Origin of the sequence: Amycolatopsis deserti, from assembly GCF_014653945.1 — a bacterium.
GTDB classification, from domain to species: Bacteria; Actinomycetota; Actinomycetes; order Mycobacteriales; family Pseudonocardiaceae; genus Amycolatopsis_E; species Amycolatopsis_E deserti.
On the sequence record NZ_BNAU01000008.1, the window covers coordinates 168,879 to 280,896 of the forward strand.

107 protein-coding genes and 1 pseudogene are annotated in these 112,018 nt (G+C 71.6%); 49 read left to right on the forward strand and 59 right to left on the reverse strand.

What is annotated here, in order from left to right; genetic code table 11:
* Positions 1–47 precede the first annotated feature (47 nt).
* Positions 48–1,202, reverse strand: a complete 1,155-nt coding sequence (locus IE290_RS30030; protein ID WP_191248057.1) for an epoxide hydrolase — start codon at positions 1,200–1,202, stop codon at positions 48–50.
* A gap of 98 nt (positions 1,203–1,300) precedes the next feature.
* Between IE290_RS30030 and IE290_RS30035 the strand changes: the two genes are divergently transcribed.
* Positions 1,301–2,221, forward strand: coding sequence for a LysR family transcriptional regulator (locus IE290_RS30035; protein WP_191248059.1), 921 nt, complete (start codon positions 1,301–1,303; stop codon positions 2,219–2,221).
* Positions 2,222–2,245: 24 nt separating this feature from the next.
* Positions 2,246–2,386 (forward strand): annotated as a pseudogene (locus IE290_RS30040) (IS481 family transposase); the annotation flags it as partial.
* Positions 2,387–2,574: 188 nt separating this feature from the next.
* On the opposite strand, the gene IE290_RS30045 reads toward IE290_RS30040, so the two are convergent.
* Genes IE290_RS30045 through IE290_RS30085 form a run of 9 tightly spaced genes read right to left on the reverse strand, consistent with a single transcriptional unit; the run spans position 2,575 to position 11,950 of the window.
* Positions 2,575–3,696, reverse strand: a complete 1,122-nt coding sequence (locus IE290_RS30045; protein WP_191248061.1) for an NDMA-dependent alcohol dehydrogenase — start codon at positions 3,694–3,696, stop codon at positions 2,575–2,577.
* Complete coding sequence (locus IE290_RS30050) at positions 3,693–4,619, reverse strand: alpha/beta hydrolase (protein ID WP_191248062.1); 927 nt, start codon at positions 4,617–4,619, stop codon at positions 3,693–3,695. Before IE290_RS30050 ends, IE290_RS30045 begins: the two co-directional genes overlap by 4 nt.
* A gap of 14 nt (positions 4,620–4,633) precedes the next feature.
* On the reverse strand, positions 4,634–5,674 hold the full coding sequence (locus IE290_RS30055; protein WP_191248063.1) for an ABC transporter permease: 1,041 nt from the start codon (positions 5,672–5,674) through the stop codon (positions 4,634–4,636).
* On the reverse strand, positions 5,671–7,221 hold the full coding sequence (locus IE290_RS30060) for an ATP-binding cassette domain-containing protein (RefSeq protein WP_191248065.1): 1,551 nt from the start codon (positions 7,219–7,221) through the stop codon (positions 5,671–5,673). Before IE290_RS30060 ends, IE290_RS30055 begins: the two co-directional genes overlap by 4 nt.
* Entirely contained in the window at positions 7,218–8,366 is a 1,149-nt protein-coding gene (locus tag IE290_RS30065) for a sugar ABC transporter substrate-binding protein (protein ID WP_191248066.1), read from the reverse strand. Before IE290_RS30065 ends, IE290_RS30060 begins: the two co-directional genes overlap by 4 nt.
* A 35-nt stretch (positions 8,367–8,401) precedes the next feature.
* On the reverse strand, positions 8,402–9,073 hold the full coding sequence (locus IE290_RS30070; RefSeq protein ID WP_191248067.1) for an MBL fold metallo-hydrolase: 672 nt from the start codon (positions 9,071–9,073) through the stop codon (positions 8,402–8,404).
* Between the two features lie 17 nt (positions 9,074–9,090).
* Positions 9,091–9,789 carry a class II aldolase/adducin family protein gene (locus IE290_RS30075; RefSeq protein ID WP_229874803.1) on the reverse strand — a complete coding sequence of 233 codons (699 nt, stop codon included), beginning with the start codon at positions 9,787–9,789 and terminating at the stop codon, positions 9,091–9,093.
* A 29-nt stretch (positions 9,790–9,818) separates the two neighbouring features.
* Positions 9,819–10,778, reverse strand: a complete 960-nt coding sequence (locus IE290_RS30080; protein ID WP_229874804.1) for a PDR/VanB family oxidoreductase — start codon at positions 10,776–10,778, stop codon at positions 9,819–9,821.
* 38 nt (positions 10,779–10,816) lie between these two features.
* The gene (locus IE290_RS30085) at positions 10,817–11,950 is read right to left on the reverse strand and encodes a Rieske 2Fe-2S domain-containing protein (protein WP_191248070.1); all 1,134 of its coding nucleotides are present in this window, start codon (positions 11,948–11,950) and stop codon (positions 10,817–10,819) included.
* A 52-nt stretch (positions 11,951–12,002) separates the two neighbouring features.
* On the opposite strand from IE290_RS30085, the gene IE290_RS30090 reads away from it, so the two are divergent.
* On the forward strand, positions 12,003–12,806 hold the full coding sequence (locus tag IE290_RS30090) for an IclR family transcriptional regulator domain-containing protein (protein WP_191248072.1): 804 nt from the start codon (positions 12,003–12,005) through the stop codon (positions 12,804–12,806).
* 259 nt (positions 12,807–13,065) lie between these two features.
* Here the strand turns inward: IE290_RS30090 and IE290_RS30095 are convergent, their stop codons facing one another.
* Positions 13,066–13,653, reverse strand: coding sequence for a TetR/AcrR family transcriptional regulator (locus IE290_RS30095; protein WP_191248073.1), 588 nt, complete (start codon positions 13,651–13,653; stop codon positions 13,066–13,068).
* Between the two features lie 94 nt (positions 13,654–13,747).
* Between IE290_RS30095 and IE290_RS30100 the strand changes: the two genes are divergently transcribed.
* A complete protein-coding gene (locus IE290_RS30100; RefSeq protein WP_191248075.1) occupies positions 13,748–14,434 on the forward strand; it encodes a nitroreductase family protein in 687 nt (228 codons plus the stop codon).
* A gap of 10 nt (positions 14,435–14,444) precedes the next feature.
* Here the strand turns inward: IE290_RS30100 and IE290_RS30105 are convergent, their stop codons facing one another.
* The gene (locus IE290_RS30105; protein WP_191248076.1) at positions 14,445–15,491 is read right to left on the reverse strand and encodes a helix-turn-helix domain-containing protein; all 1,047 of its coding nucleotides are present in this window, start codon (positions 15,489–15,491) and stop codon (positions 14,445–14,447) included.
* Positions 15,492–15,651: 160 nt separating this feature from the next.
* On the opposite strand from IE290_RS30105, the gene IE290_RS30110 reads away from it, so the two are divergent.
* From IE290_RS30110 to IE290_RS38065, 7 genes are all read left to right on the forward strand, one after another.
* Positions 15,652–16,095, forward strand: a complete 444-nt coding sequence (locus IE290_RS30110) for a cupin domain-containing protein (protein ID WP_191248077.1) — start codon at positions 15,652–15,654, stop codon at positions 16,093–16,095.
* A 26-nt stretch (positions 16,096–16,121) separates the two neighbouring features.
* Positions 16,122–17,735: an FAD-dependent monooxygenase gene (locus tag IE290_RS30115; RefSeq protein ID WP_191248079.1), complete on the forward strand. Its 1,614-nt coding sequence runs from the start codon at positions 16,122–16,124 to the stop codon at positions 17,733–17,735.
* Between the two features lie 24 nt (positions 17,736–17,759).
* The gene (locus IE290_RS30120; protein ID WP_191248080.1) at positions 17,760–18,170 is read left to right on the forward strand and encodes a RidA family protein; all 411 of its coding nucleotides are present in this window, start codon (positions 17,760–17,762) and stop codon (positions 18,168–18,170) included.
* A 4-nt stretch (positions 18,171–18,174) separates the two neighbouring features.
* Positions 18,175–19,509 carry an MFS transporter gene (locus IE290_RS30125; RefSeq protein ID WP_191248081.1) on the forward strand — a complete coding sequence of 445 codons (1,335 nt, stop codon included), beginning with the start codon at positions 18,175–18,177 and terminating at the stop codon, positions 19,507–19,509.
* 28 nt (positions 19,510–19,537) lie between these two features.
* A complete protein-coding gene (locus tag IE290_RS30130) occupies positions 19,538–20,572 on the forward strand; it encodes an NAD(P)-dependent alcohol dehydrogenase (RefSeq protein WP_191248083.1) in 1,035 nt (344 codons plus the stop codon).
* Positions 20,569–21,414, forward strand: coding sequence for an alpha/beta hydrolase (locus IE290_RS30135; RefSeq protein WP_191248084.1), 846 nt, complete (start codon positions 20,569–20,571; stop codon positions 21,412–21,414). The genes IE290_RS30130 and IE290_RS30135 overlap by 4 nt, the downstream gene beginning before the upstream one ends.
* Before the next feature lie 304 nt (positions 21,415–21,718).
* Entirely contained in the window at positions 21,719–22,084 is a 366-nt protein-coding gene (locus IE290_RS38065; protein WP_229874805.1) for a fumarylacetoacetate hydrolase family protein, read from the forward strand.
* A gap of 232 nt (positions 22,085–22,316) precedes the next feature.
* On the opposite strand, the gene IE290_RS30145 is transcribed toward IE290_RS38065, so the two are convergent.
* Entirely contained in the window at positions 22,317–23,039 is a 723-nt protein-coding gene (locus IE290_RS30145; RefSeq protein WP_229874806.1) for a haloacid dehalogenase type II, read from the reverse strand.
* Between the two features lie 152 nt (positions 23,040–23,191).
* Here IE290_RS30145 and IE290_RS30150 point away from each other — a divergent pair, with 152 nt between their 5' ends.
* Together IE290_RS30150 and IE290_RS30155 are read left to right on the forward strand one after the other, a co-directional pair.
* Entirely contained in the window at positions 23,192–24,064 is an 873-nt protein-coding gene (locus tag IE290_RS30150; protein ID WP_191248085.1) for a PaaI family thioesterase, read from the forward strand.
* A gap of 123 nt (positions 24,065–24,187) precedes the next feature.
* Positions 24,188–25,348, forward strand: coding sequence for a CaiB/BaiF CoA transferase family protein (locus tag IE290_RS30155; protein WP_191248086.1), 1,161 nt, complete (start codon positions 24,188–24,190; stop codon positions 25,346–25,348).
* A 9-nt stretch (positions 25,349–25,357) separates the two neighbouring features.
* Here the strand turns inward: IE290_RS30155 and IE290_RS30160 are convergent, their stop codons facing one another.
* Positions 25,358–26,929 carry a PucR family transcriptional regulator gene (locus tag IE290_RS30160; RefSeq protein ID WP_191248088.1) on the reverse strand — a complete coding sequence of 524 codons (1,572 nt, stop codon included), beginning with the start codon at positions 26,927–26,929 and terminating at the stop codon, positions 25,358–25,360.
* A 251-nt stretch (positions 26,930–27,180) separates the two neighbouring features.
* Here IE290_RS30160 and IE290_RS30165 point away from each other — a divergent pair, with 251 nt between their 5' ends.
* Positions 27,181–28,530, forward strand: coding sequence for an MFS transporter (locus tag IE290_RS30165; RefSeq protein WP_191248089.1), 1,350 nt, complete (start codon positions 27,181–27,183; stop codon positions 28,528–28,530).
* Here the strand turns inward: IE290_RS30165 and IE290_RS30170 are convergent.
* The 3 genes from IE290_RS30170 to IE290_RS30180 are packed head-to-tail and all read right to left on the reverse strand — an operon-like array spanning position 28,496 to position 33,029.
* The gene (locus IE290_RS30170) at positions 28,496–29,401 is read right to left on the reverse strand and encodes a LysR substrate-binding domain-containing protein (RefSeq protein ID WP_191248090.1); all 906 of its coding nucleotides are present in this window, start codon (positions 29,399–29,401) and stop codon (positions 28,496–28,498) included. The genes IE290_RS30165 and IE290_RS30170 overlap by 35 nt on opposite strands.
* Positions 29,402–29,419: 18 nt before the next feature.
* Positions 29,420–31,075, reverse strand: a complete 1,656-nt coding sequence (locus IE290_RS30175) for an amidohydrolase (RefSeq protein WP_191248092.1) — start codon at positions 31,073–31,075, stop codon at positions 29,420–29,422.
* Positions 31,065–33,029, reverse strand: coding sequence for a primary-amine oxidase (locus tag IE290_RS30180; RefSeq protein WP_268246422.1), 1,965 nt, complete (start codon positions 33,027–33,029; stop codon positions 31,065–31,067). The genes IE290_RS30175 and IE290_RS30180 overlap by 11 nt, the downstream gene beginning before the upstream one ends.
* 118 nt (positions 33,030–33,147) lie before the next feature.
* Between IE290_RS30180 and IE290_RS30185 the strand changes: the two genes are divergently transcribed.
* Entirely contained in the window at positions 33,148–33,765 is a 618-nt protein-coding gene (locus IE290_RS30185; protein WP_191248094.1) for a TetR/AcrR family transcriptional regulator, read from the forward strand.
* Here IE290_RS30185 and IE290_RS30190 read toward each other — a convergent pair.
* Positions 33,756–35,216, reverse strand: coding sequence for an aldehyde dehydrogenase (locus IE290_RS30190; protein WP_191248096.1), 1,461 nt, complete (start codon positions 35,214–35,216; stop codon positions 33,756–33,758). The genes IE290_RS30185 and IE290_RS30190 overlap by 10 nt on opposite strands.
* A 247-nt stretch (positions 35,217–35,463) precedes the next feature.
* Here IE290_RS30190 and IE290_RS30195 point away from each other — a divergent pair, with 247 nt between their 5' ends.
* Positions 35,464–36,909 carry a purine-cytosine permease family protein gene (locus tag IE290_RS30195; protein ID WP_191248097.1) on the forward strand — a complete coding sequence of 482 codons (1,446 nt, stop codon included), beginning with the start codon at positions 35,464–35,466 and terminating at the stop codon, positions 36,907–36,909.
* Here IE290_RS30195 and IE290_RS30200 read toward each other — a convergent pair.
* Positions 36,860–37,204 (reverse strand): ArsR/SmtB family transcription factor, encoded by a 345-nt coding sequence (locus tag IE290_RS30200; protein WP_308431391.1) that lies wholly within the window; start codon positions 37,202–37,204, stop codon positions 36,860–36,862. The genes IE290_RS30195 and IE290_RS30200 overlap by 50 nt on opposite strands.
* 66 nt (positions 37,205–37,270) lie before the next feature.
* On the opposite strand from IE290_RS30200, the gene IE290_RS30205 reads away from it, so the two are divergent.
* Positions 37,271–38,641 carry an MFS transporter gene (locus tag IE290_RS30205; RefSeq protein ID WP_229874807.1) on the forward strand — a complete coding sequence of 457 codons (1,371 nt, stop codon included), beginning with the start codon at positions 37,271–37,273 and terminating at the stop codon, positions 38,639–38,641.
* Here the strand turns inward: IE290_RS30205 and IE290_RS30210 are convergent.
* Positions 38,563–39,552 carry a helix-turn-helix domain-containing protein gene (locus IE290_RS30210; RefSeq protein WP_191248099.1) on the reverse strand — a complete coding sequence of 330 codons (990 nt, stop codon included), beginning with the start codon at positions 39,550–39,552 and terminating at the stop codon, positions 38,563–38,565. The two genes, IE290_RS30205 and IE290_RS30210, sit on opposite strands and share 79 nt — an antisense overlap.
* A gap of 97 nt (positions 39,553–39,649) precedes the next feature.
* Here IE290_RS30210 and IE290_RS30215 point away from each other — a divergent pair, with 97 nt between their 5' ends.
* A complete protein-coding gene (locus IE290_RS30215) occupies positions 39,650–40,651 on the forward strand; it encodes a saccharopine dehydrogenase family protein (protein WP_229874808.1) in 1,002 nt (333 codons plus the stop codon).
* Here IE290_RS30215 and betA read toward each other — a convergent pair.
* From betA to IE290_RS30230, 3 genes are read right to left on the reverse strand one after another with little or no spacing between them, the layout of a single operon-like run.
* Entirely contained in the window at positions 40,630–42,288 is a 1,659-nt protein-coding gene (betA, locus tag IE290_RS30220) for a choline dehydrogenase (protein WP_191248102.1), read from the reverse strand. The two genes, IE290_RS30215 and betA, sit on opposite strands and share 22 nt — an antisense overlap.
* An 11-nt stretch (positions 42,289–42,299) precedes the next feature.
* Positions 42,300–43,820 carry an APC family permease gene (locus tag IE290_RS30225; protein ID WP_191248103.1) on the reverse strand — a complete coding sequence of 507 codons (1,521 nt, stop codon included), beginning with the start codon at positions 43,818–43,820 and terminating at the stop codon, positions 42,300–42,302.
* 45 nt (positions 43,821–43,865) lie between these two features.
* Positions 43,866–45,335 carry an aldehyde dehydrogenase family protein gene (locus tag IE290_RS30230; protein WP_191248104.1) on the reverse strand — a complete coding sequence of 490 codons (1,470 nt, stop codon included), beginning with the start codon at positions 45,333–45,335 and terminating at the stop codon, positions 43,866–43,868.
* A gap of 157 nt (positions 45,336–45,492) precedes the next feature.
* Here IE290_RS30230 and IE290_RS30235 point away from each other — a divergent pair, with 157 nt between their 5' ends.
* On the forward strand, positions 45,493–46,059 hold the full coding sequence (locus IE290_RS30235) for a TetR/AcrR family transcriptional regulator (RefSeq protein WP_191248105.1): 567 nt from the start codon (positions 45,493–45,495) through the stop codon (positions 46,057–46,059).
* Positions 46,060–46,096: 37 nt separating this feature from the next.
* On the opposite strand, the gene IE290_RS30240 is transcribed toward IE290_RS30235, so the two are convergent.
* Together IE290_RS30240 and IE290_RS30245 are read right to left on the reverse strand one after the other, a co-directional pair.
* Positions 46,097–47,266 (reverse strand): NAD(P)/FAD-dependent oxidoreductase, encoded by a 1,170-nt coding sequence (locus tag IE290_RS30240; RefSeq protein WP_191248106.1) that lies wholly within the window; start codon positions 47,264–47,266, stop codon positions 46,097–46,099.
* Complete coding sequence (locus IE290_RS30245; protein WP_191248107.1) at positions 47,266–47,586, reverse strand: bifunctional 3-phenylpropionate/cinnamic acid dioxygenase ferredoxin subunit; 321 nt, start codon at positions 47,584–47,586, stop codon at positions 47,266–47,268. Before IE290_RS30245 ends, IE290_RS30240 begins: the two co-directional genes overlap by 1 nt.
* Before the next feature lie 120 nt (positions 47,587–47,706).
* On the opposite strand from IE290_RS30245, the gene IE290_RS30250 reads away from it, so the two are divergent.
* On the forward strand, positions 47,707–48,495 hold the full coding sequence (locus IE290_RS30250; RefSeq protein WP_191248109.1) for an IclR family transcriptional regulator: 789 nt from the start codon (positions 47,707–47,709) through the stop codon (positions 48,493–48,495).
* Here IE290_RS30250 and pabB read toward each other — a convergent pair.
* The 3 genes from pabB to IE290_RS30265 form a co-directional block, all read right to left on the reverse strand.
* The gene (gene pabB / locus IE290_RS30255; protein ID WP_229874809.1) at positions 48,461–49,519 is read right to left on the reverse strand and encodes an aminodeoxychorismate synthase component I; all 1,059 of its coding nucleotides are present in this window, start codon (positions 49,517–49,519) and stop codon (positions 48,461–48,463) included. The two genes, IE290_RS30250 and pabB, sit on opposite strands and share 35 nt — an antisense overlap.
* Positions 49,520–49,623: 104 nt before the next feature.
* Positions 49,624–50,472 (reverse strand): formyltetrahydrofolate deformylase, encoded by an 849-nt coding sequence (gene purU, locus IE290_RS30260; RefSeq protein ID WP_191248110.1) that lies wholly within the window; start codon positions 50,470–50,472, stop codon positions 49,624–49,626.
* A gap of 10 nt (positions 50,473–50,482) precedes the next feature.
* The gene (locus IE290_RS30265) at positions 50,483–51,856 is read right to left on the reverse strand and encodes an L-serine ammonia-lyase (RefSeq protein WP_191248112.1); all 1,374 of its coding nucleotides are present in this window, start codon (positions 51,854–51,856) and stop codon (positions 50,483–50,485) included.
* Between the two features lie 61 nt (positions 51,857–51,917).
* On the opposite strand from IE290_RS30265, the gene IE290_RS30270 reads away from it, so the two are divergent.
* On the forward strand, positions 51,918–52,592 hold the full coding sequence (locus IE290_RS30270) for a GntR family transcriptional regulator (RefSeq protein WP_191248113.1): 675 nt from the start codon (positions 51,918–51,920) through the stop codon (positions 52,590–52,592).
* Positions 52,593–52,597: 5 nt separating this feature from the next.
* Here the strand turns inward: IE290_RS30270 and folP are convergent, their stop codons facing one another.
* From folP to glyA, 9 genes are read right to left on the reverse strand one after another with little or no spacing between them, the layout of a single operon-like run.
* Positions 52,598–53,443 carry a dihydropteroate synthase gene (gene folP / locus IE290_RS30275; protein WP_191248114.1) on the reverse strand — a complete coding sequence of 282 codons (846 nt, stop codon included), beginning with the start codon at positions 53,441–53,443 and terminating at the stop codon, positions 52,598–52,600.
* A 7-nt stretch (positions 53,444–53,450) separates the two neighbouring features.
* The gene (locus IE290_RS30280; RefSeq protein ID WP_191248115.1) at positions 53,451–54,290 is read right to left on the reverse strand and encodes a bifunctional 5,10-methylenetetrahydrofolate dehydrogenase/5,10-methenyltetrahydrofolate cyclohydrolase; all 840 of its coding nucleotides are present in this window, start codon (positions 54,288–54,290) and stop codon (positions 53,451–53,453) included.
* Positions 54,287–54,907 carry a cyclodeaminase/cyclohydrolase family protein gene (locus IE290_RS30285; protein WP_191248117.1) on the reverse strand — a complete coding sequence of 207 codons (621 nt, stop codon included), beginning with the start codon at positions 54,905–54,907 and terminating at the stop codon, positions 54,287–54,289. The genes IE290_RS30280 and IE290_RS30285 overlap by 4 nt, the downstream gene beginning before the upstream one ends.
* A gap of 11 nt (positions 54,908–54,918) precedes the next feature.
* Positions 54,919–57,384, reverse strand: a complete 2,466-nt coding sequence (locus IE290_RS30290; RefSeq protein WP_191248118.1) for a GcvT family protein — start codon at positions 57,382–57,384, stop codon at positions 54,919–54,921.
* A 20-nt stretch (positions 57,385–57,404) separates the two neighbouring features.
* A complete protein-coding gene (locus IE290_RS30295; protein ID WP_191248120.1) occupies positions 57,405–57,992 on the reverse strand; it encodes a sarcosine oxidase subunit gamma in 588 nt (195 codons plus the stop codon).
* Positions 57,985–60,765, reverse strand: coding sequence for a 2Fe-2S iron-sulfur cluster-binding protein (locus IE290_RS30300; RefSeq protein ID WP_191248121.1), 2,781 nt, complete (start codon positions 60,763–60,765; stop codon positions 57,985–57,987). Before IE290_RS30300 ends, IE290_RS30295 begins: the two co-directional genes overlap by 8 nt.
* The gene (locus tag IE290_RS30305) at positions 60,762–61,043 is read right to left on the reverse strand and encodes a sarcosine oxidase subunit delta (RefSeq protein WP_191248122.1); all 282 of its coding nucleotides are present in this window, start codon (positions 61,041–61,043) and stop codon (positions 60,762–60,764) included. The genes IE290_RS30300 and IE290_RS30305 overlap by 4 nt, the downstream gene beginning before the upstream one ends.
* Positions 61,044–61,052: 9 nt before the next feature.
* Positions 61,053–62,288 carry a sarcosine oxidase subunit beta family protein gene (locus IE290_RS30310; protein ID WP_191248123.1) on the reverse strand — a complete coding sequence of 412 codons (1,236 nt, stop codon included), beginning with the start codon at positions 62,286–62,288 and terminating at the stop codon, positions 61,053–61,055.
* Positions 62,285–63,580: a serine hydroxymethyltransferase gene (gene glyA / locus IE290_RS30315; RefSeq protein ID WP_229874810.1), complete on the reverse strand. Its 1,296-nt coding sequence runs from the start codon at positions 63,578–63,580 to the stop codon at positions 62,285–62,287. The genes IE290_RS30310 and glyA overlap by 4 nt, the downstream gene beginning before the upstream one ends.
* Positions 63,581–63,887: 307 nt before the next feature.
* Between glyA and IE290_RS30320 the strand changes: the two genes are divergently transcribed.
* On the forward strand, positions 63,888–65,045 hold the full coding sequence (locus tag IE290_RS30320; RefSeq protein WP_191248124.1) for an aromatic ring-hydroxylating oxygenase subunit alpha: 1,158 nt from the start codon (positions 63,888–63,890) through the stop codon (positions 65,043–65,045).
* Positions 65,046–65,217: 172 nt separating this feature from the next.
* Entirely contained in the window at positions 65,218–66,867 is a 1,650-nt protein-coding gene (locus IE290_RS30325; protein ID WP_191248125.1) for a BCCT family transporter, read from the forward strand.
* Between the two features lie 44 nt (positions 66,868–66,911).
* Here IE290_RS30325 and IE290_RS30330 read toward each other — a convergent pair whose 3' ends face one another.
* Complete coding sequence (locus IE290_RS30330) at positions 66,912–67,562, reverse strand: cutinase family protein (protein WP_191248126.1); 651 nt, start codon at positions 67,560–67,562, stop codon at positions 66,912–66,914.
* Between the two features lie 173 nt (positions 67,563–67,735).
* Between IE290_RS30330 and IE290_RS30335 the strand changes: the two genes are divergently transcribed.
* Complete coding sequence (locus tag IE290_RS30335; RefSeq protein WP_229874811.1) at positions 67,736–68,467, forward strand: glycosyltransferase family protein; 732 nt, start codon at positions 67,736–67,738, stop codon at positions 68,465–68,467.
* On the opposite strand, the gene IE290_RS30340 is transcribed toward IE290_RS30335, so the two are convergent.
* The 4 genes from IE290_RS30340 to IE290_RS30355 form a co-directional block, all read right to left on the reverse strand.
* Positions 68,468–68,764, reverse strand: coding sequence for a hypothetical protein (locus tag IE290_RS30340; protein WP_191248128.1), 297 nt, complete (start codon positions 68,762–68,764; stop codon positions 68,468–68,470).
* Positions 68,765–68,827: 63 nt separating this feature from the next.
* Positions 68,828–70,252 (reverse strand): type I glutamate--ammonia ligase, encoded by a 1,425-nt coding sequence (gene glnA, locus IE290_RS30345; protein ID WP_191248129.1) that lies wholly within the window; start codon positions 70,250–70,252, stop codon positions 68,828–68,830.
* Between the two features lie 167 nt (positions 70,253–70,419).
* A complete protein-coding gene (gene msrA, locus IE290_RS30350) occupies positions 70,420–70,941 on the reverse strand; it encodes a peptide-methionine (S)-S-oxide reductase MsrA (protein WP_191248130.1) in 522 nt (173 codons plus the stop codon).
* A 115-nt stretch (positions 70,942–71,056) separates the two neighbouring features.
* Complete coding sequence (locus IE290_RS30355; RefSeq protein WP_229874812.1) at positions 71,057–71,872, reverse strand: MerR family transcriptional regulator; 816 nt, start codon at positions 71,870–71,872, stop codon at positions 71,057–71,059.
* A 64-nt stretch (positions 71,873–71,936) separates the two neighbouring features.
* Here IE290_RS30355 and IE290_RS30360 point away from each other — a divergent pair, with 64 nt between their 5' ends.
* Together IE290_RS30360 and IE290_RS30365 are read left to right on the forward strand one after the other, a co-directional pair.
* Complete coding sequence (locus tag IE290_RS30360; protein WP_191248132.1) at positions 71,937–72,701, forward strand: SDR family oxidoreductase; 765 nt, start codon at positions 71,937–71,939, stop codon at positions 72,699–72,701.
* A gap of 12 nt (positions 72,702–72,713) precedes the next feature.
* Positions 72,714–73,025: a nuclear transport factor 2 family protein gene (locus IE290_RS30365; RefSeq protein ID WP_229874813.1), complete on the forward strand. Its 312-nt coding sequence runs from the start codon at positions 72,714–72,716 to the stop codon at positions 73,023–73,025.
* A gap of 232 nt (positions 73,026–73,257) precedes the next feature.
* On the opposite strand, the gene IE290_RS30370 is transcribed toward IE290_RS30365, so the two are convergent.
* A complete protein-coding gene (locus IE290_RS30370; RefSeq protein ID WP_191248133.1) occupies positions 73,258–73,971 on the reverse strand; it encodes an ArsR/SmtB family transcription factor in 714 nt (237 codons plus the stop codon).
* 55 nt (positions 73,972–74,026) lie between these two features.
* Between IE290_RS30370 and IE290_RS30375 the strand changes: the two genes are divergently transcribed.
* The 7 genes from IE290_RS30375 to IE290_RS30405 are packed head-to-tail and all read left to right on the forward strand — an operon-like array spanning position 74,027 to position 80,323.
* Positions 74,027–75,253, forward strand: a complete 1,227-nt coding sequence (locus IE290_RS30375) for an MFS transporter (protein ID WP_191248135.1) — start codon at positions 74,027–74,029, stop codon at positions 75,251–75,253.
* A 57-nt stretch (positions 75,254–75,310) separates the two neighbouring features.
* Complete coding sequence (locus IE290_RS30380) at positions 75,311–76,072, forward strand: SDR family oxidoreductase (RefSeq protein WP_191248137.1); 762 nt, start codon at positions 75,311–75,313, stop codon at positions 76,070–76,072.
* Positions 76,069–76,974 (forward strand): SDR family oxidoreductase, encoded by a 906-nt coding sequence (locus IE290_RS30385; protein WP_191248139.1) that lies wholly within the window; start codon positions 76,069–76,071, stop codon positions 76,972–76,974. The genes IE290_RS30380 and IE290_RS30385 overlap by 4 nt, the downstream gene beginning before the upstream one ends.
* Positions 76,974–77,714, forward strand: coding sequence for an enoyl-CoA hydratase family protein (locus tag IE290_RS30390; RefSeq protein WP_191248141.1), 741 nt, complete (start codon positions 76,974–76,976; stop codon positions 77,712–77,714). The genes IE290_RS30385 and IE290_RS30390 overlap by 1 nt, the downstream gene beginning before the upstream one ends.
* Positions 77,704–78,558, forward strand: a complete 855-nt coding sequence (locus IE290_RS30395) for a CoA transferase subunit A (RefSeq protein ID WP_191248253.1) — start codon at positions 77,704–77,706, stop codon at positions 78,556–78,558. The genes IE290_RS30390 and IE290_RS30395 overlap by 11 nt, the downstream gene beginning before the upstream one ends.
* Positions 78,555–79,277, forward strand: a complete 723-nt coding sequence (locus tag IE290_RS30400) for a CoA-transferase subunit beta (protein WP_191248143.1) — start codon at positions 78,555–78,557, stop codon at positions 79,275–79,277. The genes IE290_RS30395 and IE290_RS30400 overlap by 4 nt, the downstream gene beginning before the upstream one ends.
* A gap of 2 nt (positions 79,278–79,279) precedes the next feature.
* A complete protein-coding gene (locus tag IE290_RS30405; RefSeq protein ID WP_191248254.1) occupies positions 79,280–80,323 on the forward strand; it encodes an NAD(P)H-dependent flavin oxidoreductase in 1,044 nt (347 codons plus the stop codon).
* Between the two features lie 328 nt (positions 80,324–80,651).
* On the opposite strand, the gene IE290_RS30410 is transcribed toward IE290_RS30405, so the two are convergent.
* The 3 genes from IE290_RS30410 to IE290_RS30420 are packed head-to-tail and all read right to left on the reverse strand — an operon-like array spanning position 80,652 to position 83,719.
* Positions 80,652–81,803 carry an acetyl-CoA C-acetyltransferase gene (locus IE290_RS30410; RefSeq protein WP_191248144.1) on the reverse strand — a complete coding sequence of 384 codons (1,152 nt, stop codon included), beginning with the start codon at positions 81,801–81,803 and terminating at the stop codon, positions 80,652–80,654.
* A 9-nt stretch (positions 81,804–81,812) separates the two neighbouring features.
* Positions 81,813–82,583: an SDR family oxidoreductase gene (locus IE290_RS30415; protein WP_191248145.1), complete on the reverse strand. Its 771-nt coding sequence runs from the start codon at positions 82,581–82,583 to the stop codon at positions 81,813–81,815.
* Positions 82,580–83,719, reverse strand: a complete 1,140-nt coding sequence (locus IE290_RS30420; RefSeq protein ID WP_191248146.1) for an acyl-CoA dehydrogenase family protein — start codon at positions 83,717–83,719, stop codon at positions 82,580–82,582. Before IE290_RS30420 ends, IE290_RS30415 begins: the two co-directional genes overlap by 4 nt.
* Positions 83,720–83,802: 83 nt before the next feature.
* Between IE290_RS30420 and IE290_RS30425 the strand changes: the two genes are divergently transcribed.
* From IE290_RS30425 to IE290_RS30445, 5 genes are read left to right on the forward strand one after another with little or no spacing between them, the layout of a single operon-like run.
* The gene (locus tag IE290_RS30425) at positions 83,803–85,329 is read left to right on the forward strand and encodes a FadD3 family acyl-CoA ligase (protein ID WP_191248147.1); all 1,527 of its coding nucleotides are present in this window, start codon (positions 83,803–83,805) and stop codon (positions 85,327–85,329) included.
* Complete coding sequence (locus IE290_RS30430; RefSeq protein WP_191248148.1) at positions 85,326–86,168, forward strand: enoyl-CoA hydratase; 843 nt, start codon at positions 85,326–85,328, stop codon at positions 86,166–86,168. Before IE290_RS30425 ends, IE290_RS30430 begins: the two co-directional genes overlap by 4 nt.
* Positions 86,168–87,298: an acyl-CoA dehydrogenase family protein gene (locus IE290_RS30435; RefSeq protein ID WP_191248149.1), complete on the forward strand. Its 1,131-nt coding sequence runs from the start codon at positions 86,168–86,170 to the stop codon at positions 87,296–87,298. Before IE290_RS30430 ends, IE290_RS30435 begins: the two co-directional genes overlap by 1 nt.
* Positions 87,295–88,230 carry an acyl-CoA dehydrogenase family protein gene (locus tag IE290_RS30440; RefSeq protein ID WP_191248150.1) on the forward strand — a complete coding sequence of 312 codons (936 nt, stop codon included), beginning with the start codon at positions 87,295–87,297 and terminating at the stop codon, positions 88,228–88,230. Before IE290_RS30435 ends, IE290_RS30440 begins: the two co-directional genes overlap by 4 nt.
* On the forward strand, positions 88,227–89,255 hold the full coding sequence (locus IE290_RS30445) for an acyl-CoA dehydrogenase family protein (protein ID WP_229874814.1): 1,029 nt from the start codon (positions 88,227–88,229) through the stop codon (positions 89,253–89,255). Before IE290_RS30440 ends, IE290_RS30445 begins: the two co-directional genes overlap by 4 nt.
* On the opposite strand, the gene IE290_RS30450 is transcribed toward IE290_RS30445, so the two are convergent.
* Entirely contained in the window at positions 89,252–90,067 is an 816-nt protein-coding gene (locus IE290_RS30450) for an MBL fold metallo-hydrolase (protein WP_191248151.1), read from the reverse strand. The two genes, IE290_RS30445 and IE290_RS30450, sit on opposite strands and share 4 nt — an antisense overlap.
* A 245-nt stretch (positions 90,068–90,312) precedes the next feature.
* Here IE290_RS30450 and IE290_RS30455 point away from each other — a divergent pair, with 245 nt between their 5' ends.
* Positions 90,313–91,230: an AurF N-oxygenase family protein gene (locus IE290_RS30455; protein ID WP_191248152.1), complete on the forward strand. Its 918-nt coding sequence runs from the start codon at positions 90,313–90,315 to the stop codon at positions 91,228–91,230.
* Positions 91,231–91,235: 5 nt separating this feature from the next.
* Positions 91,236–92,714, forward strand: coding sequence for an FAD-dependent oxidoreductase (locus IE290_RS30460; RefSeq protein WP_191248153.1), 1,479 nt, complete (start codon positions 91,236–91,238; stop codon positions 92,712–92,714).
* A gap of 135 nt (positions 92,715–92,849) precedes the next feature.
* On the opposite strand, the gene IE290_RS30465 is transcribed toward IE290_RS30460, so the two are convergent.
* Positions 92,850–93,245: a DUF6010 family protein gene (locus IE290_RS30465; protein WP_191248256.1), complete on the reverse strand. Its 396-nt coding sequence runs from the start codon at positions 93,243–93,245 to the stop codon at positions 92,850–92,852.
* Between the two features lie 299 nt (positions 93,246–93,544).
* Between IE290_RS30465 and IE290_RS30475 the strand changes: the two genes are divergently transcribed.
* On the forward strand, positions 93,545–93,721 hold the full coding sequence (locus IE290_RS30475) for a hypothetical protein (RefSeq protein ID WP_229874815.1): 177 nt from the start codon (positions 93,545–93,547) through the stop codon (positions 93,719–93,721).
* A gap of 189 nt (positions 93,722–93,910) precedes the next feature.
* Here IE290_RS30475 and IE290_RS30480 read toward each other — a convergent pair whose 3' ends face one another.
* Positions 93,911–94,186, reverse strand: a complete 276-nt coding sequence (locus tag IE290_RS30480) for a DUF1905 domain-containing protein (RefSeq protein ID WP_191248154.1) — start codon at positions 94,184–94,186, stop codon at positions 93,911–93,913.
* 115 nt (positions 94,187–94,301) lie between these two features.
* On the opposite strand from IE290_RS30480, the gene IE290_RS30485 reads away from it, so the two are divergent.
* Positions 94,302–94,571: a J domain-containing protein gene (locus IE290_RS30485; RefSeq protein ID WP_229874816.1), complete on the forward strand. Its 270-nt coding sequence runs from the start codon at positions 94,302–94,304 to the stop codon at positions 94,569–94,571.
* Positions 94,572–94,681: 110 nt separating this feature from the next.
* Here IE290_RS30485 and IE290_RS30490 read toward each other — a convergent pair whose 3' ends face one another.
* Positions 94,682–95,509, reverse strand: a complete 828-nt coding sequence (locus tag IE290_RS30490) for a class I SAM-dependent methyltransferase (RefSeq protein WP_191248156.1) — start codon at positions 95,507–95,509, stop codon at positions 94,682–94,684.
* 110 nt (positions 95,510–95,619) lie between these two features.
* Between IE290_RS30490 and IE290_RS30495 the strand changes: the two genes are divergently transcribed.
* The 3 genes from IE290_RS30495 (at position 95,620) to IE290_RS30505 (ending at position 99,285) form a co-directional block, all read left to right on the forward strand.
* A complete protein-coding gene (locus tag IE290_RS30495; RefSeq protein ID WP_191248157.1) occupies positions 95,620–96,789 on the forward strand; it encodes an alpha/beta hydrolase in 1,170 nt (389 codons plus the stop codon).
* Positions 96,790–96,812: 23 nt separating this feature from the next.
* Positions 96,813–98,339 (forward strand): alpha/beta hydrolase, encoded by a 1,527-nt coding sequence (locus tag IE290_RS30500; protein WP_191248158.1) that lies wholly within the window; start codon positions 96,813–96,815, stop codon positions 98,337–98,339.
* 82 nt (positions 98,340–98,421) lie between these two features.
* The gene (locus tag IE290_RS30505; protein ID WP_191248159.1) at positions 98,422–99,285 is read left to right on the forward strand and encodes an SAM-dependent methyltransferase; all 864 of its coding nucleotides are present in this window, start codon (positions 98,422–98,424) and stop codon (positions 99,283–99,285) included.
* Between the two features lie 3 nt (positions 99,286–99,288).
* Here the strand turns inward: IE290_RS30505 and IE290_RS30510 are convergent, their stop codons facing one another.
* A complete protein-coding gene (locus IE290_RS30510) occupies positions 99,289–100,410 on the reverse strand; it encodes an MFS transporter (protein ID WP_191248160.1) in 1,122 nt (373 codons plus the stop codon).
* Between the two features lie 5 nt (positions 100,411–100,415).
* Here IE290_RS30510 and IE290_RS30515 point away from each other — a divergent pair, with 5 nt between their 5' ends.
* Positions 100,416–100,931: a MarR family winged helix-turn-helix transcriptional regulator gene (locus IE290_RS30515; protein ID WP_191248161.1), complete on the forward strand. Its 516-nt coding sequence runs from the start codon at positions 100,416–100,418 to the stop codon at positions 100,929–100,931.
* 30 nt (positions 100,932–100,961) lie between these two features.
* Here the strand turns inward: IE290_RS30515 and ehuA are convergent, their stop codons facing one another.
* The 5 genes from ehuA to IE290_RS30540 all read right to left on the reverse strand — a co-directional run bounded on the left by ehuA (position 100,962) and on the right by IE290_RS30540 (position 105,430).
* Positions 100,962–101,708 (reverse strand): ectoine/hydroxyectoine ABC transporter ATP-binding protein EhuA, encoded by a 747-nt coding sequence (gene ehuA / locus IE290_RS30520; RefSeq protein ID WP_191248257.1) that lies wholly within the window; start codon positions 101,706–101,708, stop codon positions 100,962–100,964.
* Between the two features lie 4 nt (positions 101,709–101,712).
* The gene (gene ehuD / locus IE290_RS30525) at positions 101,713–102,369 is read right to left on the reverse strand and encodes an ectoine/hydroxyectoine ABC transporter permease subunit EhuD (protein WP_191248162.1); all 657 of its coding nucleotides are present in this window, start codon (positions 102,367–102,369) and stop codon (positions 101,713–101,715) included.
* Complete coding sequence (gene ehuC / locus IE290_RS30530; RefSeq protein WP_191248163.1) at positions 102,369–103,067, reverse strand: ectoine/hydroxyectoine ABC transporter permease subunit EhuC; 699 nt, start codon at positions 103,065–103,067, stop codon at positions 102,369–102,371. Before ehuC ends, ehuD begins: the two co-directional genes overlap by 1 nt.
* A 5-nt stretch (positions 103,068–103,072) precedes the next feature.
* Positions 103,073–103,954, reverse strand: a complete 882-nt coding sequence (gene ehuB, locus IE290_RS30535) for an ectoine/hydroxyectoine ABC transporter substrate-binding protein EhuB (protein WP_191248164.1) — start codon at positions 103,952–103,954, stop codon at positions 103,073–103,075.
* A 279-nt stretch (positions 103,955–104,233) separates the two neighbouring features.
* Positions 104,234–105,430: an MFS transporter gene (locus tag IE290_RS30540; protein ID WP_191248165.1), complete on the reverse strand. Its 1,197-nt coding sequence runs from the start codon at positions 105,428–105,430 to the stop codon at positions 104,234–104,236.
* Between the two features lie 213 nt (positions 105,431–105,643).
* Here IE290_RS30540 and IE290_RS30545 point away from each other — a divergent pair, with 213 nt between their 5' ends.
* Complete coding sequence (locus tag IE290_RS30545) at positions 105,644–106,789, forward strand: glycosyltransferase (protein ID WP_191248166.1); 1,146 nt, start codon at positions 105,644–105,646, stop codon at positions 106,787–106,789.
* Here the strand turns inward: IE290_RS30545 and IE290_RS30550 are convergent, their stop codons facing one another.
* Both IE290_RS30550 and IE290_RS30555 read right to left on the reverse strand, forming a co-directional pair.
* A complete protein-coding gene (locus IE290_RS30550) occupies positions 106,790–107,875 on the reverse strand; it encodes a zinc-dependent alcohol dehydrogenase (protein ID WP_191248167.1) in 1,086 nt (361 codons plus the stop codon). It lies immediately after the preceding gene.
* Positions 107,868–108,824 carry a Gfo/Idh/MocA family protein gene (locus IE290_RS30555; protein WP_229874817.1) on the reverse strand — a complete coding sequence of 319 codons (957 nt, stop codon included), beginning with the start codon at positions 108,822–108,824 and terminating at the stop codon, positions 107,868–107,870. The genes IE290_RS30550 and IE290_RS30555 overlap by 8 nt, the downstream gene beginning before the upstream one ends.
* A gap of 90 nt (positions 108,825–108,914) precedes the next feature.
* Here IE290_RS30555 and IE290_RS30560 point away from each other — a divergent pair, with 90 nt between their 5' ends.
* Positions 108,915–109,757, forward strand: a complete 843-nt coding sequence (locus tag IE290_RS30560) for an SRPBCC family protein (protein ID WP_191248168.1) — start codon at positions 108,915–108,917, stop codon at positions 109,755–109,757.
* Positions 109,758–109,769: 12 nt separating this feature from the next.
* Positions 109,770–110,945: a zinc-dependent alcohol dehydrogenase gene (locus tag IE290_RS30565; RefSeq protein ID WP_191248169.1), complete on the forward strand. Its 1,176-nt coding sequence runs from the start codon at positions 109,770–109,772 to the stop codon at positions 110,943–110,945.
* On the opposite strand, the gene IE290_RS30570 is transcribed toward IE290_RS30565, so the two are convergent.
* A complete protein-coding gene (locus IE290_RS30570; protein ID WP_191248170.1) occupies positions 110,935–111,948 on the reverse strand; it encodes an LLM class flavin-dependent oxidoreductase in 1,014 nt (337 codons plus the stop codon). The two genes, IE290_RS30565 and IE290_RS30570, sit on opposite strands and share 11 nt — an antisense overlap.
* Positions 111,949–112,018: the final 70 nt, after the last annotated feature.

The window sequence follows — 112,018 nt, forward strand, 5'->3', positions numbered from 1 at the left end:
CAGTCCGCATCGTTCCGATCCGTCGGACGACCGGTAGCTGACCCACTTCACGACTCCGCCACCGTCCGCGCGAACTTCCGCACTTCGTCGGCGAACAGAGCGGGCTGCTCGAACGCCGCGAAGTGGCCGCCGGCGGCGATGTCGTCGTTGAAGTAGCGCAGGTCGTGATAGGCGCGTTCGGCCCAGATCCGCGGCGTGCGGGTGAGCTCGTCGGGGAAGGCGCTCACGCCCACCGGCAGGTCCAGTTCGGTCAGCCCGAGGGGTTGCCGCGCGTATTCCCAGTACAGCCGGGAAGACGAGGCAGCCGTACCGGTTAGCCAGTACAGGGAAACGTGGTCGAGGATCTCGTCCATGGTGAACGCGCCCGGAGCGGCCCAGTCGACGAACTTCTCGTAGATCCAGGCAGCCTGCCCGGCCGGCGAATCGGTCAGGGCGTAGCCGATGGTCTGCGGCCGGGTGCGCTGCAGCAGGTGATAGCCGGAGTGGACAGAGGCGAACGCCTTCCCCTGGGCGATGGCCACGGCTTCTTCGGGAGTCGGCTCGTCGCTGACCGGTGGCATGGCGAGGAATTCGGGGAAGTTGAGGTGGACAGCGCGCAGGCCGGCCGGGCGCTGGCGGCCCATGCGGGTGGCCACCACGCCGCCCCAGTCGCCGCCCTGAGCCAGGTACGAGTCGTATCCCAACCGTCGCATCAACTCCGCGTAGGCGGCGGCGATCCGGTCCGGGTTCCAGCCGCCGGTGCTGGGCGCGTCCGAGAACCCGTAGCCGGGCATGGACGGGATGACGACGTGGAAGGCGTCCCGCTCGTCTCCGCCGTGGGCGGCCGGATCGGTCAGCGGGCCGATCACCTTCAGGAACTCCAGGAACGAGCCGGGCCATCCGTGCAGCAACAACAGAGGGGTCGCGTTCTCGTGCGCCGAGCGCACGTGCACGAAGTGGATGCCGAGGCCGTCGATCGTGGTGCGGAACTGGCCGATGTCGTTGAGGTGCGCCTCGATCTTGCGCCAATCGTAGCTGGTGGCCCAGTAGTTCAGGAGCTCTCGCAATCGTTCGAGCTGCACGCCTTGGCTCGCGTCCCGGACGGTCTCCGGACCGGGCAGCCGCACCCGGGTCAGCCGTTGTTCGAGGTCGGTGAGCGCACTGTCCGGGATGTGGATGTGAAACGGGAGGACCCGGTCTTGGTGATCTGCGTCTGATTCCATGTTCCCACGATGGGTCCGCGAAACCCGCGGCGTCCAATGAAACTTCCGGAAGCGGTGATACGGCTGGCGTATAACGGCTGGTGCGCTACGCTGGCTGTGTGGCCGACGCCTTCCCCGCCCTCATCGATCTCGACCTGAGGCTGGTGCAGAGTTTCGTCGTCGTGTCCGAGCACCAGCATTTCGGGCGTGCGGCAGAGGCACTGCACACCACGCAGCCGTCGCTGAGTCGTCAGATCCGGCGTCTCGAGCAACAGCTCGACGTCCGGTTGCTCGACCGCACGACGCACGGTACCCGCCTGTCCGAGGCCGGCGAGGTCTTCCTGCCCCAAGCTGTCCGGCTGCTGCGTTCGGCCGGCCAGGCCATGGCCCAGGCCCGGGCCGCCGCCCGGCCGCGGATGATCACCATCGGTTACACCCGCGGCCTGCTCATCACCCCGGCCGTGCGCGCATTGCGAACGGCGGAACCGGAAGCAGAGGTGAAAACCCGGCTTCTGGCCTGGAACGACTCGCGATCAGCGCTTCTGGACCACCGCGTCGACGCGGTCGTGGCTCGGCTGCCGTTCGTCACCGACCAGCTACAGGTCACGGTCCTCTACGACGAGCCTCGCGTCCTGGTGGTCCCGCTCGATCATCCTCTCGTCGGCCGGGAAGCGGTCACCCTCGACGACATCGCCGACGAGCCGATGCCCCACGTCCGGCAATCCGATCCACTGCTCAACGCCTACTGGCGCATGGACCCGCGCCCCGACGGACGCCCGGCGCCGGACGGACCGCTCGTCGAGGACCTCGACGACAAGCACGAACTCATCGCAGCGGGCCAGGCCGTAGCCATCGGCCCGCCTCTCGACTACGCCACCGGCCTGCATCCCGGCCTGACCACCATCCCGCTGCGCGACGTCGAACCGAGCAAGGTCGTGTTCGCCACACGTGCCGGCGACCGAAGCCCCCTGGTCTCAGCCTTCCGCGAACACGCCATGGCTGAGCTACCACAGCGTCAGAGGCACAAACCGTCAGCTTGAGGATGTCGTCGTTCGAAGGCCCACGAGGACCACTCACGGCTGGCCTACTCCGCGATCCTGCCCGACGAGAAGGGCGGCACCTGCGCCGCTGTCCTCGCCCGGGCCATCGCCCACTTCGCCGAGCATGGCATCACCAGGATCGAGCGGTTGATGACCGACAACGCCTCTCATACCGCACCGCGGTGGTCTTGCCGGCCCGGATGAACTGCCCGGTGAGTGGGTCCAGCACCGACAGCCGAGGCACGTTGTGGCGGGCCAGTGCCGAGACTCCAGCCGCGGATTGTCGAGCTGCGGGAGCGAGAACGTATCGCACAACACTCGACGCCGCCACAACGCATTCGGCGGCCACCCACCTAGAAGCGGACAATTCCGCGGATGTTGACTCCGGCGTGCATGTTCTCGAATCCCTTGGTGATGTCTTCGAGGGGGTATTCGGTGGTGATGAGTTCATCGAGCTTGAGCGAGCCCGACCGGTAGAGGTTCAGCAGCGTCGGAATGTCGGCGTTGGGGTTGGATGATCCGAACAGCGAGCCGACGATCTTCTTCTCGTACAGCGTGAGCTCGGGGATGGAGACCGGGATGCCCGCACTGGCGATGTTGCCCAGCGCGGTGACCACCACGGTGCCGAGCTTGCTGACGGCGGCGAACGCCTGGCCGATGTGGTCGCCGGTGATGACACCGACCGTGATGATGGCGACGTCCGCGCCCTGCCCGTTGGTGAAGCTCTTGGCCAGATCGGTGGCCTCGTCCATGGTTTCGACGGCGTGCGTGGCGCCGAGAACTGCCGTTGCCGTGTGCCGCTTGAACGGGGTGGGGTCGACCGCGATGATCTTCGCCGCTCCGGCGTGCCGGGCACCCTGGACCGCGTTCGCCCCGACGCCGCCGATGCCCATGACGATCACCGTGTCGCCGGGGCTGATCTTGCCGCTGTGGACGGCCGAACCCCAGCCGGTTCCGACCGCGCATCCCAGCAGCACCGCCTTGTCCAGTGGCGTGTCCTCGGGAACCTTCACGGCGGAGTGGGCCGAGATGGTCGTGTATTCGGAGAACGTCGAGATCCCCAGCGCCTGCGCCACGGGCGTGCCGTCGGCCAGCTTCAGCCGGAAGCTGGCCGGATCGTCCCAGCGCGAGCCGATCATCGCGAAGGCCCCCAGGTCGCACAGGTTCTGGTGGCCGGTGGAGCACCAGCGGCACTTCCCGCACGCCGGCAGGAAGGAGAAGATCACCTTGTCGCCGGGGACGAATCCGGGCGTGTTCGGTCCGACGGACTCGACGATCCCGGCTCCCTCGTGACCTCCGCACACCGGCAGCACCGAGGCCGGGAGATCGCCGGTCGACATGTGGTCATCCGAGTGACACAGCCCCGAGGCGACCATCTTGACCCGGATCTCGCCCGGCCGCGGATCGTCGACCTCGAGATCGACGATCTCCCAGGTGCCAGGCACCTGGCGCAGGATCGCCCCACGACTTTTCATCGGACCTCCTTTTCAGTCGTCGCGGCTCCACGTTCCGCGAATCGGCGCGCCGCGCAGGTGAGTGCGAAGGACAGTTGCTGGAGCTGGAACGCGGCGCCGACCCGGTGGTAGTCGATGGCGTGGCCCGCCGACCGGAAGACCTCGGCGTCGATCCACGGTGAGGCAGTCAGGGCGGCCGCGAACTCCGCGACCTGCGCGTCGTCGGTGATCCACAGCTTCTCGAACTCGCCCTGCCGGAGGTGAACCGGCACGGAGATCTCCGGCGCTAGGGTGCGGAAGAGGTCGTGCCAGGCCGACGAGATCTCCACGAGTTCGGCCTTGAGGACCGCGACGTTGGCGAAGTAGCTCGCCTCCGGCATGTCTGCCCGGTAGGTCCACTTCGGACCGAACATCCGCGTGGCCTTGTCCTCGTCCGGCGAACGCAGGGTCGCGCCCGGGAGGGCCGCCCACCGGTCGGCGAAGCTCGCCGGCTCGCGCAGCAGGCAACCGGACAGTGCGAGGCCCAGAAGCGGCCACTCCGGCTTGCGCGCCGCTACTGCCAGCGAGATCGCGGCGCCGATGGAGTGGCCGACGACGAAGACGCCCGCGGCACCCGCTCCGTTCGCCGCCCACAGTTCGGCGATCAGGTGGTCCAACGCCGCTGCGTTCGCGAGGAGGACCGGCTCCCCGGCCGCCGCCGGGCTGCTGCCGCCGTACCCGGGCCGGTCGACCGCGATGATCGGCACCTCCAGCGCTGCCGCCCGGTCCAGCAGCGAGTAGCCGGGAACGTCGAAGTACGCGGACGTGAAACCGCCGCCGTGCACCGCGATGATCAGCGGAAGGTCGCCGGTGCCCGCCGTCTCGCCGATCCTGCGCCGTCCCGTGAACGTCATCCCCTGAGCGGGCCCCGGTGAGGTCACCTGATGGGTGAACTGAACCGACATCACGGCACCTCCTTTCAGTTGCTCCGGCGATGACGGACGACACTGGCGATGGACACGGCCACGACCAGGGCCGCTCCGTAGAAGGCGTTCTGGATCCAGCCGTTCAGCCCCAGGATCTGGAGGCCGACGATGCCCGTGGCCAGGAAGTAGATCGCCACCATCGTCCCGATCGGGTTGAACGTCCCCGGCCGGACCACGGCCGTGCCGAGGAAGGCCGCCGCGAAGGTCGGCAGCAGGTACTGCGGAGAGCTCGTCGAGTCGTAGCCGCCCGTGGACAGCACCAGCAGCACACCGCCGACGCCGGCGACGAGCGAGCCGACGACGTAGGAGCCGATGCGGATGGCGTTGACGTTCACCCCGGCGAGCCGGGCGACTTCCGCGTTCGCTCCCACGAAGGTCAGGTACCGGCCGAGCGGGGTGAAGGTGAGGACGTAGCCGAACGCGATCGCCAGCACGATGCCGTAGTAGAAGCTGAGCGGGAGTCCGCCGAGGGTCTGCTGCACGAAGTCGCCGTAGCTCACGTCGAGTCCGCCGACGGTTGTCTGCCCGGAGATCCACGAAGCCATACCCAGCAGGAACGTGCCGGTGCCGAGCGTGGCGATGATCGCGTCGACGCCGAGGTGGACGACGAGCAGGCCGTTGACGAGACCCGAGAGCACCGCGACACCGATCGCCGCGAGGACGGCCACACCGAGGCTGACGCCGTGCAGCACGACGAGCACGGGGACGGTGGTCGCGGACATGCCCATGATCGACGCGATGGACAGGTCGAACTCACCGGCCACGAACGTGCACAAGGCGCCCAGTGCCAGGAAGACGAGCGCCTGCTGGGAGCCGAAGATGTTCTGGAACGTGGCGATCTGACCGAACGTGTCCGGCGCCGCGAGGGTGAAGACCGCGGTCATGAGCGCCCAGACGCCCACCACGGCGTACCTCGACAAGAGCAGACTCGGCCGGGGCGTGGTGAGAGCGGGGTTGCGCGAGGACGCGGCCGTGACCGGCCGCTGCTCGTCGGTGGTGGGCGAAGCCGGGGCCTGGTCCGGGAGGGGGGTCATGACACGCTCCTTCGCGTAAGGACCTGTCCGGGGTAGAGGGTGGCGAGGATCGCCTCTTGGGTGTGGTCGGTGATGTGGTGGAACCGCCCGTCGCGATAACACAGGATCCGGTCGGTGGCGACCACCAGGTCCGTGGGCTGGGCGCTGGCGTAGAGCACGGCGGCGCCGGCCTCGGCGATCCGGCGGACCGCCTGGAGGATGGCCTCGCGGGCGCCGACGTCGACGGCCTGGGTCGGTTCGTGGAGGAGCAGCAGCTTCGGCGGGTGGTGCAGCCACTTGGCGAGCAGCACCTTCTGCTGGTTCCCGCCGCTCAACCGTCCCACGAGGGCGCCCGGATCCAGCGGCATGACGTCCAGAGCCGCCATGTCCGGCAGCGCCGCGGCCTGGAGTCGCCTGCCGCGCAACAGCATCTTGCCGCGGCGGCGGGTGAGCCAGGGCAGCGCGATGTTCTCCGCGGCCGAGGCGGTGAGCGCGAGACCGGCCTCGGTCCGGTTCTCCGGTACCAGGGCGATACCGGCCTCGATCGCCCGCCGTGGACTGAGACGGCGGAGGTCGAGGGTCCGGCCGTCCAGGGTCAGCCGGCCGGATCCGGCGCGGGCGACGGCCGCCATCCGGTACGGAAGGCGTTCCCACCAGCCGCCCGCGAGTCCGGTCACTCCGACGACCTCTCCCCGGGCGATCGCCAACGGCTCGACCTCGCTGCCGCCGTCGCGCAGACCGGAGACGACGATCGCGTCGTCGTCGATCGGAAACGACCGGTTCCGGCGCTCGCCGGCGAGAACGGCCATGTGGCGGCCGAGCATCAGCTCCGCGATCTCCCGCGCCGAGGTCTCGGACGCGGCCAGGCCGGCGGCGACGAGGTGGCCGTCCCGCAGCACGGAGATCCGGTCGGCGACCTCCAGCACTTCCTCGAGGTTGTGGGAGATCAGGAGCACGCTGGTGCCCCGGTCCACCAAGGTCCGCACACACGCGTGGAATTCGCGAAGCGCATCGGGGGGAAGCGCCCGCGAAGGTTCGTCCAGCACCAGCACCCCGAGGCCGGTGCCGTGCGCCTGCGCCCGCATGGCGCGGGCGATCGCCACCTTCGACTGATCGGCGGGACTGAGCGTGCCGACCTGGCCCCGGGGATCGATCTCAGCCCCGATCATCCGCAACAGCTCCCGCGCCAGGACCACCTCCCGGCGCCAGTCGATGCGCCCCAGCCTGGTGACCGCGAAGTCGCCCACCGCGATGTTCTCGGCGACGGACTTGCCCGCCACCAAGCCGAGCGTCTGGTGGACGAACGACAGTCCGGCCGCGCGCAGCTGACGGGGTTTCGCGGGAACGTCCAGTTCCTGCCCGTCGACCAGGATGCGCGAGCCGGGCTCGGGCCGGTGGATGCCGGCGAGGACCTTGACCAGGGTCGACTTCCCGGAGCCGTTCTGACCGACCAGAGCGTGGGTCTGGCCGGGTCCGATCTGCAGATCCAGTCCCGCCAGCGCGGTCATGGGGCCGAACACCTTGCGGATCCGGTGCAACGACAGCCGGGCGGGCGCGGCCCGGGTCATGAGACACCCCAGAGCTTCTCGAAGCCGGCCGCGTAGGGTGCGGAGCCGTACCAGTCGTTGCCCGTTTCCGCCTGGGGCGTCAACTGCAGGGTCCCGACGTTGTCCTTGGTGAAGACCCGGACGAGAGGCGGATAGCCGGCGGGCACGGGCTCTGAAGACAGCATGCGGATCGCCGAGTCGGCGATCGCCCAGCCCACGTAGTTCGGGCTGGCTCCGACATCCGCGATCAGGACCGGGTTGGACTTGAGGATCTGCAGCGAACCCAGGATGGCGGTGGTCGAGGCCATCTTCACGCGGGAGGTCGCGCCCGCGTTCTGGATTCCGGTCAGCACACCCGGCACCCAGTTGTCGGTCTGCGGGATCACGTAGTCGATCGACGGGTTCTTCAGGAGAGCGCCGCTGACGATCGAGGGGAGCTGGCTCACCTGGGTGCCGGCGACGTCGATCACGTCGACCCGGCAGCCCGGGCAGCCGCTCTTGAGCTCGTCGATCCCGGCGGCGCCCATCTCCACCATCGACTTGGAGTCGGAGGTCCGCAGGTAGAGGACCTTGGCTCGCGCGTTCGAATCCGCGATGACCGCTTGGGCGGCCAGTCTCGCCTCCACTCGCTGGTACCAGCCCTGGCTCAGGAAGTGGATGCCCGAGGGTGCCCCGGCGACCGGCTCGGTGCCGGTGAGGAGCGTGGGAATTCCGGCGCCTGCGAGCCGGCTGAAGGCGGTGGAGGCCATTTCGTAGGAGATCGAGCTCGTCACCACCGCGTTCGCGCGGGCGCCGATCGCCTGGTCGATGCACTGCGCCACCCCGGTCGGGCTCAGTTGCCCGTCGCACGACTTGACCGTCGCGCCGACCTTCGCCAGGGCCTGCTGGAGTCCTGCGAGCTGGTTGGTGAACGTCGCCACCTGGAGGCTGAGGGGGATGTAGTAGATCGTCTTGCCGGTGAGGTCGGCGGGGTGCGCGAGCGCGGTTCCGAGTGACGCGGTGAGCGTGGGCTCACCGGAGGCCGCCTGGACCGCGGCGGCGGCCTTCGCGGCGTCCGGCGAATCGGCCGACGTTCCGGTCACGCCCGAGGTCGGAGATCCGCAGCCGGCCAGCGACAACGGCATGAGGAGGGCCGCGGCGACGGCGGCCATTGTGGACAATCGCATGTCAACTCCTTTGTTGAACACGGCACCGGAAGTCGTCAGAGCGTGACGGACTCGCCGGAGTCCAGCGGCTCGATCACGGTTCCCGTGGGGGCGAACGAGGAGAACAGGGCACGATGCAGGTTCCGGTGCGCCGGGGCGAGGCCGGCGTCGTGGACCGGGATGACGGTCTTCGGCGAGACAGCGCGCACGAAGTCGATCCCTTCCGAGAGTTTCATCCACGGACCGGCCAGCGGAGCCAGCAGCACGTCGACGGGGCTGGTGGGCACCGTGAGCGAATCACCGGTGGCGAACACCCGCCCGCCGATTTCGTAGGCGAAGTTCTCCGGCAGCGGGAAGTCGGGGTACAGCGTTTCGTGGGTCGTGCGCGTCACCACGATCCGCGTGCCGCCGACGTCGAACGCGCCGGGTTCGACGGCCGTGGTGACGGCGTCCACCTCCCGGAGCTGTTCCGTCAGGTCCGCCGGCCCGAACACCCGCACCGCGCCGTCGGACCGGAGCCGCCGGATCTGTGCCGGGTCGAGGTGGTCTGGGTGGCCGTGGGTCACCAGCACGGCGTCGACGGGCGCGAGAGCGTCGAGCGCGGGCGTGAGATCGCCCGGGTCGAGCAGGATGCGAGTGGTCGTCCCACCCGGATCGGCCACTTCGACGAGCAGGCTCGAGTGCCCGAAGTAGGTGATGGTGACCGCGGCGGCGGTGTCGCTCGGCATGGGGTTTCCTTCGATCGCTAATGGGAGGTGTCGTGGACCCTGCGCAGCAGGTAGTCGTAGCCGGCCTGGTACTGGTCGAGCGACCACACCCGCGCGCGCTTCGCGGCGATCTCGCTCTCGTCCGACCAGCGGACCGGTCCGCCCGCCGCGAGTGCGCTGAGGTGGTTGCGGCACGCTCGTTCCAGGAGGACGGCGCGCATGACCGCGACGGCCAGGTTCGGCCCCACGACGACGAAGCCGTGGCCGGGGATGAGAGCGCCTGCCGAATCGCCGACCACCTGTGCCAGGGCGAGGCCCATCGCGTCGTCGCGGATCAGGTCGCCCGAGTCGGTGTAGCGGGGGATGTCGGGATCCAGGAACGGGACGGCGTCGTGCGACAGGGCACGCAGCGGAATGTCGAGCGAGGCGAACACGGCGGCGGCCGGGGCGTGACTGTGCACGACGGCACCGACATCGGGACGGGCGGCCACCAGCTGCGTGTGAATGGGATACTCGAGGTGGCGCCGGCCTTCGCCGGCCAGCACCTCACCTCCAGGCGATACCAGCAGCACGCGTTCGCGCGTGACTTCCTCGAACCCCCATCCGGCGGCCTTCATCCACACGCCACGGCCATCCTGGTCACGCGCGCTCACGTGGCCCCAGACCATGTCGGACTGACCGACGTGGGCCAGCGCCCGGTGGGCCCGGGTCACGTCCTCGGCGATGTCGACGTTCACGGCGGTTCCTCGCAAGTGGATGGTCATGGCTAGAGGTCCAGCACCAGGCGGTCCGACAGGGCACGGCTCACGCAGGGGAACATGGTCCGGCCGCTGCGGCGTTCGTCCTCGGTGAGGATCTCGTCGCGGTGGTCGGGCACGCCGTCGACGACCGCCACCTCGCAACTACCGCAGTAGCCCTCCTCGCACGAGGACGGGACGCCGGGCAGCACGTCCCGGATCGCGTCCAGGACGGACCGGCCCGGCGGCACGTCGAGAGTGGTCCGCGACCGCCGGAGTTCGACGACGAAGGACACCTCGTCCGCCTCCTGGCGCCGGCGGCGTTCGACGGCCATCGACGAGGCGGCGAACCGTTCGATGCGGAGGGGCAGTTCGGGGCGGAGCCGATCGCGGGCTTCCTCGACCGCGGCGATCAGCCCCTGCGGCCCGCAGCAGTAGATGACCGTGGACGGATCGGCCGAGGCCACGATCGAGCCGACGTCGAGCAGTCCGCGCTCGTCTTCGGGCACGATCTGGACCCGGGGACCGCCGATCGCCTCGATTTCGTCGACGAAGGCCATGCTCTTGCGGCTCCGGCCGCCGTAGTGCAGCCGCCAGTCCACGTCGCCGGACAGGACCGAGATCATCGAGAGGATCGGCGTCACCCCGATCCCGCCGGCGATGAAGAGGTAGCGCGGGCTCGGGACGAGTTCGAACTGGTTCCTCGGCCCGCGGATCGTCACCCGTCGCCCCACCAAGGGCAGGTCGTGGATCTCGGCGGATCCGCCACGCCCGTCAGCCTCACGAAGCACCGCTATCCGGTACTCCGTGCGGTTGCCGGGGTGTCCGCAGAGTGAGTACTGCCGGACGCGTCCGCTCGGCAGATGCAGGTCGAGATGGGCTCCGGCGGTCCAGGGCGGCAGGTCGGCGCCCTCGGGGTGGCGGAGCACGAGGGCGATGACGCCGTCGGCCTCCCAGGTTTCCGCGGCGACGACCAGTTCTGTCGTCACTGCTGCGACCTCCTCTGCGTTCCGGATCGGCACGGCGGTCACCATGTCTGGCGCACCGGCGCTCCGTCGGCGAAGGCGTCGAGCTCGCGGCGCCACATGCGGCGCAGCTGGACCACGCCCTTGTCCGACTCGGCCAGGTATTCGTGCGTGCGGTCGGCGAGACGTCCCATGCCGACCTGCGCCACGTGGTCCTCGATGTTCACCAGTGCCGGGTGGTCCACGAAGTCGACGAGCCGCTTCTCCCCGCGGATGATCAGTTCGGCGCATTCGTCAGCCGGTGGCCAGTCCGCCACATCGACCGCGGCGGCTCGCGGTGCGGGGCCGTCGGGGAGGTACCGCGCGACGATGGCGAAGCTGCGGTGCTGTTCGTCGTCGATCGGCACGCGCCAGGCGAACTGCTCCATGATCCCGTCGCGGATGCCGACGATCAGGTGGAGACCGTTGGGCATCAGGAAGGTGGCCTGGTACGGGCTCTTCCCGCCCCGCTCGCGGACCCGGATGATGTTCTCACCGCGTTCCACCTCGATGGGTTCCTGGTGCACGGCGTCCGGCGAGAACCCGGTCTTCGTCTTCGACGGGTCCGAGGAAAGCCGGTGCGTGAACGGGACGTGCGCGTGATCCAGGCCGTTCTCGACGTTGGTGAAGAAGTTGCACCGCCGCACGTAGGTCTCGGTGTCCAAGGTGGTGGCCTTGCCGAGGTCGTGCCCGTAGGTGCGGGAGAAGCCATCCAGGCCGGGGAACTTCGGTGGCTCGCCGTCCCCGAGGTAGGCGAAGATCAAGCCGTACGCTTCCCGGGTCGGGTACACCTTGACCGAGGCGCGCGAGACGAGGCGCTCGCTTTCCCCGGGAGCTTCCACGCACCGCCCGTCCGGGCCGAACTTCCAACCGTGGAACATGCACCGCAGGCTGTCGCCCTCCACCGTGCCGACCGACAGCACGGTCAGGCGGTGCGCACAGCGGGGCGCCATCACGACCGCCACGCCGTCCTCGCCCCGGTACAGCGTGTACTGCTCGGACATCACGGTCAGCGGCTGGGCCGTCCCGGCCGCCAGGTCCCGGGACTGCAGCACCGGCTGCCAGTAACTCCGCATGAGGCGCCCGGCAGGAGTGCCTGGTCCCGTGAAGACCGGATCGCGAACCTGGTCGTCCGTCTCCTCCGTCACGACGGTCATGCGCCCTCCTTGGTGCTTGACTTTCCGGGGAAAGTGTCCGTATAACGAACACATGGCTGATAATCGAACAGTTAACGTTTCGTCGGCCGACGATGTCAAGGGCACCCGTGCGTCCGAGGGCATGGGCGGCCTGGCCAAGGGGCTGGCTGTGATCGAGGCGTTCGAGCGGGCGCAGTCGGCGCTGACGGTCGCCGAAGCCGCGCGGCTGACCGGGATCACCCGGCCGGCGGCCAGGCGCTGCCTGCTCACCCTGACCGAATGCGGCTACCTGTCCTACGACGGCAAGCGGTACCAGCCGACGCTGCGGCTGCTCAGACTCAGTGCCGCTTACCTGAGCACCGCCCAATTGCCGGCCCTGGCCCAGCCGTACCTGGTAGCCGCGCGAGTGGCACTGGACCAATCCGTGTCCCTGGCCGTGTGGGACGACGGGTGGTCGGTGTTCGTCAACCGGGCGGAGTCGACCCACATCCTCTCGCCCGGTGTGAAAGTGGGGGCGAGGCTCCCGGCGGCGTCGACGGCCACGGGCCGGGTCCTCATGACGAGCCTCTCCGAGGAGGAGCTGGCGGCAGTCCTGGACCGGCAGCCGCCGGAACGTCACACGGCTCGGACAGTGGTGGACGCTTCGCAGGTCGTGGAGGCCGTTCGCCGCGCACGCTCGGACGGCTACGCGATCGTCGACGGGGAGTTGCAGGAGGGGCTGCGGGCCTTGGCCGTGCCCGTGAAGGACAGCCGCGGCCAGGTGATCGCGGCGATGAGCGTCAACGTGATGGCGGCACAGGTCAGCATCGACCGCCTGCGGGACGAGTTCCTGCCGGTGTTGGTGGAGAACGCGACCGCGTTGGGGCGCACTCAGTGAGGTGACAGGCGGTTTCGCCGACCTTGCTTCCGGCGTGAAGACCGCATGACGGATACGGTGGAGCGCCGCCACCGACCCCATGTCCTCCTGGCCGCGGGCACCATCGTCAACAACGCGGTGTGCCCCGGCGTGATCGACGCCCCGATGGTCGCGGACATGCCGAGAACCAGGCCGAGGCCATGGCCGGGTTCGTCGAGGAACAGGGGAACGGCCCTCCCGGTCGACGGGTGGCTTCACCGTCCACTGAGGCCATTGCCGGCTACTCGGCCGGCTTGCGTTGCGCGTGGTCGATGAGGGTCGCCGCGGCGGCGCGGGCGTGGCGGCCGTAGCCGGCGTCGTTCAGGGTCATCGCGCGGATCGCGGCCCCGTCGGCGAGGGTGACGAGCTGCTCGGCGAGCAGCTCGGGCTCGGCGACGCCGAGCTCGATGACCAGGTCGGTCACCAGCCGGAGGATGAGCAGCTTCTGGGCGCGCGCGTAGGCGTGCGCCGCGCTGCCGGGGTCGGGGAACTCCGCCGCGGCGTCCAGGAAGGGACAGCCGCGCACCGGCCCGGTCGCGGGCGCGGGGATGTCGAACATCGCCAGCAGCCGGTCGCGCGCCGGCAGGTCCTCCCTGGTCAGCACGGCGTGCAGGGTGTCGCCGGACTCCACCAGCGCGCGGAGCTGGGCGAGGACGAGGTCGTCCTTCGTCGGGAAGTGCGCGTAGAGCGTTCGCTTCGACACCGGCGCCTGCGCCGCCACGTCCTCCATCGACGTCGCGTTGATCCCCTGGGTCGCGAACAGCCTGGTCGCGGCGGCGAGCACCCGCTCCCGGGCCCCGCGTCCCGTCCGTCTGGTCGAGTTCTCCACGTCACCGAGTATACGCGACCGTTTACTTGGCTTCGGATCGCTGTTACGGTCCCAAGTAAACGTGAACGTTTACCTAAGTGAGGAGAGCCTCGTCATGAGTGGTCCCGCCCCTGATCTCGCCGGGTACGCGGCGCAGCTCATCCGTGGCCGCCGGGCGACCCGGGCCTTCCGCCCGACGCCGGTTCCGGAGACGACGCTCCGTGACGTCTTCTCCTTGGCGGCTGCCGCCCCGTCGAACTCCAACGCGCAGCCGTGGCAGGTGGAGGTGGTCAGTGGTGCGCGGCGTGACGCGCTCGCGGATGCGCTGGTGGCCGCGCACCGGGCCGGACGGACCTCGGTCGACTTCCCGTACAGCGAGGACATCTACGCGCCCGCGCACCAGCGTCGCCGTGCCGCGTTCGGCGCCGCGCTCTACGGCGCGCTCGGCATCGGCCCGGACGACCGCGACAGGCGCGCCGCGTACGACGCCGAGAGCCTGCGGTTCTACGGCGCCCCGCACGTCGCCATGCTGTTCGCGCCGGACACGGCGGAGGCGCGGCTGGCCGCCGACGTCGGCATGTACGGGCAGACCCTGCTGCTCGCGCTGACCGCCCACGGCGTGGCGAGCTGTCCGCAGGGCCTGCTGAGCTTCTACGCGGACACCGTCCGGGACGTCCTCGGCATCAGCGGTGGGAAGCTGCTGTTCGGCATCTCGTTCGGCTACGCCGACACCGAAGCGCCCGTCAACGCGATCACCGTGGGTCGCGAGCAGCTGTCCGTCACCACGCGATTCCACCGCTGAGCGCGCCGGTTCACCCCAGCCGGTAGCGGCGGAGCCGCTGGTAGAGCGTGCCCCGGGAGATGCCGAGGCGCGCCGCCGCCTCCGACTTGTTGCCCCCGCACTCGGCGAGCGTGTCCGTGATGACCCGGACCTCGGCCCGCTCCAGCGGCCCGAGGGATGCCGCGGCACCGCCACCGGAGGCAGCCCCGCCGGGTGCGGAGCCGCGCGCGAGCACCAGCACGACGCCGTCTTCGAGCCGGCCCGGGGTGACCGGGTACAGGCGGGCGCGGAGGCCGTCCGCGAGCGCGATCTCGCTCGCGGACGGACCCGCCTCCAGCACCGCCGCCCACAGGGCCGGCCGGTCCAGGCCCAGTTCGGCGGCCTCGTCCTCGACGATCATCGTCTGGCGGTCGAGGGTGACGACCGGCCCGGCCGACGCGGACCGGAAGGACAGGTGCGCGTCGAGCATGCGCCGCTGCCGGGAGGTCGCGGCCTCGCGCAGCGCGGTGGTGACCCCGTCGACCAGCGCCCGGACCGCGACCAGCAGCAGGTGGTTGGCGTCGTCCGCGTGGCACGCCACGTTCACCACGCCCGCGACGCGCCGGGTGATCGGATGGACCACCGGCGCGGCGACGCAGGCCCACGGGTGCCACGGTTGCTTGTAGTGCTCGGCGCCGATCACGATCGAGGGGCGGCGCGTGGTCGCGGCGACCCCGATGCCGTTCGTGCCCGCGCTCTGCTCGGCGACCTGGGAGCCGGGCTCGAATTCGATCCGGTCCAGAGCCCGGGTGAGGGTCTGCTCGGACTCCCAGCGCCAGGTCAGGAACCCGTCCGGATCGGCGAGGGCGAGCGAGGTGTCGCTGCCGGTCAGCAGGTCGGCCATGCCGAGCAGGACCGGTGCCGCGACGCGGACGAACGGGGACCGCACGTCGATCTCGCCGTGCGCCAGGTCCAGCCGGTCCGGGTCGACCCCGTTGCTGCGGGAGCGCCGCCACGAAGCGAAGATCTCCTGGCGGATCCGGGCCTGCGCACCGGACTGGAAGCTTTCCCAAGCCAGCCGGGTCTCCACGGACCTCATCGCGCCTCCTCCCGGGACACCGTCCGTCGATTATGGCCGCAGATGCCCCGAAAACGCCTTTCGCTGTGCAAATTCTGAACATCCACCTCGACCGGGGCAGGGCCCGCGGCGCACCGTTTCTCCCATCGTCGCAGCCGCTGATCCGAGGAGGACCGGTTACATGGAGTTCAAGGTCGAATGGGACGGTGACGTCACCCTGGTGCACCCGGAGCGGGAGCAGCGCGCCAAGCAGGACGTCAACGCGCTCTTCGGGGTGAATGGGGTGACCACGCCGTCGAAGCACCTGTCGCTCCTGGTGACCTCGCTGGGGCCGGGGGAGAAGTCGAACGTCCATTACCACCTCGAGCACGAGTCGGCGCTCTACGGCCTCCGCGGCAGTGTGCACTTCTTCTGGGGCGCCGAACTCGAGCACGACCTGATCGTGGGCGTCGGCGACTTCCTCTACATCCCGCCGTTCTGCCCCCACGTGTCCTACAACCGGAGCCTGACCGAGGACGCGGCGTTCGTCACCGCCCGCACCGACGCGTTCGAACAGGAACGCGTCGTGCTGTTGCCCGAGCTGGAGGACGACCGGTGCAAGCCCCGGGTGTCCTACGTCGACTGACTCTCTTTCCGGAAAGGACGGTCTTGATGATCGAGGTACCTGTGCTCGTCGTCGGCGGGGGACCGGTCGGGATGAGCCTCGCGCTGCTGCTCGACCGGTTCGGGGTGGAGAGCCTGCTCGTCGAGCGACGGCCCGCCACGACCACGCACCCGAAGGCCCGAGGTTGCCATCCGCGGACGATGGAGCTCTTCCGCATCTGGGGGATCGAGGACCGGGTGCGCCGCGCGGGGCTGCCGCAGGAGTCGGACGTGGCCTGCTGGTGCGAAAGCCTGAACGGGCCGTTGGTGGCCTACACCGAGCCCGCGCCGAGCCTGCACACCCCGGCGCCGCGCTCGATCGTGCCCCAGGACGCGGTGGAGGAGGCGCTGGACGACGCGCTGTCCGCCCGGCCGCGGGCTCAGATGCGCCGGTCCACCGAACTCGTGTCGCTGGCCCAGGACGCCGACGGCGTGACGGCGCGGGTCCGGCGGGTGACCGACGGCGAGGAGTTCGACGTCCGGGCGCGGTACGTCGTCGGGTGCGACGGTGCGAACAGCCGGGTGCGCGAGACCGCCGGCATCGCGATGGACGGCCCGGAAACCCTGGCGCTCATGGCGAACCACTACTACCGCGCCGACGTCGGGCACCTGCCGCACGTCCGCAGCGCCATCGGATTCCTGGTCCGGCCGCGCGACCGCAGCCGGCCCGACGTGAACGTCCTGGCCACCGGTCCGGACGGGGACCGGTGGCTGGCGGTGCAGAAGCTGCGGGAGGGCGAGGAGCCGCTGTCCGAGGAGCGCCTCATCCAGGACGTGCGTGAGCAGTGGGAGATGCCCGACCTGAAGGTCGAGCGCATCAACGTGATGACCTGGCGGATGAGCGCCCAGGTCGCGCAACGGTTCCGCGCGGGCCGGGTGTTCCTCGCCGGGGACGCCGCGCACCGGTTCCCCACCGCGGGCGGCAACGGGCTGAACTCCGGCGTCCAGGACGTGCACAACCTGGCCTGGAAGCTCGTGATGGTGCTGTCCGGACGGGCCGGTGACGTCCTGCTCGACACCTACGACTCCGAGCGCCGCCCGGTCGCGCAGTCCAACACCGACTTCGCCGTGCGCAACCAGACGCGGATCGACGAGATGGACGAGGCGTTCCGCCGGCGCGAGGAGGACCCGCAGCGCTGGCGCGACCTGCTCATCGACCAGAACAAGCAGCTGCACAGCGACGGCCACACGTTGGGCTACATCTACACCCGCGGCGCCGTCGTCGACGACGGTTCCCCCGTGCCGCCGTACGACTCGCAGTACTACTGGCCGACCGACCGGCCCGGGGCGCGGTTCCCGCACTTCTGGCTCGACGTGAACAAGACCGAATCGAGCATCGACTGGTTCGACACCGAGTTCGTGCTCGTCTGCGGGCCGGACGCGCACGGCTGGGAGCGCGCCGGACAGGACCTGACGGCCTCGGCGGTCGTCCCGCTGCGGGTCAAGCGGTTGCCGCACCTGCTCGGGCCCCTGTCGATCGGCCGGGAGGGCGCCGCGCTCGTGCGTCCCGACGGCCACGTGGCCTGGCGCGCCCGCCAGGCGGGGGAGGGGGCCGAGCTGTCCGCCGCGCTCGGCCGGGTCCTCGCGGGCGGCACCCTCGCTCACGCGGACAGCGTGGGCTGACCGACCACGAAGGAGAAAGAGACCATGACCATCGCGCCGAGTTATGACAACCCGCCCGGAGTCGGGGCGCCGTTCAGCGCGTACTCCCACGTGGCGAGCGCGGGCGAGCTGCTGTTCGTCGCCGGCCAGTGCGGAATCGCCGAGGACGGTTCCGTGACCGGTCCCGGCGTGCGGACCCAGACGATCCGCGCCTACGACAACGTGCGCACCATCCTCGAATCGCAGGGCGCCACCATCCGGGACGTCGTGCGGTTCGTCAGCTACCTCACGTCCCGGGACCACGTCGCCGACTTCTACGCGGCCCGCGAAGAGTACTTCGCCGAGCACTACCCGCGGGGGCAGTACCCGCCGAACACCCTGCTGATCGTCGGTGGCCTGGTGCGTGCGGACCTCCTGGTCGAGATCGACGCGACCGCGTTCCGGCGGAAGGGGTGAGGGCGTGTCCGTGCGGGATTCCATCGACCGGTCGGGGATGAGCCGGTTCCAGATCAGGGTCATCGTGATCTGTCTCGTGATCAACCTCGTCGACGGGTTCGACGTCCTCGTGATGTCCTTCGCGGCTCCGGGCGTGGCGCACGAGTGGGGGCTCACCGATTCCCGGATCGGCGTGCTGCTCAGCAGCGGCCTGGTGGGCATGGCGCTCGGCTCGGCCGTGCTCGCTCCGCTGGCCGACCGCATCGGCAGGCGGCCACTCACGCTGATCTGCCTGGTCTTGTGCACCGCCGGGATGGCGCTGGCCGCGCTCAGCACCTGGTTCGAGATGCTCGCGGGCTGCCGTCTGCTGACCGGTCTCGGCATCGGCGGCATGGTGGCGAGCCTGCCCGTGGTCATCACGGAATACGCGCCGCGGCGGGTGCGCGGCACGATGATCGCCCTGTACGGGATGGGACTGCCGCTCGGCGGTGTGCTCGGTGGTGCGGTCGCGAAGCTCGTGGTCGCCGAGTACGGCTGGCGCGCCACCTTCTTCGTGGGCGCCGTGCTGACCCTGGTCATGGTGTTCGGGGTGGCCGCGGCGATGCCGGAATCACTGGACTACCTGATCAGCCGCCGTCCCCGGGGTGCACTGGGCAAGGTCAACCGGCTCCTGGGCCGGATGCGGTTGCCGGCCGTGGACACGCTGCCCGACCCGGAGCCCGGCGAACGCCGGGTGAAGGTGACGACGTTGCTGACCCGGGACGCGGCGCGCACCGTTCTACTGTGGATCTCCTACTTCGTGATGATGGCGGGCTTCTACTTCGCCGCGAGCTGGACGCCGCTGCTGCTGCAGCACAGCGGTTCCTCCGCCCAGCAGGGCATGAACGCCGGGCTCCTGCTCAACCTCGGCGGGATCGCGGGCACCCTGCTGTTCGGCCTGATCGCCCTCAAGGTGCGGCTGCGCGTGCTGACGGTCGTCTGCTTCCTCGCGGCGGGAGTGTCGTACCTGGCGATGAGCCTGTTCCTCGATTCCGCCGTCGCCGCGTTGATCGCCGCGGTCACGGTCGGCATGTTCATCAACGCCAGTGGCAACGGGCTCAACGCCCTCGCTCCCGGTCTCTACGCCGCGCCGGTGCGCGCCACCGGGGTGGGCTGGGCCATGGCCTTCGGACGGCTGGGTGCGCTGACCGCACCGGTACTGGCCGGGCTGCTGCTCGACAACTCCTGGTCGCCCCGCTCGCTGTTCGGGCTCCTCGTCGTGCCACTGGTGGCGGCCGCCGTCGCGGTCTTCGTGATCACCGTGCCCCGGCGGACGGCGCGGACGACCACGGCCGCCGAAACACCCGCTCCGCTCGCCTGAGTCAGGCGTTCTTTCCAGGAGGAAGAGCATGAAAGCCGTGCGCCTGCACGACTACCACAAGCAGCCGATCGTCGAGGAGGTGCCAGACCCGGTCCTGTCCGGACCGCTGGACGTGATCGTGCGGATCGGGGGAGCCGGCGTGTGCCGGACCGACCTGCACATCATCGAGGGGCAATGGGCTGAGGCGATGGGACCGCGGTTGCCCTACACCCTGGGACACGAGAACGCCGGCTGGGTGCACGCGGTCGGCGGCGGGGTCACCAACGTCGAGGTCGGGGACGCGGTGATCCTGCACCCGCAGCCCGCGTGCGGGCTGTGCCTGGCCTGCCGGGAGGGCCGGGACATGGCCTGCGCCGCGGCCGCGTTCCCCGGGGTGTCCGATCACGACGGTGGAATGGCCGAGTACCTGCGCACGACCGCGCGGGCGTGCGTCAAACTCGACCCCGCCACCGACCCGGCCGACGTCGCCGCGCTGGCCGACGCCGGCCTCACCGCCTACCACGCGGTGCGCAAGGCGGTTCCGCTGCTGCCGCCGGGCAGCACGGCCGTCGTCCAAGGGGCCGGGGGACTGGGCCACATCGGCATCCAGGTCCTCGCCGCCCTGACCGCGACGAAGATCGTCGTGGTCGACCGGGACCCGGCCGCACTCGCGCTCGCGGCCCGCCTCGGCGCGGACACGACGGTCCGGGCCGACGGCAACCAGGTGAGCGCGGTTCTGGACGTCACGAGCGGGCGCGGTGCCGAGGTCGTGTTCGACTTCGTCGCCGAGCAGGGCGCGGAAAACGACGCCTGGGACATGACCGCGGCGGGCGGTTCCCTGTTCGTCGTCGGGTACGGCGGGGAACTGCGGATCCCGACGGTGGCGGCCGTGGCGTCCGAGAAGAACGTCATCGGCAACATGGTCGGGACCTACCGCGACCTGGTCGAGCTGATGGTGCTCGCGGAAAGCGGGAAGGTGAACCTGCACACCCGCCGCTACCCGCTCGACGCGGCCGCCGAAGCGCTCGACGATCTGGCGCTGAACCGGATCAGGGGGCGCGCGATCCTGGTGCCGCAGGCATGACGCAGCCCGGGTTGGCGCGGCCGCATCCCGTGCGGGTGCTCGACGGAGCGGTGTCCTACCTCGACATCCGGTACGCCACGGTGACCGGCTGGCGTCCGCTGACCCTGGACCTGCACCTGCCCCGGGAACCGGACGGACCGGTGCCGATCGTGGTCTACGCGCACGGAGGCGGATTCGTCGGCGGGGGCAAGGAAATGGGCCCGTGGGCGACGTTGCCCGCGGGCGGGATCGCGGTCGCGTCGGTCGGTTACCGGCTGGCCGGCGAGGTCGCCCACCCCGGCCCGGTCGAGGACGTGCTGGCGGCGATCCGCTGGGTGCGGGCCCGGGGTGGCGAGTTCGGGCTGGACCCCGGCCGGGTCGCCGGGTGGGGGAGTTCGGCTGGTGCGTACCTGATGGCCCGCGCCGCGTTCGCCGACGCCGCGGTGAGCGCGCGGCTGTCGGCGCTCGTGTTGCACTACCCGGTCGCGGATTTCGGGCTGTTGCTGTCGGAGGCGTCCACAGTAGAGGAACGGCAGGCCCTGGCGAACATGGTGTGCACGTTCCTCGGCGTTCCCGCCTGGCCGAGCGAGGACCGGCTCGCCGCGGTGTCGGTGCTGACCGCCGCGCGCCGGGCCCGCTACCGGCCGCCCGTCCACCTCAGCCACGGCTCCGGCGACCGGCGGTGCGGCCTGGCCCAGAGCCGTCGATTGCACGAGGCCGTGCTGGCGGCGGGCGGCCGGTCCGAACTGCTCGTCGTGCCCGGAGCCGATCACGCCGACGCGGTGTTCGCGACGCCCGCCGTCGTCGATCCCGCCGTCGAGTTCCTGCGCACGGCGTGGGCGCGACACGATCCGTTGGACTGAGGAGGAACCACATGCGCATCGGAAATCTGCGCGGCCGCGCCCACCTGGTGCGCGGCCGCACCGCGATCGACATCGCCAAGGCCAGTGGCGGCCTCTTCGGGCCCGAGCCGGCGGACCTGTTCGCCCGCTGGCCGGAGTTCGTGACGTGGGCCGCCACCGCGCGCACCGACGGCGGCGAGCCGTATCGGCCCGAGGACCTGGGTGCGCCGGTTCCGCGGCCGCGTCAGGTCTTCGCCGTCGGCCTGAACTACGCGGCGCACGCGGCGGAGACGGGGTTGCGTGCCGGCCCTCCGTGGACTGGGAGGTGGAACTCGTCGTCGTCATGGCGCGGGAAGCGCGGAACGTCGCGGACGCGGATGCCTGGGACTACGTCGCCGGGCTCACGGTGGGGCAGGACTTCAGCGATCGTGACGTGCAGATGAGCGGCGCGCCCCCGCAGTTCTCGCTGGGCAAGAGCTTCCCCGGCTTCGGCCCCGTCGGGCCCGCGGTGGTGACCCTCGACGAGGTCGACCTCACGGCACCGTTGCGGCTGCGCTGCTGGGTCAACGACGAGCTCGTCCAGGACGGTCACACCGGGCAGATGATCCTCCCGGTCGGCGCGTTGATCGAGCGGATCTGGGCGGGGGGGGGGGGGGGGGGGGGGGGGGGGGGGGGGGGGGGGGGGTGCTGATCCTGGTCGACCAGGACCTCGGGCTAGTGGAGGGGCACGACGCCGAACGGGAGTGGGACGCCATCGTGGCGCAGTACCGGACCGGTCCGGCCCGGTGACCCGGCGACCAGCCGCCACGCGAGTCGGGACGGCTGCGCCGGGGTGATCTGCACCTGACGGCATGAACCGAGAACCGCCCCGAGGGGCATGGCACAGTCATGCCCCTCGGGGCCGGAGCGTGCGGCTGCCCGTCTCAGCTTTTCGTGCGGGCGATGACCTCGCGCGCGAGGTGCGCGAAGTCGTTGACCACGAGGGTTGGCGGGTAGTACTCGTTGCCGAACGGGCGCTTCCGGCGGTCGACGAACGCCGTGTGCATTCCGGCGGCTTTCGCGCCTACGCAGTCGAACGCGTGGTTCGCGACGAACAGCACTTCGGACGGGTCGAGGCCGACGGCCTTCGCGCCGGTGGCGTACGTGCTGAAGTGCGGCTTGAAGGCGCCGGCCTCGGCGACCGACACCACCCGGGTCCAGAGGTGTTCGGTGCCGGAGAACTTGACGCCGGACTCGAGCATGTCCGGGTCGCCGTTGGACAGGATCACCAGCTCGAGCCCGGCGTCCTTCAGCTGCCCCAGCGCCTCGACCACGTCCGGGAACGGCTCGAGCCGCTCGATTTCTGCGACGAGCGAGCGCACCTCGTCCATCGTGTGCGGGATTCCCGCACGCGTCAGCGTGTAGTCCACGGTCTGCCGGCCGATCTCCCGGTACGGGATGTGCTCCCGCCCGAGCAGGGCGTCGATCATCGAGTTCTCGAAGTGCGTCCGCCGCCACCACGTCACCACCCGGCCCGGCGGCTGCGCCGTGTAGTTCTTCGACCGCAGGTACGGCGTGATCGCCTTGGTCAGGCCGCTCTGCATGTCCACGACGGTGCCGTAGAAGTCGAACATCAGCGCCTTGACGCCGGTCAAGGATTCAGTCACTTCGCGTCCTCCCAGGACGGGGTGCGGATGGGACGCGGTGAACGCTAATGCGGACGCGGCACCATCGGCATCGGAGGAACGCCCGACAGCGGGGGCCCGTGATTGGGCGGTGTCACGTCGCCGCGGCGAGAAGCGCCCGCGATAGTGGGGTGGTGGACTCCCGACGGAACTCGCCCGCGGACTGGCTGCTGCGTGCCCTCGCGCTCTCCCGCGCGACGGGTGCGCCCGTTCTGGCTTGCGTGGCCGGCCTGCGCCACGCGGCGTCCTCCCCGCGGTCGTTCACGCTGGGTTTCGCCTCCCCGCCCGCACCGCAACGTCTCGGCCTGGTGGAGATCGCCATGTTGGCCGACTTCGCGCTCGGCGGCGCGCTCCGCCGACGGCTCGGGCGGACCCGGCCTCTCCCGACCCTGAGCCTCACGCTCGACCTGACCGGCTCGCCCGGCGCCGCCGGCGCGACGCTCGCCGAAGTCGGTGACATCGCGGTGGCAGATGACGGCATCGGGACCGCCGCCGGCGTGATCCGGAGCGAGAACCTCGTTCTGGGACACTGCAGCGCGGCCTTCGCCGTTCCATCCCGGGGATCGCAGGCCGAACTCCCGTGGGACAGCCCGGATTCGGCCACCCACCCCTCGGTCGACCTGGGCGAGCTCACCCCCGCGGAACGATCACTGCTCACGAGCGCGCGCTCGGCGGCGGACACCGGCCGGTCGTGGGCTGACCAGGTGATCAGCGACGCGACGGTCGACGAGCGCGGGACCACCGTGCTGGTGCCGAGCGAGGTGATGACCAACCGGGCGGGCGCCGTCCAGGGCGGCGTGCTGTTCGCCGCGGCGGCCCGGTGCGGCGCACCCACCGCGAGGCTGGTCTCCGGGACGATGCGTTTCCTGGCCGGAGTCAGCGCCGCCAAGCCCATCGTGCTCGAACCGACGGTTGAACACACCACCCGGCGGACCCGCTTCACGCACGTGCGGTTGCGGCAGGACGGCAGCGTCTGCGCGGTCGCGGGGCTGGTGCACCGCCGTTGACCGGGTCGCGAATGGAGGATCGCGCAAAGCCGATCCCGCCACGTTGGACAAGCGCACCTGGATCGGCCACTCGAGGAACGCGAGCATGGGCTTGCACCCGTTCACCGTCGATGAGGAGCCGGCATGACCAAGACCAGCGGCGGACCGCTCACCGGTTTGCGCGTCGTAGCGCTGGAGCACGCGGTGGCCGCCCCGCTGTGCAGCCGCCACTTGGCTGATCTCGGTGCTGACGTCGTCAAGGTGGAGAACCCGGCGGGCGGGGACCTGGCCCGGGGGTACGACTCGGTCGTCAAGGGCCAGTCCGCGTACTTCGTCTGGGCCAACCGCGGCAAGCGCAGCGTCGCTCTCGACTTGAAGACCGACGACGGACGCGCCGTCCTCGCGGAGCTCCTCGGCCGGGCGGACGTGTTCGTGCACAACCTCGGCCCGGGCGCGGTCGACCGCATGGGCTTCGGCGCCGAGGTCGTCGCCCGTCGATGGCCCCGGCTGATCTCCTGCGCGATCTCCGGTTACGGCGCGGACGGGCCGTATCGCGACCACAAGGCGTTCGACCTCCTGATCCAGGGGGAAGCCGGGCTGCTGTCGGTGACCGGCACCCCGGACCAGCCCGCGAAGGTCGGCATCTCGGTCGCCGACATGTGCGCCGGCGTGTACGCGATGTCGGCGATCCTCGCCGCTGTCCTGGAGCGCGAGCACACCGGCCGCGGACGGACGATCGACATCTCGATGCTGGACTGCCTGGCCGAGTGGATGATGGCGCCGGCCTACCACCAGCTCTACGGCGGCCGGCAGCCGTCCAGGGAAGGCGCCCGGCACAACATGATGGTCCCGTACGGCGTGTACCGCGTCGGCGACCACGGGCACGTCAACTTCGCGGTCCAGACCTCCGCTCAGTGGCGGGCCCTGTGCGACCGGGTGCTGAACATGCCCGGCCTCGCCGACCACCCCGACTTCCGCACGAACGAGTTGCGCGTCCGGAACAGGGACCGCCTGGAGAGCCTGATCGAGCGCGAGTTCGCGTCGAGCGCGGGGGTGTCCGACATCGTCGGCCGGCTCGTCGATGCCGGTATTCCCACCGGCACCGTCAACGACCTGGCCGGTCTCCTCGACCACCCGCAACTCGGTTCCCGGTGGTTCGACGTCGACTCGCCCGGCGGGCCGATCCGCGCCCTGCGTCCGCCCTTCGACCGCGGCGGTGCGCCCGCCGGCAGCCGGGGTGTGCCGGGCCTGGGCGAGCACACCGCCGAGGTGCTGGCCGAGATCCGCGACGAGCACCACCGATGACCGCTGCTCCTACGGCGCCCAGGCAGCCCAGGGCAGCGCGCGAAGCTGAACCATCACAGCGAGTCGCTGAGCCGGATCCGACAGGTCCAGCCCGGCGATCTCGGCGAGGCGCTCGAGCCGGTGCCGCACCGAGTTGGGATGCAGCACGAGCCGTTCGGACGTCCGGGACACCGACCCGAACTCGTCGAGGAACACCCGCAGCGTCCTGATGTAGTCGGTCTTCTGGAGTTCGTCGTGCTCGCGAAGCGTGCGCAACTGAGGGCAGGGCGCGGTGCCGGCAAGAGCTCGTTCGACCGGCAGCAACGCCAGATCCGGCCAGCGGCTTTCGGCGGTGACGACAGTGGGGGTGGCCGGCCAGTCCGGACGACGCAGGATGTGCAGGAGGTCGTCCACGACCTGCCGCGCGGCAGGAACGTCGCCCGGCCCCGCCGCCCACGGGCCGATCGCCGCGTGTGCCGTGATGCCCAACCGCTCGATGTGGCGCAACGCGGGTTCCACGATCCGGGTCACGCGATCACCTTCGCCGGCCGGGACCAGTGCGTAGTAGACCGATCCCGAGGGCAGCACTCCGACCGCGGGGTCGATGCTGTTCATCTGCAGCGACAGCAGGTGCAGGACCCGTTCCCCGGCGAGGCTGCCGCCCTCGCCGGAGGGGACGTCCGCGCCGGCGAAACCGATCACCACGAGCCCGGTCCGGCCGCCCAGGCCCAGTTCGGCAGGCGGTGAGACGTCGCCGTACAGCAGCCCGCGGAGCAGCCGCATCCTGGATGCGCGGTCGGCGTCCTCGACCAGCCGGTGCCGGAGCATGTGCGGCACGGCGAGACGGGCGGCGCGGGCCAACGCGGCTTCGGCTTCCGGGCCCAGCGGTTGTTCGCCTTCGGCGACGGAGATCTCGCCGAGAACCTCACCTTCGGAGCGGATCGCTATGCGCAGCCGCGTGGACAGGTTCTCGTAACCGTCCACACGCACCACCTCGCCCGGCCGGCGGAAGGTCTCGTACGCGCTGTTGTCGGTCGTGAACCGCTCGATCCACTGGTCCGGCGTTCGCCTGCCGAGGATCGTGTCCCGCCGGACCTCGTCGATCGCGAACCCCTGGACGGAGTAGGCGACGACCCGGTGGGCGCGGTCGTAGAGCACCACCGAACCGCCGACGGTGACGGCGATCGCGTCCGCGAGGCCGTAGACGGTGCTGGGGCTGGTGCGGTCCCGGGCGGACCCGGGGTCGGCCGTCGTCGCGGTCAGCACCGTGCGGACCAGCGTGACCAGCCGCGCCCAGCTGATGCCCGGCTTGGCCCGCAGGAGCGAGATGCCGTGCTCGCGGGCGAGGGCCGCCGGGCCGGGCTGATCCGTCGCGCGGAAGACGACCGCCGCCGCTCCGGCCTTCGCCGCGTCGACGACCACCTCGCCGGCTTGGGGATCACCGGCGTCGACGCCGACCGCGAGCACGAGTTGCCCCCGGTCCGGCTGGTCGGGTGGATCGAGGATGGCGACGTCGCTCAGCACGGCGGTGCCGTCGCGCAGGAGCAGCTCGACCTCGAGCTGCTCCGTACCCAGCACCGCGAGGAGATCACCGAGTGTCACCAGCACCTCCTCGTGGCCAGAGCTTCGGGACAGGATAGCCGCCCGGTGACCGGTCGCCGTTGGCGTTTCGTCCCATCGTGCGCGCCCGGCGTCGTCGGAAACTCCAACGCTGCAGCCGGCGCCGCTGCCTTGGAGATTGGGCCAACGCGGGGTCGCCCACGTCATGCGACTCGCCGAAGCGGAATCGGCCGCGCCGCACCTACGGTTGCCGGACCCCGCGGTTCTTCCACCGGTTCGATGAGGAGAAGTAAATGGCCCTCAATGACGAGGAAACCACGACTCAGCTGTCCGCGGATATCGGCCCGTGGTACCGCGATGTCACGCCGGCGAACTGGCGCTCGTTGTTCGCCGCGTTTCTCGGCTGGGGTTTCGACGGCTACGAAACGTACGCGCTGACCGTCGTGTTGACACCGATGCTGAGCCAGCTCCTCGATCCCGGGCAGCGCGCGAATCTGCCGTTGTGGGGCGGAATCGCGGTGGGCGTCACGCTGCTGGGATGGGCGATCGGCGGGGTGATCGGCGGAATGGTCGCCGACCGTGTCGGGCGCAAGCGCGTCATGGTGTTCTCGATCGCGGCGTATTCGGCGTTCGCGGGCCTCACCGCGTTCTCCCAGAACCTGGAGATGCTGCTCGTTCTCCGGTTCCTGACCGGTCTTTCGCTGGGCAGCGAATGGGGGACCGGGACGGCGCTCATCGCCGAAACGTGGCCGACCCGGGCGCGCTCGAAAGCCGCGGGAACCATGCAGGCCGGCTTCGGGTTCGGCGCGCTGCTCGCCTCCGCGGTGTGGCTCGTCCTGAGCGAGTTCGGCCCCGGGATGTGGCGGCTCGTCTTCGTCATCGGTGTCGTGCCGGCGTTGTTCACGTTGTACATCCGGCGGAACGTCACGGAGTCGGAGGTCTGGCAGCAAGCCGCTGGTCGCGATGTTCCGGAAAAGCGGCGGTCCACGCTCGGTCAGGTGTTCCGGGATCGGGTCAGCCGTCGCCGCGTGCTGCTCACGCTGGTGCTTTCGTTGTTCTCGATCGGCGCCTACTACACGGTGTCGACTTCCCTGCCGCTCTTCGTCAAGCAGCTTGCCGCAGGGCAAGGGCAGGCGGTGGTCAACCACCTGACCAGCCTGGCCGGAATCACCTACAACGTCGGATCGATCCTCGGGTACATCGCGGGCGGGTTCATCGCCGATGCCATCGGGCGCCGCAAGTACATCGCGCTGTTCCTGGTGGGCGCCGTGGCGACCACGGTAGTTCTCTACCTCTCGGCCGATTCGGTCACCACGGTCGTCTGGCTGGCCGGCGTGAACGGGTTCTTCACGCTGGGGATGTTCGCGGCCTTCGCGATCTACCTGCCTGAACTGTTCCGCTCCCGGGTCCGCGCGACGGCGATCAGCTTCGTGTTCAACTCCACGCGCCTGATCGCGGCGTTCGGTCCCATCGTGTTCGGCAACCTGGTGCTCGCTCTCGGTGGCGTCACGAAGGCGGCGGTCATCCTCGGGTCCTTGTACGCCGTCGGATTGGTCGTGTTGCCGTTCTTGCCGGAGACCCGGGCCGTTTCACTGGACGAGAGCCGTGTCAGTGGGAGTACATCTGCCGGCACAGCCGGATGAACTCCCGCGCCCGCCGGGTCGTGCGGGCGCCGCGCATCCAGGCCACCACGATGTCCAGCGGCTCCACCTCGTCCGTCAGCTCCAGAGGGACCGCGCGGGCTCCGGCGTACGTGGTCTCCTCCGGTGGGCGCTGGTTGAGCAGCGCGAAGCCCTGCCCGTGCGCCACCAAGGCCCGCACGGTCTCATACCCGGCACTGCGGTGGCGGATGTGCGGCTCCACGCCCGCTTCGCGCAGGATCGACTGCAGGTACTCCCGGCTGTTGGGCAGGTCGAGCAGCACCATGGGCTCTCCGGCGAGCTGCGCCAGCGACACCGTGCCGCTCTGCGCCAGCGGGTGGTCGGGGCCGACCAGGGCGTACGGCGGCGCGGTGTCCACCACGACGTGGTCGATGTCGTCGTCGAGGTCGTAGCCGTACAGCAGCGCGACCTCGTACTCCCCGCCGCGCAGCGCGGCCTTGATCGCGGAGTGCTCGCCCTCCCGGACGGACACCACCACCCGCGGGTGCCGGTGCTCGAACTCGGCCAGCAGTCGCGGCAGGCGGAACGGCGCGAGCGTGGCGAAACAGCCGACCGTCAGCGTGCCCACCAGCTCCGTGCCCGCCTGCCGCGCCGCCTCGACGAGTTCGGCGCCGTGGGCCAGGAAGTCGAGCACCCGCCGGTGGAACGCCTGCCCCGCGGTGGTCAGGCTCAGCCCACGCGCGTGGTGACGCAGCAGCAGCTGCACGCCCAGCTCCCGTTCGAGCTGGGCGACCGCGGTGGACACCGCCGACTGCGACACCATCAGCTCGCGCGAGGCGGCGGTCATGCTCAGGTGCCGGGCCGCCGCCTCGAAGTACCGCAGCTGCACCAGGGTGAAGGACGGCTCGCTCATCTCAGCTCCTCCCGATGCTCAGACATCGCGATGCACCTCCTCGCCCCCCACGAGCGTGAGCACCGTCTTCGCCGCGCTGACCTGCTCGCCGGACAGGATCGGCCGGTCCAGCAGCGCGAGGTCGGCGAGCCTGCCCGGCGCGATCACCCCGGTCTCGTGCTCCGCGTGGTTGGCGTAGGCCGAGCCCGCCGTGTAGGCATCGAGCGCCACCCGCAGGTCGAGGGCCTGCACCGGTTCGAGCGGTTCGGACAGCACGCCCTCGCCGACCGCGTGCGGGTCCTCGGGCGGGCCGAGCCGGGTGGCGGCCGTGTAGATCGCCCACAGCGGGTTCGGGTCGGTGACCGGCCAGTCGCTGCCCATCGCCAGCCGCGCCCCGGCGCGGTGCAGCGCCCCGAACGGGAAGTGGTGCGGCTCCCGGTGCGGGCCGAGCAACGGCAGCTTGCGCTCGACGATCTCCCAGTCCCGCCGCGCCCACAGCGCCTGGATGTTGGCGATGACACCGAGTTCGGCGAACCGCGGCACGTCGTCGGGGGAGACCACGTCCACGTGCGCGATCTGGTGCCGGTTGTCGTGCCCGGGGCCGGCGTCCCGGGCGGCTTCGAGCGCGTCCAGGCATTCCCGGACGGCCCGGTCGCCGACCGCGTGCAGGTGGATCTGGAACCGGCGCCGGTCCAGCTCCACGCAGATCCGCTTCAGCTGCTCCGGATCGATGAACGACAGGCCGGATTCCGTGCCGTGGGAGAAGTTCCCCGCGTACGGCTCGAGCATCGCGCCCGTGCAGTTCTCGCACACGCCGTCCTGCATGATCTTCACCGTCGTGGCGCGGAACCGGCCGACGGTGCCGGCCGCCCGGCGTTCCTCCAGCGAGCCGAGCTGGCCGAGACCGTCCTCCACCGACCACCACAGCGCGCCGACGACCCGTGCGGTCAGCCGGCCGTCGCCCGCGAGCCTCAGGTAGGTCGGCAGCGGGTCCGGCAGTCCCCACAGCGAACCGACGCACGCGTCCTGCCAGCCGGTGACGCCCACCGAATGCAGGTGCCGCTGGGCGGCCAGCAGCGCCGCCTCGGCGAATTCCTCGGTGACGGGCGGCAGCAGGGACGTGATCAGGTCACCCGCGCGTTCCACGAGCACCCCGGTCGCGCGCCCGTCCGCATCCCGGTTGATCCGGCCGTTGGGCGGGTCGGGGGTCTCCGCGCCGATCCCGGCGCGGTCCAGCGCGCGGCTGTTGGCCCACACGCCGTGCCCGTCGTGGCTGACGAACACGGCCGGCCGGTCCGGCAGGATCTCGTCGAGGAAGTCGCGGTGCGGCAGCCCGCCCGGGAAGGTGTCACCGAACCAGCCGTTGCCGCTGATCCACTCGAGCTCGGGGTGGTCGTCGGCGTAGGCCCGGATCGCCGCCCGGTACCGCTCGGGCGAGTGCGGCAGCCGGGACAGGTCGCAGGTCAGCAGCTGGACGCCGGCGGCCAGCGGGTGGACGTGCGCGTCGGTGAACCCGGGCAGCAGCGTCGCGCCGCGGGCGTCGATGATCTCGGTGCCCGGACCGGCCAGCTCGTCCAGTGGCTCGCGGCCGACCGCCTGGATGCGCCCGCCGCCGATCGCCACCGAGGTGGCGCCCGGTTCGGCCGAGAACACCTCGGCGTTGACGATGATCAGATCGGGGTGGCTAGTGGTCACGGTGTGGTCCCGTCACTGGGTGGCAGCAGGAGGCGTGGCGCGGCTGCGGCGCGGGCGTGTCGAGTGCCGGGTTGGTGTCGAAGAAGCCGGTCGGCTTGAGCACGAAACCGGTGTGGTCCACCGGCATGATGGGCCAGTCCTCGGTGCGCGGGTAGTGGGTGAGTCCGAAGGTGTGCCACACCACGACGTCCGCGCCGTCGAGGTCGCGGTCGGCGCGGACCCAGGTGTCGATCCCGGTCCGTCCGTCGTTGCGGTTCACGTACTCGCCGGAGGGGAACCGCTCGTTCTCGTCGTAGGCGGTGACCCACAGGTGCTTGCGGGTGAACGCCGCCCGGCGCGCGATGGACGACCGGTCGTCGGCCAGCAACGTCGGCAGCCCCTCCGGCTGCAGCGTGTAGGCGACCGGCCGGCCGAGCGCGTTGACCCGTTCGGTGTTGCTGATCCGCCACACGCGGCCCCGGTTGCCGTCGGCCAGCCGCGCGGCCTCGGACTCCTTGGCCAGGCGCGTGATCTTGCGGGTGAACCCGTTGCCGTACGGATTGGACGGTCCCATCGGGACGCGCTGGACGTCGATCTCGTCCACGGCGTTGGCGAGCCCGTCGACCATCATGTCCAGCCGGGCGGAGAACAGGTGCTGGTGGTAGGGCGCCCCCACGCCGGGCGCGATCTCGCTCGCCCACGGGTACTCGGCGCCGTCCGGGCCGTCGCCGGGGTAGGCGGAGGCGAACACGATGCCGGTGGCCTTGCACTCCAGCTCGATCGTGCCGTCGAGGTAGAAGTACCAGTAGAAGCCGTAGTCGTAGTTGCCGACGGTGACGAAGAACGACACGACCATCCGGCGCTGGCGGCGGGTGGAGACGCTGCCGTTGTAGCCGTCGGTGTGCTTCCACAGCACGCCGGCGTCCTCCTCGTGCATGCAGATCGCGTTGCGGATCGTGCGCGGGTGGCCGTCGTCGTCGTGCAGCGTGGCGTCCAGGTAGTGGATCTCGCCCAGGCAGTCGCAGCCCAGCGTCAGCGAGTTGGCCTCCTTGCCCAGCGAGTACTCACCGGCGTCGAAGTAGTTCTGCCAGAACCGCACCGGGCCGGGGTCGCCGTAGGGTACGACCATCTCCGCGACCGAGGCCCGGTAGATGATCGGCCGCACGCGGTCGCCGTCGGCGAAGCCGATCTGGTGCAGCGTCAGGCCCTCCACCGCGTTGAAGCCGACGCGGAACTGCCACTTCTCCCACGTCACGACGTCACCGTCGACGGTGAAGCTGGGCCCCTCGGGCTGGGTGATCTCGATCGGCTTCTGCGTGGTCCGCGGCGGCCGGGCCGGGTCGTCCAGGTGGTAGTCGTAGGCGGTCACCGGGATCTCGGCCGGGCCCTCGTCGATGAGGTCGTGCACGCGGCGGGCGATCAGGTCGACGTAGGCCACGACCCCGTCGACCGGGTGCGCCCAGATGTTGTCGTCCTCGTTCAGTTGCAGGAAGGCCAGGCAGCGCACCAGGCGCAGGCCCTCCTCCCCGGGGATGTCGAAGCAGCCGGCGCTCAGGGCGGACACCCGGACCGAGCGCGGTTCGGTGATGCCGCGCCGGCGCATGGCCGCGTTCCACGCCTCGTCCTTCCAGAGGATCTCCTCGACCAGGTCGAACTCCTCGTGCAGGATCGGCGGCTGCCCCTCGGCGACCACGTCGACCACTCGGTCGGCCAGCACGCGCCCCGCGGTCACCGAGGCCAGCACCTCGCGCACCTCGCCGGTGCGGCGGTCGAGCAGGAGCGACCGGACCCGCCGGTCCAGCGCCTGGCCCGGCGCCCACGCCAGCACCTCCGCCTTCGCCGGCTCGTGCAGCGACACCAGGGCGAAGCGGGTGTCGGCGGTGGCGATCCCGGCGTCGTGGAGCAGCTCGCGGTTGCGGGCGACCTCATCGGCCGTCAGGCGGGCGAGGGGGTGGTTCATGTGCGTCTCCCGTATTCTTTGCGACGTAGCGCAAAGAATGAACGCTGGGTGGCCGCTGTGCAAGACTTGCGGCCGGGAACTTCACCGAGAGGCGGCTTGAGTTTTTTGATGCAGACCATCAAGAATTCAGATCGTGGCACGACCTAAGGACCAGACGCGGCGGCGCGACGAGATCGTGGCCGCGGCCGGCCGCGCCATCCTGCGGCGGGGCCTGACCGGACTGCGGGTGCGGGACGTGGCCGAGGAGGCCGGTTTGTCGGCCGGGCTGGTCAGCTACTACTACCGTGACCTCGACGAGCTGCTGCTGGAGGTGCACCAGGACGCGGTCGACCGGTTCTACTGGGGACGCGCGGAGGCGGCGGACAGCGAGACCGATCCGCGCCGCCGTCTCGTGCGGATCGTGGAAGCCGGACTGCCCGCCGACGAGGACGATCCGGTGTGCCGGGTGCTGTACGAGACGCACGTGCACGCCTCGCGCAGCCGGACGCACGCCGCGCTGATGACGGCGTTGTGGGACCGCGAGGTGTCGCTGTACTCCGCCGCGCTCGCACACGGCCGCGACGCCGGGGTGTTCCGGCTGCGCGGCCCGGTCGCCGACGTGGCCGCCAACGCCGTCGCCCTCGAGGACGCCTACGGGCTGCACGTCGTGGGCCGGAATTCGAGCGTGTCGGTGCCCCGGGCGCGGGCGCTGGTGCTGCGCTACCTGGAGACCGAAACCGGTTGCGAGCTCACCGGCGGCGGTCAGGCGTAGGCGGTCCAGACGGTCTTCAGCCCGGTGTACTTGTCGAAGGAGTGCAGCGACAGGTCCCGGCCGAAGCCGGACTGCTTGAAACCGCCGAACGGGGTGGCCGTGCTCAGCGCGTCGACGGTGTTGACCGACACCGTGCCGGCGTGGATGGCCTCGGACACCCGGTGCGCCCGGGCGAGGTCGCGGGTCCACACCGACGCGGCGAGCCCGAACGGGGTCGCGTTCGCCAGGCGGACCGCCTCGGCCTCGGACTCGAACGTCAGCGCCGCCAGCACCGGGCCGAAGAGCTCCTCGGCCACCAGCGGGTCCTCCGGCCGCAGCCCGGAGACCACCGCCGGGTCCAGGAACGCGCCGCGGCGGGACCCTCCGATGTGGACTTCTCCACCGCTCTCGGCGACCGCCTGCTGGACGCGGATCGCGGCGGCTTCGTCGACCATCGGCCCGAGTTTCGTGGCCGGGTCCAGCGGGTCGCCGGGAACCCACTCCCGGACCTTGGCGACGAGCCGGCCGAGGAACTCCGCGGCGACGGACCGCTGGACGAGCAGCCGGGTGGTCGCCGAGCAGACCTGGCCGGAGTTGGCGCAGAACCCGAACGCGACCAGGCCGGCCGCGGCATCCAGATCGGCGTCGTCGAACACGACCACCGGGCTCTTGCCGCCGCATTCCAGCCAGACCTGCTTGAGGTTGGATTCCCCGGCGTAGCGCAGGAAGAGCCCGCCCACCGGCGTCGAGCCGGTGAACGCGAGGACGTCGACGTCGGGGTGCCTGCCCAGCGCCTGCCCGGCCGTCTCGCCGAGGCCGGGCACGACGTTGAGCACCCCGTCCGGGATGCCCGCTTCGGCCGCCAGCTCGGCCAGCCGCAGCGCGGACAGCGGGGACTGCTCGGCGGGCTTGAGCACCACGCTGTTGCCCGCGGCCAGCGCCGGCGCCAGCTTCCAGCCGGCGATGTCGAGCGGGAAGTTCCACGGCACGACGGCGCCGACGACACCCAGCGGCACGCGGCGGACGACCGCGAAGTTGCCCGGGGGAGCAGGCGCGACCTCGTCGTAGAGCTTGTCGATGGCCTCGGCGTACCAGGCGAAGCAGTCCGCGGTGGCGGGCACGTCCATTCCGGACGTGTCGGCGATCGGCCGGCCGACGTCGACCGTGTCGCACAACGCCAGTTCGTCGGCGTTGTCCCGGATCAGCCCGGCGAGGGCGAGCAGCCGCCGCTTCCGCTCGGCGACCGCGAGCCGCGACCACCGGCCATCCTCGAACGCCCGCCGCGCCGCGGCGACGGCGAGGTCGATCTCGTCGGCGTCGCACGCGGCGACCTCGGCGACGACCTGGCCGGTCGCGGGATTGGTGTCGGCGAGGGTCTTCCCGGACTTCGCCTCGACCCAGTCGCCGTCGACGAAGGCCGCGGTCCGCGGCCGCAGCCGGCCCGCCGCACGCACCCAGTCGACATGGTTCATCACGAGGACACCTTTCGTCGGAGCTGCGACTACTATCGCCACCGGCGGGAGGCCGGGAAAGCGGAGGTTTCCGGCGGTGTGCATCGGAAACACCGATGCAGGCTCTGCATCTGATCACCAGATGCAGAAAGTCATTTAATTCGATTTTACAGAAGCCAGGGTGCGATCTAGCGTTTCCGCAACGGCAGGCTGTGCGACGGCCGATTTTCCGGGCAACGGTGCCCGAATTCGCCAGGGAAGGCTGGAAATGGCGCCCAACGAGACGCTCAAGGTCGAGAAGCATTCGATCGATTTCGTCCCCCATTCCGAACGGTACGGGAAGGCGCGTGGCCTCTTCCCGATCTGGTTCACCGTCAACGCGAACATGCTCACCATCGCCACCGGAGCGGTCGCGGTGGCGCTGGGACTGCCGCTCGCGTGGGCGATCGTCGCGGCGGTGGTCGGCCACTGCGTCGGCGCGATCTTCATGGCCGCGCACTCCGCGCAGGGACCGGTGCTCGGCATCCCGCAGATGATCCAGAGCCGCGCGCAGTTCGGGTACCGCGGCGCGGTGCTCCCGCTCGTGCTCGTGGTGCTGATGTACCTCGGCTACATCGCCAGCGGCGCGGTGCTCGCGGGTAACGCCCTCGCCGAGCTGCTCGGCTGGGACGTCGACGTCAGCATTGTCCTGACGAGCGTCGCCGCGACGGTGATCGCGATCTTCGGCTACCGGTTGATGCAGGTGTGGGTCAACGCGGTCTCGTGGGTGACGGCGATCGCGTTCGCCATCCTGACCGTCGGGTTCTTCTTCCGCAACGACGTCAGCGGCGCCTTCGGCACCGGCGAGTTCAGCTGGGGCGTGTTCCTGCTCGCGGTGACCCTGTCCGCGACCTGGCAGCTGACCTACGCGCCGTACGTCGCCGACTACAGCCGCTACCTGCCCGCCCGCACCTCGGCGAAGGCGACGTTCTGGTGGACCTACGCCGGCTCGGTCGTCTCCTCGGTGTGGATGTTCGTCTTCGGCGCGCTCCTGGCCGCCGCGGCCCCGGAGGCATTCGGCGGTGGCTCCGTCCGCTTCGTCGCCGAGCAGGCCGGGTTCGCGCCGTGGCTGTTCCTCGCGATCATGGTGCTGAGCAGCCTGCCGATCCTCGCGGTCGACCTCTACGGCGCGTTCATGTCGCTGGTCACCATCACCGGCGCGCTGCGCCACGCGCGCACGATCTCCAAGCGCGGCCGGGTGCTCACGGTCTCGCTGCTCTCGGCGACCGGGGTGCTGGTCGCCATCCTCGGCCGCGGCGACTTCCTCGACAACCTCGAGAACTTCATCGTGCTGCTCGCGGTGGTCCTGGTCCCGTGGACCTCGATCAACCTCGTCGACTTTTACTTGGTGCGCAAGGAACGGTACGACGTCGCCGACATCTTCAACCCGGCCGGCCGGTACCAGGGGACCGACTGGCGCGCGATCACCGCCTACGCCGTGGGTGTCGCCGTCGAGGTCCCGTTCATGAGCACCGCCCTCTACACCGGACCCGTGGTCGAGGTCCTGGGCGGGGCGGACGTCTCGTGGCTCATCGGGCTGGTCGTGTCGGCGGTGGCGTTCTACGTCCTGATGAAGCGGTACCCGGTGCGCCGGGGGTTCGCGCCGGTGCCGGACGGTCCCGAGGTCAGGCAGGCACGCGCCGGCGCGCCGTCTCCCGGTGGGCCGCTTCGATGATCGCGTCGAGCAGGCCGGGGAAGAGCCGTTCCAGCTCGGCCCGGCGGAGTTCGTTCAGCTTCGCCGTGCCCTCGTAGTGCTGGCGGATGACGCCGGAGGTCCGGAGGACCTTGAAGTGGTGGGTGCCGGTCGACCGGGTGACGTCGATGTCGAAGGTGCCGCACGCCAGGGGGCGGCCGGCGTCCGCCAGCTGGCGGACGATGCTGCGGCGCACCGGGTCGGTCAGCGCTTCCAGCACACCCTGCAGCGTGATGTCCTCCGCCGCGGGGTGGTCGCTGATTCGCTCGTTGGTCACGCCGCCGATACTACGATGATCGTCGAAGTTTGACCACCATCAAGTTTGATGGCTATCGTCATAACCGTGCGTGACTCATCGGGTGTGAAACTCGCCGCCCTCGCCACCGGCTTCGTGATGGCGTCGCTGGACGTGACCGTCGTCAACGTCGCCGGCACCGCGATCCAGCAGGAGCTGGGCGCGTCGCTGACCGAACTCACCTGGATCGTCGACGGCTACGTGCTGGTCTTCGCCTCGTTGCTGATGCTCGCGGGCGGGCTGGCGAACCGCCTCGGCGCGAGAACGGTCTACCTCGCCGGGATGGCGGTCTTCTTCGTCGCCTCGCTCGCCTGCGCGCTCGCGCCGACCGCCGGGGTGCTCATCGCCGCGCGGCTGGTCCAGGGCGCCGGTGCCGCGTTGTTCATGCCGAGTTCCCTGTCGCTGCTGGTGTTCTCGTTCCCGGAGACCCGGGAGCGCACCCGGATGCTGGGCCTGTGGTCGGCGATCGTGGCCACCTCGGCCGCGCTGGGGCCGACGCTCGGCGGGCTGTTGGTAAGCGCTTTCAGCTGGCAGGGCATCTTCCTGCTCAACCTGCCGATCGGCGTGCTCGGCATCCTGCTGACCCGGTGGTGCATCGCGCCCGTCGAGGGGCGCCGCATCCGGCTGGCCGTGCCGGGGCACGTCCTGTGGATCGTCGCGCTCGCGGCGCTGAGCTACGCGCTCATCGAAGGCCCGCGCCTGGGCTGGATGGCGCGCCCGTTGCTCGTCGCCTACGTCGTGCTGGGTGTCACCGCCGCGGTGCTGGTGGTCCGGGAACGGCGTGCCGACCACCTGGTGATGCCGTGGAACCTGTTCCGCGGCGCGGGGTTCACCGGCGCCAATCTGGTGGGGTTTTCCTTCAACTTCGCCGTCTACGGCAGCATGTTCATGCTCAGCCTGTACTTCCAGCGCGCCCGCGGCGCCGATCCGTTCGCCGCCGGGCTGATGCTGCTGCCGATGACGATCTGGTTCCCGCTGGGCAACCTGGTCTACTCACGCGTCTCCGGCCGGGTGCCGAACGGGATCCTGCTGACGGTCTTCCTGCTGGTCGCCGGGATCGCGTCACTGACCATGGTGGGGGTGTCGACGTCGACGCCGTACTGGGTGCTGGCTGTCGCCGTCGCAGTCGCCAACATCGGCGCCGGCATCATCTCGCCCGGGATGACCGCCGCGCTGGTCGAGTTCGCCGGGGTGGGGCACGCGAACGTGGCCGGGGCGGTGCTGAACGCCAACCGCCAGATCGGCACGCTGGTCGGCGTCGCGGCGATGAGCGTGGTGCTGGGCACGATCACCGACTGGGATCGCGGGCCCGGGGTGTCGTTCCTGCTCCTCGGCGTGGCCTACCTCGCGGGCGCGGCGGGCGCGTGGTGGCTGATCGCCCGGTCGGAACGCGGCCGCGCGCGGAACGTGCGGCGGTAGGTGTCCGGCGGCACGCCGATCGCGCGCTGGAAGTGGCGCCGCAGCGTGGTCGCGGTGCCCATGCCGGCCGCCGCCGCGATGGCGTCGACGCCGTCGTCCGTGGTCTCCAGCAGCTCCTGCGCGCGGCGGATCCGCTGGGCCAGCAGCCATCGCAGCGGGGTGGTGCCGGTGACCGCGTGGAACTGGCGGGCCAGGTGGCGTGAGCTGAGGTTCGCCCGGCGGGCCAGGTCCTCGACCGTCAACGGCTGGTCCAGCCGGGCCATCACCCACGGCAGCAGCTCGCCCAGGGGATGGCCGTCCGGCTCGGGCACCGGCGTGCTGACGAACTGGGCCTGGCCGCCTTCGCGGTGCGGCGGCACGACCAGGCGGCGGGCCACGACGTTGGCGATCGCCGAGCCGTGGTCGAGGCGGACCAGGTGCAGGCACAGGTCCATCGCCGCGGCCTTGCCCGCGGACGTGAGCACGCGGCCGTTGTCGACGTAGAGCACGTCCGGGTCGACCGTCACCCGCGGGTAGCGCGCGGCCAGCTCGCCGGTGTGGGCCCAGTGCGTGGTCGCGCGCAACCCGTCCAGCAGGCCGGCGGCGGCGAGCACGAACGCGCCGGTGCACAGGGAGACCACCCGCGCGCCCGCCTCGTGGGCGGCGCGCACCGCCTCGACCAGGTCGGCCGGCGGGTCGTCGTCGACGTCGGCCAGCGCGGGCACGATCACGGTGCCCGCCCGCGCCAGCCGGTCGAGCCCGTCGTCCGGCTCGACCAGGAAGCGGCCCACCCGCACCGGGCGCGTGCCGCACACGCTGAGGTCGTACCAGGGCACCCGCACCGCGTCCGGGGGTGAGCCGAAGACCTCACAGGCCAGCGCCAGCTCGAAGTGCAGCATCCCGTCGGTGGCGGCGACCGCGACAGACCTCATGTCGGAAAGTGTACGGGTCGTGTCGTTCCGGACACTGGGCAGCGGCGGGCCGGTGGGACAGGCTTTCGGCAGTGGATCACTTCGGGTGGGAGCAGGCGTGGAACGAGTTGCGGTGTACGGCGCGTACGGGCACACCGGGCGGTTCGTGGTCGCGGAGCTGCGCGAGCGGGGGTATGTCCCGCTGCTGCTGGGACGCGACCGGGACAAGCTGCTGGCGATGGCCGAGCCGGGATCGGAGGTGCGGCCGGCGCCGGTCGACGACCCGGCCGCGCTCGACCGCGCCCTGGCCGGCGCGGCGGCGGTGATCAACTGCGCCGGTCCCTTCGCGACGACCGCCGCCCCGCTGATCGAGGCGGCCCTGCGCGCGGGCATCCCGTACGTGGACGTGGCGGCCGAAATCGAGGCGAACGCCGACACGTTCGCGCGGTTCGCCGACCGGGCCGCGGACACCGTGGTGGTCCCGGCGATGGCGTTCTTCGGCGGTCTCGGCGACCTGCTGGTGACCGCGGCGATGGGGGACTGGACGGCGGCGGACGAGGTGCACATCGCTTACGGCCTGAGCAGCTGGCACCCGACCGCCGGAACATTGGCCGCGGGCGCGGTGTCGCGAGAGCGCCGGGAGGGCCGCCGCGTCCGCTACAGCGGCGGAGGGCTGCAGTACCACGACGACGCCCTGCCGACGCTGGAGTGGGAGTTCCCGGCCCCGCTCGGACGGCAGGACGTCATCGGGGAGTTCAGCATGGCCGACATCGTCACCGTGCCGACGCACCTGGCCGTCCCCGAGGTGCGCACCTACATGACCGCGAAGGCGGCGGCGGACCTGGCCGCGGCCGCCGTCGATGAGCGGGGCCGGTCCGGGCAGACCTTCGTGGTGGACGTGGTCGTCCGCGCCGGTGGTGCGGAACGCCGGATGTCCGCGAGTGGCCGGGACATCTACGCGATCAGCGCGCCGCTCGCGGTGGAGGCCGTCGACCGGATCCTGAGCGGACGGACGCGGTCGAAGGGCGTGGTGTCGGCGGGTGCGGCGTTCGACGCGCCGGACTTCCTGCGCGCGCTGGCGCCGCACCTGTCGCTGTCTCAGCCGACCTGGTGCCGGTAGAAGGGCTCTTTGATCGGCGCCAGCGGGGTGTTGCCGAGGATCAGGTCGGCCGCCTTCTCGGCCGTCATGATCACCGGCGCGTAGATGTTGCCGTTGGTGATGTAGGGCATCACCGACGCGTCCACGACCCGCAGGCCCTCCGTGCCGTGCACCCGCATCGAGCCGGGGTCCACAACGGACATCTCGTCCACACCCATCTTCGCCGTGCAGGACGGGTGCAGCGCGGTCTCCGCGTCCTTCGCCACCCAGTCCAGGATCTGCTCGTCGGTCTCCACCGCCGGGCCGGGGGAGATCTCGCCGCCGTTGAACCGGTCCAGCGCCGGCTGGTTGAGGATCCTCCGCGCCACCTGCACGGCCTCCACCCACTCGCGCCGGTCGTTCTCCGTCGACAGGTAGTTGAACCGCAGCGCCGGATGCCGCCGCGGGTCGGTCGAGGTGATCTTCACGCTGCCGCGCGTGTCGGCGTACATCGGTCCCACGTGGACCTGGTAGCCGTGCCCGCCGGCGGGCACCGACCCGTCGTAGCGGATCGCGATCGGCAGGAAGTGGAACATCAGGTTCGGATACGCCACGGTGTCGTTGCTGCGCACGAAACCGCCGCCCTCGAAGTGGTTCGTCGCACCCGGGCCGGACCGCAGGAACAGCCACTGCGCGCCGATCAGCGGCCGCCGCCACGTCGCCAGGTGCGGCTGCATCGACACCGGCTCCTTGCACGCGTACTGGATGTACACCTCGAGGTGGTCCTGCAGGTTCTCCCCGACACCGGGCAGATCGCGGACCACGTCGATGCCGAGCCGGCTCAGCTCGGCCGCGTTGCCCACGCCCGACAGCTGCAACAGCTGCGGCGTGTTGATCGCGCCGCCGCACAGCACGATCTCCTTGCCGTACACCTCACGCGGCGCACCCCGCCCGGTCGAGTACTCGACACCGACCGCCCGGGTGCCGCGGAACAGGATCTGCGACACGAACGCGCGCGTCCGCACGGTCAGGTTCTTCCGGTGCCGCACCGGGTGCAGGTAGGCGCGCGCGGCGGAGAGCCGCCGGCCGCGGCGCACGTTCCGGTCGAACGGCCCGAACCCCTCCTGCCGGTAGCCGTTCACGTCGTCCGTGCGCGGGTACCCGGCCTGTTCCGCGGCGTCGAAGAACGCCTGGAACAACGGGTTCGACGCCGGCCCGCGCTCCAGCTCCAGCGGGCCGTCGTGCCCGCGCCACCGCCCGTCCGGCGGATCGGCCAGGCAGTTCTCCATGCGCTGGAAGTAGGGCAGGCAGTGCGCGTAGTCCCACCCGGACATTCCGGGGTCGGCCGCCCAGCGCTCGTAGTCCATCGGGTTGCCCCGCTGGAAGATCATGCCGTTGATGCTGCTCGACCCGCCGAGGATCTTGCCGCGCGCGTGGTAGATGCGCCGCCGGTTCATGAACGGCTCCGGCTCGCTGCGGTAACCCCAGTCGTAGAACCGGCTGCCGATCGGGAAGGTCAGCGCGGCGGGCATGTGCACGAACACGTCCCACTTGGCGTCCGACCGGCCCGCCTCCAGCACCAGCACCTTCACCTTCGGATCGGCCGACAGCCGGTTGGCCAGCACGCACCCGGCCGAGCCGCCGCCGACGATGATGAAGTCGTAGTTCTCCGTGCTCACGTTCGTCCTCCTCAGGAAAGCTCGTCGACGAGCCGGCTGCCGGTGCTCGCGCGGTGTTCGGGGAGCGTGCCCAGGTGGTGGCGGCCCTTGAACCGGAACCACACCAGCCCGATCGCGGCGACGATCCCGATGAAGATCAGGGCCATCCAGCGCAGCGCTCCGCCGCCGTAGATCTGCTCGCGTGGCCACGCGAGGTTCACGGACATCCCGGCGCCCCACAGCACGGCCACGATGTTGACCGGCAGGCCCAGCCGCCCCAGCGAGAAGTGACCGCCCGCGTCGCGGCCCGTCCACCCGCCGCGCAACCGTTTGACCAGCATCGGCACCGTCACCAGCAGGTAGGCCAGGTAGATCATGACCACCGCGACGCTGGTGACCGCGGTGAAGATCTGCGGGGTGCCGATGTTGACCAGCAGGATCGCCACCGCGACCGCGCCGATGAGGATCGCCGGGACCACCGGTGTGCCGGTCTTGGCGTTGATCCGCGCCAAGCGCACCCCGAACGGCAGGGCGTTGTCCCGGGCCATCGCGAACATCAGCCGGATCCCGGCGGTGTGCACGGCCAGCGCGCACACCGTGATCGCGACGACGATGCAGCCCAGGAACACCTTGCCCAGCGGCCCGCCGAGCACCTGCAGCACGATCAGCTGCAGCCCGCCCGCCGACGTGCCCAGCCGCGGGTCGGACAGGTCCGGCGCGGCCATGATCGCGAACAGCAGGATCAGCCCGCCGATCACGAACGACGCGATGACCGCCCGCAGGATCGCCGCGGGAGCGGTGCGCCGCGGGTTGACGGTCTCCTCGCCCAGCGAACTCGCCGTGTCGAAGCCGTACATGACGTAGGCGGAGGCGATCGCGGCGACCAGGAACACGCCGGCGTAGCCACCCGTGTGCCCCTCGCCGAGCCCGTGCGTGTCCACGAAGACCTCCGGCCCGCGCACCACGTTCACCGCGAGGATGACGACCAGCAGGACCGCCGCGATCAGCTCGATGAACACGCCGATGCTGTTGATGCGCGCCATCAGCTTGACGCCGAAGGCGTTGACCAGGGTGGTGAACAGGATCAGCACGGCGCCCCAGATCACCGCGGAGATGCCGAAGTCGTGGGCGCCGCTGCCGTCGCCGACCAGCTGGAAGCCGGACCACAGCTGCGGCAGCGTGACCTGGTAGGCCAGCACCACGCTCGCCAGGGTGACCACGGAGGCGGTGAACATCATCCACCCGGCGAGCCACGACGTGGTGGGCCCGGCGAGTCTCTTGGACCAGTTGTAGACCGACCCGGCGACCGGGTAGCGGGCGGCCAGCTCGGCGAAACACAGGGCCACCGCCAGCTGCCCGACGAAGACCATCGGCCAGGACCACCAGTAGGCCGGCCCGCCGGTGCCGAACCCGAAGTAGAACAGCTGGAACGTGCCGGTGAGGATGGAGATGTAGCTGACGCCGGCGGCGAAACTGGCGAACTTGCCGATGCTGCGGTCGAGGGACTGCCGGTACCCGAACTCGGACAGTCCGTGGTCGTTGCTGGTGCTCACGCGCGCCTCCTCTTCAGTACTGCGGCGTGGAGAAGGGAATCCCGGTCAGCCCTTGAACCAGTGCTGCGGCCGGGGATCGATGTTGTGGTAGATGTGCTTGGTCTCGCGGTACTCGTGCAGGCCGGACGGGCCGAGTTCCCGGCCGATGCCGGACTTGCCGAAGCCGCCCCACTCCGCCTGCGGCAGGTAGGGGTGGTAGTCGTTGATCCAGACCGTGCCGTGGCGCAGGGCCCCGGCCACGCGCTGGGCGCGCCCGGCGTCGGAGGTCCACACCGCGCCGGCGAGGCCGTAGTCGGTGTCGTTGGCCAGTTCGATGGCTTCCTCCTCGGTCGCGAACCGTTCCACGGTCACCACCGGGCCGAACACCTCCTCGCGCACCACGGCCATGTCGCGGGTGCAGTCGCCGAACACGGTGGGACGGAGGAAGAAACCGTTGCGCAGCGCGGGATCCTCCGGCCGCGTGCCGCCCGCGCGCAACGTGGCCCCGGCGGCGAGCGCCCCGGCGATGTAGCCCTCGACCTTCGCGCGGTGCTGCTCGGAGATGAGCGGACCGGACTCGGTGGCGGGGTCGAGCCCGTTGCCCAGCCGGATGCGGTCGGCGCGCGCGGCCAGCTCGTCGACGAACCGGTCGTGGATCCCGTTCTGCACGATCAGCCGGGCGCCCGCCGAGCAGACCTGTCCGGAGTGGATGAACGCGGCGTTGAGGGCCTGGTCCACGGCGGTGTCGAAATCGGCGTCGTCGAAGACCACGTTGGGGTTCTTGCCGCCCAGTTCCAGCGCCACCCGGCGGACCCCGCGCGCCGCGGCGGCCATGATCTTCTCGCCGGTCGCGAGCCCGCCGGTGAACGACACCAGGTCGACCCCGGGGTGCTCGACCATCGCGGCGCCGACCGCGCCCGGCCCGAGCAGCAGGTTCACCACTCCCGGCGGCACACCGGCCTCCTCGGCGAGCGCGACGAGCCGGATGGTGGTCAGCGGGGTCAGCTCGCTCGGCTTGAGCACCATCGTGTTGCCCGCGGCCAGCGCCGGGGCGATCTTCCAGGAGATCTGCAGCAGCGGGTAGTTCCACGGGGCGATCAGCGCGCAGACGCCCACCGGCTCGTGCACGATCCGGCTGATCGCGCCCGGGTTCCCGGTGTCCACCACGCGCCCGGCCTCCTGCGCGATCGCCGCGGCGTAGTAGCGGAACACCGCGACCACGTCGTCGACGTCGATGCGGCCCTCGGCGAGGGTCTTGCCGGTGTCCAGGCTTTCCGTGCGGGCGAGGTCCTCCCGGTCGCGGAGCAGCAGGTCGGCGATGCGGGTGAGCAGCTCGGCGCGCTCGCCGGCGGTGGTGCGGCGCCACGGTGAGCCGGGGCGGAACGCCCGGCGCGCGGCGGTGACGGCCAGGTCGACGTCGGCCGGCCCGGCGAGGGCGACCGACTGGATGACGGACGCGTCGTAGGGGTTGAGGACGTCGGTGCGGGACCCGTCGCGCCCCTCGGTCCAGTTTCCGTCGATGTACAGGTCCTTCATGAGCCCTTTCCGATGCGGTAGCGGGCAACGCCGGCGCTGGATGTGATGCGCGGCACGTTCAGTGCGTACATTTGTACATGAGAGTGCGTACGAATGTCCATACTCGTCGGCTACGATCGTGTTAACCGGGAGTCTTCGCAGGTGGGGGTGTGCAGTAGTGTCACAGGTCGCCGGTTCGCGCCGGCAGCGGCCCAACGATCCGGAGCGGCGCTCGAAGATCGCGCGGGCGGCCATCGACGTGGTCGCCGAGCGCGGGATCGACGGGCTGACCCACCGGGCGGTCGCCGCGGCCGCGGGGGTGCCGCTGGGCTCGACGACGTACCACTTCCGCACCCTGGACGACCTGCTGGAGGTCGCGCTGCGGCAGGCGGCCGAGGACAACGTCCGGCGCCTGCGGGAGTGGGAGCGGACGGTGCCGGCGGACGCGGACTTCGCGGCCGCGCTGGCCGAGCTGGTGATGCGGTACGTGCGCGACGAGGGGCCGCACACGGTGGTCGAGTACGACCTGTACGTGGCGGCGATGCACCGGCCGCGGCTGCGCCCGATCAGCGCGGCGTGGGACGACGCGCTGATCGAGCTGTTCGGCTCACGGACGGACGCGCTGACCGGACGCGTGCTGGCGGGGTTGTTCTGCGGTTTGCTGATGCAGCTGGCGATCAGCGACGAAGCACCGTCCGCTTCGGACGTCGAGGCGATCTTCCGCCGGGCGGTCCACGGGCCGTGAGTCCTGGCCGCCGCGAGGGGCGGCCAGGACCGGGCGGCTACGGCTGGGCGACGGGTTCCGGCGCGGCGCTGAGCTCGCGGCGCCAGCGGCCGAAGATCTTCGGCTGGTTCATGGCGAACACGGCCACCGGGCGGTCGCCTCGCCGGTACACGGCGGTGAACCGGCGGGTGGCCGGGTCGCCGTCGACGATCTCGGTCCGGTCGCCGTCGCGGCGGTGCCCGGCGAACTGCAGGCGCGTGCCGTACTGATCGGACCAGAAGTAGGGCGCGCGGGTGCTCGGCACCGGCTCGTGGCCGAGCAGGGTCGCCGCGGCGGTGGCCGGTTGCTCGAGCGCGTTCGTCCAGTGTTCGAGCCGGATCTCCGCGCCGGCGAACGGGTTGTGCGCCACCGCGCAGTCGCCGGCCGCGACCACCGACGGAATGGCCGTCGCGCACCGGGCGTCGGTGCGCACGCCGCGCGCCGCGTCGAGCCCGGACCCGGCCAGCCACTCGGTGTTGGGCACCGCGCCGACGCCCACGACGACGACATCCGCCGGCAGTTCGCGGCCGTCGGTCAGGTGCACCGACCGCACCCGGTCCGTCCCGGCCAGCGCAGCCACGCCGGCGCCGGTGATCAGTTCGACGCCGTGGTCGCCGTGCAGCGCCGCGCAGAGGGCGCCCAGCTCGGCGCCGAGCGGGCCCGCGAGCGGCACGGCCTGCTGCTCGACCACGGTCACCGTCAGGCCGAGCCCACGGGCGGTGGAGGCGACCTCGGCCCCGATGAACCCGGCGCCGATCACGACCAGCCGCGCGCCCGCGACCAGATCGGCCCGCAGCGCGATCGCGTCGTCCAGGGTGCGCAGCGTGTGCACGCCCGCCAGTGCGGGGCCGGGCAGACGGCGGGCCCGCGCGCCGGTCGCCAGGACCACGCCGTCGCAGACGATCCGCTCGCCCGAATCGAGCTCGACGGTCCGCAGCGCGGGGACAAGCGCGACGGCGCGGCGGCCCAGGCGCCAGTCCGCGTCCAGGTCCTCGTCGTCGCTTTCCAGCGCCAGGTCGGCCGCGGACATCGCGCCGGCGAGGAACTCCTTCGACAGCGGCGGCCGGTCATACGGCCGGTGCGGCTCGTCGCCGACGACGACCAGGCGCCCGTCGAAGCCGCGTTCCCGCAGGGCCCGCGCCGTGGACAGGCCGGCCAGCGACGCGCCCGCGATCGCGATCGTGCGCATCAGACCCCCATCCGCTCGGGTGCGGTGACGTTGACGTAGATCTGTCCGTCGACCACGACGACCTCGTGCGTGCGGACCGGCTTCTTCGCCGGCGGCCCGCTCGGGATGCCCGTGCGCAGGTCGAAACAGGAGGCGTGCAGGGGGCACTCCACCGCGCAGCCCTCCAGCCAGCCGTCGGCCAGCGAGGCGTCCTGGTGGGTGCAGGTGTCGTCGATCGCGTACAGCGTGCCGTCGACGTTGAACACCGCGATCGGCACTTCGCCGTCGATGCGGACGGCTTCGCCGACGGGGAGGTCCTGGAGAGCGCAGACGGGAATCATGAGGCGGCTCCGTTGTGTAATGCACAACTACACGTGCTATCCGCAACAGAGTGCGGCAGTGGGCGGGGAGCGGTCAAGGCCTGGAAGTGGGAAATTGTGTCATGTGAGTAGAGTTGCGGTATGCGGAACAACGAGCGCTCGACGAACGGGTCCGCGAGCCAGGTCCAGTCGGTGGACCGGGCGATCGCCATCCTGGACATCCTGGCCAGACGCGGCGAGGCGGGGGTCACCGAGATCGCGCAGGAACTGGACGTGCACAAGTCGACCGCGTTCCGCCTGGTCGGCGCGCTCGAGGCGTGGCAGCTGGTGGAGCAGGTCAGCGAGCGCGGCAAGTACCGCCTCGGGTTCGGCATCGTCCGCCTGGCCGGCGCCACCACGGCGCGGCTGGACCTGTCGCGGGAGAGCCGGGCGGTGTGCGAGCGGCTCGCCGCGGAACTCGACGAGACCGTGAACGTGGCGGTCGTCGACCAGGGGCAGGCGACCAACATCATGCAGGTCTACGGCTCGGCGGCGGTGACCGCGCGGAACTGGATCGGGCAGCGCACGCCGCTGCACGCCACCTCCAGCGGGAAGGTCCTGCTGGCCTGGGCCGCCGACGACGAGCGGGAGTCCGCGCTGGCCGAGCTGCCCGCGTTCACGCCGAACACGCGCACCGACCGGGCCAAGCTCGCCGAGGAGCTGGCACAGGTCCGCGAGCGCGGCTGGGCGTGCACGGTGGAGGAGCTGGAGGTCGGCCTCAACGCGGTCGCCGCACCGATCCGCGCCGCGAACGGTGACGTGATCGCGGCGCTGTCGGTCTCCGGGCCGGCGTACCGCATGGAGCCGTCGTCCTACGTGGACATCGCGGAGAAGATCGTCGCGGGGGCCGAGGAGATCAGCTTCCGCGTCGGCTACCTGGGCCCCCGCTGACCGGCTCCCGCCGCGGCAGCAGGATCGCCGTCTTGGCCAGCACCTCGCGGTGTTCGGCGGCGGGATCGGAACCCCACGTGATCCCGCCGCCGGCCCCGTAGACCGCGGTGCCGGTGCGACGGTCGGCGACCGCGGTGCGGATCGCGACGTTGAACCGCGCCCGCACCGGCGCGCCGGGCGGCGCCACCCATCCGATCGCGCCGCAGTACACCCCGCGCGGGGTGGGTTCCAGGCGCCGGATGAGATCCATGCTGCTGCGTTTCGGGGCGCCGGTGACCGAACCGCACGGAAACAGCGCGCCGAACAGCTCCACCAGACCGGTGCCCGGTTCCAGTTCCGCGGTCACGTCGGAGGTCAGTTGCAGCACCGTCGGGTAGCGCTCGACGCGGAGCAGTGCTGGTACCCGCACGCTGCCCGGCCGCGCCACGCGGGCGATGTCGTTGCGCATCAGGTCCACGATCATCACGTTCTCGGCCCGTTCCTTCTCGCTTGACCGCAGCGCGGCGGCGTGCGCGTGGTCCTCGACCGGGTCCCGACCGCGGGGCGCGGTGCCCTTCATCGGCCGCAGCACCACGTGGTCGCGGCGCCGCTCGAAGAACAGTTCCGGGCTGGCGCTGGCGATCACGAACCGGCCCAGGTCGAGGTAGGCGTGGTGCGCCCCAGCCTGTCCCCGCGCGAGGTGCTGGTAGAGGGTCTGCGGTGTGCAGTCGAGCAGACCGTGCATGCGGACGGTCAGGTTGGTCTGGTACGTCTCGCCGTCCGCGATCCGGTCGCGCACCAGCTCGACCTCGCGGTGGTGGTCCGCTTCGGACCAGGCCGGTGTCCACAGTGCACGGTAGGGCGAGGCGGGCGCGCCCAGGCCGGGCAGGCGTTCGGGCGGCAGGGACAGCCCGAACCACGCCAGCGGCGGCCCGTCCGGGTCCGGCGGGTGGACCGGCAGGCCGAACGCCGCGGCCGCCTCGTAGCCGAGGTACCCGTACGCCCACCCGCCGCGCGCGGTCGCCCGTTCCACCTCGGCCAGCACCGGGACGACCTCCTCCGTCCGGTGTGCCGCCACGACCCGGGCGGGCGCCGGGAAGCCGAGACCCGTCCCCGCCCGCAGGTCGTCGAACCGCGCGCTCAGCGGGCTCAGGGGAACACCACCGTGCTGTTGCCGTTCAGCAGCACGCGCCGCTCGCAGTGCCAGCGCACCGCCCGGGACAGGGCCAGCGCCTCGGCGTCGCGGCCCACCGTTTGCAGTGCGCGTGGGTCGTAGGTGTGGTCGATGCGGATGACCTCCTGCTCGATGATCGGGCCCTCGTCCAGGTCCGGCGTCACGTAGTGCGCGGTCGCGCCGACCAGCTTCACGCCCCGGTCGTAGGCCTGGTGGTAGGGCTTGGCGCCCTTGAACCCGGGCAGGAACGAGTGGTGGATGTTGATCGCCCGGCCGTGCAGCGCCTTGCACAGCTGGTCGGACAGCACCTGCATGTACCGGGCCAGCACCACCAGCTCCGCCTCGTACTCCTCCACCACCTCCAGCAGCTTCGCCTCGGCCTGGGGCTTGGTTTCCGGCGTCACCGGGATGTGCAGGAACGGCAACCCGGCCGCCTCCGCCATCGGGCGCAGATCGTCGTGGTTGGACACCACCGCGACGATGTCGGCGCCCAGACTGCCCGCGCGCCAGCGGAAGATGAGGTCGTTGAGGCAGTGGCCCTGCTTGGACACCATGACCAGGATGCGCGCGTTGCGGTCCGGGTGGAACGCGTACGACATGGCGAAGTCCGCGGCGACCGGCTCGAAACCGCGGGACAGCTCGGCGAGGTCCACCTCGTGGTCCGTGGTCACCTTGGTGCGCAGGAACAGCCGCTTGCGCACCGGGTCGTCGAACTGCTGGTACTCCTCGATGTTGCCGCCGTGCTCGACGAGGTAGGCGCTGACGGCGTGGACGATCCCGGTCCGGTTCGGGCAGTCCAGGGTGAGCGTGAACGAACGCGTCATCGGTGTCTCCTCAGCATTCCACGATGTTGAGAGCCAGCCCGCCGCGGGCGGTCTCCTTGTACTTGTCCTTCATGTCGGCGCCGGTCTCGCGCATCGTCTTGATGGCCTTGTCCAGCGAGACGTGGTGGCGGCCGTCGCCGCGCACCGCCATCCGCGCGGCGGTGATCGCCTTGACCGAGGCGATGGCGTTGCGCTCGATGCACGGGATCTGCACGAGCCCGCCGACCGGATCGCAGGTCAGGCCGAGGTTGTGCTCGATGCCGATCTCGGCCGCGTTCTCGACCTGTTCCGGAGTGCCGCCGATGATCTCCGCCAGACCGGCCGCGGCCATCGAGCACGCCGAGCCGACCTCGCCCTGGCAGCCCACCTCGGCGCCGGAGATCGAGGCGTTCTCCTTGAACAGCGACCCGATCGCCCCGGCGGTCAGCAGGAACCGCACGGCCGCGTCGTCGTCGAAGCCGGGCAGGAACTTCTCCGCGTAGTGCAGCACCGCGGGCACGATCCCGGCCGCGCCGTTGGTCGGCGCGGTGACCACCCGCCCGCCCGCGGCGTTCTCCTCGTTGACGGCCAAGGCGAACAGGGTGACCCACTCCATGGCGTGCAGCGCGTCCGGCTCACCGGAGTCGCGTTCCAGCCGCTCCCGCAGGTCGTTGGCGCGCCGGCGCACCTTCAGCCCGCCGGGCAGCACGCCGGGCGTGTGCGTGCCGCGGTCCACGCATTCCCGCATCACCGACCAGATCCGCAGCAGCCCGGCGCGGATTTCCGCCTCACCGCGCCAGGACAGCTCGTTGGCGAGCATGAGATCGCTGATGCGCAGGCCCGTTTCCCGGGTGAGGGCGAGCAGTTCGTCCGCGGTGGTGAACGGGTAGCGCACCGGCGTGGGATCCGGCACCAGCGCCCGGCGGCCGGTCTCGTCTTCGTCGAGCACGAACCCGCCGCCGACGGAGTAGTACTCGCGCCGGTCGAGGACTTCGCCGTCCTCGCCGGAGGCGGTGAACACCATGCCGTTGCTGTGGAAGTCCAGCCGCTTGCGGCGGTGCAGCACGATGTCGTCGTCCACGGCGAAGGTGATCCGGTGCTTGCCGAGCAGGGCGATCGTGCCGTCCGCCCGTGCCGCGGTCACCGCGGGTTCGGCGGCGACCGGGTCGACCAGGTGCGGCTGCTCCCCGGACAGCCCCAGCACGACCGCCTTGACGCTGCCGTGCCCGTGCCCGGTCGCGCCCAGCGAGCCGAACAGCTCGCAGCGCAGCCGCGCCGTGCGCGCCAGGCGACCGGTGTCGGCCAGGCGGGAGGCGAACAGGTACGCGGCCCGCATCGGGCCGACCGTGTGCGAGCTGGACGGACCGATGCCGACCTTGAAGAGGTCGAAGACGGAGACCGTCATGGTCCCTCCTGATGTAGGGTTGATATACCAGAGTGACGAGTCGTGGTTTTCAGGCGTTAGGATGGGGTTCGTGACCGCTCAACCGCAGGAACTCGAGGGCCCGCCGGTCTCGCTGGCCGAGCGCGCCTACACGGCGATCCAGGACCGGCTGATCATGCTGGACATCCCGCCGATGGCGCCGATCGACGACACCGCGCTGTCCGCCTCGCTCGGGCTGGGCCGCACGCCGGTGCGGGAGGCGCTCAAACGGCTGGAGGTCGACCGGCTGGTGGTGTCCTACCCGCGGCGCGGCACCTTCGCCACCGGGGTCGACATCACCGACCTGGCCTACATCTCGGAGATCCGCGTCCAGCTCGAACCGCTCGCCGCGCGGCGCGCCGCCGAGACCGCAGGCCCGGGCGTGAAGTCCGAGCTGGCCGAGCTCGCCGACGAGGTCGCGGACCTCGACGTGCGGGCGCTCGAACGCGCCCAGCTGATGCGCTGCGACCTGCGCGTGCACCGCGCGATCTACCGCGCCGCGGGCAACCCGCACCTGGAGGACACGCTGGTCCGCTACGACAACCTGGCGACCCGCATCTTCTGCCTGTTCCTGGACCGGATGCCGCACTTCGACCGGCACGTCGGCGAGCACACGGCCCTGCTGCGGGCGATCGCCGACGGCGACGGGGACACCGCCGCCGAGCTGGCCCTCGTGCACGTGACCGGCTTCGAGAAGGCGATCCGCGCGATCATCTGACCGGTTCACAGCAGCGCCTCCAGGACCGCGAGGCCGTCGCGCGTGGCGGCGACGTCGTGCACCCGCACGATCTTCGCGCCGCGCTCGGCGGCCAGCACGGCGGCGGTCATCGACGCCACCGCGCGCTGCCCGACCGGGCGGCCGGTGAGCTGACCGAGCATCGCCTTGCGGGACAGGCCCACCATGAGCGGCACGCCGAGCGCGCGGAACTCCGGCAGCGCGCCGAGCAGGGCGAGGTTGTGCTCCAGCGTCTTGCCGAACCCGAACCCCGGATCGGCGATCAGGTGTGCCACCGGGATGCCGGCCGCCAGGCAGGCCTCGATGCGGGCCCGCAGGAAGTCCCGCACCTGCGCGACCACGTCGGTGTAGCGCGGATCGCGCTGCATCAGGTGCGGTGGCCGGAGCATGTGGGTCAGGCACACCGGCACCCCGAGCTCGGCCGCGGCCCGCAGAGCGCCGGGGTGGCGCAGCGCCCGCACGTCGTTGATCATCACGGCCCCGGCGTCCACCGCGGCCCGCATCACCTCGGGCCGGGACGTGTCGACCGAGATCGGCACGTCCACCGCGCGGGCCAGCCCGGCGATCACCGGCACGACCCGGTCCAGTTCCTCGTCGAGCGTGGGCGGGTGGGCGCCGGGCCGGGTGGACTCGCCGCCCACGTCGAGCAGGTCGGCGCCCTCGGCCACGAGCCGTTCGCCGTGCGCGACCGCGGCCCCGTGGTCGTGGAAGGCGCCGCCGTCGGAGAACGAATCGGGCGTCACGTTCACGATGCCGCACACCAGCGTGCGCGGCCGCGCCAGCAGCTCCGGCACCGGTGTCCGGACGGCGGTGGGGTTCCCGGTACTGGTCATGACTGTCCTAACGGGACGCGGCGGTGATGGTGTGCCGCAACAGCAGCGCGGTGGTGACCGGGCCGACCCCGCCCGGCACCGGCGTCAGGGCGGCGACCCGGCCGGACAGCGATCGTGCGTCGGCGTCACCGGCGAGACCGCCGTCCGGGGTGGGGTTGGTGCCCACGTCGACGACCACCGCGTGCGGGGCGACGTGCTCGGCGGTGATCAGCCCGGCCCGGCCGACGGCCACCACGAGGACGTCCGCCTCGCGCGTGGCCGCGGCCAGGTCCTCGGTGTGGCGGTGGCAGATCGTCACGGTGGCGTCCCGGGCCAGCAGGAGCTGCGCCGCGGGCTTGCCGACCACGGTGGAGCGCCCGACCACCACCGCGCGGCGCCCGGCCAGGGGTACCTCGTAGTGGTCGAGCAGCGCCAGCACCGCGGCGGCCGTGGCCGGCGGGTGCGCGGGCAGGCCCGCGGCGAGCCGGCCGAGCGACACCGGGTTGGCCCCGTCCACGTCCTTGCCCGGGTCGATGGCGGTGGCCAGCTCCTCCAGCCGGGCGCCGCCGGGCAGCGGGGTCTGCAGGATGATCCCGTGCACCGCCGGATCGGCGCTGAGCCGCTCCAGCTCGGCGGTGATCCCGGCGGGGGTGGCGCCCGCGCCGAGGTCCACGACATCGCACTGCACGCCGCTGCGGGCCGCGGTTTTCGCGATCGAGCGCACGTACCAGGCGCTGGACTCGTCGTCGGTGGCGACCACCACGGCCAGGCGGGGGTGGACGCCCCGCTCGGACAGGGCCGCGGCGTCGGCCGACACGCCGTCCCGGATCAGCCGGCCCAGCTCGGTTCCACTGAGGACGGCGGTCATCGCGCGATCTGCTTCCGTACCGCGGCGGTGACGTCGTCCGCGCGCGCCATCGCCTGGTCCACCGTGGCGATCGCCGCGGCCAGCTCGTCGCGCGCCGGGCCCTCGCCGATGCCGGCCAGGTTGATCTCGACGTTCACCCGGGCCGTGGACAACGCCGCCTTCGCCGCGTCCGCGGCCGCCGCGACGTCGCTGATCACGTTGCGGTTGCCGATCGGCTGGAGCCGTTCGGCGAGGCTGACGATCTGCTTGGCGACCGCGATCACGCGAGCCGGGACCCGCCCGGCCTCCACCAGGGCCGCGCCGATCGCCCGCGACCGGGCCAGCTTCTCGCCCTCGGTGGATTTCGGCAGCGCGTAGGCGCGGGTGACGGCCTGGAACGCGGCCGCGTCCTTTTCGGCCAGTGCCAGGGCGAGGCGGCGCAGATCGTCGGCGTTGTCCCGGATCTGCGTGATCGCCTCGGCGTCCTGCCGGTACTTCTCGCCGTCGCTGTAGCGGGCGACCATCGCGATCAGCGCGGCGCCCTGCGCGGCGTGCAGCCCGGCGGTGGCGCCGCCGCCCGGGGCGGGCACCCGGGCGGCGAGCGCGTCGAGGAAGGCTTCCAGGGTGAGGGTGCGCATGGGGTCCTCCCTCAGCGCCGGATGCGCAGCATCTCGGGGTCGACGAGTGGTTCGGCGGCCACGGTGGCGCGCACCCGGCGGCCGAAGTAGCCGATCTCGACCGGCGTGCCCGGGGTCGCGGTGGCGGGCAGCCACGCGTAGGCGATCGGCACCCCCAGGGTGTGGGCGAACGCCGCGGAGGTGACGTACCCGGCGGGGTCGCCGTCGACGAACACCGGCTCGGAGCCGAGCACCACGCTGCGGCCGTCGTCGATCGTCAGGCAGGACAGCCGGCGCGTCACCGTCTCGTCGGTGACCTCGGCGATCGCGTCCCGGCCGACGAAGTCGCCCTTCTGCTTGCGCACCGCGAAGCCCAGCCCGGCCTCGTACGGGTTGTGCTCGGTGGTCATGTCCGCGCCCCACGACCGGTAGCCCTTCTCCAGCCGCAGGCTGTTGAACGCGGCGCGGCCCGCGGCCACCACCCCGAGCGGGCGGCCGGCCTCGAACAGCACGTCCCACAGTCGCTGCCCGTACTCGGCGCTGGTGTAGATCTCCCAGCCGAGTTCGCCCACATAGGACAGTCGCATCGCGGTGACCGGGATGCCGGCGATGTGCGCGGGCATGCAGCGGAAGTACTTCAGCGCCTCGTGCGAGAAGTCGTCCCGGCTCAGCGGCTGCACCAGGTCGCGGGCCAGCGGCCCCCACACACCGATGCAGCACGTGCCGCCGGTGATGTCGCGGACCTGCACGTCGGCACCGGCCTCGGCCCGGAAGTAGGCCAGGTCCAGGTTGCCATTGGCGCCCACCTGGAACCGGTCTTCGCCCAGGCGCGCCACGGTGAGGTCGCTGCGGATGCCGCCGGCCTCGTCCAGGGCGAGCGTGTAGGTGACCGAGCCGACCGACTTGTCCATCTTGCCGGTGGTGAGCCGGTCCAGGAGCGACAGCGCTCCCGGCCCGGAGACCTCCAGGCGCTTGAGCGGCGTCATGTCGTAGAGGGCGACCGCGGTGCGGGTCTTCCACGCCTCGGCCGCGGCGATCGGGGAGTGGAACATCGCCGACCAGGCGTCCCGCGACGGCGGCTGCCACTCCGGCGGCAGGTCCTTGACCAGGTGCGCGTTGGCCTCGTACCAGTGCGGCCGCTCCCAGCCGTGCGCCTCCAGGAAGAACGCGCCGAGCTCCTTCTGCCGCGCGTGGAACGGGCTGACCCGCAGATCGCGCGGCGACAGCTTCGGCTGCAGCGGGTGCACCACGTCGTAGATCTCCACGAAGTTGCGCTGCGCGGTCTCGTCGACGTAGGCATCGGTGGTCTCGATCTCGTCGAACCGGTGCACGTCGCAGCCGTGCAGGGCGATCTCGCTGCGGCCGTCGACCAGCAGCTGCGCGACCGAGCGCGCCACCCCGGAGGAGTGCGTCACCCACACCGCCTCGGCAATCCAGAACCCGGCGACATCGGGGGACTCGCCGATCAGCGGGCCGCCGTCCGGGGTGAACGAGAAGATGCCGTTGAACCCGGTCTCGATCTTGGCCGACCGCAGGGACGGCAGCAGCTGCCGGCTGTGCTCCCAGGAGGGCGCGAAGTCCTCCTCGGTGAACGGCAGCATGGACGGCATCGCCGCCTCGGTGAGGTCGTCGTCGGACACCTCGGGCAGGTCGGACAGCCGCACCGGCATCGGGCGGTGCGCGTAGGAGCCGATGCCCAGGCAGTCCACGTGCTCGCGGTAGTACAGGTCGCGGTCCTGGTGGCGCAGGATCGGCAGCCCCGCCTCGGTCAGCTCGTCGTTGCGCCCCACCAGGTCCGCGACCTGGCCGGTGCGCACGTACTGGTGCGCCAGCGGCAGCAGCGGCACCCGCATGCCGACCATCTCGCCGATCGCCTGACCCCAGAACCCGGCGCAGGACACCACGATGTCGGCGGGGAAGTCACCGGCGGTGGTGCGCACCCCGGTGACCCGGCCGCCGGCGTGCGAGATGCCGGTGACCCGGACGCTGCCGTGGAATTCGGCGCCCCGGGACTCGGCTCGCCGCCGCAGGGCCACCACGGCGCGGGCGGCCTTCGCGAGCCCGTCGGTCGGCGTGTGGAACCCGCCGAGGATCTGCTCGGGGTCGAGCAGCGGGTGCAGCCGCACGCACTCCTCGGGGCCGACGACCTCGCCGGGCACGCCCCACGAGGTGGCCCAGCCCTGCTTGCGGTGCAGATCGGCCAGGCGCTCCGGGGTGGTGGCGACCTCCAGGCCGCCGACCTGGTTGAAGCACCAGGCGCCGTCCACGTCCAGGCTCTTCAGCTTGTTGACCGTGTAGGTGGCGAACTCGGTCATCGTCTTCGACGGGTTCGTCTGGTACACCAGGCCCGGCGCGTGCGAGGTCGAACCGCCGGTCAGCGGGAGCGGACCCTGGTCCAGGACCGTGATCCGGGTCCACCCGCGTTCGGTCAGCTCGTCGGCCAGGTTCGCGCCGACGATGCCGGCGCCGATGATGACAACCCGGGGTGTGGTGCTCATCGTGGTCTCCTGTCTGTGGTCTACGAGGTGGTCCCGGCGGGCTGGAACTCCAGCGCCGCGTCGAGGAGCCAGTCGGCGAGGTATCCGGCGAACGAGGGCCGCACGAACACCCGGAAGTCGTCGCCGGTGCCCAGCGCGAGCAGCAGCACCGGGGCCTGCCCGAGCGTCGTCTGCGCGGCCCGGCCGGCGGGGAACGCCAGCGGGTGCAGGTCGAGCGAGCAGCCGGTGGCCAGCACGTCCCGCGCGTGCCGTCCGCTGATCCGGATGCCGGTGCGCTGCGCGGAGACGTCGATGGCGGCCCCGCCGCGCGGCCGGACCACGGCGCCGAGCCGCGCCTCCAGTTCGTGCCCCGCCGCGGCGGTGCTGGTGACGAGCCATTCGTCCGGGCCGAGCCAGACGATCTGCCCGTCGGCGGCGTAGACCCAGGTGTTCGGCTCGGTGGGCAGCGGAGTGCCGAGCACCTCGGCCGGTGGACTCACCCGCAGGTCCACCGCGGCCACCGGCGGCTCGGCCTCCAGGTTCAGGCCGGTCGCGTTGCGCGAGGCGGCGGCCAGCGCGGGGATCCACTGCTGCAGCGGATGCGTGGGGTAGAGACGAGGCTCAGCCATCGCGGCGTGCTCCTTCCGGGTCGACCAGCACGATCCCGCCGATCTCGGCCGGCACCAGCGTGCCGTCGACCGGGACGTGGACGGTTTCGCCGATGCGCGCCTGCCCGCCCTTGACCAGTGCCAGCGCGAACGGGCGGCCCAGCTCGGCGCTGTGGTAGCTGGAGGTGACGTGGCCGAGCATCGGCACCGGCGGCGGGGGCAGGGTGCCGTCCGGCCGGAACTCCACGATCTGCGAGCCCTCCGGCAGCCTGGTCCGGGCGTCGGCGGGCAGCAGCGACACGAGCTGCTTGCGCAGCGGGTTGGTGTTCTCCGCCCGGGTGAACGACCGCTTGCCGACGAAGTCCCGCTTCTTCTTCGACACCGCCCAGCCGAGGCCGAGGTCGTGCGGGCTGACCGTGCCGTCGGTGTCCTGCCCGACGATCGGGTAGCCCTTCTCCGCCCGCAGCACGTGCATGGTCTCGGTGCCGTACGGGGTGATGTTCCAGCGCGCGCCGGCCGACAGCAGCCGCAGCCACATCGCCCTGGCGTACCAGGAGCTCACGTTGACCTCGAAGGCCAGCTCACCGGAGAAGGAGATGCGGGCGATGCGCACCGGCACGCCGTCGAGTTCGGTGTCCTGCCAGGACATGAACGGGAACGCGTCGTTGGAGACGTCCAGGTGCGGGAAGGCCGCGGCGATCACGTCGCGGGAGCGCGGCCCGACGACGGGGAACACCGACCACTGCTCGGTCACCGAGGTCAGGTGCACGCGCAGGTCCGGCCACTCGGTCTGCAGCCACTCCTCCATCCAGTCCAGCACGCGGGCCGCGCCGCCGGTGGTGGTGACGACCAGGAACCGGTCCTCGGCCAGCCGCAGCACGGTGCCGTCGTCGAACACCATGCCGTCGTTGCCGCACATGACGCCGTAGCGCACGCGCCCGACCTTCAGGGTGCTCATCATGTTGGTGTAGAGCCGGTCGAGCAGCTCGGCGGCGTCCGGGCCCTGCACGTCGATCTTGCCCAGCGTGGAGCCGTCCAGGATGCCGACCCCGCCGCGGACCGCCGCGCACTCGCGCAGCACGGCGGTGTCCATGTTCTCGTGCGGCGCCGGGTAGTAGCGAGCCCGCTTCCACTGCCCGACGTCCTCGAACACCGCCCCGGCGGCGACGTGCCAGCTGTGCAGCGAGGTGATCCGCTCGGGGTCGAACAGCTTCCCGCGTTCGCGCCCGGCCAGCGCGGCGAACGCCACCGGGGTGTACGGCGGTCGGAACGTCGTGGTGCCGGTGTCCTCGACCGGTTTGCCCAGCAGCTCGGCGACGATGCCGGAGGCGATCACCCCGGACGTCTTGCCCTGGTCGTGCGCGGTGCCGATGGTGGTGTGGCGCTTGACGTGCTCGACCGAGCGCAGCCCGGCGCCCACCGCCCGCTCGATGTCGGCGACCGTGGCGTCGCGCTGGATGTCCACGAACTGGCGGGCCGAATCGCCCTCGGTGCGCCACAGCACCAGCGGCGGCGTGATCTCCGGCTCGGCGGGCGTGGCGGGCGCGTCGTCCCCGGCGCCGTCGCGCAGGCACCCGGCGAGGTCGAACGTGCCGTTCGCGGCGCCGATCACCGACACGCCGGGGATCGGCTCGGCCGGGCGGAAGGCGCCCAGCGCGGGGTCGTAGCGCAGCGCGCCGCGGACGTGGCTGAACAGGTGCGCGGCCGGGTTCCAGCCGCCGGAGGTCAGCAGCAGGTCGCACGGCAGCGACTCCGGCTTGCCCGCGGTCACCGTGTCCACGCCGGTGATCCGCCCGTCGCCGGTGGTGCCCACGACGCTGCTGCCCGGGCGCACGGCGATCGAGCGCTCCCGGCACAGGCCCGCCCAGTGCTCCGGGGCGCTCGCCCGTGCGTCGAGGACGGTGACCCGCGCCCCGGCGTGCTCCAGGTCGAGCGCGGCGGCGTAGGCGGAGTCGTTCGTGGTGAACACGACGACCTCGCGGCCGGCGAGCACGCCGTAGCGGTGCAGGTAGTCGCGGGCGGCGGAGGCGAGCATGATGCCCGGCCGGTCGTTGTCGGCGAACACCACGGGCCGTTCGTGCGCGCCGGTGGCGACGACGATGTGCCGCGCGCGGATCCGGTGCACCCGCTGGCGCGACACGTTGCGCGGCGCGGTGGTGCCGAGGTGGTCGGTGCGCCGTTCCAGCGCCAGCACGAACCCGTCGTCGTAGTGCCCGAACGCCGTGGTGCGCTGCAGGTGCAGCACCTCCGGGGCGGCGGCCAGCTCGGCCACCACCTCGGCGACGAAATCCCGCGACGGACGCCCGTCGATCACCTCGGTGCCGGTCAGCGAGCCGCCCGCGTCGGCCCGGTCGTCGACCAGCACGACCCGTTCCCCGCGCCGCGCGGCCGCGCGGGCGGCCAGCAACCCGGCTGGGCCCGCGCCGACGACGAGCGTGTCGCAGTGCGTGTGCTTGCGGTCGTACCGGGCGGTGTCGGCCACCTCGGCGAGCCGGCCCTGCCCGTTGAGCCCGCGCGCGACGAGACCGTCGGTCAGGTCCACGGTCGCGGCCAGCAGCATCGGCTCCGGGAAGGGCTCCTCGATCTGCACCAGGCCGGTCGGGTCCTCGACCCAGGCCGCGCCGATCCCGCGCGGGCGGCCGAACTTCACGCTCGAGCCCACCGCGTGCATGCCGTGGGCGAGCAGCGCCGAAGCCAGCGTGTCGCCCGGGTGCCCGGTGTAGGTGACCCCGTCGAAGGTGAACCCGACGGTCCGGGTGCGGTCGATGCGGCCGTAGCCCTTGATGCGGCTCATGACGCCACCTCCGGTGCGGACTGGCCCATCGGGTACACGGCCAGGAACTGGTAGGTCCGGGTGTCGCGGACCGCGTTGAACCAGCGCCGGCATCCCACGGCGTGGCTCCAGCGTTCGGCGAACGGGCCCTTGGGGTTGTCCCGGAAGAAGACGAAGTGCGCCCATTCCTCGTCGGACAGCGCCGCCGGGTCGTCCGGGTAGGCGATGTGGGCCTGGCCGCCGTAGTGGAACTCCACTTCCTCGCGCGGCCCGCACCACGGGCAGGTGATGAGTTGCATGCGTGGCTCCTAGTGGGCGACGGCGGCGGCGCCGTGCTCGTCGACGAGCGCGCCGGTGACGAAGCGGTCCAGGCCGAACGGCGCCACGTACGGGTGCGGCTCGCCGTTGGCGATCGTGTCGGCCAGGCACCAGCCCAGGCCCGGGGTGGCCTTGAAACCGCCGGTGCCCCAGCCGCAGTTGAGGTAGACGTTGTCGAAGGGCGTGCGGCCGACGATCGGCGAGGCGTCCGGCGTGACGTCGACGATCCCGGCCCAGCTGCGCAGCAGGTGCGCCCGCGCGAACACGGGGAACAGCTCCACCGCGGCGGCCATCTGCCGCTCGATGATGTGGAAGGCGCCGCGCTGGCCGTACCCGTTGTAGGAGTCCACGCCGGCGCCCATCACCAGTTCGCCCTTGTGGGCCTGGGAAACGTAGACGTGCACGGCGTTGGACATCACGATCGTCGGGTGCACCGGTTCGAGCAGTTCCGACACCAGTGCCTGCAGCGGGTGGGACTGCAGCGGTGCGCGCACACCCAGCTCGTCCAGCAGCACCGAGGTGTGCCCGGCCGCGCACAGGGCGACCGTGCCGCACCCGATGTCGCCGCGGCTGGTCCGGACCCCGGTGACCCGGTCACCGTCCACAGTGAACCCGGTGACCTCGCAGTCCTGGATCAGGTCGATCCCGGCCTCGTCGGCCCGGCGGGCGAACCCCCAGGCGACGTAGTCGTGCTTGGCGATGCCCGCGCGCGGCTGGTAGGTCGCGCCCAGCACCGGGTACCGGATGTCGCCGGAGACGTTGACGATCGGGCAGACCTTGGCGACCTCGTCCGGGGAGAGCCATTCGGCGTCGATGCCGTTGAGCTTGTTCGCCTCCACCCGGCGCACGCTGTCGCGCACGTCCTGCTCGGTGTGCGCCAGGTTCAGCACGCCGCGCTGGGAGAACAGGATCGGGTAGCCCAGGTCGTCCTCGAGGCCCTCCCACAGCTTGAGGGCGTGCTCGTAGATCGCCGCGGATTCGTCCCACAGGTAGTTGGAGCGGATCAGCGTGGTGTTGCGGGCCATGTTCCCGCCGGCCAGCCAGCCGCGCTCCAGCACGGCGACGTTGGTGATGCCGTGGTTGCGCGCGAGGTAGTGCGCGGTGGCCAAGCCGTGCCCGCCGCCGCCCACGATCACGACGTCGTAGCTGCGCTTGGGTTCCGGGTTGCGCCAGAGGAAGTCCGGGTGGTCGGGCAGGTGCGCGCCCGGCGGCTGGGTGGGAGTCATGCCGTCAGCTCCGGGTAGAGGGGGTGGCGGGCGGTGAGGTCGGCGACGCGGGCGGCGAGCTTGTCCAGGGCGGAGGCGTCCGGGCGCAGTGCCAGCGCGGCGATGTCGGCGACCTCGGCGAAGTCGTCGGGCCCGAACCCGCGGGCGGCCAGCGCGGGCGTGCCGAACCGCAGTCCGGAGCTGATCATCGGCGGGCGCGGGTCGAACGGGACCGCGTTGCGGTTGACCGTGATCCCCACTTCGTGCAGCCGGTCCTCGGCCTGCTTCCCGTCCAATTCGGACTCGCGCAGGTCGGCCAGCACCAGGTGCACGTCGGTGCCGCCGGTCAGCACCCCGATGCCGCTCTCCCGCAGGAAGCGGTCGGCCAGGATCTTCGCGCCCTCCAGCGTGCGCTCCTGGCGCTCCCGGAACTCCGGCTCGGCGGCCAGCTTGAACGCCACCGCCTTGCCGGCGATCACGTGCTCCAGCGGCCCGCCCTGCTGGCCGGGGAACACGCTGCTGTTGAGCTTCTTCGCCAGCGCGCCCTCGGCCAGGATCACGCCGCCGCGCGGGCCGCCGAGGGTCTTGTGCGTGGTCGAGGTGACCACGTGCGCGTGCGGCACGGGGGAGGGGTGCAGGCCCGCCGCGACCAGCCCGGCGAAGTGGGCCATGTCGACCATCAGGTAGGCGCCGACCTCGTCGGCGATCCGGCGGAACGCGGCGAAGTCCAGGTGCCGCGGGTAGGCCGACCAGCCGGCCACGATCAGCTTCGGCCGGCGTTGCCTCGCCAGCCGCTCGACCTCGTCCATGTCCACCCGGTGGTCGTCGGCGCGCACGTGGTAGGCGGCGACGTCGTAGAGGCGGCCGGAGAAGTTGAGCTTCATGCCGTGCGTCAGGTGGCCGCCGTGCGCCAGGTCCAGGCCGAGGATCGTGTCCCCGGGTTCCAGCAGCGCGGCCATGGCGGCGGCGTTGGCCTGCGCGCCGGAGTGCGGCTGCACGTTGGCGTACTCGGCGCCGAACAGGGCCTTGAGCCGGTCGATCGCCAGCGTCTCGATCTCGTCGACGTGCTCGCAGCCGCCGTAGTAGCGGCGGCCGGCGTAGCCCTCGGCGTACTTGTTGGTCAGCACCGAGCCCTGCGCCTGCATCACCGCCAGCGGCGCGAAGTTCTCGCTCGCGATCATCTCCAGGGTGTCCCGCTGGCGGCCGAGCTCGCGCCCGATCGCCGCGTGCACCTCCGGGTCGGTCTGGAGCAGGGAACGCCCGAGCACGCGCTGGGGGCTGAGTGCGCCAGCGCGGCCGATGGCCACCGACATGCTGCCTCCCGGTCTCATACCTCTGTTCGCGGACTGATATATCAACTGGCGGTCACGCTACGGGCGGCTTCCGGCGGGGTCAAGAGCCGATTCCGGGGAACCTGTTGTTACCCGTGAGTTCCTTGTCTGCCAGGCATTTGGCCGTTCATGTTTCCGGTTCGCAAACTCCGCGCCGCCGCGCGTTCAGGTCTTGACAGAACCGGCGGGCAAGCCGCACTGTGGTGCGCATCGCAGTTGCATATCACGCAGGTGTTGCGCAAGAAGCAACAACCAGTCCCCGGTCACTCACACCACCACGGAGCGTTCGTTGACCGAGAACACCACCGCCGTGCCGGCCGCCGACCAGTCCGGGCTCCCGTCGAGCCTGATCCCCACGCTCGCCGGGATCACCTACACCGACGAGACGATCTTCGCGCTGGAACAGGAAAAGATCTTCGAGCAGATGTGGTTCTGCGCGGTGCGCGGCGCCGACCTGCCGGAACCCGGCAACTTCCGCACCGTCCAGGTCGGCCGCGAGAGCGTGGTGGTGACCCGGTCGCGCGACGGCGCCCTGCGAGCCTTCCTCAACATCTGCCGCCACCGCGGTGCGCGCCTGTGCGTGGAGGAGACCGGCACGGTCAAGCGGAACTTCCAGTGCCCCTACCACGCGTGGACCTACGGCCTGGACGGCAAGCTCGTCGCGGCGCCGAACCTGACCTCGATGCCGGACATCGACCGCACCGAGTACGGCCTCAAGCCGGTGCACCTGCGGGAGTGGCTCGGCTACGCATGGCTGTGCCTGGCGCCGGAGCCGCCTTCGTTCGAGGAGACGGTGCAGGCGGACGTGGCCGGACGGCTCGGCGAGCTCGACGCGATCGGCAACTACGGCATCGACCAGCTGGCCCTGGGCAGGCGCATCACCTACGACGTCAAGGCCAACTGGAAGCTCATCATCGAGAACTTCATGGAGTGCTACCACTGCGCGACGATCCACCCCGAGCTGACCGAGGTGCTGCCGGAGTTCGCCGACGGGTACGCCGCGCAGTACTACGTCGGCCACGGCGCGGAGTTCGGCGAGGAGGTCAGCGGGTTCACCGTGGACGGCAGCCCCGGGTTCGGCCGGCTCGGCGGGGTGGACGAGCACCAGGACCGCCGGTACTACGCGATCACCGTCCGGCCGCAGGTGTTCGTCAACCTGGTGCCCGACCACGTGATCATCCACCGGATGTTCCCGATGGCCGCCGACCGCACGATCGTCGAATGCGACTGGCTCTACGACCGCGAAGTGGTGGAGTCCGGCCGCGACGTGTCACACTCGGTCGAGCTGTTCCACCGCGTGAACCAGCAGGACTTCGACGCCTGCGAGCGCTGCCAGCCCGCGATGTCCTCGCGCGCCTACGCCCAGGGCGGGGTCCTGGTGCCCTCCGAACACCACATCGGCGAGTTCCACCAGTGGGTCGAACGGACATTGGCCGGCGGGCGGTGACGCGGTGACCATCTCGCGGAGCGCAGGGGGGCAACCGGACAACCAACTCGAGCAAGAGGCGGTGAGCGTCGTGCCCGGTGAGGAAGCAACGACCCGGCAACCCGCGGAACCCCGGGCCGCGGAACCCAAACCGGCGGAACCCGAACCGGCGGAACCTCAGTCGCGCGGCGGGATGGATCGCGTGGTGTTCGTCGTCGCGGCGGTGGTCGCGGCGGCGTTCCTGGGCTGGGGTGTGTTCGCCACCGACAGCCTGTCCAGCGTGTCCGCCGGGGTGCTGGACTGGCTGATCCGCAACACCGGCTGGGCGTTCCTGCTCGCCGCGACCGGGTTCGTCCTGTTCGCGATCTGGCTGGCGTTCAGCCGGTACGGCAAGATCCCGCTCGGCCACGACGGCGAGCGGCCGGAGTTCCGCACGATCTCGTGGATCGCGATGATGTTCAGCGCCGGCATGGGCATCGGGCTGATGTTCTACGGGGTGGCCGAACCGTTGTCGCACTTCGTGGAGCCGCCGCCGGGCACGGTCGCGGGCAGCACCGACGCCGCGGTGGAGACCGCGATGGCCACGTCGTTGTTCCACTGGGCCATCCACCCGTGGTCGATGTACGCGGTCGTCGGGCTCGCCATCGCCTACGGCACCTTCCGGCGCGGCCGCAAGCAGCTGATCAGCTCCGCGTTCGCGCCGCTGTTCGGCGAGCGGGTGAGTGAGGGCCCGCTGGGCAGGCTGATCGACATCCTGGCGATCTTCGCGACGTTGTTCGGGTCGGCCGCGTCGCTCGGGCTGGGCGCGCTGCAGATCGGCAGCGGGATGGTGCAGCGCGGCTGGCTGTCGGACAACCCGGGTACCGGCCTGCTCATCGGCGTGATCGCGGTGCTGACGGTGGCGTTCGTGGCCTCGGCGGTGTCCGGGGTCGCCAAGGGCATCCAGTGGCTGTCCAACATCAACATGGTGCTGGCGGCCGTGCTCGCCGTGTTCGTCTTCGTGGTCGGGCCGACGATCTTCATCCTGAACCTGGTGCCCTCGGCGGTCGGCGACTACTTCCGCGAGATGGGCGAGATGATCTCGCGGTCGGGCGCCTCAGGCGGCGCGAACATGGAGAGCTGGCTGTCCTCGTGGACGATCTTCTACTGGGCGTGGTGGATCTCGTGGACGCCGTTCGTGGGCATGTTCATCGCGCGGATCAGCCGCGGCCGGACGATCAAGCAGTTCGTGGTCGGCGTGATCCTCGTTCCGTCCGTGGTGAGCCTGGTGTGGTTCAGCATCATGGGCGGTACCGCGATCACGCTGCAGCGTGGCGGCGCCGATCTGGCGAGCGCGGGCAGCGCCCAGTCGCAGATGTTCGGGGTGCTCGACCAGTTCCCGCTGGCCGCCGTGGCGAGCGTGGTGGTGATGGTGCTGGTGGCGATCTTCTTCGTCTCCGGGGCGGACGCCGCGTCGCTGGTGATGGGGTCGATGTCGCAACGCGGCGCGATCGAGCCGAAGCGCTGGCTGGTGGTGTTCTGGGGCGTGGCGACCGGTGGGGTGGCCGCGGTGATGCTGCTGGTCGGCGGCGGCGGTGACGAGGCGCTGACCGGGTTGCAGAACCTGACGATCATCGCGGCGGCGCCGTTCGCACTGGTGATGGTGGTGCTGTGCGTGGCGCTGGCGAAGGACCTGCGCAGCGACCCGATGATCCGGCGGGAGGAGAAGAGCGCGGAGATCGTGGAGCAGGCGGTGCTGACCGGAAACCGTCACTACGACGGCGACTTCTGCCTGCAGGTGGCCCCGGTGAACGAGGCAGGGCCGACCGGAAACGGCCGCGCCCCGACGGAAAAGGTGGAGTGAGGAGGGGGCGCCCGCACCGGCGGGCGCCCCTGGGCACGTCCCGGTCAGGGGACGTAGACCCCGTTGAACCACTGTCCGCTCGCGTCGTCGGAGTAGACGTCGACGTTGAAGTTGTAGTTGCCGTGGCGGTTTTCCCACAGGTAGCCGGGCAGGCCGGAGGCCGCGTTGGCGTCGCAGATGATGTCGTCGGTGCACAGCGTCAGGGTCGGGATGTCGCCGAAGAAGTCGTCCGCGCCGGCGAGTGGTGCGCCGACGACCGGGGCGACCAACGGGTGCGCCGCGGCGCCGGCGTTGCCCGGGCCGGCCGCCCGCTTGGGGTCGGCGATCAGGACGGCGTTGACGTCGTCGATGGTCGGCCAGTTCTCGGTCACCCAGGTGTGCACGACGGCGGCGCCGAGCGAGAACCCGACGGCCTTGACGTGCTGGCCCGGGCAGACGTTGCGCTGGTCGCGGATCAGCCGGTTCAGCTCGTTGACGCCCTGGCGCGCGTTGAACCCGATCGGGATGGCCGGATAGCCGACGCGCTGGCTGACGCCGCCCTGCCAGTACGGGTCGTCGGAGTCGTTGTCCCCGGTCCCGCCGACGACGATCGTGTAGGTCCCCTCGCACGGAGCAGCCTGCGCGACGGGTGAGGCCACCAGGTAGGCCCCCGCCGCGACCGCCAGACCGGTCAGCACTGCCGCGATCTTCTTCATCGAACCCTCCCAGTTCATCCGGACAATCCCGGCGAACGGTAGGCAGCGGCGATGAAAAAGCGATGAAACGGCCGCGGGGTGCGAGTCACGCGGATTTCATCGGCCGCGACGTGACCTGGTTTGATGGTCACGGACATCGTTGCGATCTGGGGGATGCGTTGCCGAAGGTCAGCGTGATCACGGCCGTCCACCGCGGGGGACACCACTTCCTGCGGCAGGCCTACGCCTCGCTGCGGGACCAGGACCTCCCGGCCGGGTGGGAGTGGGAGTGGTGCGTGCAGGAGGACGGCGACAGCGGCGTGCTCGACGCCCTGCCGCGCGACGACCGGGTGTTGCCCGGGTCGGGGCTGCCCGGCCGCGCGGCGGTGGCCCGGACGATGGCGCTCGCCCGCGCGACCGGCTCGGTGGTGCGCACCCTGGACGCCGACGACGTCCTGCTGCCCGGCGCCCTGGCCCGCGACATCGACGCGTTGCGCCGGGTGGCGTGGTGCACCTCGGCGTGCCTCGACCTGCTGCCGGACGGCTCGACGCGCCCCGGCCCCTACGACCCGCCCGCCGGGCCGGTGGCGCCCGGCCGGTTCTACGCCGAGCAGGTCGACGACCGGTTGTCCGTGCAGGCCAACACCTTCGCCGCGCACACGGACCTGGTCCGCGCCCTGGGCGGGTGGCCGGCGCTGACCGGCGCGGAGACCGTCGGGCTGCTGCTGGCGGCGGAGGCGGTGGCGCCGGGGGAGTTCATCGCCGAGCCCAGCGTGCTCTACCGCAAGCACGACGCCCAGACGACGGCCGCCGACCGTTACTGGGACAAGGCCGAGGACGCGGCACGGATGGAGAGCGTGCTGTCCCGGGCGGAGACGCTGCGGCGATCCGGCTGGCGCTGGCGGTCCGCCCGGGACGCGGCCTAGTCAGAGCCGTTCGTCGCGCATCACGTCCAGGTTGTGGAAGACCGGTTCGCCGTCACAGAGCTCCATCATCTCCTTCGCCAACCGGTCGGTTTCCGGCATCTGCGAGTTGCGCATCGCGTCCTCGTAGGACGGGAACTCGACGAACTCCATGTAGGTGCCCGGGTGCTCCCGGTCGCTCATCAGCACCGCGTGGGTGGCCGTGCGCTTGCCCTGCGTCTCGGCCAGCCAGCGGTCCACCATGTCGTTGATCTGTTCCGGGTGCGTGGTCTTGTACTCGATGACCTGGACGAAAGTCATGTCCCGCTCCTTTCCGGCCCGGGAGGGGTCATCGTCCGTCCGCGTGCACCGCGGGGTCAATACCTACACGTCGTAGGTGAGCGCGAACTCGTACGGGTGGGGGCGCAGCCGGAGCGGGTCGATCTCCGTCTCCCGCTTGAAGGCGATCCACGTCTCGATCACGTCCTCGGTGAAGACGCCGCCCGCGAGCAGGAACTCGTGGTCGGCCTCGAGCCGGTCGATCACCGCCTCCAGGGACGCCGGGACCTGCGCCACGTCACGCGCCTCCTCCGGCGGCAGCTCGTAGAGGTCCTTGTCGATCGGCGACGGCGGCTCCAGCTTGTTGCGCACCCCGTCCAGCCCGGCCATCAGCATCGCGGAGAACGCCAGGTACGGGTTGCCCGACGAGTCCGGGCAGCGGAACTCGATGCGCTTGGCCTTCGGCGACGAGCCCGTCACCGGGATGCGCACGCACGCCGACCGGTTCCGCTGCGAGTACACCAGGTTGATCGGCGCCTCGAATCCCGGCACGAGCCGGTGGTAGGAGTTCGCCGTCGGGTTGGTGAACGCGAGCAGGCTCGGCGCGTGGTGCAGGATCCCGCCGACGTAGTGCCGCGCGAGGTCGGACAGCCCGCCGTAGCCCGTCTCGTCGTAGAACAGCGGCCCGTTCTCGTCCCACAGCGACTGGTGGCAGTGCATGCCCGAGCCGTTGTCGTTGTACAGCGGCTTCGGCATGAAGGTCACCGTCTTGCCCTGCTTCCACGCGGTGTTCTTCACGACGTACTTGAACAGCTGCAGGTCGTCCGCCGCGTGCAGCAGCGTGTTGAACCGGTAGTTGATCTCGGCCTGGCCGCCGCTGCCGACCTCGTGGTGCGCCTTTTCCACCTCGATGCCCACGCCCTCCAGGTTGCGGACCATCTGGTCGCGCAGGTCGGCGAAGTGGTCGCGCGGCGACACCGGGAAGTAGCCGGCCTTGAACGGGGTCTTGTAGCCGAGGTTGCCGTCCGCCTCCTCGCGGCCGGTGTTCCACCAGCCCTCCACCGAGTCGACCTCGTAGAACGCGGTGTTCTCCACATTGCCGAAGCGCACCGAGTCGAAGATGTAGAACTCCGCCTCGGGTCCGAAGAACGCGCGGTCGGCGATGGTCGACTCGCTGATGTACTCCTCGGCCTTGCGGGCGATGTTGCGCGGGTCCCGGCTGTAGGACTCGCGGGTGAACGGGTCGTGCACGAAGAAGTTCATCATCAGCGTCTTCTCCGCGCGGAACGGGTCGACGCGGGCTGTGTAGGGGTCGGGCAGCAGCAGCATGTCCGACTCGTGGATGGACTGGAACCCGCGCACCGACGAGCCGTCGAAGGCCACGCCCTCCTCGAAGGCGTCGGCGTCGAAGGCCCGGGCCGGCACCGTGAAGTGCTGCATGATGCCGGGCAGGTCGCAGAACCGGACGTCGACGAACTCCACGTTCTCGTCGGCGATGTACCGCAGGACCTCTTCTGCGTTGGCGAACATGGCGGGACTCCTTTGCCGTCGCGGCCGTCGCGTCTCAGAGTCCTCGCGTCGCGGAGGAGGTTCAACGGGTGATGCGGGGCGGGCGGTTCCGGGTCTCGCTGGTCATCCGGCACGACGGCATCCCGGCCTCGGTCGCCCCCGCGGACAACGAGACCGGGACCCGGATGTCAGATCACGTACTGCGCGAAGGACTGGCGCACCTTGTTCACCTTCGGCAGCGCGACCGCGAGGCAGTAGCCCTGGCCGGGGTTCTTGGCGAAGAAGTCCTGGTGGTACTCCTCGGCCCGGTAGAACTCGCCCAGCGGCTCCAGCGTCGTCACGATCTCGCCGTCCCACCAGTCGCCCGCGCGCTTGATGGCGGCCTCGAACTCGGCGTGCTGCTGGTCGTCGGCGGGGAACATCGCCGAGCGGTACTGCGTGCCGACGTCGGCGCCCTGGCGGTTGAGCTGCCGCGGGTCGTGCAGGGTGAAGAAGACGTCGAGGATGACCTCCGCCGGGATGACCTTCTCGTCGAACGTCACCGCGACCGCCTCCGCGTGCCCGGTGCGTCCCGTGCACACCTGCTCGTACGAGGGCTGGGCCGTGTCGCCGCCGGTGTAGCCGGACACCACGTCCTGCACCCCGCGCAGCGTCCGGTAGACCGCGTCCAGGCACCAGAAGCACCCGCCGGCCAGCACGAACGTCCGCATCTCGCATCACCTCTCACCGTGTGGTCCGTAGTCCGGCTCGCCCCCGGTCAACCCCGGGTGCCGGTCCAGTATTCCGCGCCGGGCGCCCGCCCACCGGGCGTCCTCTGTGGACGCCTCACGCGGGGGCGACGCGGAAGACCGGCCAGCCGATCTCGGTCCGCCACGTGCCCGGATCCGGGGTGTCCCGCGGCCCCGTGAGGTACACCTCCCGCACCGGGCCGGCCACGGCGAGCGCGTGCTCCACCACCCACCGGCCCAGCTCACCGTAGGTGACGTCGATCGTGTCATGCTCGCCTGGGTGGGTGGTGACCGCGAGTTCCACCGCCGGCAGGGTCACCATCCGCACCCGCCCGGCCGGTGCGGGCGGGTCCGCCACCGGCAGGTAGACCAGCATCCGGCCGCGTCCGTGGGTGAACAGCGCGTTGTCGTACAGGCCGCCGGGCGGTCCGGCCGGGTCCGGCACGAGCGCGTCCAGCTCGGCCATCGCGCCCGCGTACCAGCCGTGGACGTCCGCCTCCCCGACGATCGCCTCCACCGCCGCGACCGTCGTGGCCGGGACGCGGCGCAGCTCGACCGCCAGCTCCCCGGGTTCCGGGGTGAGCAGCCGCCGCAGGGAGGTGACCGCCGCGCGGGTGCGTTCCAGCTGGTCCTCCAGCCGCCGCAGGTGCTCGCCCACCAGCAGTGCCCTGGCGTCCGGGTCGGGCGTGGCGAGGATGCGGCGGACCTCCGGCAGCGGCACGTCGAGCTCCCGCAGCCGGTGGATCACCTGCGCGGCCGGGATCTGCGTGGCGTCGTAGTAGCGGTAGCCGGTGGCGGGGTCGACGCGGGCCGGCTCGAGCAGCCCGGCGTCGTGGTAGCGGCGCAGCGTGCGGATGCTCAGGTGGGTCAGCCGGGAGAACTCGCCGATGGACAGCACGAGCGGATTCTGCACCCTCTCCCCGCGGGAGGGTCCAGCGCTTGACCCTCCCGCGCCGGCAGGGCGGACCGTGACAGGCATGAACGATTCCCTCGAAGGGCGGCGCGCCCTGGTGACCGGTGGCGGGCGGGGCACCGGTGCGGCCGTCGTCGCCCGGCTGCGCGCCGCCGGCGCCACCGTGCTGGCCACCGCCCGCTCCCGCCCGGACGGCACCGACGGCCCGTTCGTCACCGCCGATGTGACGCAGGCCGGCGGTGTGGACACGATCGTGCGCGAGGTGCGGGAGCGGTTCGGCGCGCTGGACGTCCTGGTGCACACCGTGGGCGGGTCGTCCGCGCCGGGCGGCGGGTTCGCCGCGCTGACCGACCGGCACTGGCGCGACGAGCTCGACCTCAACCTGCTGGCCGCCGTCCGCCTGGACCGGGCGCTGCTGCCGGACATGGCGGCCGGCGGGGCGGTCGTCCACGTGTCGTCCATCCAGCGGCGGTTGCCGTTGTTCGAAGCCACGCTCGGGTACGCCGCCGCGAAGGCCGCGCTCACCACGTACAGCAAGGGGCTGGCGAAGGAGCTGGCGCCGCGCGGGGTGCGGGTGAACGTGGTCTCGCCGGGAGCGATCCGCACCTCGGCGGCGGACGCCCTGGTCGCCCGGCTGGCGGCCGCCGAGGGGCTCGGCGAGCCGGCCGCGTGGGAGCGGCTGACCGCGTCGCTGGGCGGGATCCCGCTGGGCCGTCCGGCGCTGCCGGAGGAGGTCGCCGAGCTGGTGGCGTTCCTGGTGTCCGGCCGGGCGTCGGCGATCACGGGCGCGGAGCACACCATCGACGGCGGCACGGTGCCGACCGTCTGACCAGGAGGAATGATGATGAACTCACTGCCGGCCGCCGTGCGCGGCTACCTCGCCGACCCGGCCGCGGACGTCTTCACCACCGACGCGGTGGTGGTCGACGACGGGCGCACCTACCGCGGCCCGGACGAGATCCGCGCGTGGACCCGCCGGACCACGACGGAGTTCCGCTACACGGCGACGCTCACCGGGTTCTCCCAGGAGGGTGCGGGGGAGTGGACGGTGGTGCAGCACCTGTCCGGGGACTTCCCCGGTGGAGAGGTGGATCTGCGGTACCGGTTCCAGCTGCGCGGGGAGCGGATCGCCGCGTTGACGATCGCACCCTGAGGGGTGGGCTTCGCGGCGCGGCCGGCCCCGCAGGGCTGCGGACCCGCGGGTGCGGCTGGGCGCGCCGGGGCGGCGGACCGTGCTGCGGGATCGCCCGCTGCCGGCGCCGGGTGGCCCAGCGTCGAGCGGTGGGTGCCCGCGCGGGGTCATCCGGGGGGCAGGCCGGGGAGTAGTTCGACTGTGGCGGGGCCCTCGGCGCCGCCCCCTCAGCCGAGCGTCCCCGCTCGCGGCCTCACCCAGCGAAGGCCAGGCCAGGCAGCAGTTCCGCCAGCCGCGCGGGGGCGCCGGAGCGGAGGGTGAGCGTCCGGCCGTCCTGGTCGATCTCCACCAGGTTCTCCGCGCGGAGCCGGGTCAGGATCGCGTGTCCCAGCGCGCCGCCGAGGTGCGGCCGGCGCAGCGTACGGTCCAGGCAGCTCGTCGCGGTCTTGCGGCGGCTTCCGGCCAGCTCCGCCGCGTCGATCGCCAGCCGGTCCAGCACCTCCGCCGCCCGCGGGCCCAGCTCCAGCTCGTCGGTGTCGGCCCGGCGGCGCAGCGCGTCCACGGCCAGCAGGTGGTCCAGCACGGCCACCCCGAGCCGCCCCGCCGCGTGGTCGTAGCACAGCCGCTCCGGCGGCGCGGCCGGGCCGGGCACGGGCAGCGATCCGCCCGCGTAGTCGGCCAGCGCGTCCAGTACCGCGGTGATCGCCGGGTCCGCCAGGCGGTACGTCACGTGCCGCCCGGTCTGCGAGGTGACCACCAGCCCGGCCTGGCGCAGCTTCGCCAGGTGGTTGCCCAGCCGCGCCGGGGTCACGCCGAGGATGTCCGCCAGCTGGGTCATGCCGTGCGGCCCCTCGTGCGCGAGCAGCTGCAGCACGGTCAGCCGGATCGGGTCCGCCAGCTCGCGCGCCAGCCCGGTCACCGTGGCCACCACGGGCTGTTCCGCGCTCGTCCATCCGAGGGAGGTCACACCCGCAGCCTACCATCGACTTTCACGTTTCACGGATACGTGATAGATGTATGTGATGCTGCGACGCTACCTGCGCGACCAGATCTCGCCACCCGGTCCGTTCCGGGTGATGGCGCTCGGCGTGCTGGTCACCACCGCGGGCGGCGGCGCCTGGTACACGACGTGGGCGGTCTACTTCACGACCGTCGCCGGGTTGCCCGCCCCGGTCGTCGGCCTCGGGCTGATGCTCGCCGGCGGCGCGGGCCTGCTCGCGGCGACACCGGTCGGCGCGCTCGCGGACCGGATCGGGCCGCGGGAGCTGCTGATCGCCCTGATCGCGATCGAGGGCGTCTCGATGGCGGCGTTCGTGTTCGCCCACCACGTCGCCGTGTTCCTGGCCGTCGCGGTGGTCAACACGACGGCCGAACGCGCCACCGCCGGTGTCCGCACCGCCTACGTCGCGCAGCTGGCCGACGAGGCGACCCGGGTGGCGCACCTGGCGCGGCAACGCGTCGCCAGCCACCTCGGCTACACCGTGGGCGCCGCGGCCGGGGCCGCCTGCCTGACGTTGGGCAGTCCGGCCGCGTTCCACGTCCTGATCACCGTCGACGCGGCCACCTCGCTGATCTACGCCGCCCTGCTCACCCGGGTGCCCGCGGTGCGCCCGGTCCCGCGCACCGGCAAACCGCGCACCCTGCTCGCCGATCCCGCGTTCCTCACCGTGGTCTCCACGACCGGCCTGCTCTCCCTGTGCTGGGGCCTGGTCTCGACCGCGCTCCCGCTGTGGCTGGTCCGCAACACGCACCTGCCGGCCGGGCTCGCGGGCGTGGTCGTGATCGTCAATTCGCTCGGCGTGGCGTTGCTGCAGGTCGTGGCGAGCCGCGGCTGCACCGGGGCCCGGCGCGGCGCCGCGCGGGCGGCCTGGTCGGGCGGCGCCCTGGCGCTCGCCTGCCTGCTGTTCGCCGCGACCGGCGGGGGCGGTGGCGCGTGGGCCGCCGGGCTGGTGCTGCTCGCCACCGCCGCCCACCTGGCCGGTGAGCTGTGGTTCATCGCCGCGAAGTGGGCGCTCACGCTCGACCTCACCCCGCCCGGCGCGACCGGCCGCTACCAGGGCCTCGCCGCCACGGCCCAGGCCGGCGCGCAGATGCTCAGCCCCGCGCTGATGACCCTGCTGGTCGGCACGTGGGGCCGGCCCGGCTGGTTCGTGCTGGCCGCGGTGTTCCTCGCCGCCGGCCTGGGCACGATCCCGGCCGCCCGCTGGGCGATCCGCACCCGGATCGAAACCCGTTCTGCTGTCGGTTGACCCACGCCCAGCCCGGCAGCCTTGTCCCGGACGAGAACATGTTCTAGTTTTGGGTTCGTGGAGACCGATCTGGGCTTGGCCGGTGCCGTGGTGCTGGTGACCGGCGGCGTGCGCGGGGTGGGGCGGGGGATCAGCCGGGTGTTCTCGGCGTATGGCGCACGCGTGGTGACCTGCGCGCGGCGCGAGCCCGAGGAGCCGGCCGGCGACTTCATCGCCTGCGATGTGCGTGATCCGGATCAGGTGTCGGCGTTGATCGGTCGGATTGTGGCTGAGCACGGTCGTCTGGATGTGGTGGTGAACAACGCGGGTGGGAGTCCGTTCGCGTCTGCTGCGGAGGCGTCGCCGCGGTTTCACGACAAGATCGTGCAGTTGAACTTGCTGGCTCCGTTGGTGGTGGCGCAGCAGGCGAACGCGGTGATGCAGCGCCAGGACGGTGGCGGTTCGATCGTGATGATCTCCAGCGTGTCCGCGACCCGCCCGTCGCCAGGGACGGCCGCGTATGGCGCGGCGAAGGCGGGCTTGGACAACCTGACGGCCAGTTTGGCGGTGGAGTGGGCGCCTCGAGTCCGGGTGAATGCCTTGGATGTCGGAATGGTGCGCACCGAGCAATCCCGTCTGCACTACGGCAGTGATGTGGCGGCGGTGGGCAAGACGGTGCCGCTGGGACGGCTGGCGGAGCCGGAGGAGATCGGGCAGTGCGCGGCGTTTTTGGCGTCGGGTCTGGCTTCTTATGTGTCGGGGGCGACGTTGAAGGTGCATGGCGGTGGTGAGGTGCCGGCGTACCAGGCGGCCGCGGATGTCGATCGGGAGGGTTCATGACGTTGTGCCAGGACCGGGTGGTGATCGTGACCGGCGCGGGCCGCGGCATCGGGCGGGCGCATGCGCTGGCGTTCGCCGCGGAGGGTGCGCGGGTGGTGGTCAACGACGTGGGCGTGGCCCTCGATGGCTCCGCCACGGGCGACGGTCCAGCCGCCCAGGTGGTGGCTGAAATCGAGTCCCTGGGCGGCAAGGCCGTGGCGAACACCGACGACGTGGCCGATTGGGCCGGGGCGCGGAACCTGGTGCGCACCGCGGTGGAGCACTTCGGTGGTCTGGATGTGCTGGTGAACAACGCGGGGTTCGTGCGGGACCGGATGCTGGTCAACCTGGGTGAGCAGGAGTGGGACGCGGTGATCCGCGTGCACCTCAAGGGTCACTTCGCCCCGCTGCGGCATGCCGCGGAGTACTGGCGCGGCGAGGCGAAGGCGGGTCGGATGCCGAGCGCGCGGGTGATCAACACCAGTTCCGGTGCCGGCTTGCTGGGCAGTGTCGGCCAGTCCAACTATTCGGCCGCGAAAGCAGGCATCGCCGGGTTGACGGTCGTGGCAGCCGCGGAGTTGGCCCGCTACGGCATCACGGTGAACGCGATCGCTCCGTCGGCGCGGACGCGGATGACCGAGGAGGTGTTCGCTGATGCCATGGCCCGGCCCGATTCCGGGTTTGATGTGATGGCGCCGGAGAACATCTCACCGTTGGTGGTGTGGCTCGGCAGTGTGGAATCCGCCGGTGTGACGGGCCGGGTGTTCGAGGTGGAGGGCGGGAAGGTGTCGCTGGCGCAGGCGTGGCGCCATGGTCCTTCGGTGGACAAAGGCAGCCGGTGGGAGCCGTCCGAGTTGGGCCCGGTGGTGGAGAAGTTGATCGCCGAGGCGCCCGCGCCCGAACCCGTTTATGGAGCGTCCTGATGCCGGTTCTGACCAAACGGGACGGTCGCATCGAGATCGTCACGGTGGATTATCCGCCGGTGAATGCGTTGCCGGTGCAGGGCTGGTTCGACCTCGCCGAGGCGATCACGCGCGCCGGGCAGGACCCGGAGGTGCACGTGGTAGTGCTGCGTGCCGAGGGTCGCGGCTTCAACGCCGGGGTGGACATCAAGGAAATCCAGCGCACCGCCGGCTACGAAGCACTCGTGGGGGCGAACAAGGGCTGCTACGCCGCGTTCGGCGCCGTGTATGACTGCGCGGTGCCGGTGGTAGCGGCGGTGCACGGGTTCTGCCTGGGCGGGGGGATCGGGCTGGTCGGCAACGCGGACGTGATCGTGGCTTCGGAGGACGCCACCTTCGGGGTGCCCGAGGTGGAACGGGGCGCGCTGGGCGCGGCGACCCATCTGGCGCGGCTGGTGCCGCAACACCTGATGCGCACCCTCTACTTCACCGCGCGGCAGATCACCGCGGCCGAGTTGCATCAGCACGGTTCGGTCTTCCAGGTGGTGCCGCGTGAACAGCTGGATGAGGCCGCGTTGGCGGTGGCGCGGGACATCGCGGCCAAGGATCCGCGGGTGATCCGGGCGGCGAAGGAGGCGTTGAACGGTATCGACACCCAGCACGTGCACCGCAGTTACCGGTTCGAGCAGGGGTTCACCTTCGAGTTGAACCTGCTGGGCGCCTCGGATGAGGCTCGGGAGGAGTTCCTCAATGGCCGATAAGCGCATGACCGCCGACGACGTCGCGGCGGAAGTCCGGGACGGCATGACGATCGGCATCGGCGGCTGGGGCTCGCGCCGCAAGCCGATGGCCCTCATCCGTGCCCTGCTGCGCACGCCGGTGAAGGACCTGACGGTCGTGTCCTATGGCGGCCCGGATGTGGGGTTGTTGTGCGCGGCGGGCAAGGTCAAGCGGGTGGTGTTCGGGTTCGTCACGCTGGACTCGATCCCGTTCGACCCGTGGTTCGGTCGCGCCCGGGAGACCGGTGCGATCGAGGTGACCGAGTACGACGAGGGCATGTTCGCCGCCGCCCTGTCCGCCGCCGCCCAACGACTCCCGTTCCTGCCGCTGCGGGCCGGACTGGGTTCGGAGGTGATGCGGGTGAATCCCGGCCTGCGCACCGTGCGCTCGCCCTATGCCGATGGGGAGGAACTGGTGGCGGTGCCCGCGCAGGAACTGGATGTGGCGCTGGTGCATTTGAACCGTGCCGACGCGCGCGGGAATGCGCAGTATCTCGGGCCGGATCCGTATTTCGATGACTTGTTCTGCCTGGCCGCGAAGAAGCGGTTCGTCTCGGTGGAGAAGGTGGTGGAGACGGCGGAGCTGGCTGGGCCGGTGCAGTCGTTGTTGCTCAACCGCGGTTCGGTGGACGGTGTGGTGGAGGCGCCGCGCGGTGCGCACTTCACCACCGCGGTGCCCGACTACGGCCGCGACGAACGCTTCCAGCAGCACTACGTGGCTTGCGCGAAGGACCTGGACGCCTGGCCGGGGTTCGTGGATCGCTTCTTGTCGGGGGATGAGGCGCGGTACTTGTCCGAAGTGGATCGATTCGAGGCGGCGGCATGAGCGCGACCAGGGCCGAGATCGCCGTCGTGGCGGTGGCCGAACTCTTCCGCGGCGACGGCGAAATCGTCGCGAGCCCGATGGGCTACATCCCCTCGCTGGGCGCCAAACTCGCCCGCCTGACCTTCGAACCGGACCTGCTGCTCTCCGACGGCGAGGCCTACCTGATCGACGCCGACGGCGTGATCGAGGGCTGGCAGCCCTTCCGCAAAATGCTCGACACGATCGTCCCCCACGGGCGGCGGCACGTGGTGATGGGCGCCAACCAGATCGACAAGTTCGGCAACCAGAACATCTCCGCCATCGGCGACCACGCCCGCCCGACGAAGCAGCTCCTCGGCGTGCGCGGCGCGCCAGGGAACACGGCCAACCACCGCACGAGTTACTGGGTCCCCCGCCACAGCCCCCGCGTGTTCGTCGAGTCCGTGGACATCGTGTCGGGCGTGGGCTACGACAACGCCGCCAAAGCCGGACTGAAATACCACGACGTCCACCGCGTGGTGACGAATCTGGGGGTGTTCGACTTCGCCACCCCCGACCACTCGATGCGCGCGGTCTCACTGCACCCCGGGGTCGCCCCCGAGGAGGTCACGGCGGCGAGCGGCTTCGAGATCGATCTCTCCAGTGCGCTCACCAGCCGCGAGCCCACTGAGGAGGAGCTGCGGCTGATCCGCGAGGTGCTCGACCCGAAGGGCCTGCGGGACAAGGAAGTCCCGTCATGACACTGGACACCGCGCTGACCCGCCTGGTCGGGGTGCGGCACCCGGTCGTGCAGACCGGAATGGGCTGGGTGGCGGGACCGCGGTTGGTGTCGGCCACCGCCGAAGCAGGCGGGCTGGGCATCCTGGCGTCGGCCACCATGACGTTTCCCGAACTCGAAGCCGCCATCGCGGAAGTCAAGCAGCGCACCAACCAGCCCTTCGGGGTCAACCTCCGCGCGGATGCGAGGGACGCAGGAGACCGGGTGGACCTGCTGATCCGGGAGGGCGTGAAAGTCGCGTCCTTCGCGTTGGCTCCCCGCAAGGAGATGATCGCGAAGCTGCGGGACCACGGGATCGTGGTGATCCCGTCCGTGGGGGCGGCCCGGCACGCGGAAAAGGTCGCCGCCTGGGGCGCGGACGCCGTGATCGTCCAGGGCGGCGAGGGCGGCGGGCACACCGGGGGCGTAGCCACCACCCTGCTGTTGCCCTCGGTCCTGGACGCGGTCGACATCCCCGTCGTCGCCGCGGGCGGCTTCTTCGACGGACGCGGGCTCGCCGCCGCACTCGCCTACGGAGCCGCGGGCGTGGCGATGGGGACGCGGTTCCTGCTCAGCAAGGAAAGCACCGTGCCGGAGGAGGTCAAGCGCGTGTACCTCTCCCAGGGGCTCACCGGCACTGTCGTCACCCGGCGCGTGGACGGCCTCCCGCACCGCGTCCTGCGCACCGACCTCGTCGAGCGCCTGGAATCGACGGGCCGCGTCCGGGGACTGGTGCAGGCGGCACGCAACGCGGTGCGGTTCCGGCGGATCACCGGGCTGTCGCTGCCCGCGATGGTCCGCGAGGGCTTGGCGATGAAGCACGGCAACGAGATGACGTGGAGCCAGATCCTGATGGCGGCCAACACGCCGATGCTGCTGCGCGCCGGCCTGGTCGAAGGCCGCACCGACGCCGGAGTGCTGGCCTCGGGCCAGGTGGTCGGCCTGATTGATGACCTGCCCACGGTGGCCGAGATCGTGGAGGGCATGGTCGCCCAGGCGGAGGAGATCCTTCACCGCTTGGGTGGATGAGGGGCTTCGGGCGCCGCGCCTCGGCGGGGGCGGTTTTCCGCCGGGGTGCTCCGGGTTCCGGTGCCAGGTGGTCGGCCTGATTGATGACCTGCCCACGGTGGCCGAGATCGTGGAGGGCGCGGTCGCCCAGGCGGAGGAGATCCTTCACCGCTTGGGTGGATGAGGGGCTTCGGGCGCCGCGCCTCGGCGGGGGCGGTTTTCCGCCGGGGTGCTCCGGGCTCCGGTGCCAGGTGGTCGGCCTGATCGACGACCTGCCCACGGTGGCCGACATCGTGGAGGGCGCGGTCGCCCAGGCGGAGGAAATTCTCCACCGCCTGCCGACGCGTGATCAGATTCGTTCGATGATGGTCACGTTGGCGGTTCCGCCGCCTTCGCACATGGTTTGCAGGCCGTAGCGGCCACCGCGGCGCTCCAGTTCGTGCAGCAGGGTGGCGAGGAGTTTGGTGCCGGTGGCTCCGATGGGGTGGCCCAGGGCGATCCCGCCGCCGTTGACGTTGACGCGGTCGGGGTCGGCGCCGGTTTCGTCGAGCCAGGCCAGCACCACGCTGGCGAAAGCCTCGTTGACCTCGAACAGGTCGATGTCGTCCACGGTGAGCCCGGTCTTGCGGAGGGCGTGGGCGGTGGCGGGGATGGGGCCGGTGAGCATCCACACCGGATCCGCCGCCCGCACGGAGATGTGGTGGATCCGGGCGCGTGGCGTCAAACCGTGTTCCCGTACGAAGGACTCGGAGGCGATCAGGGCGGCGCTGACGCCGTCGGAAATCTGGCTCGCCACCGCCGCGGTGAGCCGGGAGCCCTCGGAGAGGGGTTTGAGTCCTTGCATGCGTTCGAGGCTGGTGTCCCGGCGCGGGCCCTCGTCTACCGAGAAGTCATCGACGGGGGCGATCTCTGCGGTGAATCGGCCGGTGTCGATGGCCTCGATCGCGCGCCGGTGGCTGCGCAGGGCGTAGGCTTCCATGGCTTCGCGGGTGATGTCCCAGTGCTCGGCGATCATGTCGGCGGAGCGGAACTGCGACACCTCGACGCTGCCGTACCGTTCCTGCCAGCCCTTGGAGCCGGAGAACGGATCGTCGAACCCGTACTCCCGCCCGGCGAGCATCGCGGCGCTGATGGGGATGCGGCTCATGTTCTGCACCCCGCCCGCGAGCACCAGGTCCTGGGTTCCGGATAGCACGGCTTGGGCGGCGAAGTGCACCGCTTGCTGGCTGGATCCGCATTGCCGGTCGACGGTCACGCCGGGGACGTGGTCGGGGTAGCCGGCGGCGAGCCAGGCGGTGCGGGCGATGTTGCCGGATTGGGGGCCGAGGGTGTCGGTGCAGCCGAGGATCACGTCGTCGACCAGGTCCGGGTCCACCCCGGCCCGTGACACCACCGCCCGGATGATGTGTGCGCCCAGGTCGGCGGAATGCCACCCGGACAGCGCGCCACCACGCCGTCCGACGGGGGTGCGCACGGCGTCGAGGAGAAAGGCTTCGGGCACAACGGCTCCCTAGGGGTGCTGGCTGGACACGGACACGACCTCGCCGGTCATATAGGAGGCGTAGTCGCTGGCGAGGAACACCATCACGTTGGCGACCTCCCAGGGTTCGGCGGCGCGACCGAACGCCTCTCGCTGCTCCAACTGGTGGAGGAGGTCGTCGCTGGTGACTTTGGCGAGGAAGGGGTGCATGGCCAGGCTGGGGGCGACGGCGTTGATCCGCACGCCGTGCTCGGCGGCATCCAGGGCGCTGCAGCGGGTCAACGCCATCACCCCGGCTTTGGCGGCGGCGTAGTGGGCCTGCCCGGCCTGCGCCCGCCACCCGATCACCGAGGCGTTGTTGACGATCGCCCCACCGCCACCTTGGGCGACGAACTGCCGCAGCACCGCCCGGGTGCAGCGGAACGTGCCGGTCAACGTGATGTCCAAGACCCGGGACCACTCGTCGTCGGTCATCTCCAGCACCGATCGGGTCCCGCCGAGCCCGGCGTTGTTGATCATCACGTCGATGCGGCCGAACTGCCCCACCGCGCCCGCCACCAACGCCTGCACCTGGTCCTCACGTGTGACGTCACAGGCGATGGCGTGCACCTTGCCCAGCTCCGCCAACTCGGTGGCCTTCTCCGCGAGCCGCCGCTCGTGCCAGTCGCTGATCACCACGTGCGCGCCTTCTTCGAGACAGCGTTTCGCGACCGCGGAGCCGATGCCGGTGCCGGCGGCGGCGGTGACCACCACGACTTTGCCGGCGAGCAGGTCGTGTCCGGGTGGGTAGTGGGGGATCACCGGGCCTCCTTGGGCAGGCCGAGCACCCGCTCGGCGATGATGTTGCGTTCGATCTCGTCCGAGCCGCCGTAGATGGTGTCGGCCCGGGTGAACAGGAACAGCCGCTGCCACTCGTCCAGCTCGCCGTCGGCCACCAGCGACCGCGCGCCCCGCGCCCGCACCGCCAACTCGCCCAGGCGGCGGTGCCACTGCGCCCACAGCAGCTTCCCGACCGCCACCTCCGGCCCCGCGGCCTGCCCCAGGGTGCGCAACGCGTGCGCCCGCAGCACCCGCAAACCGATCCGGGCGCGCTCCAGATCGGCGCGCAGCAACGGATCCTCCCACGTCCCCAGCCGGCGAGCCTCCGCCTCGATGCCGTCCAGCTCGCGGCGGAACCCGATCTGCTGCCCCAGCGTCGACACGCCCCGCTCGAACCCGAGCGTGGCCATCGCGATCCGCCACCCCTCACCCGGCTCACCGACAACCATGCCAGCCGGGGTGCGGGCGTCGTCGAAGAACACCTCGTTGAACTCCGAGGTGCCGGTCAGCTGCTGGATCGGCCGCACCGTCACCCCCTCCTGCCGCAACGGCACCAGCAGATACGACAACCCCCGATGCCGCTGCGACCCCCGCTCCGTGCGGGCGACCACGAAACACCAGTCCGCCACGTGCGCCAGCGACGTCCAGATCTTCTGGCCGTTGACCACCCACTCGCCGTCCCGCAGCTCCGCCGAGGTGGACACCGCCGCCAGATCCGACCCGGCCCCGGGCTCGGAGTAGCCCTGACACCACAGCTCCTCCACCGCCACGATCCGCGGCAGGAACCGCGCCCGCTGCTCCGGCGTGCCGAACGCGATCAACGTCGGCCCCAGCAACTGCTCCCCGATGTGATTCACCCGCGCCGGCGCCCCCGACGCCGCATACTCCTCGTGAAACGCCACCTGCTCATCCAGCGACAACCCACGCCCGCCGAACTCGCTCGGCCAGCCCACACACGTCCACCCGGCCCCAGCCAGGTGCCGCTCCCACGCCAACCGCAGCTCGAACGCCTCGTGCTCCCGCCCCGGCCCGCCCAGACCACGCAGCTCCGCGAACTCACCGGTCAGGTTGTCCGCCAGCCACTCCGCGACCTCACGGCGGAACCGCGTCAGCTCCAACGCACGCCTCCTTGCTGCCGGGCCTCCCACGCACCTAGGGTAATGAGAACATGTTCTAGTTTCTCGGTCCAGGGGAGGGTGCGGTGGGACAGACCACGATCCCGGCCGTCGTCCGCGACGCAGCGGCGAAGTTCGGCACGTCCGAGGCGCTGGTCGACGGCGACGTCAGGCTCGGGTTCGACCAGCTTCTGGAACGTGTTCAGACCGCCGCCAGGGCCTTCCTGGCCCGCGGGATCGCGCCCGGCGACCGGGTCGCGATCAACCTCCCGAACACCTGCCACTGGGTCCTGTCGGCCCTGGGCGCGCTCTATGCGGGCGCGGTGCTGGTGCCGGTCAACACCCGATTCACCGCCGCCGAGACCGTGGACCTGCTGGTCCGCAGCCGGGCGAAGGCGCTGGTCGTCGCGGCCGACTTCCTCGGCGCCGACCGGCACGCCGCGATCCAGGCGACCGGCGCCGCCCTGCCGGACCTCGCCACCGTCGTCCGCGTCCCGCTCGAACAACCGCACCGGCCGGCCAGTGGCACCCTCGGCTGGGACGAGTTCCTCGCCCTCGCCGAGCGGGTGCCCGCGGCCGACGCCGAAGCGCGCGCCGACGCCGTGCGGCCGGACGACGTCAGCGACATCCTGTTCACCTCCGGCACCACCGGCCGCTCGAAGGGCGTGCTGTCGGCGCACCGGCAGGTGGTCGACGTGGCCGCCGCGTGGGCGGAATGCGGCCGCGTCACCGCCGACGACCGGTACCTGGTGATCAACCCGTTCTTCCACAGCTTCGGCTACAAGGCCGGGATCGTGGTCGGGCTGCTGACCGGGGCCACGATCGTGCCGCAGGTGGTGTTCGACGTGCGGGCGACCCTGGCCGCGATCGAACGCGAACGCATCTCGGTGCTGCCCGGCGCGCCGACGATCTTCCAGTCACTGCTGCGGGAACCGGACCGCGGGGACACCTCGTCGCTGCGGCTCGCGGTCACCGGCGCGGCGACCGTGCCCGCGTCGCTGGTCAGGCGCATGCGCGCCGAGCTGGGGTTCGACACGGTGCTGACCGCCTACGGGCTCACCGAAGCGGTGGTGGTGACCATGTGCCGCCCCGGCGACGATGCCGAGCTGGTCGCGAGCACGTCCGGGCGCGCGACCGCCGGGTTCGAGGTGGCGATCCGCGGGGCGGAGGTCGTCGTCCGCGGGCCGAACGTCATGCTCGGCTACCTCGACGACCCCGAGGCGACCGCGCAGGCGATCGACGAGCAGGGCTGGCTGCGCACCGGTGACGTCGGCGTGCTCGATGACGACGGCAACCTGACCATCACCGGCCGGCTCAAGGACATGTACATCTGCGGCGGGTTCAACGTCTACCCGGCCGAGGTCGAGCACGCCCTCACCGAGCTGGCCGGCGTGCGTGACGTCGCCGTGGTCGGGGTGCCGGACGAGCGCCTGGGCGAGGTGGGCAAGGCGTTCGTCGTCGGCGCCGGGCTGACCGCGGAGCAGGTGATCGGGTTCTGCCGGGAGCGGCTGGCCAACTACAAGGTCCCGCGGCTCGTCCAGTTCGTGGACGAGCTGCCCCGCAACGCTTCCGGCAAGGTGCTGAAGCGACTTCTGACGGAGGAGAGGGCATGACTGAAGACGTCGTCCGCTACGAGCGCCGGGGTGCGGTGGCGGTGGTGACGATGAACCGGCCTGAGTACCGCAACGCGCAGAACTCGGCGATGACCTACGCGCTGGACGATGCGTTCACCCGGGCGGTGAACGACGCCGGGGTGAAGGTGATCGTGCTGGCGGGGGAGGGCAAGCACTTCTCGGCGGGCCATGACATCGGCACGCCCGGGCGCGATGTGGATCAGTCGTTCGAGCGGCGTGCGGTGGTGTGGTGGGATCACACCACGCGTGAGGGCGGGGATCAGCGGTTCGCCCGGGAGTCGGAGGTGTACCTGGGGATGTGCCGCCGGTGGCGGGAGATCCCGAAACCGATGATCGCGTCGGTGCAGGGGGCGTGCATCGCGGGCGGGTTGATGCTGGCGTGGGTGTGCGACCTGATCGTGGCTTCCGACGACGCGTTCTTCGCTGATCCGGTGGTGCGGATGGGTATTCCCGGGGTGGAGTATTTCGCGCACCCGTGGGTGCTGGGGCCGCGAGCGGCGAAAGAAGTCCTGTTCACCGGGGAACGGTTCAGCGTGCAGCAGGCCAAGGAATGGGGCATGGTCAACCGGGTCGTGCCCCGTGCGGAATTGGCGGAGCGGACGTTCGAGCTGGCGGACAAGATCGCGCAGATGCCGCAGTTCGGGCTGGCGCTGGCGAAGAAGGCGGTCAACCAGGCCGAGGACCTGATGGGGATGCGGTCCGGGATGGACTCGGTGTTCGGGTTGCACCACTTCGCCCACGCGCACAACGCCGAGACCTCGGCGGATTCGCTGGGTGGGCAGGACGCGCGGTCGATGCGGGACGGGGCGCAGCGCTGATGGACCTCGACATCGATGCCGAGTCGGCGGCGTTCCGCGACGAGGTGCGGGAATGGCTCGCCACGCATGTCCCCACGCTGCCGTCGATGGACACCGCCGAAGGTTTCGCCGCACACCGGAAGTGGGAGGCGACGCTGGCTGATGCCCGGTTGTCGGTGGTTTCCTGGCCGCGCGAGTACGGCGGGCGGGATGCGTCGTTGCTGCAGTGGGTGTTGTTCGAGGAGGAGTACTACGCCGCGGGCGCACCCGGGCGTGTCAGCCAGAACGGGATCTTCATGCTGGGGCCGACGCTGTTCGCGCACGGCACGGCCGAGCAGCGGGCCCGGATCCTGCCCGCCATGGCCCGCGGTGAGCAGGTGTGGGCGCAGGCCTGGTCCGAACCCGAAGCCGGCAGCGACATCGCCGCCCTGCGCAGCAGCGCGGTCCGGACCGAGGGCGGGTGGCTGCTGTCCGGGCAGAAGACCTGGTCCTCCCGCGCGGCCTTCGCCGACCGCGCGTTCGGGTTGTTCCGGACCGATCCCGCCGAGCAGCGGCATCGCGGGCTGACGTACTTCATGTTCGACCTGCGCGCCGAGGGCGTGACCGTGCGGCCCATCCCGCAGCTGGACGGGGAGCCGGGGTTCGCCGAGATCTTCCTGGACAACGTGTTCGTGCCCGATGCCGACGTGATCGGCGAACCGGGCCAGGGGTGGCGGGTGGCGATGACCACTGCCAACAACGAACGCGGCCTCTCGCTGCGCAGCCCCGGCCGCTTCCTCTCCGCCGCGGACCGCCTGGTTGATCTGTGGCGTACGCAGGGGCAAGCCGCTGCGGCACGGGACCGGGTGGCGGATGCGTGGATCGGGGCGCGCGCCTACCAGCTCTACACCTTCGGCACCGTTTCCCGGCTGGCCGAGGGCGGCGAGCTCGGGCCGGAGTCCAGCGTCAACAAGCTGTTCTGGTCCCACCTGGACGTCGGCCTGCACGAGACCGCGCTGGACATCCTCGGCCCGGACGCCGAAACCGACCAGGCGTGGGTGGACGGTTATCTGTTCTCCCTGGCCGGCCCGATCTACGGCGGCACCGACCAGATCCAACGCAACACCATCGCCGAACGACTCCTGGGACTGCCTAGGGAGGCCCGCCGATGAGATTCGCGCTTTCGGCCGAACAGCGGGACTTCGCCACCAGCTTGCACGACTACCTCACCGGCGCCGACACCCCCGCCGCCGCCCGAGCCTGGGCACAGGGGCGGCACGAACCCGGACTCAAGATCCTGCGCGGCCTCGCCGAACTCGGCGTACCGGCCCTGCTGATCGACGAAGCCCACGGCGGACTCGGCGCCGGCCCCGTCGACCTGGTCGTGGCGTTCGAGGCGCTGGGCTACCACGCCGTCCCCGGCCCGCTGGTGGAAACCGCCGCGGTCGCGCCCGCCGTCAACGCGGCCGAGCCGTGGTGGCCGGCACTGGCGGCGGGAGAAGCCTTCGCCACGGTGCTGGCTCCGCCGTACGTCCCGCTCGCACTCGACGCCGACATCGCGAGCCTCACGCTCGTCCTGCGCGACGGTGCCGTGCAGGAGATCCAGTCACCCCAGCGGGAGTTCGTGCGGTCGATCGATCCGGCCCGGCGGTTGTTCCAGCTCACCGGGGAGCCGGTACCCCTGGGCGAGTCCGAGCGCGCTTTCGACCTGGGGGTTCTCGCCGTGGCCGCGCAACTGCTCGGCGCCGGGCAATGGCTGCTCGACGCCGCAGTCGCCTACGCCAGACAACGCGCACAGTACGGCCGGCTGATCGGCGAATACCAGGCGGTCAAGCACCTGCTGGCCGACGTCGCCACCCACCTCGAACTCGCCCGGCCCCTCGTCCACGGCGCCGCGGTGACCCTGGACCCGCGGGACGTCTCCGCCGCCAAGGTCAAAGCGGGCGACGCCGCCTACCTCGCCGCACGTACCGCACTCCAGGTCCACGGCGCCATCGGCTACACCGCCGAACACGACCTCGGCCTGCGACTCACCAAAGTGCGGGCCCTGACCGGGTCGTGGGGCGACGGCGGGTTCCACCGCGAACGGGTGCTGGCGCGATGAGCCGGATCGATCCGATGTGGACGGAGGAGGCGCGGGCGCTGCGGGAGTCCGTGCGGACGTTGCTGGCACGGCGGTCGGGGCCGGCGGAGGTGCGCGCCGCGATGGCGTCCCCGCTCGGATACGACGACAAGCTGTGGTCGACGCTGTGCGAGCAGATCGGTGTCGCGGCTCTCGCGATTCCCGAGGAGTACGACGGCGCGGGCGCTTCGCTGGCCGAGGCGTGCGTGGTGTTGGAGGAGCTGGGGCGCACGCTGACCCCCGCCCCGATGCTCGGCTCGGCGGTGCTGTGCGGGCAGGCGCTGCTGCTGACCGGCAACGACGAGGCGTGCCGGCGGTTGCTGCCCGGCATCGCCGCGGGCAGCAGCGTGGCCGCGCTCGCGTGGTCCGATGAGGACGGACGGTGGTCCCCGGCGTGTGTCTTCGCGGACGGCCGCGTGGACGGCCGGGCGCACTACGTGCTCGACGGCGACCACGCGGACGTCCTCCTCGTGGTGGCGCGGACTCCCGACGGCGCTGGCCTGTTCGAAGTCGACCCGGCGGACGCCCGCCGCGAGCCCGTGACCACCCTCGACCCGACGCGGCGCCTCGCGGTCGTCTCGCTGGAGGCCGCCCCGGCGCGACGGCTGGACACCGGCGGATTCGACCTCGGGCGGCTGCGTGCGCTCGCGGTCGTGGCGCTGGCCGCCGAGCAGGTCGGCGCCGCGGCGAGGGCGCTGGAGCTGACTGTGGAGTACACCAAGCAGCGTCACCAGTTCGGCCGGCCCGTCGGGAGCTTCCAGGCGCTCAAGCACCGCATGGCCGACGTGCACGTGCACGTCGAGGCCGCCCGGTCGGCGCTGTACGGCGCCCTGACCGGCGACGACCTGCCGACCGACGCGGCGACCGCGAAACTCGTGTGCTCCGAGGCGTTCCAGCACGCCGCTGCCGAGATGATCCAGCTGCACGGCGGCATCGCGATCACCTGGGAGCACGACGCGCACCTGTACTTCAAACGCGCGCACGGCAGCGCACTGCTGTTCGGCTAGGGAACGGGGTGCGGCTCCGGTTCGAAGGTCGCCAGCATCTGTTCCAGCGCCGCCTGGTCTGGGCCGACCCACGGGTCCGCGTCCGGGGCCATGGCGAGGCGGTCGAGGAACTCGGCGGCGCGGCCTGGCGCCGGGGGCAGGTGGGTGCTCAGGATGACTGCCGGGTCGAAGGTCCGCAGCGGCGCCAGCGTGGCCAGGTACCGGTCGCGGTCGACGTTGTGCACCCACGGGCTGTCCACCGTGGCCCACAGCAGCTGGCCGGCGTGCAGCGCGTCGGCGGGGGCGTTCGCGACGTCGTCGCACGCGGCGAGTTCCGCGGTCGGCATGGGGGCGCCGAAGCAGTCCGAACTGACGCACACCCCGCTGCTGTGGTCGAAGAAGCCGACCGTCGCCGGGCTGTCGAACAGCGGCGGCCGGAAGGCGGTCAGCGTGCGGTCGCCCGCGTCGAGGGTCTGCCCGGGGTTGAGCAGGTACACCCGGTCGATCGGCAGCGGCCGCTCGGTCGACATGATGCCCATCGCGAGGTAGGTGGTGATCAGGCGGGCGCGTGGGGCCAGCTCGAGCAGGTCGAACAACGCGCCGGTGTGGTCGCGGTCCGGGTGGGTGAGCCAGATCCAGCGCACGTCGGCGGGATCGATCACCGTCCCCAGCGCGTCCAGGTAGCCGCGGCCGGGCAGGCTCAGCCCGGTGTCGACGACGACCGGTTCGGCGCCCTGCATGACGAACGCGTTGACCGGGAGGAAGCCGATGCCGGGCACCTCGAGCTGGTCGCACAGGACGCTCACGTCGCGCCCGATCCGGTTGATCTCCATGGCATCCGCCCTTCTTCCGCTCGTGCCGGAAACGGTAGGCCGCTCCGGACGCCCGGCGATAAGGCCGAAATACCCGTTTCGGTAAATCGCGGTGCTCGGTCACGGTCGGTCGCGGGCGCCGCCCAGCTGGGATCGGGCCGATCTCGCGGTGCTGGTGGACCGTGCCGGCTTGCACGCCCGCGGATGTGTGTTACCTTGGGTAACAGTAAACCGAGGTAACAGGCAGTCGTGTCAGGGAGGGTGCCATGACCAGCGTCGGTACGCACGAGCACGCGGACACCGCGCAGCCTGACCGCCAGTCGGTCGCGCGGCGGTTGCTCGACTCGTCCGAGACGTTGTCCTACGACCCCGTCACGGAGGTCGACTGGGACACCCCGCTGGACACGAGCTACCACGGCGCGAGCCCGGAGTGGAGCACCCTGTACGGCACCGCGTACTGGAACGAGATGACCCCCGAGCAGCAGCGCGAGCTGACCCGGCAGGAGGCCGCGTCGGTCGCCAGCACCGGCATCTGGTTCGAGATGATCCTGCAGCAGATGGTGCTGCGCGACTTCTACGCCAAGGACCCGACCGACCCGGCGTTCCAGTGGGCGCTCACCGAGATCGCCGACGAGTGCCGCCACTCGATCATGTTCGCCCGCGGCGCCGCGAAACTGCGGGCCCCGGCCTACCGCCCGCGCCGCCTGGCCGTCGAGCTGGGCCGGTTCTTCAAGACCACCGCCAAGGGCGAGGCGGCCTACGCGGCGATCCTGGTCGCCGAAGAGGTCCTCGACGTCATGCAGCGCGACTGGATGCGCGACGAGCGCGTGGTGCCGTTCGTGCGCACCATCAACAACATCCACGTGGTCGAGGAGTCGCGGCACATGAAGTTCGCCCGCGAGGAGACCCGCGAGCGGCTCAAGGGCGCGGGCCCGCTGCGGCGCCAGTACAACGCGCTGGTCGTGTCCATCGCGGCGTACTTCATCGTCAGCAGCATGTGGAACCCCGAGGTCTACGCCAACGCCGGGCTGGACACCCAGCGCGCGCTGCGTGAGGCGAAGGCCAACGAGCACCACAAGTCGATGCTGCGGTCCAGCTGCGCCGGGCTGATGGAGTTCCTGGACTCCGCCGGCCTGCTGACCAAGGCCTCGACCGTGTTCTACAAGCGCGCCAACCTCCTCTAGACGCCATGGCCTTCGCGATCACCCAGACCTGCTGCAACGACGCGTCGTGCGTGGCGGTGTGCCCGGTCAACTGCATCCACCCGACGCCGGACGAACCCGACTTCGGGACCACCGAGATGCTCTACATCGACCCGCGCACCTGCATCGACTGCGGTGCGTGCGCCGACGCCTGCCCGGTCGACGCGATCTTCCCGGTGGACGCCCTGACCGCCGCGATGCGGCCCTACGCGGAGATCAACGCGGACTTCTACGCCGACCGGGAGCCGGCGGCGGCCGATCCCGCGCCGAACTTCCACCCGTGGGGCCCGCCGGTGTTCAGCCGCACCATCCCGAGCGACTTCCCGGCGCTGGAGGTCGCCGTGGTCGGCACCGGGCCGGCCGGCATGTACGCGGTCGAGGACCTGTTGCTGCACACCAGTTCCCGGGTCACGCTGATCGACCGGCTGCCGGTCGCCGGCGGGCTGGTGCGCTACGGGGTCGCGCCGGACCACCCGTCCACCAAGAAGATCGGCGAGACGTTCGCGCGGTACCACCACCACCCGCGGCTGCGGATGCGGCTGGGGGTCGAGGTGGGCCGGGACGTCACCGTGGACGAGCTGGCGCGGCGCTACGACGCGGTGATCTACGCGGTCGGCGCGTCCTCGGCGCGGCGGCTGGGGATCGCGGGGGAGGACCTGACCGGCAGCGTCGCGGCGACGACCGTGGTGGCCTGGTACAACGGCCACCCGGACGTGCCCGCGGACGCGGTCGACCTGTCGGCGGAACGTCTCGTCGTGGTCGGCACGGGCAACGTCGCGCTGGACGTGGCGCGGATCCTGACCACGGATCCGCGTTCGCTGGAGGGCACCTCGATCGCGCCGGCCGCGCTGGAGCGGCTGAAGTCGAGCCAGGTGCGGGAGGTCGTGCTGCTGGGCCGCCGTGGCCCGGAGGCCGCCGCGTACACCACGCCCGAGCTGCTGGCGCTCACCCGGCACGAGGACATCGACCTCGTGGTCGACGCGCACGACCCGCGCATCACGGCGGCGATCGATGCCGAGCCGCGGGCCGCCCTGCTGCGGGACTGCAAACAGGAGACGATCGACTGGACGTCGCCGCCGCAGCCCGGGAAGCGGCGCATCGTGCTGCGGTTCCACTCCGCGCCGCGGGAGATCCTGGGCGCGGACCGGGTGCGGGGGATCCGGGTGACCGGTGGGGTGGAGATCCCGGCGGGCGGCGTCGTGCGCGCGGTCGGCTACCGCGGCACGCCGTTGCAAGGGCTCCCGTTCGACGAGGACAGCGGCACGATCCCGAACGACGGCGGACGCGTGCGGCCGGGGACGTACGTGGTGGGCTGGATCAAGCGCGGCCCGTCCGGCGGGATCGGGGCGAACAAGGCGTGTGCGGCGGAGACGGTGGGCCGCCTGCTGGAGGACGCCACCGCCGGACGCTTGCGGAGGGCGCGCCGCAAGCCGGGGCTGGTGGCGCGCCTGGCCCGCCGGGCCTGACCGCTTCCGGTCGCCGCGCCGGCGCTCGTGACGGGTACCGGCGAGCGGCTGCCTGCCGCTCTGTTGCTTGTGGCCGGGGCCGGCCCGCGGCCCTGCGCGGCTGCGCCGCTCATCGCTGTCTGGCGCTGGTCGCCCTCAGGACTTCACCAGCCGTCCGCGGACGAGGTCCAGCACCGAGCGGCCACCGGTGAAGCACCAGATCGCGATCACCGGATCGCAGATCGCGCACCCGTAGGACGAGTGCTCGGCGAACGGGACGATCGGCTCGCCCCGCAGGTGGTGCACCACGTCCCACGCGGTGTGCATGAGCCAGCCGATGCCGATGAAGGTCCACGACTCCAGCCCGCGGTAGGCGACGTAGGTGGCGGCCGCGGTGAACACGAACTCCCAGACCCCCAGCCCGCCCCCGCTGAGGTAGGCGGCGCCGGCCCCGCCGACCATGAGCGCGTTGAACCGGCGGCGGTGCGCCTCCGGGACGAACGAGTTGACCAGGACGTAGGCGGCGCCGATGAGCAGCGCGATAACGATCACGAGACCCGAAACTAGGCGTCCGCCACCGCGGTCAGTAGTGGCTGGAGTGCCAGGTTCCGACGGATTCTCGCCAGGACCCGTACGGCTCGCTGGTGAGCCGAAGGTCGCGATGGCGACGGCGAGCGCGAGCTCGAGCGCGACGACGATCAGGAACAGCCGCACCGGATCGCCGACCGCCTTGAACACCCGCGCCAGCTCCACGGCCCGCGGCTGCGACAGCGGCTCCCGCGCCAATCGGCGAGCAAGCACCCCGCCTGATTCGACGTGCTTCTATCTAACACACATCTAATTGCCGCGCGGTGTTTCTCACGCCCGCCGAGCGCGGCTCGTACACCGGGTGCATCGCCGGAGCGCTCACGTTCGCCGAGTGCCGCGACGGCCTCGCGGCGGCGGGCGTCACCGGCATCTCGGTGACGCCCGCGCACCCGGTCGCCGACGCCATGCACTCGGCGGTCGTGCGAGCCGTCAAGCTGTGACGGTCTCGGCGCGGTCCGGACCCGGCCGGCTCACCGGTGCGCCGGCGTTCGGTGCTGGAGGCCAGGTGGGTGGCCGAGATCGGCGGGCGGCCGCGACCCGGCGTGGTGCGGCGGGTGCGGGAGCGCCCGGCGGGACGGGGTCTGGCACGACACCGTCCCGTTGGAACGGCGCTCCGCCGTGGCTCGAGGTCAGCCGAGGCGTTCGGTGAGCCGGACGTGCACCGTGTCGCCGGCGTCCTTGCCGATCGCGCGGCGCACGTCGGCCTTGACGGGCAGCTTGTGCGTGCCGTCGCCGAGGGCCATGAACGAGCTGCGGAACGGGTGGCCGTCGATGGTGCCGCGGATCTTCACCAGCCCGCGGGTGCCGAAGTACTCGGCGGAGCCGGGCATCACGACGTAGGTCCAGCCGCCCTCGGCCGGGCTCTTCACCAGCGTCGCGTCGAACTCCTTGTCCAGTGCCGCCATGACGTCCTCCTCGGGTGCGGTGCCATTGTCACCCGGAACGTCGAGGCCGTCGCCCGCGTTTCGACATCGGAACCCGATCGGCGCCGCGCGACGTTGTCAGAGCGGGGTGATGAGGATGGACCCGTACGCCGTGCTGGGCGTCCCACGCGAGGCGACGCCCGCCGAGATCACCGCCGCGTACCGGCGCCTGGTGCGCGCGCTGCACCCCGACGCGCCGGAGCCGGATCCCGAGCGGCTGGCGGAGGTGCTGGCGGCCTACCGCGAGTTGCGGGACCATCCCGGCCCGGCCCAGCGCACGGAGCGCCCGGAGCCCCCGCCCGTCCGGCGCGCCGCCCGGCGGTGGGAGCCGGACATCCGCGCCGGCCCAGTACGCCGCGAGCGCTAGTACGCCGCCAGCGCTAGTACGCCGCGAGCGCTAGTACGCCGCGCACATGCGGCGGTGCCGGGTGCTGCCCCCAGCACCCGGCACGCCAGCACCCGGCACGCCGGTACGGGTCAGCTTCCGCCGATCCGCGACCACCCGCCGACGAGCGTCGGCGGGCGGAAGACGGCCCCGCTGCGCACCTGGTCCTCGAACAGCCGCTGCCCCAGCGTGTCGATGCCGACCTCCTCGGCCGTCGCCAGCCCGGTGCGGGTCAGCACGGGCAGGAGCGTCCGGAGGACGCCCGAGGCCATCCGGCCGCCGGTCGGGTCGCCCGGCGGGCGGTAGGCCTGCAGCCCCAGCACCGTCGCCCCGGCCAGCCCTGCGTCGGCGAACACCGTCTCCAGCCGAGCGCCCAGGTACGGGTCCAGCCCGGACCGCCGGAACGCCTCGTTGATCCAGTAGGTGATCCGCTCGCTCAGCGGGGTGGCCGGCAACAGCCCGGCGACGCTCATCTCGTACTCCATCGACACCACGACCCCGCCCGGCCGCACGTACCCGGCGAACTTCCGCAGCACCGCCGCCGGATCCGGGGTGTAGAGCAGCACCAGCCGCCCGACCACCGCGTCCACCTGGCCGGTCAGCCGCATCTGGTGCAGGTCGTCGTGCACGAACGAGACGTTGCGCAGCCCCTGTGCCTCGCACCGGCCGGCCGCCCAGCGCAGCGCCTTCGCCGACTGGTCGATCCCGACGACGGACCCGGACGGCCCGACGATCCGGGACAGCTCGAAGGCGACGTCGCCGGCGCCGGTGCCCAGGTCCAGCACCCGCATGCCGGGCTCGATGCCGGCCATGCCCAGGATCGCGCGCGTCGCGGGCGCCAGCGCGGCGGCCTGCTCCTCCAGGCGGCGCAGCTCGTCGGGCTCGTTGCCGAGCAGGTACGGGGTCTCGGTGGTGGTCATGGCGTCCTCCTGCCGGGGGTGTGTCCGGGTTCAGGGTGACCCGCGAGGGGGTCTGGTGGCTTGGCGGATTCGTGGGGATGATGTGGAGATTCGGTGGCGAGGTGGCCCGGATGTACGAGTTCGAGGACTGTGCGGTGGACCCCCAGCGGTTCGAGCTGCGCCGCTGCGGGGAGCCGGTGCACGTCGAGCCGCAGGTGTTCGCCCTGCTGACGCACCTGATCCGGCACCGCGACCGGGTCGTCGGCAAGAACGAGCTGCTCGACTCGGTGTGGGGCTACCGGCACGTCAGCGAGTCCGCGCTCACCAGCCGCGTCAAGGCGCTGCGCCGCGCGATCGGGGACAGCGGGGAACAGCAGCGGATCGTGGCGACCGTGCACGGCGTCGGGTACCGGTTCGTCGCCGACGTCCGGGAGAACGGCGCGGCCCCGCCCCGCACCCGCGCCCCGCAGCAGATCCGCTACTGCCGCTCGGCCGACGGCGTGCGGGTCGCCTACGCGCTGTCCGGGTGCGGGCCGCCGCTGGTCAAGGCGGCGAACTGGCTGACCCACCTGGACCTGGAGTGGACGAGCCCGATCTGGGCGCACTGGCTGGACGGCCTGGCCCGGCGGCACACCCTGGTGCGCTACGACGAACGCGGCTGCGGGCTGTCCGACTGGGACATCGGCGAGTTCCGCTTCGACGACTGGGTCGACGACCTGGAGCTGGTGGTCGACGGGCTGGGCCTGGAGCGGTTCCCGCTGCTGGGCATCTCGCAGGGCGGCGCGGTCGCGATCGCCTACGCCGTGCGGCACCCGGAGCGGGTGTCCCGGCTCGTGCTCGCCGGCGCCTACAGCCGCGGCCGGTTCGCGCGCGCGGCCACCCCCGAGGAGAAGGAGGAGGCCGAACTCGACCTCGTCCTGGGCCGGATCGGCTGGCGCCACGACGATCCGACGTTCCGCCAGGTGTTCGCCAGCCAGTTCCTGCCGGACGCGTCCCGCGAGCTGTGGGACGCCTTCAACGACCTGCAGCGCGCCACCACCTCCAACGACAACGTGGTGCGGTTCCTGGACGTCTTCGCCCACATCGACGTCTCCGCGATCGCGCCGTCCGTGCGCTGCCCGACGCTGATCCTGCACTCCCGCGGCGATCTGCGCGTGCCGAAGGCGCAGGCGCAGGAACTGGCCGCGCTCATCCCGGACAGCAGGCTGTGCTTCCTGGACAGCCGCAACCACATCCTCACCGAGCAGGAGCCGGCGTGGCCGGAATTCCTCGACGAACTGGACGCCTTCCTCGGCAGTTGACAACGTGATGTTGAACAGCGGCCGTGACGAAAACCCTCCGCCTGCTCGTGGTGGCGCTGGTGGCGTGCGGTCTGCTGGCCGCGCCCGCGACCGCGTACGCCGACACGCTCGCCGACGCCGCGCCCACCCCGGTCCTCGCGTGGTCCGGGTGCGGTGACGGCTTCGAGTGCGCCACCGCGGCGGTGCCGTTGGACTACCGGCGCCCGCGCGGGCGCACCATCGACCTGGCCGTGATCAAGCTGCCCGCCGCCGACCGCGCCCGGCGGATCGGCACGTTGTTCGTCAACTTCGGCGGCCCCGGCCCGTCGGGCGTCGACCGGTTGCGCGCCAGGGCGAAGTGGCCGTGGCTGTTCTCCGACGAGCTGCGCGCCCGCTTCGACCTCGTCGCGTGGGATTCGCGCGGCGCCGCCAACAGCACCGCCGTCCGCTGCTTCGCCACCAGCGAGGAGCAGCAGGAGTACTTCGCGTCGTTCCCCGCGATGCCCGGTGGCGCCGAGGCCGAGCCCGCCTTCTACGCGGCCTCGCGCGACCTCGCCGACCGGTGCCAGGACCAGGCCGGCGACCTGCTGCCGCACACCTCGTCGGTGAACACCGCCCGCGACCTGGACCTGCTGCGCCGCGCCGTGGGCGACGCGAAGCTGACCTACCACGGCATCTCCTACGGTACGCACATCGGCGCGATCTACGCCAACCTGTTCCCGGGCCGGGTCCGTGCCCTGGCGATGGACGGCACGATGGACTTCCAGGGCAGCGCGACCGGGCACGGCGGCGCCGGGCGGAAGCTCCCGGTCGACACCCGGCAGGACGTGTCCACCGGCATCGCCGACACCTTCGGCCAGTTCCTGAGCCAGTGCGCCGCCGCGGGCCCGCGCTGCGCGTTCTCCGGTGGGGACGTCCACGCCAAGTGGTCCACGCTCGCCGAGCGCGTGCGGCGCGGTCCGGTCACCATCACGGTCGACGGACGATCCGTGACCTACGACTACACGGCCCTGATCGCCACCGCCGCCGATCTGTCCAAACCGGACGGATGGCCGGATCTGGCGGACACCCTGCAGCGCTTGTACCAGGCGCCGGAAAGCGCTTTCCGAACGGCTGCCGCCACGTACCCGGACAACGGGACCGAGGCGTTCAACGCGATCCAGTGCGCGGACAGCCTGGTGCCGCGGGAGGAAGCCACCTACAGCCGTCTGGCCGTCAGCGAGGACGAGCGCGTGCCCTACTTCGGGCGGATCGGCGTGTTCGACATGATGTCCTGCGCGTACTGGCCGTCGAGCGCGGTGCAGCCCTACACCGGGCCGTGGAACCGGCCCACGGCGAACCCGGTCCTGGTCATCAACACCCGGTTCGACCCGTCCACCCCGCTCGCCGGCGCCGTCGACGGCATGCGCGAACTGGCCGACGCGCGGCTGCTCGTCGTGGAGGGCGCCGGGCACAGCACGATGTACGTGCACAGCACCTGCGCGGAGAAGGTCAAACGGGATTACCTGATCGGTGGAAAGCTGCCCGCGGAAGGTGCGACCTGCGGAATCGACGCGGGACCGTTCGGATAGGCGGTTCCCGGCCGGGGCTTCGCGGCGACCGCTAGTATTCGCGCTATCGGTGTTGATCTCCGCAGGCGGAAAGCAGGCTGTGATGGCGAAGTCCCGGTTCGAGCAGTTCCCGATGGAAGGCGTCGACCTGGACCACCCGAACGTGGCCCGGGTGTACGACTACTACCTCGGCGGCAAGGCCAACTACGCGGTCGACCGCGTGTTCGCGGAAAAGGCGCTCGAGCGGTTCCCGTTCGTGCGCCCGGCCGCCAAGTCCAACCGGCTGTTCCTGCACCGGGCCGTGCGGTACCTGGTCAAGCAGGGCGTGCGGCAGTTCATCGACGTCGGCTCGGGCGTGCCCACGATGGGCAGCACGCACCAGGTCGCCGACGAGCTGGACACCACCACGCGCGTGGTCTACATCGACAACGAGCCGGTGGCCGTCGCGCACTCGCAGATGCTGCTGGAAAAGGAGGGCGACCTCGACCGGCACGCGGTCATCCAGGCCGACCTGCGCGACCCGGACCTGTTGTGGAACAAGGTCGCCGAATCCGGCGTGGTCGACTTCTCGCAGCCGGTCGCGTTGTTGCTGATCGCGGTCCTGCACGTCACCCAGCCCGGCCCGGACGGCACGGACATCGGCCCGGCCGCGGTGGCCCGCTACCGGGAACTGCTCGCGCCCGGCTCGTACCTGGTGCTCTCGCACGGCACGGCCGACGGCGTGCCGGAGAGCCGCGCTCAGGAGATGGCCGAGTTCGGCAAGATGTACGACGCCACGGCGACCCCGGTGATCTGGCGCCCGCGCGCCGAGATCGAGGCGCTGTTCGGCGACCTGGAGATGGTGGAGCCGGGCGCGACCTGGACGCCGCTGTGGCACCCGGAGGAGAACGGTGCCAACGCCCCGGAGATCGAATTCGACTCGCCCAACGACTCGGTGGTGTGGGCCGGGGTGGCGCGCAAGGCCTGACGGTCAGGCCCCCGGCAGGGTGCTCCGTCGTGTCACCGCGACCCCGGCCGCGAGCACCAGGGCCGCGCTGACGAGCAGGAACGCCGGCCCGCCGCCGTAGCGGTCGCCGAACGGGCCGGCCACCGCCGAGCCCGCGGCGCTGCCGATCTGGCCCAGCGTGGTCAGCCAGCCGTACAGCTCACCGCTGCGCTCGTCGGCGGTGGCGGCGACCAGCTGGTCGTGCACCGCGAGCCACGGCGCCAGGGCGAGCCCGAACACGGCGATCACCACGGCCATCGCCGCGATCGTGCCGGGCAGCGCCAGCGGCAGCGACGTCAGGGCGAGCGCGCCGAGCAGCAGGGTGTAGCTGTCGCGCTGGGCGGCCCGGGGCGGGCGCAGCGCCAGCGCCAGCCCGCCGGCCAGGCTGCCCGCCGACCACACCGCCACGAGCAGGCCCGACTGCCCGGCCGCGCCCGCGTGCTCGGCGAACGCCGGCACCAGCACCCACATCGCGCCCATGCACACCCAGTAGGCGAGGTAGGCCGCGCCGAGCGTGTGCACCGCGGGGTCGCTCAGCAGGCGGCCGCGCCGTGGCCGGGACCGCGCGAAGGCGGGCACCAGCGCGACACCGGTCGCCAGGCCCGCGGCGCCGGTCAGGGTCGTGGCGACCAGTGCCGCCGACGGCCCGGCCAGCGCCGCCCAGCCGCTCACCCACAGCGGGCCGCCGATGTAGACCGTCTCCAGCGCGACCGAGTTCACCGCGTAAGCCCTGGTCAGGTGTGGTTTCGCGAGGCGGGGGAGCATGGCGCGCACGCTCGCCGACACCGGCGGGGTGACCAGTCCCGAGGCCGCCGCGAGGCCGGTGAACAGGGCGGGCCCGTGCGCGGCGGCGAGCGCCAGCTGGGCCGCGGTGAAGAGCGCGCCGGACAGCACGAGCACGCGGCGGTCGCCCGAGGCCGGCAGCGCGCGGGCCCACAGGGGAGCGGCGACCGCGGTGCCCACGGCCGCCGCCGCCCCGGCCAGGCCCGCGGCGGCGAAACTGCCGGTGGCCTCGACGCCGGTGAGCGTGACGAGCAGCGGCCGCATCGCGATGGGCAGCTGGGCGAGGTTCAGGCAGCCGATCAGGACCAGAGCCCGTATATTCATAACTTATGAATGAGCCGGAAGCGCGGAGCGCAAACCTGCTCGGCGCGATGTCGTTGCTGGTCGCCGGCGCGGTGCGGGACGCGGTCACGGAGGCCGTCGGGGCCGGTGGCGCGCTGGGGGAGGCGCTGATCGCGATCAAGGACCAGCCGGGCCGGACGGCGGACTGGCTGGCCGGGGTGCTGCACATCTCCCAGCCCGGGACGGCCCACCTGGTGCGGCGGCTGACCGAGCAGGGCTGGATCACGCGCGACAGCGAGGGCCGCCGCCGCCCGCTGAGGCTGACCCCGGAGGGCGAACGCCGCGCCGCGGACGCGCTGGCCGCCCGGCAGGCGGTGTTGACCCGCCTGGTGGGGCGGTTGTCGGGGGAGCAGCGGGCGCAGCTGGCGGCGGTGGCGGAGGCGGTGCTGGGCCCGGAGGCGCGCAGCGAGCAGACGCTGGCGGAGTTGTGCCGGCTGTGCGACCGCTCGGTGTGCCGGGAGTGCCCGGTGCACGCGGGACTCCTGCGGGCGTGCGGAGGTTGAGCACGGACCCGCGGCAGCCCCGCGCCCGGCTCAGCGGCGGTCCAGCACCGCGCTGAGGAACCGCTTCGTGCGTTCCTCCCGCGGCTCGTGGAAGATGACCGACGGCGGGCCGGCCTCCACGACCGCACCCGAGTCGAACATCAGCACCCGGTCGGAGATGTCCTCGGCGAAGCGCATCTCGTGGGTCACCAGCAGCATCGTCATCGACTGCGAGTGCGCCAGCTCCCGGATCACGCCGAGCACCTCGCCCACCAGCTCGGGGTCCAGCGCGGAGGTCACCTCGTCGAACAGCATCACCCGCGGCCGCATCGCCAGCGCCCGCGCGATCGCGACCCGCTGCTGCTGACCACCGGACAGCTGCCCCGGTTTCTTGTCCACGTGCCGCTCCAGCCCGACCAGCCCGAGCAGCTCGCGGGCGTGCGCTTCGGCCTCCTCGCGCCCCTGGCCGAGCACGTGGACCGGCGCCTCCGTCACGTTGCGCAGCACCGTCATGTGCGGGAACAGGTTGAAGTGCTGGAACACCATCCCGATCCGGCGGCGCACCAGCTTCATCTTCCCGGTGTCGAAACCGCCGGCGTCCCACAGGGTTTCGCCGTCGACCTCGATGCGCCCGGCGTCGGGTTGCTCGAGGGTCATCAGCAGGCGCAGGATCGTCGTCTTGCCCGACCCGCTGGGCCCGATGATCGACACCTTCTCCCCGGCACCCACCTCCAGGTCCAGACCGGTCAGGACCTCGTGGCTGCCGAAGGACTTGCGCACGCCGCGGAAGGCGATCATCGGGTCAGCGGGGCTGGGCAAGGCGGAGCTCCAATCGTCGGATCAGCTTGGCTGCGGGGTAGCTCACGAGCAGGAACAGCACCCCGACCAGCGTGTACGGCTCGAGGTAGCGGTAGCTGCCGGAGCCGATCGCGGTCGCGTGCCCGAGCAGTTCCAGCACCGTGATGGCGGACAGGATCGCCGAGTCCTTGAACATCTGCATCAGGTAGTTGCCCAGCGCCGGCACCACGGCCCGCACCGCCTGGGGCAGGATCACGGCCTGCCACCGGCGGTGCCACGGCAGGCTCAGCGCGGTCGCCGCCTCCCACTGTCCACTCGGGACGCTGTCGATGCCGGCCCGGTACACCTCGGCGGTGTAGGCGCTGTAGTTGAGGCCGATGACGATGATCCCGGTGACCATCGCGGAGAACGTGACCCCGTACAGCGGCAGCACGTAGAAGGCGAAGTAGGCCTGCACGAGCAACGGCGTGCCGCGCACGAACTCGACGTAGAACCACAGGATCTGCCGCAGCACGGGGATCCGCAGGTGCCGCAGGATCGCCACGACCAGCCCGACGACGAGCGCGATCACGATCCCGGCGAGCGTCACCTGCACGGTCACCCACAGCCCGCGCACCAGCTCGGGCAGGATGCTCAGCGCGAAGTTCCAGTCCCAGACCATCACTGCACCACCCCGCCGGCGGCCCGGCGGACCAGGCTCGCGCGGGTGGGCGCGATCCGGTCGGGCGCCACCCGCTTCTCCAGCCACCCGCGGCCCAGGGACAGCAGGTAGGACACCACGAAGTACATCACCAGGATCGTGCCGAACACCGCCGTCGTCGCGCCGGTGCTGGTGCGGACCATCTGCGCGCGGAACGTCAGGTCGGCGACCGTCACCAGCGAGACCAGGGAGGTGTTCTTGAGCAGGTCGATCAGCACGTTGCCGAACGACGGGAGCATCACCGGGATCGCCTGCGGCAGCAGGACGCGGCGCATCTTCAGCGACGGGCTCATGCTCAGCGTGGCGGCCGCTTCGTGCTGCCCGCGCGGCAGCGAGTTGATCGACCCGCGCACGATCTCGGCGGCGTAGGCGCCCTCGTTGAGGCCCAAGGCGAGCACACCGGCCGCGAACGGGGTGAGCTGGACGCCGAAGAACGGCAGCGCGAAGAACAGCCAGAACAGCTGGACCAGCATGGACGTGCCGCGGAACACCTCGACGAAGATCCCGGCGGGCCAGCGCAGCAGCCGTCGCGGCGACAGCCGGGCCAGGCCGGCGGTGAACGCGACGGCGAGCGCGAGCGCCATGCCGCAGACGGTCAGCGCCAGCGTGATCAGCAGGCCGTCGAGCAGCAGCGGGAGGTAGGGGGCGATGGCGGACATCGCGGTCAGCCGCTCACCGCGCAGAGCTGGTCGCGGGTGACCCCGCGGACGTCGTCCGCGGAAAAGCCCCACTTGGCCAGCGTGTCGGCGTACTCCGGGGTCTGCTTGAACGCGGCGAGCTGCTCGTCGTAGGCCTTCTGGAAGTCGGTGTCCTTCTTGCGGAACCCGGCGCCAGCGCCGGTCTGCTGGACGTCCTTGATCGCCGCGGTGATCTCGATGCCGTCGGTCTTCAGCGAGTTCAGCGACAGCGTGGGCAGGAAGAACGCGTCGGCGCGGCCGGCCAGGATCGCCTCCACGCCGCTGCGGCCGTCGGGCACGCTGACGATCTGGCCCGCGGGCACCTTCTCGGTCTTGAGGACGCCGTCCTCGAACCCGCCGGGCAGCACGGCGACGCGCACGGCCGGGTCGGCCTTGACGTCGGCGATCCCGGCGAGCTCGCGCGGGTTGCCCGCGGGCACCGCGAACGATTCGGTGGAGACGATGTCCGGCTCGGAGTACAGGATCTCCGCGCAGCGCGACTGCTTCATGAACAGCCCGGCCGCGATGATGTCCCAGCGGTTGGCGTTCAGGCCCGGGATCATCGACTCGTACGGCGTCACGACGCCCTGGATGCTGCCGATTCCCATCCGCTTCAGCACGGCCGAGACGACGTCCGGCTCGACGCCGGTGACCGAGCCGTCGGCGTTCACCTTGGTGTAGGGCGGTTCGTTGGCGATGGCGACGCGCGCGTACCCCTGGCTCCTGATCTGGTCCAAAGTGGAGTTCGGCTGCCCGGTGCCGGGCTGCGTGAAGCTGCACCCGGCCAGGAAGCCGGTGAGCGGCGCCGCCACGACGGTGGCGCCCGCGCCACGCAGCAGGCCTCGGCGGGAGATTCCGGTACGGCGCATGGACGTGCCTTCCTCGGGAGCTCGGCCACCCGAACGGGTGACGTGATCGCGATCAAGCTAGGTGCGCGCTCGTAGGATTGTCAATGCAGAGATTGTTGACAATACGTAAACCCGCAGCTGGCCGAGAAAGGTCGGGGGCGAGCCCCTCACGCGCGGGGGTGAGGATCGCCGGTCCGGCTTCACCCAGATGGCGGTGCCGGCCCGGGGCGGTCGGGCGGACGGCCCGCGACGGCTCGGACCCGCGGCACCCGCACGAGCTGCGCCTGCCCGAGCCGGTGGTCACGCCCGGATGAGCCGCGTCCCGGCCGCGACCACCACCGCGACCGCGCCCAGCACCAGCAGCGCCGAGGACAGTCCGGTCAGGACGCCGGCCAGCCCGAGCACCGCCAGCGGGCAGACGAACTGGCCGACGAACAGCGCCGAGGTCCACACGCCGGTGCCGCGGCCGCGCTGCTCGAACGTCAGCGATCCCAGCGCCCAGGTCAGCAGGGCGGGCAGCAGCAGCCCGTTGCCCAGTCCGGCGACCACAGCCCCGGCGACCGCGACCGGCAGCGACCCGGCCAACCCGAGCCCGAGGATGCCGAGTCCGGACAGGACGAACGCGGCCGGGATCGTCACCCGCGGCCCGAACCGGGCCACCCTGGCGAACGCCCACGCCGCGACAGCTGTGGCGAGCGAGGCGATCGCGCTCACGAACCCGATGGTGCTGCTGGACTTCACGCCGATCCCGTCGAGCACATAGGACAGTTCGACGATCAGGACGTAGAACACCAGACCACCGATGAGCGTCACCCCGACCGGCGCGAGCAGGCGGCGCCACGGCAATGGCGGCAGCTTCGCCGTCGTGGTCCGGTGCGGCTGCCAGATGTGACGTGCGGCGAGGAACGCCAGCGGCAGGCTCGCGGCGTAGAGCCAGAACGGGGTCCGCCAGCCGTGCGCGCCGAGCAGGCCGCCGACGGCGAGGAACACGGTCGCGGCGACGGTGGTGAAGACCGTCTGCAGCCCGAAGTAGCGGTCGCGCAGCGGCCCGGCGAAGTAGTCGGCCAGCAGCGTGGTGCAGCACGTCATGATCGCGGCCTCGGTGAGACCGACGAGCACCCGGCTGACCAGGATGAGGTGCAGCGAGTCCAGCCACAGCGGCGCCGTGCCGACGACGGCGTAGACGACCAGCGCGCCGACCAGGAGACGCTTGCGGCCCAGGCGGTCCACGATCCGCCCGGCCACGGTCGCGGTGAGCCCGATGACCAGCGCCGGCACGGTCAGCACGACCGGGGTGAGCGCCGCGACGCCGGGCGTGCCGGCGAAGGCCTGCTGGATGCTGGGCAGCACGGGCGCGAGCAGCACCGAGCCCAGTACGGACAGACAGCTGGCGAACAGCAGGACGAGCGCCTGCGCCCGCCCGGCGGGCCGCCCGGTGGCGGGGTCGGTGGCGATCCCGGCGGAGCCGGGCGGGGTGGACAGGACGCGGTCCGACACGGGGTGCTCCGGGGAAGTCGCGTGCCGCTCTCCGCTGACCGGCACCACTGTCGTGGAAGTCTCGGTCCTGTTCGGCCGGAGGGGAAATCACTTGTGCTGAGGGACGGCATCAGCGGCGCCGATGACGCACCGAAAACCATCCGCCGGGTGCGGGCCGCGGTCGTGAATGGATTTCCGTTGTGTAACGGCGGGAAACAGGGGAACAGACCGCCGATGCGGGTGTTGCTGAACGCCGGCCCCTGGTTGTCCGTGCCGCCTGCCGGGTACGGCGGGATCGAAAACGTCGTGGCCACCTTGGTTCCGGCGCTGCGGGACCGGGGCGTGCAGGTCGTGCTGGCCACCGTCGGGACGAGCACGATCCCCGCCGACGAGGTGGTGTTCCGCCATCCCGTGCCGCAGTTCCCGTTGCTGCAACTGCCCTACAACCGCGTCATGGGCTGCGTGATGGCGCACATGGACCACGTGGTGCGGGAACTGGCCCGGCGCGACGACGTCGACCTGGTGCACGACCACGTCGAGGCGGTCGGGCCGGTGGTGCTGGCCGCGCTCGGCTCCGCGGCGCCGCCCGCGCTGCACACCCTGCACTGGGACCTGGGCAAGCACCCGGCGCTGTACGAGAACTTCGACGGCCGCGGCCGCGTGTGGGTCAACGGCGTGTCGGCCGACCAGCTGTCCCGGGCGCCGGCGGCGCTGCGCGCGGTGAGCCTCGGGCACGTGCACCTGGCGACACCGCTCGCCGGACGGCGGGTCGACGTGGACAAGGGCCGGTACGCGATCGTGCTCGGCCGGATCACGCCCGGCAAGGGACAGGACGTCGCGGCGCGCCTGGCCCACGCTGCGGGGCAGCAGCTGGTGCTCGCCGGTCCGGTGGGTCCCTACGACCGGCCGGCGGCGCTGGCCCGGGCGCTGCGGGACGACCCCGACGCGACGCGCAACCCCGACGTCCAGTACTGGCAGGAGCGGGTGCGGCCGTGGGTGGACGGCCGGTGCGTGCGGTGGGTCGGCTCGGTGGGCCCGGCGGAGCGGGACGAGCTGCTGGCCGGCGCGATGGTGAGCCTGTGCCCGCTGCAGTGGGACGAACCGGGTGGCACCGCGGTGGTCGAGTCGCTCGCGCTGGGCACCCCGGTCGCCGGCTACCGGCGCGGCTGCCTGCCCGAACTGGTCCACGACGGCGTGACCGGGCTGCTGGTGGACCCCGGCGACGAGGACGGGCTGGTGGCCGCCTGGCGCGACGCGCGACGGCTGGACCCGCGGGCGTGCCGCCGGGTGGCCGCGGAGCGGTTCGCCCCGTCCCGCATGGCCGACGACTACGTGTCCCTGTACGAAAAGGTGCGCGCCGGGCAGGACCCGTTCGCCTGACTACCCGAACGTGAACACCGCCTGCAGCACGTGCCTGCGCCGCCGCGCCAGGGCCATCAACAGCTCGGGCGCCTCCTCCACCGGCACCACGTCCGTCACCACGTGCGCGAGGATCCCGGCGCCCTCGGCGCGCAGCAGGTCGATGGTCCGCGCGGACAGCCGTTCGCGGTCCCACGTGTGCGCCAGCCCCCGTGGCACGCGGCCGATCTGCGCGCACCGGATAGCCAGCCCGTTGTGGTGGAACTCCTCGCCGAGCCGCACCGCGTCCGCGCCGTCCTGGTAGAACGCCAGGTCGATCACCGTTCCCTGCGGGCGGGCCGCGCGCAGCGCCATCGCCAGGCTGGACGGCTGCCCGCGGCACTGGAACACCACGTCCGCGCCGCGGTCGCCCGGCCCGTGCCGCCACCGCGTCTTCAGCAGCACCGCCGGATCCACCGCCCCCGGATCGAGCGCCTCGATCCCGAACCGCTCCACGACGGCGCGCCGCTGCGGCGTCGGCTCCACCACGACGACCTCCTCGGCCCCGTGCCGCCGCGCGAACAACGCCGTCAGCAGCCCGACCACCCCCGCCCCGGTCACCACGACGCGCCGCTCGCGCACCCCGTCGGCCAGCGACCGCACGTCCGTGCCGTGCAGGTCGGCCGCCGCGTGCAGCAGCCCGTTCGCGCAGATCGGGCCCATGTGGGCGACGTAGATGCCGAGCAGCGGGTCCAGGTCGGCGGGCAGCCGCACCATCCGTTCCGACCGCGGGTCGGCGCGGTAACCGTCCCGGTGCCCATACGTCATGGCGAGCAGCTCGCCCTCGGCGAACGCCGGATCACGGCTCGCGGTCACGCGCGCGACCTGCATGTACCCCCACCGCCGCACCGGGTAGCCCCGCTCCGGCCCGCGCGCGTCGAACAGGCCCAGCTCGGCGTCCCAGCCCGCGCGCAGGCTCGGGTGCGTGCCCTTGACGAAGCTCAGGTCGGTGCCCGCGGACAGTCCACTGTAGAGCGTCCGGACCTCGACGTCGCCGTCCGGCGCGGGTTCGCGGACCAGGCTGACCTCGCCCGGCCCGGTCACCACGAGCACCCGGTCCTCACCCATCGAGCCGCACCGGAATCCCGCGGGTGGCCGAGCGCGCGATCGCGTGGGCCAGCCGGAGCGTGCGCACCGCCTCCGCGTAGGAGGTCCGGACCCCCGCGGTGCGGCCGAGCACCGCGTCGACGAAGTCGCGATCCGCCGCGCGCTTGGCGTCGTCCGGATCGACCCGCCGCACCTGCGCGCCGTCGCCGTCGCGGACCTCCAGGACGTCCTCGGCCACCGACAGGGCCAGCCCGTCGGCGAACACCTCCAGCCCGGCGCGGTGCTTCCACCCGAGCAGGCAGGTCGCCACGAGCGTCCCGACCGCACCGCCGGCGAACCGCAGGGTGGCTACGGTGGCGCCGTCCACGTCGGCGTCCGGGGCGCTCGGCGGCGCCCCGTCGGCGACCGCGTGCACCTCGGTGACCTCGCCGGCCAGCAGGCGCGCCAGGTCGAGCACGTGGATCGCCTGCTCGATCACCTGCCCGCCGGAGCTGTCCCGCCGCACCCACCACGGCACCGGCGGCACCTTGTCCAGCCACGCGCCGATCGCCAGCCGCACCGGGTGGCCGTCCAGCACCTCCCGGGCGCCTTCGACCGCGGCCGAGTAGCGCCAGTGGTGGCCGACCGAGGCGAGGACGCCGGCCCGGTCCAGCGCGGCGGCGACCCGGTCGGCGACGCCGGTGTCCAGCGCGATCGGCTTCTCCACGAACATCGGGATCCCGGCCTCGGCGAGGGCCTCCTCGGCCGGGCCGTGCGCCATCGGCGGCACGCACACGTACGCCGCGTCGATGCCGCAGTCGATCAGCTCCGGCACCCCGGGCACGGCACGCGGGCCGAACGCCCGCGCCCGGTCCGGATCGAGGTCGGTGACCGCGGCCAGTTCGACGTCGTCGAACCCGGCGAGCATGCGCGCGTGGCGGGCGGCCACCCCGCCCGCGCCGACGAACCCGATCCGGCACCTCGTCACCATCGCTCCTCCACGCGGCCGGGTTCCCGCCGCCGCAGGAGTGAAACGACGGCCACCGGGTACCACGCCCACTCGTGCCGAAGGGAACCCGAGATGAAACGACAGCTTTCCCGCAGACTGGCCGACGGCCTCGGCGTCTTCAGCATCAGCCTCGGGACCGTGCAGCTGGCCGCGCCCGGCGCGCTCAACCGGCTGATCGGCGCCCGCGACGACCCGCGCACCCGCGCGCTGCAACGCTGGGCCGGTGGCGCGCGTGAGCTGACCGCGGGCGTGGGGCTGGAGTCGCGGCGCAAACCGGCCGCCTGGCTGTGGACCAGGGTCGCCGGTGACGCGCTCGACCTGGGCATGCTCGCCGCGCTGCGCGACCGCGCCCGCGACACCGGCGCCCGGCGGCGCGCGACCGTGGCGACCGCCGCCGTGGCCGGGGTGGCGGTCGCCGACGTCGTCGCCGCGGTGATGACTTCCCGCGACGGCGACCGCGCCCCGGTCGAGGCCACCGGGCGCATCACGGTGAACCGGCCGGTCGCCGAGGTGTACGCGGCCTGGCGCGAATTGGAGAACCTGCCGCGCGTCCTGAGCCACCTGGAATCCGTGCGGCCACTGGGCGAGGGCCGCACCCGCTGGCGCGCCCGCGGCCCCGCCGGTGTGGACGTCGAATGGGACGCCGAGATCACCAGCGAGGAGGCCTGCGAGCACCTCGAATGGCGGTCCGTGGGCGAGGCGGCGGTGCGCAACTCCGGTCGCGTCGAGTTCCGCCCGGCACCCGGCGGGCGCGGCACCGAGATCCGCGTGCACCTGTCGTTCGACCCGCCCGCGGGCAAGCTCGGCGCCGCCGTGGCGAAACTCTTCGGTGCGGAGCCGAACCAGCAGATCCGCGACGACCTGCGCCGCCTCAAGCAGACGCTGGAGATCGGCGAGGTCGTCCGGTCCGTCTGATCGGAGTGAACAATGCGAGCCAACACCTGGATGGGCCGGACCCACCTCGAGGTCCGGGACGTGCCGGACCCGGAGATCCGCAACTCCGGCGACGCGATCGTGCGGGTCACCTCGACCGCGATCTGCGGCTCCGACCTGCACCTCTACGACGGGTTCATCCCGACCGTGCGCAAGGGCGACATCCTCGGCCACGAGTTCATGGGCGAGGTCGTCGAGGTGGGACCGCACGTCACGAAGCTCAAGCCCGGCGACCGGGTCGTCGTGCCGTTCCCGATCGCCTGCGGACACTGCCGGGCGTGCGAGCGCGGGCTGACGTCGCTGTGCGAGAACTCCAACCCGAACGCGGCGATCGCCGAGAAGCTGATGGGCCACTCGCCGTGCGGGATCTTCGGGTACTCCCACATGCTGGGCGGTTTCGCGGGCGGGCAGGCCGAGTACGTGCGGGTGCCCTTCGCCGACTTCGGCCCGCTCAAGATCCCCGACGGCATCCCGGACGAGCAGGTGCTGTTCCTGTCCGACATCCTGCCGACCGGCTACATGGGCGCGGAGATGTGCGACCTCAGCCCCGGTGACGTGGTCGCGGTGTGGGGCGCCGGTCCGGTCGGCCAGTTCGCCATCGCCAGTGCCCGGATGCTGGGCGCGGAACGGGTCGTCGCGATCGACCGGTTCGGCTACCGGCTGGACATGGCGCGGGAGCGGGCCGGCGCCACCGACGTGATCGACTACGCCGAGACGCCCGTGCTCGACGCGCTGGACGAGATCACCGCCGGGCGCGGGCCGGACGCCTGCATCGACTCGGTCGGCATGGAGTCGCACATCGACGTCGGCCCGCTGCGCGTGTACGACCGGGCCAAGCAGAGCGTCAAGGCCGAGACGGACCGCCCGCACGCCCTGCGCGAGGCGATCATGGCCTGCGCGAACGGCGGGGTCGTGTCCGTCATCGGGGTCTACGGCGGGTTCGTCGACAAGTTCCCGATGGGCGCGTTCATGAACAAGTCGCTGCGCATGCGCACCGGGCAGTGCCACGTGCACCGGTACCTGCGGCCGCTGATGAACCGCATCACGGCGGGCGAGATCGACCCGTCCTTCGTCATCACGCACCGCATGAAGCTCGGCGACGCGCCCAAGGCCTACCGGATGTTCCGGGACAAGAAGGACGGCTGCGAAAAGGTGGTGCTCACCCCATAGCGGGCGACCAGCCCAGCTCGGGGCCGAGCTTGGTCGCGATGTCGGTCAGGATCTGCACGTAGTCGGCGTGCTCGAAGGTGAACGGCAACGCGAAGGCGACCTCGTCGACCTCCCGGTAGGCGGCGTGCGCGTGCAGCCGCTCGGCGATCTCGGCCGAAGTGCCGACCAGGTCGGGCGCGAACATCAACCGCGCCGGGCCTTGCGGCGTGGCGGTGCGGGGCGTGCGTTTCGCCGCGTAGGCGGCGTACTTCGCGCGCTGTTCGGCGGTGGCCGAGTCGGTCGGGATGACCACCAGGCCCTGCGACACCCGCGCCCGGTCGCCGTCGGGGTGGTGGGCGCGGAACGCGCGGATGAGGGCGAGCTGGATCTCGGCGAAGTCCTCCGACTCCTCGGCCTTGACGACGCTGCTGGTCAGGAAGTTCATCCCGTTCTCGCCGGCCCAGCGCGCCGAGCCGAGGCTGCCGCCGCCGTACCAGAGGCGGCGGCCCAGGCCGGGGGAGTGCGGCTGGACGCGGTCGGAGTAGACCTCGAAACCCTCGGTGCCGCGGAACGTGCTGACCGGCTCGCCGCGGATCGCGTCGAGCAGGCGGCGGACGCGCTGGTGGCTGAAGTCCTCGGCGTCCGCGGTGTCCGGGTAGAGGGCGTCCTTGACGTGCTCCCAGTGCATCGGCGGGCCGACGGACAGGCCGGGGTTGAGGCGGCCGCCGGAGAGGATGTCGACGGTGGCGAGGTCCTCGGCGAGGCGGAGCGGGTTCTCCCAGCCCAGCGGGATGACCGCGGTGCCCAGCTCGATGCGGCGCGTGCGCTGCGAGGCGGCCGCGAGGAGCGCGACCGGCGAGGAGATGCCGAACTGCAGGTGCCGGTGCCGCACCCAGGCGCTGTCGAACCCGAGCTGCTCACCCAGCTCGATGATGCCGAGGGTGTTCTCGTGGCCGGCGCGCGGATCGGCTTCGTCGAACAGGCCGATGGTGAGGAAGCCCAGCTTCCGCAACGGTCGTGACACACGTCCTCCCGGGGTCCGTGATCACGATTCTGACAGGACGACCCGGGAGGATGTGCCGTTCCCAAGGGGT

Coding starts and splice junctions, on each gene's coding strand:
- IE290_RS30030 (WP_191248057.1), bottom strand. CDS start 1,202: ATGGAATCAGACGCAGATCACCAAGACCGGGTCCTCCCGTTTCACATC.
- IE290_RS30045 (WP_191248061.1), bottom strand. CDS start 3,696: ATGAAAAGTCGTGGGGCGATCCTGCGCCAGGTGCCTGGCACCTGGGAG.
- IE290_RS30050 (WP_191248062.1), bottom strand. CDS start 4,619: ATGTCGGTTCAGTTCACCCATCAGGTGACCTCACCGGGGCCCGCTCAG.
- IE290_RS30055 (WP_191248063.1), bottom strand. CDS start 5,674: ATGACCCCCCTCCCGGACCAGGCCCCGGCTTCGCCCACCACCGACGAG.
- IE290_RS30060 (WP_191248065.1), bottom strand. CDS start 7,221: ATGACCCGGGCCGCGCCCGCCCGGCTGTCGTTGCACCGGATCCGCAAG.
- IE290_RS30065 (WP_191248066.1), bottom strand. CDS start 8,366: ATGCGATTGTCCACAATGGCCGCCGTCGCCGCGGCCCTCCTCATGCCG.
- IE290_RS30070 (WP_191248067.1), bottom strand. CDS start 9,073: ATGCCGAGCGACACCGCCGCCGCGGTCACCATCACCTACTTCGGGCAC.
- IE290_RS30085 (WP_191248070.1), bottom strand. CDS start 11,950: ATGACCGTCGTGACGGAGGAGACGGACGACCAGGTTCGCGATCCGGTC.
- IE290_RS30090 (WP_191248072.1), top strand. CDS start 12,003: ATGGCTGATAATCGAACAGTTAACGTTTCGTCGGCCGACGATGTCAAG.
- IE290_RS30100 (WP_191248075.1), top strand. CDS start 13,748: ATGAGTGGTCCCGCCCCTGATCTCGCCGGGTACGCGGCGCAGCTCATC.
- IE290_RS30105 (WP_191248076.1), bottom strand. CDS start 15,491: ATGAGGTCCGTGGAGACCCGGCTGGCTTGGGAAAGCTTCCAGTCCGGT.
- IE290_RS30110 (WP_191248077.1), top strand. CDS start 15,652: ATGGAGTTCAAGGTCGAATGGGACGGTGACGTCACCCTGGTGCACCCG.
- IE290_RS30115 (WP_191248079.1), top strand. CDS start 16,122: ATGATCGAGGTACCTGTGCTCGTCGTCGGCGGGGGACCGGTCGGGATG.
- IE290_RS30120 (WP_191248080.1), top strand. CDS start 17,760: ATGACCATCGCGCCGAGTTATGACAACCCGCCCGGAGTCGGGGCGCCG.
- IE290_RS30130 (WP_191248083.1), top strand. CDS start 19,538: ATGAAAGCCGTGCGCCTGCACGACTACCACAAGCAGCCGATCGTCGAG.
- IE290_RS30135 (WP_191248084.1), top strand. CDS start 20,569: ATGACGCAGCCCGGGTTGGCGCGGCCGCATCCCGTGCGGGTGCTCGAC.
- IE290_RS30155 (WP_191248086.1), top strand. CDS start 24,188: ATGACCAAGACCAGCGGCGGACCGCTCACCGGTTTGCGCGTCGTAGCG.
- IE290_RS30165 (WP_191248089.1), top strand. CDS start 27,181: ATGGCCCTCAATGACGAGGAAACCACGACTCAGCTGTCCGCGGATATC.
- IE290_RS30170 (WP_191248090.1), bottom strand. CDS start 29,401: ATGAGCGAGCCGTCCTTCACCCTGGTGCAGCTGCGGTACTTCGAGGCG.
- IE290_RS30190 (WP_191248096.1), bottom strand. CDS start 35,216: ATGAACCATGTCGACTGGGTGCGTGCGGCGGGCCGGCTGCGGCCGCGG.
- IE290_RS30195 (WP_191248097.1), top strand. CDS start 35,464: ATGGCGCCCAACGAGACGCTCAAGGTCGAGAAGCATTCGATCGATTTC.
- IE290_RS30210 (WP_191248099.1), bottom strand. CDS start 39,552: ATGAGGTCTGTCGCGGTCGCCGCCACCGACGGGATGCTGCACTTCGAG.
- IE290_RS30230 (WP_191248104.1), bottom strand. CDS start 45,335: ATGAAGGACCTGTACATCGACGGAAACTGGACCGAGGGGCGCGACGGG.
- IE290_RS30240 (WP_191248106.1), bottom strand. CDS start 47,266: ATGCGCACGATCGCGATCGCGGGCGCGTCGCTGGCCGGCCTGTCCACG.
- IE290_RS30245 (WP_191248107.1), bottom strand. CDS start 47,586: ATGATTCCCGTCTGCGCTCTCCAGGACCTCCCCGTCGGCGAAGCCGTC.
- IE290_RS30250 (WP_191248109.1), top strand. CDS start 47,707: ATGCGGAACAACGAGCGCTCGACGAACGGGTCCGCGAGCCAGGTCCAG.
- purU (WP_191248110.1), bottom strand. CDS start 50,472: ATGACGCGTTCGTTCACGCTCACCCTGGACTGCCCGAACCGGACCGGG.
- IE290_RS30265 (WP_191248112.1), bottom strand. CDS start 51,856: ATGACGGTCTCCGTCTTCGACCTCTTCAAGGTCGGCATCGGTCCGTCC.
- IE290_RS30270 (WP_191248113.1), top strand. CDS start 51,918: ATGGGGTTCGTGACCGCTCAACCGCAGGAACTCGAGGGCCCGCCGGTC.
- folP (WP_191248114.1), bottom strand. CDS start 53,443: ATGACCAGTACCGGGAACCCCACCGCCGTCCGGACACCGGTGCCGGAG.
- IE290_RS30280 (WP_191248115.1), bottom strand. CDS start 54,290: ATGACCGCCGTCCTCAGTGGAACCGAGCTGGGCCGGCTGATCCGGGAC.
- IE290_RS30285 (WP_191248117.1), bottom strand. CDS start 54,907: ATGCGCACCCTCACCCTGGAAGCCTTCCTCGACGCGCTCGCCGCCCGG.
- IE290_RS30290 (WP_191248118.1), bottom strand. CDS start 57,384: ATGAGCACCACACCCCGGGTTGTCATCATCGGCGCCGGCATCGTCGGC.
- IE290_RS30295 (WP_191248120.1), bottom strand. CDS start 57,992: ATGGCTGAGCCTCGTCTCTACCCCACGCATCCGCTGCAGCAGTGGATC.
- IE290_RS30300 (WP_191248121.1), bottom strand. CDS start 60,765: ATGAGCCGCATCAAGGGCTACGGCCGCATCGACCGCACCCGGACCGTC.
- IE290_RS30305 (WP_191248122.1), bottom strand. CDS start 61,043: ATGCAACTCATCACCTGCCCGTGGTGCGGGCCGCGCGAGGAAGTGGAG.
- IE290_RS30310 (WP_191248123.1), bottom strand. CDS start 62,288: ATGACTCCCACCCAGCCGCCGGGCGCGCACCTGCCCGACCACCCGGAC.
- glyA (WP_229874810.1), bottom strand. CDS start 63,580: ATGTCGGTGGCCATCGGCCGCGCTGGCGCACTCAGCCCCCAGCGCGTG.
- IE290_RS30325 (WP_191248125.1), top strand. CDS start 65,218: ATGGATCGCGTGGTGTTCGTCGTCGCGGCGGTGGTCGCGGCGGCGTTC.
- IE290_RS30330 (WP_191248126.1), bottom strand. CDS start 67,562: ATGAAGAAGATCGCGGCAGTGCTGACCGGTCTGGCGGTCGCGGCGGGG.
- IE290_RS30340 (WP_191248128.1), bottom strand. CDS start 68,764: ATGACTTTCGTCCAGGTCATCGAGTACAAGACCACGCACCCGGAACAG.
- glnA (WP_191248129.1), bottom strand. CDS start 70,252: ATGTTCGCCAACGCAGAAGAGGTCCTGCGGTACATCGCCGACGAGAAC.
- msrA (WP_191248130.1), bottom strand. CDS start 70,941: ATGCGGACGTTCGTGCTGGCCGGCGGGTGCTTCTGGTGCCTGGACGCG.
- IE290_RS30360 (WP_191248132.1), top strand. CDS start 71,937: ATGAACGATTCCCTCGAAGGGCGGCGCGCCCTGGTGACCGGTGGCGGG.
- IE290_RS30365 (WP_229874813.1), top strand. CDS start 72,714: ATGATGAACTCACTGCCGGCCGCCGTGCGCGGCTACCTCGCCGACCCG.
- IE290_RS30375 (WP_191248135.1), top strand. CDS start 74,027: ATGCTGCGACGCTACCTGCGCGACCAGATCTCGCCACCCGGTCCGTTC.
- IE290_RS30385 (WP_191248139.1), top strand. CDS start 76,069: ATGACGTTGTGCCAGGACCGGGTGGTGATCGTGACCGGCGCGGGCCGC.
- IE290_RS30390 (WP_191248141.1), top strand. CDS start 76,974: ATGCCGGTTCTGACCAAACGGGACGGTCGCATCGAGATCGTCACGGTG.
- IE290_RS30395 (WP_191248253.1), top strand. CDS start 77,704: ATGGCCGATAAGCGCATGACCGCCGACGACGTCGCGGCGGAAGTCCGG.
- IE290_RS30400 (WP_191248143.1), top strand. CDS start 78,555: ATGAGCGCGACCAGGGCCGAGATCGCCGTCGTGGCGGTGGCCGAACTC.
- IE290_RS30430 (WP_191248148.1), top strand. CDS start 85,326: ATGACTGAAGACGTCGTCCGCTACGAGCGCCGGGGTGCGGTGGCGGTG.
- IE290_RS30435 (WP_191248149.1), top strand. CDS start 86,168: ATGGACCTCGACATCGATGCCGAGTCGGCGGCGTTCCGCGACGAGGTG.
- IE290_RS30440 (WP_191248150.1), top strand. CDS start 87,295: ATGAGATTCGCGCTTTCGGCCGAACAGCGGGACTTCGCCACCAGCTTG.
- IE290_RS30445 (WP_229874814.1), top strand. CDS start 88,227: ATGAGCCGGATCGATCCGATGTGGACGGAGGAGGCGCGGGCGCTGCGG.
- IE290_RS30450 (WP_191248151.1), bottom strand. CDS start 90,067: ATGGAGATCAACCGGATCGGGCGCGACGTGAGCGTCCTGTGCGACCAG.
- IE290_RS30455 (WP_191248152.1), top strand. CDS start 90,313: ATGACCAGCGTCGGTACGCACGAGCACGCGGACACCGCGCAGCCTGAC.
- IE290_RS30460 (WP_191248153.1), top strand. CDS start 91,236: ATGGCCTTCGCGATCACCCAGACCTGCTGCAACGACGCGTCGTGCGTG.
- IE290_RS30480 (WP_191248154.1), bottom strand. CDS start 94,186: ATGGCGGCACTGGACAAGGAGTTCGACGCGACGCTGGTGAAGAGCCCG.
- IE290_RS30485 (WP_229874816.1), top strand. CDS start 94,302: ATGGACCCGTACGCCGTGCTGGGCGTCCCACGCGAGGCGACGCCCGCC.
- IE290_RS30490 (WP_191248156.1), bottom strand. CDS start 95,509: ATGACCACCACCGAGACCCCGTACCTGCTCGGCAACGAGCCCGACGAG.
- IE290_RS30495 (WP_191248157.1), top strand. CDS start 95,620: ATGTACGAGTTCGAGGACTGTGCGGTGGACCCCCAGCGGTTCGAGCTG.
- IE290_RS30505 (WP_191248159.1), top strand. CDS start 98,422: ATGGCGAAGTCCCGGTTCGAGCAGTTCCCGATGGAAGGCGTCGACCTG.
- IE290_RS30510 (WP_191248160.1), bottom strand. CDS start 100,410: ATGAATATACGGGCTCTGGTCCTGATCGGCTGCCTGAACCTCGCCCAG.
- IE290_RS30515 (WP_191248161.1), top strand. CDS start 100,416: ATGAATGAGCCGGAAGCGCGGAGCGCAAACCTGCTCGGCGCGATGTCG.
- ehuA (WP_191248257.1), bottom strand. CDS start 101,708: ATGATCGCCTTCCGCGGCGTGCGCAAGTCCTTCGGCAGCCACGAGGTC.
- ehuD (WP_191248162.1), bottom strand. CDS start 102,369: ATGGTCTGGGACTGGAACTTCGCGCTGAGCATCCTGCCCGAGCTGGTG.
- ehuC (WP_191248163.1), bottom strand. CDS start 103,067: ATGTCCGCCATCGCCCCCTACCTCCCGCTGCTGCTCGACGGCCTGCTG.
- ehuB (WP_191248164.1), bottom strand. CDS start 103,954: ATGCGCCGTACCGGAATCTCCCGCCGAGGCCTGCTGCGTGGCGCGGGC.
- IE290_RS30545 (WP_191248166.1), top strand. CDS start 105,644: ATGCGGGTGTTGCTGAACGCCGGCCCCTGGTTGTCCGTGCCGCCTGCC.
- IE290_RS30550 (WP_191248167.1), bottom strand. CDS start 107,875: ATGGGTGAGGACCGGGTGCTCGTGGTGACCGGGCCGGGCGAGGTCAGC.
- IE290_RS30555 (WP_229874817.1), bottom strand. CDS start 108,824: ATGGTGACGAGGTGCCGGATCGGGTTCGTCGGCGCGGGCGGGGTGGCC.
- IE290_RS30560 (WP_191248168.1), top strand. CDS start 108,915: ATGAAACGACAGCTTTCCCGCAGACTGGCCGACGGCCTCGGCGTCTTC.
- IE290_RS30565 (WP_191248169.1), top strand. CDS start 109,770: ATGCGAGCCAACACCTGGATGGGCCGGACCCACCTCGAGGTCCGGGAC.